At 72.2% G+C, this 115,343-nt stretch carries 100 protein-coding genes (2 of these 100 running past the window's edge); 73 read left to right on the plus strand and 27 right to left on the minus strand.

Annotation, left to right across the window (positions count from 1 at the left end):
• Positions 1–84, plus strand: the final stretch of a protein-coding gene (locus QI633_RS04865; RefSeq protein ID WP_282428297.1) for a hypothetical protein. 1,107 nt of this gene lie to the left of the window's left edge; 84 of the gene's 1,191 nt are visible here — the last part of the coding sequence; the start codon falls outside the window, past its left edge; the stop codon is at positions 82–84.
• A 30-nt stretch (positions 85–114) separates the two neighbouring features.
• Positions 115–1,173 (plus strand): 2,3-butanediol dehydrogenase, encoded by a 1,059-nt coding sequence (locus QI633_RS04870; protein ID WP_282428298.1) that lies wholly within the window; start codon positions 115–117, stop codon positions 1,171–1,173.
• Between the two features lie 8 nt (positions 1,174–1,181).
• On the opposite strand, the gene QI633_RS04875 is transcribed toward QI633_RS04870, so the two are convergent.
• Positions 1,182–2,384 (minus strand): DUF4032 domain-containing protein, encoded by a 1,203-nt coding sequence (locus QI633_RS04875; RefSeq protein ID WP_141800169.1) that lies wholly within the window; start codon positions 2,382–2,384, stop codon positions 1,182–1,184.
• A gap of 164 nt (positions 2,385–2,548) precedes the next feature.
• Between QI633_RS04875 and QI633_RS04880 the strand changes: the two genes are divergently transcribed.
• From QI633_RS04880 to QI633_RS04915, 8 genes are all read left to right on the plus strand, one after another.
• Positions 2,549–3,886: an extracellular solute-binding protein gene (locus QI633_RS04880; protein WP_282428299.1), complete on the plus strand. Its 1,338-nt coding sequence runs from the start codon at positions 2,549–2,551 to the stop codon at positions 3,884–3,886.
• A 5-nt stretch (positions 3,887–3,891) separates the two neighbouring features.
• A complete protein-coding gene (locus QI633_RS04885; RefSeq protein ID WP_260806507.1) occupies positions 3,892–4,818 on the plus strand; it encodes a sugar ABC transporter permease in 927 nt (308 codons plus the stop codon).
• Position 4,819: 1 nt separating this feature from the next.
• Entirely contained in the window at positions 4,820–5,653 is an 834-nt protein-coding gene (locus QI633_RS04890) for a carbohydrate ABC transporter permease (protein ID WP_141800167.1), read from the plus strand.
• 7 nt (positions 5,654–5,660) lie between these two features.
• Complete coding sequence (ugpC, locus tag QI633_RS04895) at positions 5,661–6,863, plus strand: sn-glycerol-3-phosphate ABC transporter ATP-binding protein UgpC (protein ID WP_282428300.1); 1,203 nt, start codon at positions 5,661–5,663, stop codon at positions 6,861–6,863.
• A 60-nt stretch (positions 6,864–6,923) separates the two neighbouring features.
• On the plus strand, positions 6,924–8,156 hold the full coding sequence (locus tag QI633_RS04900; RefSeq protein WP_282428301.1) for a histidine kinase: 1,233 nt from the start codon (positions 6,924–6,926) through the stop codon (positions 8,154–8,156).
• Positions 8,153–8,803, plus strand: a complete 651-nt coding sequence (locus QI633_RS04905) for a response regulator transcription factor (RefSeq protein ID WP_141800164.1) — start codon at positions 8,153–8,155, stop codon at positions 8,801–8,803. The genes QI633_RS04900 and QI633_RS04905 overlap by 4 nt, the downstream gene beginning before the upstream one ends.
• A gap of 92 nt (positions 8,804–8,895) precedes the next feature.
• A complete protein-coding gene (locus QI633_RS04910; protein ID WP_282428302.1) occupies positions 8,896–9,675 on the plus strand; it encodes an ABC transporter ATP-binding protein in 780 nt (259 codons plus the stop codon).
• Entirely contained in the window at positions 9,672–11,063 is a 1,392-nt protein-coding gene (locus QI633_RS04915) for an ABC transporter permease (RefSeq protein WP_141800162.1), read from the plus strand. Before QI633_RS04910 ends, QI633_RS04915 begins: the two co-directional genes overlap by 4 nt.
• Here the strand turns inward: QI633_RS04915 and QI633_RS04920 are convergent.
• Positions 11,029–11,955, minus strand: coding sequence for an alpha/beta fold hydrolase (locus QI633_RS04920; RefSeq protein WP_141800161.1), 927 nt, complete (start codon positions 11,953–11,955; stop codon positions 11,029–11,031). The two genes, QI633_RS04915 and QI633_RS04920, sit on opposite strands and share 35 nt — an antisense overlap.
• 58 nt (positions 11,956–12,013) lie before the next feature.
• Between QI633_RS04920 and QI633_RS04925 the strand changes: the two genes are divergently transcribed.
• A complete protein-coding gene (locus QI633_RS04925) occupies positions 12,014–12,844 on the plus strand; it encodes an alpha/beta fold hydrolase (protein ID WP_160158336.1) in 831 nt (276 codons plus the stop codon).
• A 46-nt stretch (positions 12,845–12,890) separates the two neighbouring features.
• Here the strand turns inward: QI633_RS04925 and QI633_RS04930 are convergent, their stop codons facing one another.
• Positions 12,891–13,622: a DUF981 family protein gene (locus QI633_RS04930; RefSeq protein WP_282428303.1), complete on the minus strand. Its 732-nt coding sequence runs from the start codon at positions 13,620–13,622 to the stop codon at positions 12,891–12,893.
• A 108-nt stretch (positions 13,623–13,730) separates the two neighbouring features.
• On the opposite strand from QI633_RS04930, the gene QI633_RS04935 reads away from it, so the two are divergent.
• On the plus strand, positions 13,731–14,336 hold the full coding sequence (locus QI633_RS04935; protein WP_141800158.1) for a TetR family transcriptional regulator: 606 nt from the start codon (positions 13,731–13,733) through the stop codon (positions 14,334–14,336).
• 284 nt (positions 14,337–14,620) lie between these two features.
• Here the strand turns inward: QI633_RS04935 and glpX are convergent, their stop codons facing one another.
• From glpX to QI633_RS04960, 5 genes are read right to left on the minus strand one after another with little or no spacing between them, the layout of a single operon-like run.
• On the minus strand, positions 14,621–15,634 hold the full coding sequence (glpX, locus tag QI633_RS04940) for a class II fructose-bisphosphatase (protein WP_141800157.1): 1,014 nt from the start codon (positions 15,632–15,634) through the stop codon (positions 14,621–14,623).
• A 24-nt stretch (positions 15,635–15,658) separates the two neighbouring features.
• Entirely contained in the window at positions 15,659–16,699 is a 1,041-nt protein-coding gene (locus QI633_RS04945; RefSeq protein ID WP_282428304.1) for an ABC transporter ATP-binding protein, read from the minus strand.
• Positions 16,696–17,481 (minus strand): ABC transporter permease, encoded by a 786-nt coding sequence (locus QI633_RS04950; protein WP_282428305.1) that lies wholly within the window; start codon positions 17,479–17,481, stop codon positions 16,696–16,698. Before QI633_RS04950 ends, QI633_RS04945 begins: the two co-directional genes overlap by 4 nt.
• The gene (gene modA / locus QI633_RS04955) at positions 17,478–18,266 is read right to left on the minus strand and encodes a molybdate ABC transporter substrate-binding protein (RefSeq protein WP_282428306.1); all 789 of its coding nucleotides are present in this window, start codon (positions 18,264–18,266) and stop codon (positions 17,478–17,480) included. The genes QI633_RS04950 and modA overlap by 4 nt, the downstream gene beginning before the upstream one ends.
• Before the next feature lie 7 nt (positions 18,267–18,273).
• Positions 18,274–18,684 carry a helix-turn-helix domain-containing protein gene (locus QI633_RS04960; RefSeq protein ID WP_260806505.1) on the minus strand — a complete coding sequence of 137 codons (411 nt, stop codon included), beginning with the start codon at positions 18,682–18,684 and terminating at the stop codon, positions 18,274–18,276.
• A gap of 109 nt (positions 18,685–18,793) precedes the next feature.
• On the opposite strand from QI633_RS04960, the gene QI633_RS04965 reads away from it, so the two are divergent.
• On the plus strand, positions 18,794–19,369 hold the full coding sequence (locus QI633_RS04965) for a DUF4245 family protein (protein ID WP_282428307.1): 576 nt from the start codon (positions 18,794–18,796) through the stop codon (positions 19,367–19,369).
• On the opposite strand, the gene QI633_RS04970 is transcribed toward QI633_RS04965, so the two are convergent.
• Entirely contained in the window at positions 19,366–19,599 is a 234-nt protein-coding gene (locus tag QI633_RS04970) for an exodeoxyribonuclease VII small subunit (protein ID WP_141800152.1), read from the minus strand. The two genes, QI633_RS04965 and QI633_RS04970, sit on opposite strands and share 4 nt — an antisense overlap.
• Positions 19,592–20,830: an exodeoxyribonuclease VII large subunit gene (gene xseA / locus QI633_RS04975; protein WP_282428308.1), complete on the minus strand. Its 1,239-nt coding sequence runs from the start codon at positions 20,828–20,830 to the stop codon at positions 19,592–19,594. The genes QI633_RS04970 and xseA overlap by 8 nt, the downstream gene beginning before the upstream one ends.
• Before the next feature lie 28 nt (positions 20,831–20,858).
• Between xseA and QI633_RS04980 the strand changes: the two genes are divergently transcribed.
• From QI633_RS04980 to QI633_RS04995, 4 genes are all read left to right on the plus strand, one after another.
• Positions 20,859–21,773 carry a PfkB family carbohydrate kinase gene (locus tag QI633_RS04980; RefSeq protein WP_282428309.1) on the plus strand — a complete coding sequence of 305 codons (915 nt, stop codon included), beginning with the start codon at positions 20,859–20,861 and terminating at the stop codon, positions 21,771–21,773.
• Between the two features lie 238 nt (positions 21,774–22,011).
• Complete coding sequence (gene truA, locus QI633_RS04985; protein ID WP_282428310.1) at positions 22,012–22,872, plus strand: tRNA pseudouridine(38-40) synthase TruA; 861 nt, start codon at positions 22,012–22,014, stop codon at positions 22,870–22,872.
• Positions 22,869–23,468, plus strand: a complete 600-nt coding sequence (locus QI633_RS04990; RefSeq protein WP_282428311.1) for a methyltransferase — start codon at positions 22,869–22,871, stop codon at positions 23,466–23,468. Before truA ends, QI633_RS04990 begins: the two co-directional genes overlap by 4 nt.
• Positions 23,469–23,493: 25 nt before the next feature.
• Positions 23,494–24,168, plus strand: coding sequence for an SIMPL domain-containing protein (locus tag QI633_RS04995; protein WP_282428312.1), 675 nt, complete (start codon positions 23,494–23,496; stop codon positions 24,166–24,168).
• A 28-nt stretch (positions 24,169–24,196) separates the two neighbouring features.
• On the opposite strand, the gene QI633_RS05000 is transcribed toward QI633_RS04995, so the two are convergent.
• Complete coding sequence (locus QI633_RS05000; RefSeq protein ID WP_282428313.1) at positions 24,197–24,871, minus strand: maleylpyruvate isomerase N-terminal domain-containing protein; 675 nt, start codon at positions 24,869–24,871, stop codon at positions 24,197–24,199.
• A gap of 74 nt (positions 24,872–24,945) precedes the next feature.
• Between QI633_RS05000 and QI633_RS05005 the strand changes: the two genes are divergently transcribed.
• The 6 genes from QI633_RS05005 to QI633_RS05030 all read left to right on the plus strand — a co-directional run bounded on the left by QI633_RS05005 (position 24,946) and on the right by QI633_RS05030 (position 32,067).
• Positions 24,946–25,494 (plus strand): PadR family transcriptional regulator, encoded by a 549-nt coding sequence (locus QI633_RS05005; protein ID WP_141800145.1) that lies wholly within the window; start codon positions 24,946–24,948, stop codon positions 25,492–25,494.
• Positions 25,491–26,216 (plus strand): ABC transporter ATP-binding protein, encoded by a 726-nt coding sequence (locus QI633_RS05010; RefSeq protein ID WP_141800144.1) that lies wholly within the window; start codon positions 25,491–25,493, stop codon positions 26,214–26,216. The genes QI633_RS05005 and QI633_RS05010 overlap by 4 nt, the downstream gene beginning before the upstream one ends.
• Positions 26,213–28,933: an ABC transporter permease gene (locus tag QI633_RS05015; RefSeq protein WP_282428314.1), complete on the plus strand. Its 2,721-nt coding sequence runs from the start codon at positions 26,213–26,215 to the stop codon at positions 28,931–28,933. Before QI633_RS05010 ends, QI633_RS05015 begins: the two co-directional genes overlap by 4 nt.
• A 148-nt stretch (positions 28,934–29,081) precedes the next feature.
• Positions 29,082–30,782 (plus strand): ATP-binding cassette domain-containing protein, encoded by a 1,701-nt coding sequence (locus QI633_RS05020; protein ID WP_141800142.1) that lies wholly within the window; start codon positions 29,082–29,084, stop codon positions 30,780–30,782.
• Positions 30,779–31,816: a GNAT family N-acetyltransferase gene (locus QI633_RS05025; protein ID WP_282428315.1), complete on the plus strand. Its 1,038-nt coding sequence runs from the start codon at positions 30,779–30,781 to the stop codon at positions 31,814–31,816. The genes QI633_RS05020 and QI633_RS05025 overlap by 4 nt, the downstream gene beginning before the upstream one ends.
• A gap of 68 nt (positions 31,817–31,884) precedes the next feature.
• Positions 31,885–32,067: a DUF5302 domain-containing protein gene (locus QI633_RS05030; protein ID WP_141800140.1), complete on the plus strand. Its 183-nt coding sequence runs from the start codon at positions 31,885–31,887 to the stop codon at positions 32,065–32,067.
• Positions 32,068–32,080: 13 nt separating this feature from the next.
• Here QI633_RS05030 and QI633_RS05035 read toward each other — a convergent pair whose 3' ends face one another.
• Positions 32,081–33,268, minus strand: coding sequence for a trypsin-like peptidase domain-containing protein (locus QI633_RS05035; RefSeq protein WP_141800139.1), 1,188 nt, complete (start codon positions 33,266–33,268; stop codon positions 32,081–32,083).
• Between the two features lie 328 nt (positions 33,269–33,596).
• Between QI633_RS05035 and QI633_RS05040 the strand changes: the two genes are divergently transcribed.
• Positions 33,597–34,649 (plus strand): type IV toxin-antitoxin system AbiEi family antitoxin domain-containing protein, encoded by a 1,053-nt coding sequence (locus QI633_RS05040; RefSeq protein WP_282428316.1) that lies wholly within the window; start codon positions 33,597–33,599, stop codon positions 34,647–34,649.
• Positions 34,650–34,820: 171 nt separating this feature from the next.
• Here the strand turns inward: QI633_RS05040 and QI633_RS05045 are convergent, their stop codons facing one another.
• Positions 34,821–36,449, minus strand: a complete 1,629-nt coding sequence (locus tag QI633_RS05045) for a long-chain-fatty-acid--CoA ligase (RefSeq protein ID WP_222117910.1) — start codon at positions 36,447–36,449, stop codon at positions 34,821–34,823.
• A gap of 92 nt (positions 36,450–36,541) precedes the next feature.
• On the opposite strand from QI633_RS05045, the gene QI633_RS05050 reads away from it, so the two are divergent.
• Together QI633_RS05050 and QI633_RS05055 are read left to right on the plus strand one after the other, a co-directional pair.
• Positions 36,542–40,399, plus strand: coding sequence for a Pls/PosA family non-ribosomal peptide synthetase (locus tag QI633_RS05050; RefSeq protein WP_282428317.1), 3,858 nt, complete (start codon positions 36,542–36,544; stop codon positions 40,397–40,399).
• An 11-nt stretch (positions 40,400–40,410) separates the two neighbouring features.
• Positions 40,411–41,718, plus strand: coding sequence for a M1 family metallopeptidase (locus tag QI633_RS05055; protein WP_282428318.1), 1,308 nt, complete (start codon positions 40,411–40,413; stop codon positions 41,716–41,718).
• Here QI633_RS05055 and QI633_RS05060 read toward each other — a convergent pair.
• Both QI633_RS05060 and QI633_RS05065 read right to left on the minus strand, forming a co-directional pair.
• On the minus strand, positions 41,715–42,239 hold the full coding sequence (locus QI633_RS05060) for a hypothetical protein (protein WP_282428319.1): 525 nt from the start codon (positions 42,237–42,239) through the stop codon (positions 41,715–41,717). The two genes, QI633_RS05055 and QI633_RS05060, sit on opposite strands and share 4 nt — an antisense overlap.
• Before the next feature lie 174 nt (positions 42,240–42,413).
• Positions 42,414–43,703 carry a citrate synthase gene (locus tag QI633_RS05065; RefSeq protein ID WP_141800135.1) on the minus strand — a complete coding sequence of 430 codons (1,290 nt, stop codon included), beginning with the start codon at positions 43,701–43,703 and terminating at the stop codon, positions 42,414–42,416.
• A 315-nt stretch (positions 43,704–44,018) separates the two neighbouring features.
• Between QI633_RS05065 and rplM the strand changes: the two genes are divergently transcribed.
• The 7 genes from rplM to QI633_RS05100 all read left to right on the plus strand — a co-directional run bounded on the left by rplM (position 44,019) and on the right by QI633_RS05100 (position 52,086).
• Positions 44,019–44,462 (plus strand): 50S ribosomal protein L13, encoded by a 444-nt coding sequence (gene rplM, locus QI633_RS05070; protein WP_141800134.1) that lies wholly within the window; start codon positions 44,019–44,021, stop codon positions 44,460–44,462.
• A 38-nt stretch (positions 44,463–44,500) separates the two neighbouring features.
• Complete coding sequence (rpsI, locus tag QI633_RS05075) at positions 44,501–45,001, plus strand: 30S ribosomal protein S9 (protein ID WP_141800133.1); 501 nt, start codon at positions 44,501–44,503, stop codon at positions 44,999–45,001.
• A gap of 100 nt (positions 45,002–45,101) precedes the next feature.
• Entirely contained in the window at positions 45,102–46,457 is a 1,356-nt protein-coding gene (gene glmM / locus QI633_RS05080) for a phosphoglucosamine mutase (RefSeq protein WP_282428320.1), read from the plus strand.
• Positions 46,458–46,721: 264 nt separating this feature from the next.
• Complete coding sequence (locus tag QI633_RS05085) at positions 46,722–47,621, plus strand: ATP-binding cassette domain-containing protein (protein WP_141800131.1); 900 nt, start codon at positions 46,722–46,724, stop codon at positions 47,619–47,621.
• Positions 47,618–48,409: an ABC transporter permease gene (locus tag QI633_RS05090; protein WP_282428321.1), complete on the plus strand. Its 792-nt coding sequence runs from the start codon at positions 47,618–47,620 to the stop codon at positions 48,407–48,409. Before QI633_RS05085 ends, QI633_RS05090 begins: the two co-directional genes overlap by 4 nt.
• 61 nt (positions 48,410–48,470) lie before the next feature.
• On the plus strand, positions 48,471–50,657 hold the full coding sequence (locus QI633_RS05095) for a hypothetical protein (RefSeq protein WP_282428322.1): 2,187 nt from the start codon (positions 48,471–48,473) through the stop codon (positions 50,655–50,657).
• Positions 50,658–50,667: 10 nt separating this feature from the next.
• Positions 50,668–52,086: a serine/threonine-protein kinase gene (locus tag QI633_RS05100; protein WP_282429284.1), complete on the plus strand. Its 1,419-nt coding sequence runs from the start codon at positions 50,668–50,670 to the stop codon at positions 52,084–52,086.
• Here QI633_RS05100 and coaA read toward each other — a convergent pair.
• Complete coding sequence (gene coaA / locus QI633_RS05105) at positions 52,073–53,068, minus strand: type I pantothenate kinase (protein WP_141800127.1); 996 nt, start codon at positions 53,066–53,068, stop codon at positions 52,073–52,075. The genes QI633_RS05100 and coaA overlap by 14 nt on opposite strands.
• A 95-nt stretch (positions 53,069–53,163) precedes the next feature.
• Here coaA and glmS point away from each other — a divergent pair, with 95 nt between their 5' ends.
• The 11 genes from glmS (at position 53,164) to QI633_RS05160 (ending at position 64,561) form a co-directional block, all read left to right on the plus strand.
• Positions 53,164–55,008: a glutamine--fructose-6-phosphate transaminase (isomerizing) gene (gene glmS / locus QI633_RS05110; RefSeq protein ID WP_282428323.1), complete on the plus strand. Its 1,845-nt coding sequence runs from the start codon at positions 53,164–53,166 to the stop codon at positions 55,006–55,008.
• Positions 55,009–55,010: 2 nt separating this feature from the next.
• The gene (locus QI633_RS05115; RefSeq protein ID WP_141800125.1) at positions 55,011–55,364 is read left to right on the plus strand and encodes a holo-ACP synthase; all 354 of its coding nucleotides are present in this window, start codon (positions 55,011–55,013) and stop codon (positions 55,362–55,364) included.
• Complete coding sequence (locus tag QI633_RS05120) at positions 55,361–56,797, plus strand: NAD(P)H-hydrate dehydratase (protein ID WP_282428324.1); 1,437 nt, start codon at positions 55,361–55,363, stop codon at positions 56,795–56,797. Before QI633_RS05115 ends, QI633_RS05120 begins: the two co-directional genes overlap by 4 nt.
• A 4-nt stretch (positions 56,798–56,801) precedes the next feature.
• Positions 56,802–57,971 (plus strand): alanine racemase, encoded by a 1,170-nt coding sequence (gene alr / locus QI633_RS05125; protein ID WP_282428325.1) that lies wholly within the window; start codon positions 56,802–56,804, stop codon positions 57,969–57,971.
• Complete coding sequence (locus QI633_RS05130) at positions 57,968–59,068, plus strand: alpha/beta hydrolase (protein ID WP_141800122.1); 1,101 nt, start codon at positions 57,968–57,970, stop codon at positions 59,066–59,068. The genes alr and QI633_RS05130 overlap by 4 nt, the downstream gene beginning before the upstream one ends.
• Complete coding sequence (gene tsaE / locus QI633_RS05135) at positions 59,065–59,991, plus strand: tRNA (adenosine(37)-N6)-threonylcarbamoyltransferase complex ATPase subunit type 1 TsaE (protein WP_141800121.1); 927 nt, start codon at positions 59,065–59,067, stop codon at positions 59,989–59,991. Before QI633_RS05130 ends, tsaE begins: the two co-directional genes overlap by 4 nt.
• Positions 59,992–60,153: 162 nt before the next feature.
• Complete coding sequence (locus tag QI633_RS05140) at positions 60,154–61,332, plus strand: glycoside hydrolase family 16 protein (protein ID WP_160158334.1); 1,179 nt, start codon at positions 60,154–60,156, stop codon at positions 61,330–61,332.
• A gap of 42 nt (positions 61,333–61,374) precedes the next feature.
• Positions 61,375–61,998 carry a tRNA (adenosine(37)-N6)-threonylcarbamoyltransferase complex dimerization subunit type 1 TsaB gene (gene tsaB / locus QI633_RS05145; protein WP_141800119.1) on the plus strand — a complete coding sequence of 208 codons (624 nt, stop codon included), beginning with the start codon at positions 61,375–61,377 and terminating at the stop codon, positions 61,996–61,998.
• Positions 61,995–62,444: a ribosomal protein S18-alanine N-acetyltransferase gene (rimI, locus tag QI633_RS05150; protein WP_141800118.1), complete on the plus strand. Its 450-nt coding sequence runs from the start codon at positions 61,995–61,997 to the stop codon at positions 62,442–62,444. The genes tsaB and rimI overlap by 4 nt, the downstream gene beginning before the upstream one ends.
• 169 nt (positions 62,445–62,613) lie before the next feature.
• Entirely contained in the window at positions 62,614–63,678 is a 1,065-nt protein-coding gene (tsaD, locus tag QI633_RS05155; RefSeq protein WP_141800117.1) for a tRNA (adenosine(37)-N6)-threonylcarbamoyltransferase complex transferase subunit TsaD, read from the plus strand.
• A 4-nt stretch (positions 63,679–63,682) separates the two neighbouring features.
• The gene (locus QI633_RS05160; RefSeq protein WP_282428326.1) at positions 63,683–64,561 is read left to right on the plus strand and encodes an oxygenase MpaB family protein; all 879 of its coding nucleotides are present in this window, start codon (positions 63,683–63,685) and stop codon (positions 64,559–64,561) included.
• Positions 64,562–64,594: 33 nt separating this feature from the next.
• On the opposite strand, the gene QI633_RS05165 is transcribed toward QI633_RS05160, so the two are convergent.
• The gene (locus QI633_RS05165; protein ID WP_141800115.1) at positions 64,595–65,770 is read right to left on the minus strand and encodes a class I SAM-dependent methyltransferase; all 1,176 of its coding nucleotides are present in this window, start codon (positions 65,768–65,770) and stop codon (positions 64,595–64,597) included.
• A 12-nt stretch (positions 65,771–65,782) separates the two neighbouring features.
• Entirely contained in the window at positions 65,783–67,948 is a 2,166-nt protein-coding gene (locus QI633_RS05170; RefSeq protein ID WP_141800114.1) for an MMPL family transporter, read from the minus strand.
• Positions 67,949–68,147: 199 nt separating this feature from the next.
• Between QI633_RS05170 and groES the strand changes: the two genes are divergently transcribed.
• From groES to QI633_RS05195, 5 genes are all read left to right on the plus strand, one after another.
• Complete coding sequence (groES, locus tag QI633_RS05175) at positions 68,148–68,441, plus strand: co-chaperone GroES (RefSeq protein WP_141801214.1); 294 nt, start codon at positions 68,148–68,150, stop codon at positions 68,439–68,441.
• Positions 68,442–68,522: 81 nt separating this feature from the next.
• Positions 68,523–70,148, plus strand: coding sequence for a chaperonin GroEL (groL, locus tag QI633_RS05180; RefSeq protein ID WP_141800113.1), 1,626 nt, complete (start codon positions 68,523–68,525; stop codon positions 70,146–70,148).
• A 363-nt stretch (positions 70,149–70,511) separates the two neighbouring features.
• Entirely contained in the window at positions 70,512–71,372 is an 861-nt protein-coding gene (locus QI633_RS05185; RefSeq protein WP_141800112.1) for a GNAT family N-acetyltransferase, read from the plus strand.
• 84 nt (positions 71,373–71,456) lie between these two features.
• Positions 71,457–72,848, plus strand: a complete 1,392-nt coding sequence (locus tag QI633_RS05190) for a cytochrome ubiquinol oxidase subunit I (RefSeq protein WP_282428327.1) — start codon at positions 71,457–71,459, stop codon at positions 72,846–72,848.
• Positions 72,845–73,852, plus strand: a complete 1,008-nt coding sequence (locus QI633_RS05195) for a cytochrome d ubiquinol oxidase subunit II (RefSeq protein ID WP_282428328.1) — start codon at positions 72,845–72,847, stop codon at positions 73,850–73,852. The genes QI633_RS05190 and QI633_RS05195 overlap by 4 nt, the downstream gene beginning before the upstream one ends.
• On the opposite strand, the gene zwf is transcribed toward QI633_RS05195, so the two are convergent.
• On the minus strand, positions 73,846–75,300 hold the full coding sequence (gene zwf, locus QI633_RS05200) for a glucose-6-phosphate dehydrogenase (RefSeq protein WP_141800110.1): 1,455 nt from the start codon (positions 75,298–75,300) through the stop codon (positions 73,846–73,848). The genes QI633_RS05195 and zwf overlap by 7 nt on opposite strands.
• 42 nt (positions 75,301–75,342) lie before the next feature.
• Between zwf and guaB the strand changes: the two genes are divergently transcribed.
• From guaB to QI633_RS05225, 5 genes are all read left to right on the plus strand, one after another.
• A complete protein-coding gene (gene guaB, locus QI633_RS05205; protein ID WP_141800109.1) occupies positions 75,343–76,872 on the plus strand; it encodes an IMP dehydrogenase in 1,530 nt (509 codons plus the stop codon).
• A gap of 187 nt (positions 76,873–77,059) precedes the next feature.
• On the plus strand, positions 77,060–77,434 hold the full coding sequence (locus tag QI633_RS05210) for a hypothetical protein (RefSeq protein WP_141800108.1): 375 nt from the start codon (positions 77,060–77,062) through the stop codon (positions 77,432–77,434).
• A gap of 115 nt (positions 77,435–77,549) precedes the next feature.
• The gene (locus tag QI633_RS05215) at positions 77,550–78,053 is read left to right on the plus strand and encodes a GNAT family N-acetyltransferase (protein ID WP_141800107.1); all 504 of its coding nucleotides are present in this window, start codon (positions 77,550–77,552) and stop codon (positions 78,051–78,053) included.
• 25 nt (positions 78,054–78,078) lie between these two features.
• Entirely contained in the window at positions 78,079–79,185 is a 1,107-nt protein-coding gene (locus tag QI633_RS05220) for a GuaB3 family IMP dehydrogenase-related protein (protein WP_141800106.1), read from the plus strand.
• Positions 79,185–79,931: a carbon-nitrogen hydrolase family protein gene (locus QI633_RS05225; protein ID WP_282428329.1), complete on the plus strand. Its 747-nt coding sequence runs from the start codon at positions 79,185–79,187 to the stop codon at positions 79,929–79,931. Before QI633_RS05220 ends, QI633_RS05225 begins: the two co-directional genes overlap by 1 nt.
• On the opposite strand, the gene QI633_RS05230 is transcribed toward QI633_RS05225, so the two are convergent.
• Positions 79,897–80,475 (minus strand): TetR-like C-terminal domain-containing protein, encoded by a 579-nt coding sequence (locus QI633_RS05230; RefSeq protein WP_282428330.1) that lies wholly within the window; start codon positions 80,473–80,475, stop codon positions 79,897–79,899. The two genes, QI633_RS05225 and QI633_RS05230, sit on opposite strands and share 35 nt — an antisense overlap.
• A 100-nt stretch (positions 80,476–80,575) precedes the next feature.
• On the opposite strand from QI633_RS05230, the gene QI633_RS05235 reads away from it, so the two are divergent.
• The 13 genes from QI633_RS05235 (at position 80,576) to QI633_RS05295 (ending at position 100,063) form a co-directional block, all read left to right on the plus strand.
• Positions 80,576–81,730 carry a phosphotransferase family protein gene (locus tag QI633_RS05235; protein WP_282428331.1) on the plus strand — a complete coding sequence of 385 codons (1,155 nt, stop codon included), beginning with the start codon at positions 80,576–80,578 and terminating at the stop codon, positions 81,728–81,730.
• The gene (locus tag QI633_RS05240; protein ID WP_141800103.1) at positions 81,727–82,884 is read left to right on the plus strand and encodes a hypothetical protein; all 1,158 of its coding nucleotides are present in this window, start codon (positions 81,727–81,729) and stop codon (positions 82,882–82,884) included. The genes QI633_RS05235 and QI633_RS05240 overlap by 4 nt, the downstream gene beginning before the upstream one ends.
• Positions 82,885–82,956: 72 nt before the next feature.
• Positions 82,957–84,411, plus strand: a complete 1,455-nt coding sequence (locus QI633_RS05245; protein ID WP_141800102.1) for an aldehyde dehydrogenase — start codon at positions 82,957–82,959, stop codon at positions 84,409–84,411.
• Positions 84,412–84,637: 226 nt separating this feature from the next.
• Positions 84,638–86,269: a succinic semialdehyde dehydrogenase gene (locus QI633_RS05250; protein WP_141800101.1), complete on the plus strand. Its 1,632-nt coding sequence runs from the start codon at positions 84,638–84,640 to the stop codon at positions 86,267–86,269.
• Complete coding sequence (locus QI633_RS05255; protein ID WP_141800100.1) at positions 86,266–87,981, plus strand: GMC family oxidoreductase; 1,716 nt, start codon at positions 86,266–86,268, stop codon at positions 87,979–87,981. Before QI633_RS05250 ends, QI633_RS05255 begins: the two co-directional genes overlap by 4 nt.
• Positions 87,982–88,378: 397 nt before the next feature.
• Positions 88,379–89,428: a hypothetical protein gene (locus QI633_RS05260; RefSeq protein WP_282428332.1), complete on the plus strand. Its 1,050-nt coding sequence runs from the start codon at positions 88,379–88,381 to the stop codon at positions 89,426–89,428.
• Positions 89,429–89,533: 105 nt separating this feature from the next.
• A complete protein-coding gene (gene guaA, locus QI633_RS05265; protein ID WP_282428333.1) occupies positions 89,534–91,117 on the plus strand; it encodes a glutamine-hydrolyzing GMP synthase in 1,584 nt (527 codons plus the stop codon).
• A gap of 71 nt (positions 91,118–91,188) precedes the next feature.
• Positions 91,189–91,608: a hypothetical protein gene (locus tag QI633_RS05270; RefSeq protein ID WP_282428334.1), complete on the plus strand. Its 420-nt coding sequence runs from the start codon at positions 91,189–91,191 to the stop codon at positions 91,606–91,608.
• 139 nt (positions 91,609–91,747) lie between these two features.
• Entirely contained in the window at positions 91,748–94,366 is a 2,619-nt protein-coding gene (locus tag QI633_RS05275; protein WP_160158332.1) for an EAL domain-containing protein, read from the plus strand.
• Positions 94,363–95,250: a DUF1295 domain-containing protein gene (locus tag QI633_RS05280; protein ID WP_282428335.1), complete on the plus strand. Its 888-nt coding sequence runs from the start codon at positions 94,363–94,365 to the stop codon at positions 95,248–95,250. Before QI633_RS05275 ends, QI633_RS05280 begins: the two co-directional genes overlap by 4 nt.
• Positions 95,247–96,344, plus strand: a complete 1,098-nt coding sequence (locus tag QI633_RS05285; RefSeq protein ID WP_282428336.1) for an FAD-dependent oxidoreductase — start codon at positions 95,247–95,249, stop codon at positions 96,342–96,344. Before QI633_RS05280 ends, QI633_RS05285 begins: the two co-directional genes overlap by 4 nt.
• A gap of 30 nt (positions 96,345–96,374) precedes the next feature.
• A complete protein-coding gene (locus QI633_RS05290) occupies positions 96,375–97,904 on the plus strand; it encodes an acyl-CoA synthetase (RefSeq protein ID WP_282428337.1) in 1,530 nt (509 codons plus the stop codon).
• 65 nt (positions 97,905–97,969) lie between these two features.
• Entirely contained in the window at positions 97,970–100,063 is a 2,094-nt protein-coding gene (locus QI633_RS05295; RefSeq protein WP_282429285.1) for a HAMP domain-containing methyl-accepting chemotaxis protein, read from the plus strand.
• A gap of 86 nt (positions 100,064–100,149) precedes the next feature.
• Here the strand turns inward: QI633_RS05295 and QI633_RS05300 are convergent, their stop codons facing one another.
• On the minus strand, positions 100,150–100,293 hold the full coding sequence (locus QI633_RS05300; RefSeq protein ID WP_174245237.1) for a GPGG-motif small membrane protein: 144 nt from the start codon (positions 100,291–100,293) through the stop codon (positions 100,150–100,152).
• 160 nt (positions 100,294–100,453) lie between these two features.
• On the opposite strand from QI633_RS05300, the gene QI633_RS05305 reads away from it, so the two are divergent.
• Positions 100,454–101,674, plus strand: coding sequence for an endonuclease/exonuclease/phosphatase family protein (locus QI633_RS05305; protein ID WP_282428338.1), 1,221 nt, complete (start codon positions 100,454–100,456; stop codon positions 101,672–101,674).
• Here QI633_RS05305 and QI633_RS05310 read toward each other — a convergent pair.
• Positions 101,671–102,123 (minus strand): DUF5709 domain-containing protein, encoded by a 453-nt coding sequence (locus QI633_RS05310; RefSeq protein ID WP_141800090.1) that lies wholly within the window; start codon positions 102,121–102,123, stop codon positions 101,671–101,673. The genes QI633_RS05305 and QI633_RS05310 overlap by 4 nt on opposite strands.
• Positions 102,124–102,166: 43 nt before the next feature.
• Here QI633_RS05310 and QI633_RS05315 point away from each other — a divergent pair, with 43 nt between their 5' ends.
• On the plus strand, positions 102,167–102,796 hold the full coding sequence (locus QI633_RS05315; RefSeq protein ID WP_222117908.1) for a DUF4126 domain-containing protein: 630 nt from the start codon (positions 102,167–102,169) through the stop codon (positions 102,794–102,796).
• Positions 102,796–103,656, plus strand: a complete 861-nt coding sequence (locus tag QI633_RS05320; protein WP_282428339.1) for an alpha/beta hydrolase — start codon at positions 102,796–102,798, stop codon at positions 103,654–103,656. The genes QI633_RS05315 and QI633_RS05320 overlap by 1 nt, the downstream gene beginning before the upstream one ends.
• 19 nt (positions 103,657–103,675) lie before the next feature.
• Here the strand turns inward: QI633_RS05320 and QI633_RS05325 are convergent, their stop codons facing one another.
• Positions 103,676–104,842, minus strand: coding sequence for an ROK family protein (locus QI633_RS05325; RefSeq protein ID WP_282428340.1), 1,167 nt, complete (start codon positions 104,840–104,842; stop codon positions 103,676–103,678).
• Positions 104,843–104,995: 153 nt separating this feature from the next.
• Here QI633_RS05325 and QI633_RS05330 point away from each other — a divergent pair, with 153 nt between their 5' ends.
• From QI633_RS05330 to QI633_RS05340, 3 genes are read left to right on the plus strand one after another with little or no spacing between them, the layout of a single operon-like run.
• A complete protein-coding gene (locus tag QI633_RS05330) occupies positions 104,996–106,087 on the plus strand; it encodes a substrate-binding domain-containing protein (protein WP_282428341.1) in 1,092 nt (363 codons plus the stop codon).
• Positions 106,087–106,908: an ATP-binding cassette domain-containing protein gene (locus tag QI633_RS05335; RefSeq protein WP_141800085.1), complete on the plus strand. Its 822-nt coding sequence runs from the start codon at positions 106,087–106,089 to the stop codon at positions 106,906–106,908. The genes QI633_RS05330 and QI633_RS05335 overlap by 1 nt, the downstream gene beginning before the upstream one ends.
• Positions 106,905–108,158: a sugar ABC transporter permease gene (locus QI633_RS05340; protein ID WP_282428342.1), complete on the plus strand. Its 1,254-nt coding sequence runs from the start codon at positions 106,905–106,907 to the stop codon at positions 108,156–108,158. Before QI633_RS05335 ends, QI633_RS05340 begins: the two co-directional genes overlap by 4 nt.
• Here QI633_RS05340 and QI633_RS05345 read toward each other — a convergent pair.
• The 4 genes from QI633_RS05345 to QI633_RS05360 all read right to left on the minus strand — a co-directional run.
• Positions 108,155–110,722, minus strand: coding sequence for a bifunctional FO biosynthesis protein CofGH (locus QI633_RS05345; RefSeq protein WP_282428343.1), 2,568 nt, complete (start codon positions 110,720–110,722; stop codon positions 108,155–108,157). The two genes, QI633_RS05340 and QI633_RS05345, sit on opposite strands and share 4 nt — an antisense overlap.
• 285 nt (positions 110,723–111,007) lie before the next feature.
• Positions 111,008–113,140, minus strand: a complete 2,133-nt coding sequence (locus QI633_RS05350; protein WP_141800083.1) for an MMPL family transporter — start codon at positions 113,138–113,140, stop codon at positions 111,008–111,010.
• A 200-nt stretch (positions 113,141–113,340) separates the two neighbouring features.
• On the minus strand, positions 113,341–114,489 hold the full coding sequence (locus QI633_RS05355) for an acyl-CoA dehydrogenase family protein (protein ID WP_282428344.1): 1,149 nt from the start codon (positions 114,487–114,489) through the stop codon (positions 113,341–113,343).
• Positions 114,489–115,343 carry the 3' portion of an LLM class F420-dependent oxidoreductase gene (locus QI633_RS05360; protein WP_141800081.1) on the minus strand. It continues 183 nt past the right edge of the window, so only the last 855 of its 1,038 coding nucleotides appear in the window; the start codon falls outside the window, past its right edge — the gene reads right to left on this strand; its stop codon occupies positions 114,489–114,491. Before QI633_RS05360 ends, QI633_RS05355 begins: the two co-directional genes overlap by 1 nt.

Here is a 115,343-nt window from a genome sequence, read left to right on the forward strand (position 1 = left end):
GCGCCCGACCCGGGCGCTCAGCTTGACGCTGACGCTGGCGCTGACGTCGTCATGCCCGGAGCCACCGTCACCTCGGCCGGCTGAACCGCACACCATCGAGAAGAGGAGAGAATCATGAAGGCAGCACGCTTCCACGGCCGGGGGGACATCCGGATCGACGAGGTCCCCGAGCCTGTGGTCCGCCCCGGCACCGTCAAGGTCGAGGTCGAGTGGTGCGGGATCTGCGGCACCGACCTCCACGAGTACCTCGAGGGCCCGATCTTCGCGCCGCCCGCCGACGCACCGCACCCGTTGACCGGTGAGACGGTCCCGATCACGCTGGGGCACGAGTTCGCCGGCGTCGTGGCCGAGCTCGGAGAGGGCGTCACGGACCTACGTGTGGGCGACCGGGTCGTCGTCGAGCCCTACATCGTCTGCGGCAGGTGTGACGCCTGCACGCAGGGACGCTACAACGTGTGCCAGAGCCTGGGCTTCGTCGGACTGTCAGGGATGGGTGGTGGGTTCTCGCAGTACGTCGTGGCGGAGCGCCGCTGGATCCACCCCCTCGGGGACCTCGGCACCGACGTGGGTGCCCTCGTGGAGCCGCTCGCCGTGGCCTACCACGCCGTACGCCTCGCCGGAACGCGGCCCGACCACACGGCCGTCGTCTTCGGTGCGGGCCCGATCGGCCTGGTGACCACGGCTGCTCTGCGCGCGGTCGGGGTCGAGGACGTGATCGTGGTCGAGCCGGCCGACGTGCGCAAGGAGAAGGCGACGGTCGCGGGCGCGGGACACGTCCTCGACCCACGCTCGACCGACGTGACGGCGGAGATCATGGAGCTGACGAAGGGGAGGGGCGCGGACATCACCTTCGAGTGCGCAGGCGTCGACGCCGTGCTGAGGACGGCGATCGAGTCCACCCGGGTCGGCGGCACCTGCGTCAACGTGGCGATCTGGGGACACGAGGCCTCGGTGGCCATGAACGACCTGGTGTTCCGCGAGGTCAACGTGCTCGGCAGCCTCGCGTACGCCGACGACCACCGCCCGACGATCGACCTGATCGCCCGAGGCTTGGTCGATCCGCACCAGTTCATCACCGGCCGCATCGGTCTCGACGACCTCGTCGTGGGCGGCTTCGAGGAGCTGATCAAGAACAAGGAGTCGAACGTCAAGATCCTCGTCCAGCCGCGGTAGGGCGTCCGTCAGGCCAACCCCGTCGGGGTGTCCGGAGGCCGGTGCGGCAGCACGTTCGCGACGTAGTCCCGCGCGGAGTCGTGGATGTCGACCTCGTGCCCGGCGGCGTCCGAGAGCGCCCAGCGGTGCTCCATCACCTCGTGGAAGTACTCCGGCGCGGAGATGGTGCGCCGCAGCTCCGGCGGCAGCAGCTCGACGATCGGGGTGTAGACATTCGCCAGCCACCGCCGGGCGACGACCTCGCGGTCCTCGTCGTCGTACCCGCCGTGCGCCGTGAACGCCGCCAGGTCGTTGAGCAGCTTGCGGGCCTGGCTGTCCTCGGCGACCAGGCCGGTCAGCTCGCGCAGCTCGCGGCGGTGGTGGCCGGCCTCGACGACCTTCGGCTGGATCCGGACCCGGTCGGACTCGGTGCGGACGTCGAGCTCGTCGACGTCGAAGCCGAGGTCGTTGAGCCGGGCGATCCGCTGCTCGACGCGGTACCACTCGTCGGCGCCGAACTCCTCGGCGGCGGTGAGCTCGTCCCACAGGGCGTGGTAGCGCTCGGTGAGCTGGGCGACGATCGCGAACCCGTCGACCTCGATGTCGGTGTCGTCGCTGGCCTGCAGGTCCATCAGCTCGGCGAAGATGTTCTCCACCCCCACGGTCAGGTCCTGCTCACGCATCGCGTCCGACACCGACGACCGCAGCTCGCCGGTCTCCGCGTCGACGAGGAAGGCCGCGAACCCCCCGGCAGAACGGCGGAAGAGGGCGTTCGAGAGCGACACGTCGCCCCAGAAGAAGCCGGCCAGGTGCAACCGCACGAGCAGCACCACGAGGGCGTCGACCAGGGCCGGGACCTGCTCGGCGCGCAGGCCGTGCTGGAAGACCGTGCGGTAGGAGAGCGAGTAGTGAAGGTGCTCGGTGAGCAGCGCCGCCGGCAGCGGCTCGCCGCCGGCACCCGTCCGGCCGGTCACCACCCCCCGCGGTACGACGGCCGGCTGGTCGAGCCGCTGCAGGTCGCGCAGCAGGTCGTACTCGCGCAGCGCGATCGCCTCCTCGGTCTCCTTCACGGCGAGGAACTGGCGGTTCACCTGGACCACGCGGACGACGTGCCGGGACAGGCCGAGCGGGAGAGGTACGACGTACCAGTCGTCCCAGTCCGCGAGCGGCCGCGACCACGGCAGCCGGAACAGGGCGGGGTCGGTCCGGGCGGCCACGACATGCAGCGCCATGGTCGAAACCTACGCCAGTCCCGGCAGGTCTGAACCAGCCCGGATCGGGCACTGAACCGCCGCCGGGTGGGCATCGGGGCAGCACCCGGTCGTGGACAAAGTCCGCGACGTAGGGGTAGGACTGGGTGACACACGCCACATCCTCGGGAGGGGTGATCAGGGCGATGAGATCGACCAACGGCCTGCCGGGACGACCGTCCCGGCGCCGCCGTCGCGCCACGCTCGCGGCCGTCGCGGCGCTCGCGGCCGGCAGCCTGACAGCGTGCGGGGGCTCCGCAAAGCCGGTCCTCAACTGGTACGTGAACCCCGACGGGGTGGACACCTTCCAGAAGTACGCGAAGCAGTGCAGCACCGACAAGTACGACATCTCGGTGCAGCTGCTCCCCAACGGGGCCACGGACCAGCGCACCCAGCTGGCCCGCCGGCTCGCCGCCGAGGACTCCTCCACCGACCTGATGAACCTCGACCCGGTCTTCGTGGCCGAGTTCGCCAACGCCGGCTGGCTGCAGCAGGTCGAGGGCGATCTCGCGGACTCGATCACCAGCAGCGTCGGCGGTGACGGCGACTACCTCTCCGGCGCGGCCGAGACGGTCACCTGGGACGACAAGGTCTTCGCGATCCCGTTGTGGGCCAACACCCAGGTGCTCTGGTACCGCAAGTCCCTCGCGCAGGCCGCGGGCCTCGACATGACCCAGCCGGTCACCTGGGACCAGGTGATCAAGGCGGCGGCCGACAACGGCGGCACGGTCGGGGTCCAGGCGAACAAGTACGAGGCGTACGTCGTGTGGATCAACGCGCTGGTCCAGGGCGCCGGCGGCGACATCGTCTCCGACACCGAGGCGGGACGCGACGCGAAGGTCGACATCGACTCCGACGCCGGGCGCAAGGCGGCCGAGGTGATCAAGGAGCTGGCCGACTCGAAGGCGGCACAACCGGACCTCACCGTGTCCAACGAGGGCACCAGCCTCGGGCAGATGTTCCCGAAGGACGGTGCCGGCGAGTTCATGGTCAACTGGACTTTCGTCTACAAGAACTACGAGGGCCAGGTCGGATCCGACCTCACCGACGAGCAGTTCGCCGACCTCGGCTGGGCACGCTACCCGGCGACGGTCGAGGGTGAGGCGTCGAAGCCGCCGGTCGGCGGGATCGACATCGGGGTCGGTGCCTACAGCGAGCATCCTGACTTCGCGATGGAGGCGGCGCGCTGCATCACCTCCGAACAGGCCCAGGTCGACCTCGCCCTCGAGAACGGCCTGATGCCCTCCACCAACGCGGCGTACGACAAGGTCGCGGCCAGCGGGGACTACCCGGCCGACCTGATCGAGCTCTTCCGGACCAGCGTCGACGAGGGCGGGCCGCGACCCAAGAGCGCGTTCTACGCGATGATCTCCGGCGCGATCCAGGCCAAGTGGCACTCGCCCACCTCGGTCGAACCCGGCAGCACGCCGAAGGACTCGGCGACGTACCTCGAGGACGTGCTGGAAGGGAAGTCGTTGCTGTGAGCACCGTGACCGCACCCGTGAAGCCCGTGAAGGGCAGGCCCGCCGTCAGCGACCGCGCCCGCGCGGAGACGCGTCTCGGCCAGAAGCTGGTGGCGCCGGCGATCGTGCTGATGCTGCTCGTGACGGCCTTCCCGATGCTGCGAGCCCTCTACCTGTCGACCTTCGACTACGCCCTCACCGCGCCCGACGAGCGCGACTTCGTGGGGATCAGCAACTACCTGACCGCGTTGACCGACCCGCTGTTCTGGCAGACGACCGGGGTGACCGTGCTCTACATGGTCGTCACGGTGGCGGTCGAGCTGGTGATCGGCTTCGCGTTCGCGATGGTCATGCACCGGGTGATCTTCGCCCGGGGCGTGATCCGTACCTCGATCCTGATCCCCTACGGCATCATCACCGTGGTCTCGGGCTTCGCCTGGCAGTTCGCGTTCTCGTTCCAGAACGGCTTCGTCAACGGGTGGCTGCCGTTCGTCGGCGACGACTTCAACTGGTTCGGGCAGACCGGGTCGGCCGTGGTGGCGATCATGGTCTCGGAGATCTGGAAGACGACGCCGTTCATGTCGCTGCTGCTGCTCGCCGGCCTCGCCCAGGTCAGCGAGGACATGATCGAGGCGGCGAAGGTCGACGGCGCCACCTGGACCCAGCGGCTGACCAAGGTGATCCTGCCGAACATGCGGGCCGCGATCATGGTCGCGGTCCTGTTCCGGGCCCTCGACGCCTACCGGATCTTCGACAACATCTTCGTGATGACCGCGGGTGCGGTGAAGACGGAGTCGATCAGCTTCCTGACCTACCGCCAGACCATCGAGCAGTTCCAGCTCGGCATGGGCTCGGCACTGTCGGTGCTGCTCTTCCTGTCCGTGCTCGTGGTGGCGTTCGCGATCGTCAAACTCTTCCGCGTCGACCTGGCGCAGGCCCGGCAGGAGTCCTGAGATGAAGAACCGCATCGGCCTCGTCGTCGGCTGCCTCCTGATCATGGTCTGGTGCCTGCTGCCGGTGGCCTGGATCATCTCGCTGTCCTTCAAGTCCCAGACCGCGATCACCAACGGCAGCCCGGGCTTCTTCCCCGCCGACGGCGAGGGAGCGGGCTGGTCCAACTATCGCGACGTCCTGGACAACGACCAGTTCCTCCTCGCCATCCGCAACTCGATCGGGATCAGCCTGATCGCGACCGTGCTCTCGGTGGTCGTGGCCACCCTGGCGGCGTACGCCATCGCCCGGCTGGAGTTCCGCGGCAAGAAGGCGGTGCTGACCATCGCGCTGGCGATCGCCATGTTCCCGGTGGTCTCGCTGGTCGGCCCGCTGTTCGACATGTGGCGGGCGGTCGGGCTCTACGACACCTGGCCCGGCCTGATCATCCCCTACATGTCCTTCACGCTGCCGCTGGCGATCTGGACCCTGTCGGCGTTCTTCCGCGAGATCCCGTGGGAGATGGAGCAGGCCGCCCAGGTCGACGGGGCGACCTCGTGGCAGGCCTTCCGCAAGGTGATCGTGCCGTTGGCGGCGCCCGGCGTGTTCACCGCGGCGATCCTCACCTTCTTCTTCGCGTGGAACGACTTCGTCTTCGGCATCTCGCTCACCTCGACAGAGAGTGCCCGCCCGATCCCGGCGTCGCTGTCCTTCTTCGTCGGCTCCGACCCGTTCAACCGGCCGGCCTCGCTGCTCGCCGCGGGAGCGGTCATCGCGACCATCCCGATCGTCGTCATCGTCCTGATCTTCCAGCGCAAGATCGTCGCCGGCCTGACCTCCGGCGCCGTGAAGGGGTGAACCACTGATGGCTGCCATCACGATGAACCACATCGTCAAGCAGTACGGCGACGGCTTCCCGGCCGTCAACGACGTCTCGATCGACGTCGCGGACGGGGAGTTCATGATCCTCGTCGGGCCCTCGGGCTGCGGGAAGTCGACGCTGCTGCGGATGATCGTGGGCCTGGAGGACATCACCTCCGGCGACATGCTGATCGGGGAGAAGCGGGTCAACGACCTGGCGCCGCGCGAGCGGAACCTGGCGATGGTGTTCCAGAACTACGCGCTCTACCCGCACCTCACGGTCTACGAGAACATCGCGTTCCCGCTGCGCCTGGCCAAGAAGCCCGACGCCGAGGTCGACAAGCTGGTGCGCGAGGCGTCGGCGACGCTCGAGCTCGACGAGCACCTCGAGCGCAAGCCCGGCAACCTGTCGGGTGGCCAGCGGCAGCGTGTGGCGATGGGGCGCGCGATCGTCCGGCAGGCCGATGCGTTCTTGTTCGACGAGCCGCTGTCGAACCTCGATGCCAAGCTGCGCGGCCAGATGCGCACCGAGATCGCCCGGCTGCAGAAGCGGCTCGGCATCACCACGGTCTACGTCACCCACGACCAGACCGAGGCGATGACGCTCGGCGACCGGGTCGCCGTGCTCAAGCGGGGTGTGCTCCAGCAGCTCGCGACGCCGCGCGAGCTCTACGAGAACCCCGGCAACCTCTTCGTCGCGGGCTTCATCGGCTCCCCGCCGATGAACTTCCTCCCTGCGACGGTCGAGGGCGGGCAGGTACGGCTGCCGTTCGGCAGTGTCGAGATCCCGGCCGACAAGGCCGAGCGCGCCGCCGGGAGGGGCCTGCTGATCGCCGGCATCCGCCCCGAGCACTTCGAGGACGCCTCCCTCGCCGCGGCCGAGGGACGCAGCGGGTCGACGTTCTCGGCCAAGGTCGACGCGGTGGAGTGGCTCGGCAACGAGACCTACGCCTACATCCCGTTCGAAGCGCCCGAGGAGGTCAGGGCCCAGCTGCAGCAGCTCGAGAAGGACCTCGACGGCGAGGCGATGCGCACCCAGCTCGTCGTGTCCCTCGACGGGGCGAGCCGCATCTCCGAGGGCCAGGACGCCGAGATCTGGGTCGACGGCCGCCGCATCCACCTGTTCGACCCCGCCACCGGGGAGAACCTGACCGTCGACCGCGAGCGGGCCGGGCGGATCCCCGGCGCGGAGGTCGCCGCCGGCTGACGCCGCCGCGTACATCGGGGGATGGACGACATCCCCGTGCGAGCCCGCGACAATGAGCACATGAGCGGGCCGAACGACACTGCCGTGTGGCAGGACGCCCGGCCCGCGCGCGCCCAGGTGGTCTTCGACGTCGTCACCGCGGCCGGCTTCGGCCTGTTCGCGCTCCTCGCCCAGCTCACCCAGGGCGGGTTCACCCTGGTCGCGGCCGCCCTGCTGGTGCTGGCGCTCGCGATCCGGCGCTGGTGGCTGCCCGGCATGGTCGTGCTCGCCTTCGCCGCGGCGGTCGGCCAGCTGGCCGACCGCGAGATCGCGTTCATCGCCGACATCGCCTATTTCCCGCTGTTCTTCACCCTCGGCGCCTCGCAACGCCGCGGCGTACGACGCTTCGGCATCGCCGCGGGTGTGGTCGCCACCGTCGTGGCCGGGGTCGCGATGGCGCTCAATGCCCAGCTGTCGAGCGAGTGGTACTCCTCGCCGACCGAGACGGCGTTCGCGGCGGTCAGCACGGCGGCCATGTGCGCTGTCTTCACCCTCGGCGGCTGGCTGGTCGGCTACCTGCGCTGGCAGGGCCGGCAGACCGTCCAAGCCCGGGTCGACGCCGCCCTCGAGGCACGTGTCAACGCGGTGGAGCAGCAGCGGCTGGCCGAGGTCCTGCGCCAGGAGGCCGAGCGCAGCCGGATCGCCGCGGACATGCACGACGTCGTCGCGCACTCGTGGGCGGTGGTCGCGGCCCAGGCCGACGGCGCGCGCTACGGACTGCGCAGCCACCCGGAGGAGGCCGAGGGGGCGCTGCGGACCATCGGCGAGACGGCGCGCACCGCGATGGCCGACGTACGACGCCTGCTGACCCAGCTGCGCGACCGCGAGACCGACCCGGTGCCGCTGGACTTCGAGCGCCGCGGCGAGCTCCTCGGCCGGATGCGCGCCTCCGGGATGACGATCGTCGAGACGTCGTATGGCACGCCACCGGAGCACCGGCTGCTCACCGTCACCGCCCACCGGATCCTCGGCGAGGCCCTCACGAACGCCCTCAAGCACGGTGACCTGACCCGGCCGGTCGAGGTCGCCGAGGACTGGACCCACGGCTACCGGCTGCGGGTCCGCAACGCGATCCCACCCGGGGCGAGCCGGGACGGCAGGAACGGCGAGCCCGGCGGGCACGGGCTTGCCGGGATGGCGGAGCGCGCCGAGGTGGCGGGCGGCACCTTCGCCAGCCGCACCCTGCCCGCGGAGCCGGGACGCCCGTCCACGTGGGAGGTCGCCGCCTTCATCCCGACCACGGAGGACCGATGACAGAACCGATCCGGGTCCTGCTCGTGGACGACCAGCCGCTGTTCCGCACCGGGATCGGCATGCTGCTGCGCTCCCAGCCCGACCTCGAGGTGGTGGGGGAGGCGGGGACCGGCGCGGAGGCGGTCGAGCTGGTCCGCGACACGGGACCGGACGTCGTGCTGATGGACGTGCGGATGCCCGTCCTCGACGGGGTCGCCGCCACCGCACAGATCGTCGCGGAGCACGGCGAGGACGGGCCGCGGGTGCTGGTGCTGACCACCTTCGACCTCGACGAGTCTGCGGCCTCGGCGATCGAGGCGGGCGCGTCGGGGTTCGTGCTCAAGGAGGCCGAGCCCGAGCTCCTGCTGGCCGCCATCCGCTCGGTCGCCGCCGGCACCCAGGTCGTCGCGGCCGGTGCGACCCGGCGGCTCTTCGAGCGGTTCCGGGCCCGTACCGCGGCCCCCGGCCCGGAGTACGACGCCCTGACACCGCGCGAGCGGGAGATCCTGCTGCGCGCCGCGGCCGGACTGTCCAACGCGGAGATCGCGGCGGCGGAGTACCTCTCCGAGGCGACGGTGAAGACCCACATCTCGCGGATCCTGACCAAGCTGCAGCTGCGCGACCGGGTGCAGCTGGTGGTCTATGCCTACGAGCACGGACTGATCTGAGGGTTCTAGGGGTCGGCGTACATCCTGCGATGTAGGCGGGTTCGATCCTGCGCCCGATGTGCGCGGCGCCGCGGATTCCTAGCGTGGAGCGCATGAACCAGCCGACCTACACCCCGCCCCAGCAGCCCGACTCCGCCGTGGTGCGTTTCCGCGGCGTGACCCGCACGTACGGCACCGGCGCCGGCCAGGTGCGCGCGCTCGACGGGATCAGCGTCGACATCCAGCGCGGTGCCTTCACCGCGATCATGGGGCCCTCGGGCTCCGGCAAGTCGACCTTCATGAACGTCGCGGCCGGGCTGGACGACCCGACCAGCGGCGAGGTCTGGGTCGCCGGTGCGCCGGTGCACTCGATGACCGACGACCAGCGCACCCTGCTGCGCCGCGAGCACGTCGGCTTCGTGTTCCAGTCGTTCAACCTGGTGCCGACGCTGACGGCGTACGAGAACGTGCTGCTGCCGTTCGAGCTCGCCGGCCGTCGCGTCGACGCCGAGCGGACGGCCTGGATCCAGCGGATCATCGCCGCCCTGGGCCTCACCGACCGGGTCGGTCATCGGCCGAGCGAGCTGTCCGGCGGCCAGCAGCAGCGGGTGGCCATCGCCCGCGCCCTGGCCGCGACGCCGCAGATCATCTTCGCTGACGAGCCGACCGGCAACCTCGACTCCCGCAGCTCGCGCGAGGTGCTGTCGCTGCTCGGGGCCGCGGCGCGCGACTACGGCCAGACGATCGCGATGGTCAGCCACGACCCGGTCGCGGCGTCGTACGCCGACCGGATCCTGGTCATCGCGGACGGCCGGATCGTCGGCGACCACGGCCGGATGAGCCCGCAGGAGATCTCCCACCTGCTGATCTCCTTCGAGGAGCAGGTCGCATGAGCTCCCGCAACCTGGTGCTGGGCTCGGCGCGCGAGCTCGGCACGGTGGGCCTGGTCGGCGGGCTCGGGTCGGCGTACGCCGCGGTGCTGATCATGACCAGCAGCAACCTGGCCAGCATGGCCAGCGAGGGTGGCGGGGTCGGCGTCCTGCTGGGATCGGTCGCGACCGTGTTCATCCTGATCGCGCTCTACGTCTCGGTCGTGGTCATCGCCAACTGCGTCGACACCGTGATCGCCGGGCGGCTGCGGCACATCGCGCTGCTGCGCCTGCTCGGCGCCAGGGGCCCGTACCTGCGGCGATCCGTCATGCGCGGGACTGCGCTCGTCGGCCTGGCCGGTGGCGTCGCCGGCGCGGTGGCGGGCGTCGTACTGGCCGACCTGACGCGGGTCGTCCTGGTCGCCCGCGGCACACTGCCCGAGGCCGACTACGCCCTCGTCCATCCGCTCGTGCTGCTCAGCACCGCCGCCGTCGCGGTCGCGGCCATGCTCGCCGGCTGGCTCGGCTCGCGGGCCGTGCTGCGGGTCTCGCCGGCCCAGGCGATGAGCGGTACGGCGACCGAGCTGCCCCGCTCGCGCAGCGGATCGGTGCTGCGGGCGATCGGAGCGCTGATGCTGATCGGCGGCGGCTTCCTGGTCCTGCTGCTGTCGACGTGGCTGGGCGAGGACGGCAGTGCGGCGGGCTTCCTCGCGGCCTTCTTCGGCTCGGTCCTCTCCGCCACCGGCCTGCTGATCGGCGCCCGGTTCGTGATCCCCGCGCTGGTGGGGGCCTGCTCGCGACTGGTCGGCACCCGGCCGCCCGCCGTGCTGGCCCGCCGCAACGCGGTCAAGGACCCGCTCCGGACGACGCGGTCCACGATGGGACTGGTCATCGGCGTGACGCTCGTTACCACCTTCGCGTCCGGGATGCAGGCGCTGCGCGACTCGGTGGGCGGGTGGGAGCTGGACCCCGCCCAACAGGTCCAGACGGACCAGATCCTGGCGACCACGACCGCGATCCTGATCGCGATCGTGGTGATCTCCTCGGTCATCGCCGCGGTCGGGTTCGTCTCGACGATGTCGCTGACAGTGATCCAGCGGCAGCGCGAGATCGGTCTGCTGCGCTCCCTCGGCTTCACGCAGGTCCAGGTCCGCTCGATGATCACCCGGGAGTCGATCGCGCTGTCGGCGACCGCGGTCGCCTTCGGGATGCTGCTCGGCCTGGTCTACGGCTCGGTGGGCGCCCAGTCGCTGATCGGGTTCGGCACCGACGGCTTCGTGTGGGGTGTGCCGTGGCTGGTGCTTGCCGGGATCGCGGCCTGCGGCGTCGTCCTCGTCCTCGCCGCGAGCCGGGCGCCCGCCCGGCGGGCCGTCGCGGTCACTCCGATCGAGGCCTTGCGGATCGAGGCCTGATCGCGGCCCGGTCCGCGTTGCGGCGGATCGCGCTGGTGAACGCCGGGAACAGCGCGGCCGGCAGGTCGTGCCCCCAGCCCTCGATGAAGGTCACCCGTGCCCCCGGTACGGCGGCCGCGGTCGCCCGGCCGCCCGAGACGTGCACCATCCGGTCGGCGAGGCCGTGCATCACCAGCGTCGGGGCGGTGACGCCGGCCAGCGCCCGGGTCCGGTCGGGCTGGGTGAGCACGGCCATCATCTGGCGCAGCACGCCGGCCCGGGTGACACCACGGTCCCACGTCTCGCCGGCGCGCTGGCGCAGCCTCTCCTCGGTCTGCGGGAACCGCGGGGAGCCGATGATCCTCCAGACCGCGAGGCTGCCGCGGATGTAGTCCTCGCGCCCGGGGCCGCGCCCGGCGATCAGCGTGGGCAGCAGGCTCGGGTGCTGGCGGCCGACCGTGCGCCGGCCCGTGGACGACATGATGCTGCTCAGGCTGCGCACCCGCTCCGGCGCCGTGAGCGCCATGGTCTGCGCGATCATCCCGCCCATCGACACGCCGGCGACGTGCGCGGACTCGATGCCGAGGTGGTCGAGGAGCCCGAAGGCGTCCTCGGCCAGGTCCGCGATCGAGTACGGCGCCCGGGCGGGCGCCCCGACGAAGGCGCGGACCAGGTCGGTCCGTCGTACGCGACCGGTCGAACGGGTCGAGCGACCCGTGTCGCGGTTGTCGTAGCGGATCACGTGGAAGCCGGCCTCGGCCAGCTGGACGCACAGCTCGGCGTCCCACCAGGTCATCGGACCGCCGAGGCCCATCACCAGCAGCAGCGGCTCGGCGCCCGGGTCGCCGAAGGTCTGGTAGCACAGCTCGATCTCGGGAGACACGGGGGCGAGCAGCTCGTCGGAGGCGGACATGACACCCAGTTTGACAAGTTGCGCGTAGTTGTCGATTCAACTGGGTACCGTTTGTGACGTGAGCAACACGTTGGCGCCCTGGCTGCTGCCCGACGGCTACGGCCGTCCGGCACTGGCCGCGCTGCTGCGCGAGGGCAGTCTGGTGACCGAGGCGGGTCGGTTCGCGGCCCGTCGTGGCGCGACCCGACGCGTGCGTCGTCGTACCCCCGTCGCGGACCGGTCCGCGACGCGGGTCGCCGAGCCGGTGCTGCTCATCCCCGGCTTCCTCGCCGGCGACTGGACCCTCACCGCGATGGCCGCCGAGCTGCGCGGACGCGGCTTCCGGACCTACCGCTCCCACATCCACGCCAACGTCGGCTGCACCCTCGGCTCGGCGCTCGCGCTCGAGGCGCGCCTGGAGCAGATCGCCGAGCGCCGCGACGCCCGGGTCCAGATCGTCGGGCACAGCCTCGGCGGCATGATCGCCCGCGGCCTGGCCGCCCGGCGTCCCGACCTGGTGGCCGGGATCGTGACCATGGGCAGCCCGATGCGCGCGCCGGCCGCCCACCACGCCCTGCTGACGCGCGGCGTCCGCGTGCTCAACCGGCTCTCCGACGCCGGCGTCCCCGGCCTGATGAGCGAGGACTGCGTCGCCGGCGAGTGCGCCCACCTCAGCTTCACCGAGTCCCAGGAGCCGCTGCGCGCCGACGTCGCGATGACCAACGTCTACTCGCGCCGCGACGGCATCGTCGACTGGCGTGCATGCATCGACCCCGCGGGCCGGGCCGTCGAGGTCCGGGCGTCCCACATCGGGATGGCGGTCGACCCGCGGGTGATCGACGTGGTGGCGGGGGCGCTGGCGGTGCCGGACGTGCGTCGTACCCGGCATCTGGGTCGCGACTCGGCCTGAATCACGACCCGAATGCCGGGTACGACGAGGAGACCCGACCCGCGGATCACATGGTGTTGACGATGAGCCCGATGTGGGTGAAGAAGTTCATCGCGCCGAACAGCAGGAACAGCACGCCCGACAGGCCCCAGAGCCAGCCGGTGATCCGGCCCCAGACGCCGGCGGTGCCGGTGCTGCGGACCCGGTTGACGAGCACGGCGAAGGCGAGGGCGCCGAGGCCGACGATCGCGATGAGCAGCGACATGAAGGTCGCCTCGACCATCGGGTGGTTGGCGAACTCGCCCGAGATCGGCTCCTCGGCGGGGGCCGCGAAGAGCTGGTACTTGATGCCGGCCGCGGCGATCGCGACCAGGCTCAGGCCGAGGCCACCGACGAAGACCGTGATCGGCTGCGCCACCCGGGCGAGCGCCTGGAGCGGCTTGGTGGCGGCGAGGGCCACCGCGCCACGCTTCCACAGGTAGAGCGCCGCGGCGAGCAGGAGGACGCCGAAGCCCAGGCTGGTCTCGCCGAAGATGATGTTGTCGAACGGGAAGCCGCCGGCCGCGAGCGGCCAAGTCAGCGTCATGTGCAGGCCGGTCGTGGTGAGCACGGTGCCGAGTGCGCCGAAGGTCAGCGCCCAGCCGTCCGGCTCGACCTCCTCCGGGGCGCGCAGGAGCTCGCGGCCGAGCATGACGAGCGTGATCAGGCCCGCGCCGACGGCGACGGCCATGATCGTGTTGTAGGTGGGCATGTTCGCCCAGTCGATCTTCAGGCCCTCCTGGGCCACAAGGCTGCTCATGGTGATGCACCTCTGGTGATCCGTGGGACCGGATCTCGGTCCTCGTCCAGCAGAACCTATACGCACGTATGGATATTCCGGCTGGCTGGTCCTGCGTAGGGTGGGCCTGTGCCCGCCGCCTCCCGCCGCCCCGTCCAGGACCGGAGCGTCCAGCGGACCCGCGCGATGAGGGACGCCGCGGCGCGGCTGCTCATCGAGGAGGGGCCTGACGCCGTCACGCACCGGCGGGTCGCCGCAGCGGCCGGAGTACCGGCCGGGTCCGCCGGCTACTACTTCGCGACGCGGCAGGAGCTGTACGCCGCCGCGGTCGCCGCCGCGGAGGAGATCCGCACGGCGGGAGCGGCCGAGCGCGCGCGGTCGATCGGGCGCCGGAGCCGCTCGGCCCGGCGTACGGCACAGCTTCTGCTCGAGGTGCTCTACGCGCCCGCCCTGGACCCGGCCGTGGTCACTCGCCGGCTCCGGCCGATGCTCGCTGCCACGGCGGACCCCGACCTGCGCCCGATCATGGCTGCCGCGCGCCCCGTGCTGCTCGACGCCCTGCGCGAGACGCTGGACCGGTGCGGGTGGTCGGCGGTCGCTGAGAGCCCGGACTTCGACCTCGTGGTCCGCATGCTCGACGCGGCCCTGCTGTACGGCGCCGCCGTGGGGGACGAGGACCCGATCGCGGACGCGGTGGGTGACGTGGCGAGGTTGCTGGAGCTGGTGCGGGGGTAGCTGGGGTCAGGGTTGGTTTGCTGCGGGGGTGGTGCGCTGCGTCAGGGAATCACGGTGTTTGTTTGGCTCGCTTCGCTCGCATGTCGCGCGCGCTCTTGCGCGTTGCCTTCCCTCGCTGCGCTCGCTCGTTCCTCGCTCGCTCCGCTCAGTCCAGGCAACGCGGCGCGCCCGACGGAGAACATTCAGCCGCGCGTGATGCGCGCACGCATCACCTGCGGCTGGAACTCGTCGCGCCGCGTTGGCAGGCGGCGCGACATGCGCGAGCGAAGCGAGCGCCAAAGGACTCAGTCGAAGTCGATGGCGGAGAAGCTGCGCAGCTTCGAGAGCTGGTGCTCGGAGGTGATGGTGCGGATCGTGCCGCTGCGCGAGCGCATCACGAGCGACTGGGTGACGGCGCCGCCGCCGCGGTAGCGCACGCCGCGGACCAGCTCGCCGTCGGTGATGCCGGTGGCGACGAAGAAGCAGTCGTCGCCGGTGACCAGCGTGTCGGTGGTGAGGATGTGGTCGGGGTCGAGGTTGTGACCCGCGTCGATGGCACGCTGGCGCTCCTCGTCGTCGGTCGGCCACAGCCGGCCCTGGATGGTGCCGCCCATGGCCTTCATCGCGCAGGCGGCGATGATGCCCTCGGGGGTGCCGCCGATGCCGAGCAGCAGGTCGATGCCGGTGTCGGCGCGGGCGGCCATGATGGCGCCGGCGACATCGCCGTCGGTGATGAACTTGATCCGGGCGCCCGTCGCGCGGATCTCGTCGACGAGCTGGGCGTGCCGGGGCCGGTCGAGGAGGACGACGGTGACGTCGGAGGGGTTGGAGCCCTTGGCCTTGGCGACCTGGTGGATGTTCTCGGCGACCGGGTAGCGGATGTCGACGACCTCGGCGGCCTCGGGGCCGGTCACCAGCTTCTCCATGTAGAAGACGGCCGACGGGTCGTACATGGTGCCGCGCGGGGCGACGGCGAGGACGGCGACCGCGTTGGCCATGCCCTTCGCGGTCAGCGTGGTGCCGTCGATCGGGTCGACGGCGACGTCGCACTCGGGGCCGGTGCCGTCGCCGACGTTCTCGCCGTTGTAGAGCATCGGGGCGTTGTCCTTCTCGCCCTCGCCGATGACGACGGTGCCGTTCATGCTGACCGTCGAGATCATCACGCGCATCGCCTGCACGGCCACGCCGTCGGCGCCGTTCTTGTCGCCACGGCCGACCCAGCGCCCGGCCGCCATCGCGGCCGCCTCGGTGACGCGGACCAGCTCGAGGGCGAGGTTGCGGTCGGGGGCGGGCGGCTCCACGATGAGGGCGTCGTTCATAGGGCGAACCCTATCGGTCCTCGACTACGTGGCGTACACGTCGACCTCGGTGGCCTTCACGACGAACGTCACGCTCGCTCCCGGAGCCAGCCCGAGCTCCGCGACCGAGGCGACGGTGACGTCGGCCGCCAGCTCGCCGGCGCGGACGCGGACCAGGTCGCCCAGCGGCTCCAGCTCGCTGATCACGACGGGCAGCGCGTTGCGCGGGCTGCCGCCCGGCGGCTCCGCGTGGACGGCGACCGCCGAGGGGCGGAACACCGCGACGGCGGCGGAGCCGTCGACGGCCGGGGGATCGCCGGGGCTGCCATGGAGGACCAGCCCGTCCGGCCGTCGTACGCCGTCGGGGGTGGCGCTGCCCGCGACCAGGTTGAGTCCGGCGAACCGGGCGGCGAAGGCGCTGCGGGGACGGGAGAGCACGTCGGCAGTGGCGCCCTGCTCGACCACCCGCCCGCCGTCGAGCACGACCACCCGGTCGGCGAGCAGCAGCGCGTCGAGGACGTGGTGGGTGACGATCACGGTGGTGCGCCCCGCGAGGACCCGGCGCAACAGCGTGCGCAGGGCCGGCGCGACCGCCACGTCGAGGGCCGCCATCGGCTCGTCGAGCAGCAGAAGCCGGGGTTCGGCGGCGAGGGCCCGGGCGACCGCGACCCGCTGGGCCTGGCCGCCGGAGAGCTGGGCGGGGCGGCGCTCGGCGAGCTCGGCGGCGTCGACCTCACCCAGCCAGTGCGCGGCTGCGCTGCGGGCAGCGCGGCGGCCGGCGCCGGTGCTGCGGGGGCCGAAGGCGACGTTCTCGAGCACCGAGAGGTGGGGGAACAGGAGCGGGTCCTGCGCCAGGAGTGCGGTACGACGCGCGTGCGGCGCGACCCAGCGTCCGGGGCCGGTCAGCTCCTGCCCGTCGAGCACCACCCGCCCCGCGTCGGGGCGCAGCAGCCCGCCCAGGACGGCGAGGGTGGTGGACTTCCCGGCGCCGTTGGGGCCGAGCAGCGCGACGGTCTCGCCGTCGGCCACCTCGAAGGCGACGTCGACCTCGCGCTCGGCGACGACCACCTCGACCCGCGCGCTCACAGCGCGCCCTTGGGGCGGACCAGGCCGATGACCAGTACCGCCACCACGACCAGGAGCAGGGACATCGCGACGGCCGCGTCGGCGTCGGTGACGCGGAGGTTGTAGATCAGCAGCGGCAGGGTCCGGGTGGTGCCCTCGAGGCTGCCGGCGAAGGTGATCGTGGCGCCGAACTCCCCGAGGGAGCGGGCGAAGGCGAGCACCGCGCCGGAGGCCAGGCCGGGCAGCACGAGCGGCAGGGTGACCCGGCGCAGCACGGTGGTGGGCCGCGCGCCGAGGGAGGCCGCGACGACGTCGTACCGCTCCCCGGCGGTGCGCAGCGCGCCCTCCAGGCTGACGACGAGGAACGGCAGCGACACGAAGGTCTGTGCCAGCACGACCGCGACCGAGGTGAACGCGATCCGGATGCCGAGCGCCTCGAGCTCGCCGCCGAGCAGCCCCTGGCGGCCGAAGGTCGAGAGCAGCGCGATGCCGCCGACGACCGGCGGCAGCACGAGGGGGAGCAGGACGAGCGAGCGCAGTACGCCGAGCCAGCGCGCCTCACTGCGGGCGAGCACGGTGGCCAGCGGGATGCCGAGGAGCAGGCAGAGCACGGTGCTGGCGGTCGACGTCTTGAGGCTGAGGACCAGCGCGGAGCGGGCGGCCTCGGAGGTGACCAGCCCCGGGAAGTCGCCCCACGCGATCCGGGTCGTCATCGAGGCGACCGGCAGCACCACGAACACGCCGGCGAGGAGGGCGGGCCCGAGGAGCCAGCGCGGCAGGCCGACGTGTCGGGTGTGGCTCACGAGGAGGGTGCCCCGAACCCGGCGTCCTGCAGCACCTTCTGGCCCTCGCCGAGGACCAGGTCGATCCACTGCTGGGCGAGGTCGGCGTGCTTCGAGCCCTCGACCGCGACGATCGGGTAGTGGTTGACGACGTCCGCGGCCTCCGGGAAGTCGATGCCCTCGACGTCGTCGCCGGCGGCGGACACGTCGGTGACGTACACCAGGCCGGCGTCGGCCTCGCCGTCCTCGACCTTGGTCAGCACGCCGGAGACGGACTCCTCCTCGCTGACGGGCGCGAAGGTGAGGCCGGCCGCGTCGGCGACCTTGAGAGCGGCGCTGCCGCAGGGCACCTCCGGCTGGCACAGCACCAACTTGGCGTCCTTCTTCGCCAGGTCGGCCAGGCCGGTGATCTTCGCGGGGTTGCCCGGCGGCACCGCGATCATCAAGGTGTTGGTCGCGAACTCGCTGGGGTCGCCGGAGGTCAGCTTCGCCGCCACCAGCTTGTCCATGTTGGCGGTGTCGGCGGAGGCGAACACGTCGGCCTCCGCGCCCTCGGTGATCTGCGCGACCAGGTCGGAGGAGCCGCCGAAGGACAGCTTCACGTCGACTCCCGGGTGGGCGTCCTCGAACCGGTCCTCGAGCTCCTCGAAGGTCTTCGCCAGGGAGGCGGCCGCGAAGACGGTCATGGTCTGGTCGCCGTCCTTGCCGACGGAGCCACCGTCCCCGTCGTCACCGCAGGCGGCGAGCGGGAGGGCGAGCAGGACGGCGGCGCTGGTCGCGCCGAGCCGGAGCCGGGTCGTGTTCATGGGGGCCTCAGGACTTCCTCGGGACGGGTCGTTCGACGACGACGGTGGTGGACTTGACCGAGGCGATCGCCCGTACGCCGGGAGCCAGGCCCAGCTCCGCGGCGGCCTCCGCGCTCATCAGCGACACGACCCGATAGGGCCCGCAGACCATCTCGACCTGGGCCATCACCGTGTCGGCGAGGACCCGGGTGACGATCCCGGTCATCCGGTTGCGGGCGCTGACCTCGCCGGCCCGGGTGCGATCCCGGTCGGCCTCGTCGACCAGCGATGCCGCCAGGCCGGCGAGGTCGACCCCCGGGATCACCGTGCGGCCGTCGACCGTGGCGCTGGGCACCCGCCCCGCCTCGATCCAGCGCCGGACGGTGTCAGTGGAGACGCCGAGCAGCTCGGCGGCCTCGGCCACGCGGTAGTCGGTCACGCTGCCACTTTGGCGCATCTGCGACTGTTTCGCCACTCTCTAGACGCATCTGCGTCAAGTATGGGGCCGAGGGCGGTGGCGGCGGCCGGGCTGGGACACTGGACCCGTCATGAGCCAGTCGCAGCCGTCAGAGCGCCCGGGCCGCTACCAGCGATCCGCGGTGGGTCTCGTCACCTCGCTCGTCGTCACCGTCATCGCGATCGGCGCGCTGCTCTACTTCATGGGCGCCTTCCGCCCGGACTTCGAGGTCAAGCCCGAGGCGGTCGATTACGTCGAGATCGTCCAGTCCGCGCAGCAGGCCGGCCTGACCCCGATCTACCCCGATGCCCTGCCGAAGGGCTGGATCGCCACCGGCGTCGACGTCGAGCCCGGCGACCGCCCGGTGATCATGGTCCGGCTGCTCACCGACGACCAGAAGTTCGTCGCCGTGCGCCAGGAGGACGCCTCGATCACCGCGATGCTGTCCCAGTGGGTCGACGAGGACACCGAGACCCGCCCCGGCTACACCGTGCCGTCCTCGGTCGCGAGCCCGGTCGCCCGCGACTGGTCGGGATACGCCGATGCCGGCGGCGACTCCGCCTATGCCGCGGAGGTCGACGGCCAGACCGTGCTGGTCTTCGGGTCCGCGCCGGTCGAGGACCTCCGGGCGGTCGTCGACTCGCTGGTCACCACGCCGATCGGCTAGTCCTCGTCGGAGTCCTCACCCTCGCCCAGTACCGACTCCAGCCGCGCCCGGGCTCCGTCGAGCCAGCCCTGGCAGGTGGTGGCGAGTGCCTCGCCGCGCTCCCAGAGCGCGAGCGACTCCTCGAGCGTCGTACCTCCGGCCTCGAGCTGACGGACCACCTCGACCAGCTCGGCGCGCGCGTCCTCGTAGGACAGCTCCTCGCTCGGCTCCGGGGGCGTGGTGTCAGTCATGGATCTCCTCGGCGATCGGCTCGGAACGGGTGGCGGTGACGTGGATGCGGCCGTCGGCGACACGGACCGACAGCGCCGCGTCGGGGGAGACGTCGCCGACGGAGGTGACGACGTGGCCCTCGGCGTCCTGGAGGACGGCGTACCCGCGGCGCAGGGTGGCCAGCGGGGACAGGGCGCGGACCCGGGCGCGGCGGTGGTCGAGGTCGTCGGCGGCCCGGTCGAGCTGCCACTCGAGCCGGCGGCGGATCCGGGCGCGCCAGTCGTCGAGCTCGTCGACCCGGGCGTCGAGAAGGGAGCCGGGGTGCGCGAGCGCGGGGCGCGCGCGCAGCGCGTCGAGCTGGGACTGCTCGCGGTCGAGGCGGTGGCGCACGGCGCGGCGCAGCGCGTCGCGCGCCCGGTCGACCATCATCCGCTCCTGCGCCATGTCGGGCACGATCAGCTTCGCGGCGTCGGTGGGCGTGGAAGCGCGGACGTCTGCCACCAGGTCGAGCAGCGGGGAGTCCGGCTCGTGTCCGATCGCGGACACGACCGGGGTGCGGGCGGCAGCGACCACGCGGATCAGGCCCTCGTCGGAGAACGGCAGCAGGTCCTCGACCGAGCCGCCGCCCCGGGCCACGACGATGACGTCGACCTCGGGGTCCGCGTCGAGGCGGCGTACGGCCTCGATCACCTCCTCGGCCGAGCGCTGGCCCTGCATGGCGGCGTACGCGGTGGTGAAGGCGACGGCCGGCCAGCGGCGGGTGGCGTTCTCGAGGACGTCGCGCTCGGCGGCCGACTTGGGAGCCGTGACCAGCCCGACGCGACGGGGTACGGCGGGCAGCCGGCGCTTGCGCTCCTGGGCGAACAGCCCCTCGGCGGCGAGCAGCTCGCGGCGCCGCTCGAGCCGGGCGAGCAGCTCGCCGAGGCCGACCATCCGGATCTCGCGGGCGTTGAGGGAGAGGCTGCCGCGGTTGGCGTAGTAGGACGGCCGCGCGTGGATGACCACGCTGGCCCCCTCGGTCACCGGCGTCGGCAGGCCGTCGAAGAGGACCCGCGAGCAGGTCACCGGCACCGAGATGTCGGCGACCGAGTCGCGCAGCGTCATGAAGACCGTCGACAGGCCGGGGCGCCGGTTGACCTGGGTCACCTGGCCCTCGACCCACACCGCGCCGAGCCGGTCGATCCAGCCGGCGAGCGCGTTCGCGATCGCCCGGACCGGAGCCGGTTTCTCCAGCGACGTCTCGAGGGCCACGGCGGCGAGCCTATGGGACAGTGTCGACATGACGGCGACGACGCTCGTGATCGGCGAATCCGTGCTCGACGTGGTCGGCGGCGACGAGCGGCCCGGCGGGTCGGCGGTCAACGTGGCCGTCGCCCTGGCCCGGCTCGGGAGACCGGTCCGCCTCGCGACGGCGTACGCCGACGACCCGGCCGGTGAGGTGATCGCTCGGCACCTCCAGGAGGCCGGCGTGGAGCTCGCCGGCGATCCCCACGTGCTGGGCAGGACCCCGCGCGCGGAGGCCGTCATCGACGCGACCGGCGCGGCGTCGTACACCTTCGACATCGGGTGGCGGCTGCCCACCGTGCCCGACGAGTCCGCGCACGTCGTCCACGTGACCTCGCTGGCGCCGCTGCTCGACCCGGGCGCCGCCGAGGTCCTCGCGCTGGTCGAGCGGATCGCGCCCACCACCTGCCTGACGTACGACGTCAACCTGCGTCCCGCGATCACCGGCACCCGCGCCCAGGTGCTCGAGCGGGTGCTGCGGACCGCGTCGGCAGCGACCTTCGTGAAGGCGTCCGACGAGGACCTGGTCGCGCTCTGGCCGGACCGGTCGGCGGGGGAGTCGGCCTCGGCGCTGCTCGCGCTGCCGGGCGGGCCGGTCGCCGTCATCGTCACCCACGGCGCGGAGGGCGCCTCCTGGCATGCCTGCTCCGGGCCGGATTGGTCCACCGGCGGCGTGCATGCCCAGCCGGTCGCCGTCGTCGACACGATCGGCGCCGGCGACACCTTCGCTGCCGCGCTCGTCGACCACCTCTGGCCGCTGCTCGGCGCCGGGGCCCGCGACCGGCTGGCCGCGCTCGGGCCACAGGAGTGGAGCGCCGCGCTGACCTACGCCGCCCGCGTCGCCGCCGTCACCGTCGGTCGGCTGGGGGCCGACCCGCCGACCCGTGCGGAGGTCGGCGTCTCGCCCTGAGGCAGCGCGGGGTCGGTGCGCTGCGTGCGGAACTCACGGTGTTGTTTGGCGCTCGCTTCGCTCGCGCATGTCGCGCCGCCTGCCAACGCCGTTTCTTCCTCCCCCGCCCGTTCCCTCGTTCCTCGGTCGCGGGCTCCTCCGTGCAGAAACGGCGGGCGGCGCGACGGAAACCCGCTCGGGGCGGGCGTCGTGCGTTGCCGAGCGTCGTGCGAGCGTGGCGCTCCTCTAGTCTTGCCCGGTGCGCCTGCGGATCGACCTCGCCTACGACGGCGGCGACTTCCGGGGCTGGGCGTCGCAGCCGGGACTGCGCACGGTGCAGGCCGAGCTGACCGCCGCGTTGACCACGGTGCTGCGGCTGCCCGAGGGCTCACTGCGAGTCACCTGCGCGGGCCGCACCGACTCGGGCGTCCACGCGCGCGGGCAGGTCGTGCACGTCGACGTACCCGAGGACCCGGAGGCGGGCTCGCCCACCGCGGCCCGGCAGGTCACCCAGCTCGACATCCTCGCCCGGCGGGTCAACGGGGTGCTCGACAAGACGGTGCGGGTACACCGGATCAGCGAGGCACCCGACGGGTTCGACGCGCGGTTCGCGGCGCTGTGGCGGCGCTATGCCTACCGGATCGTCGACGATCCGGCGCGTGCCGACCCGTTGACCCGCAACCACGTGCTGTTCTGGCCGCGGCGGCTCGACGTCGCGGCGATGGACGAGGCCGCGCGCTCGCTGGTCGGGCTCCACGACTTCGCCGCGTTCTGCAAGCACCGCGAGGGGGCGACGACGATCCGCACCCTGCTGGAGTTCGGCTGGACCCGCACCGACGACGAGCTGGTCGTGGGGCACGTGAAGGCCGACGCGTTCTGCCACTCGATGGTGCGCGCGCTGGTCGGCTGCATGATCGCGATCGGCGAGGGACGTCAGGACCCCGCCTGGGCGGTCGAGATCCTGACCGGGCGGCGGCGCGACCAGGGCGTGGTCGTCGTACCCGCGCACGGGCTGACGCTCGAGGAGGTCGCCTACCCGGACGCCGCCGGGCTGGCCGATCGCGTGGCACAGACCGCGGCCCGCCGTACCCACGCCGAGACGGACGGAGCCGAGGGGTGAGCGACGAGCACTACTTCTCCGCGGACCCCTCGGTCGCCTTCCAGCGCGCACCCGTCGCGGCCGAGGTCTGGGGCCACGAGCTGGCGCTGGTGAGCGGGTCCGGCGTGTTCGCGCAGGGCCGCCTGGACATCGGCACGTCGGTCCTGTTCCGCGAGACCCAGGCGCCCACCGGCGGCCGGATCCTCGACCTCGGCTGCGGGTACGGCGTGATCGGGCTCGCCTGCGCCGTCGCCGCCCCGGGCGCCACCGTCACCGCCGTCGACGTCAACCAGCGCGCGGTGCTGCTCGCCAACGAGAACGCCGAGTCGCTGGGAGTCGCGGAGCGCTACACCGCGATGGTCCCGGAGCAGGTCGACCCCGCGGCGACGTACGACGAGATCTGGTCCAACCCCCCGATCCGGATCGGCAAGGCGGCGCTCCACGAGCTGCTGCTGACCTGGCTGCCCCGCCTCGCGCCCGACGGCCGCGCGGTGATGGTGGTCGGCAAGAACCTCGGCGCCGACTCGCTGCAGCGCTGGCTCGGCGAGCAGGGCTTCCCGACCGAGCGGATCGCCAGCGCGAAGGGGTTCCGGGTCCTCGAGACCCGCCGCGCCTGACCGGGCGCTCCTTAGAGTGGGCGTCATGCCGACCGAGTTCACCGTGCGCGGGTCGCACTCCGCCTTCCAGCCGCCCGAGCGCGGCACCGCGCACATCACGCTGGCCTTCCAGGGCCCCGCGCTGCAGCCCGCCTACGACCGCGTCGTCCACGACCTGGAGGCCGTGAAGGCCTCGGTCCAGGAGCTCCACGACCCCGCCGACGGGCCGGTCACCTGGTGGTCGACGCAGCACGTGCGCACCTGGGCGCAGCGCCCGTGGAACAAGGACGGCAAGCAGCTCCCGCTCGTCCACCACGCCAGCGTCGGCGTACAGGTGAAGTTCCGCGACTTCGGCCGGCTCGCCACCTGGGTGGGCCGGCTGGTCAGCTCCGCCGAGGGCTTCCGGCTCGACGGCGTCGAGTGGGCCCTGACCGAGGCGCGCCGGGTCGAGCTCGAGCGCACCGTGCGGGTCCGGGCGGTGCAGGAGGCGGCCCGCCGCGCCCAGGAGTACGCCGACGCGCTCGGCCTCGGGACCGTACGGCCGGTCGCGGTGGCCGACGCGGGCATGCTCAGCCAGGGCATCTCGCCGATGGGCGGCGGCGGCCCGGCGGCGTACATGCGGATGGCGGCCAAGGAGTCCGGCGGCGGTGCCGAGCTCGAGCTGGCACCCGAGGACATCGAGGTCTCCGCGGAGGTGGACGCCCGCTTCGTCGCGGAGTGACCGGGTCGACGCCGACGGCCGCTGCCGGTCAGGACGTGACCTTCGCCTGCGCGAGGACGGCGGCGGCCGGCCCCGTCGCCGGCACCCGCCCCCAGAGCATGAGCAGCAGGTCCGCCGCCGGCGCGGCCAGCTCGACCGGCTCGCCGGCCGCGTCGGGCTCGAGCACGAGCGAGCGGTCGAGATCGGTGGCGACCAGGCGGACCGGCGCGGGCAGCGGCTCGGAGCGCCCGAGCCGGACCTGGCGCGGGTAGAAGAGCGTCGCGACCTCGTCGACGCCGTCCCAGCCGAGCTCCGGGCTCAGCTGCCACTCACCGGCGCGAGCCTGGGAGTCGAGGGCGTCGTACAGGTGCATGGTGACCTCGTGGAACTGGCGGCGCTGCCAGAACCCGGCCCGCTTGTCGGACCCGAAGGTCCACACCGTCGCGTCGGGTGCCGTCTGCCGCAGCACGTCGAGGAGGCGCCCGGCGGCAGCCCGGTAGCCGTCGACGAGCGCGTCGCGCTCCGGCCCGGGCGCGGGGCTGTCGCCGTCGGGCGAGTGGTCGGTGACGGCGTGCGTCGCCCACGCGTGCACCCAGCGGGTGTGCTCGCCGAGGTCGGCGAGGGTCCAGCCCGGGCAGGCCGGGACGGGCGCGTCGAGGTCGCCGGTCGCCAGCACCAGCGCGAACTCGCCCGTCGTCTTCTCCAGCAGGTCGTTCCACTCCATGGCGAGATCCTTGCAGGGCCTGTCGGCGGCGCGCCGCTGGACAGATGGATACGCCGTATGCATACTCCGTACCTATGTCCATCAAGCATGGTCTTCTGGCGCTCCTGGCGCCGGGCCCGAAGTACGGCTACCAGCTGAAGGCCGAGTTCGAGGCCACGACCGGGTCGGCCTGGCCGCTGAACATCGGGCAGGTCTACTCGACCCTCCAGCGCCTCGAGAAGGGCGGCCAGATCGAGGCCGACGGGGTGCCCGACGACGACGGGCGCGTGGTCTACGCGCTCACCCCTGCCGGTCGCGAGGAGCTCGCCGGCTGGTTCCGCTCCCCGATCGCCCAGGAGTCGCGACCGCGCGACGAGCTCGCGATCAAGCTGGCGATGGCGGTCAGCACGCCGGGCGTCGAGGCCGGCGAGGTGGTGCAGGCCCAGCGCCGACAGGCGATGAGCTCCCTACAGTCCCTGACCCGCGTCAAGGCGTCCGTCCCGGACGAGGACCTGGCCCGGGTGATGGTGGTCGACTCGCTGATCTTCGCCGTCGAGGCCGAGGTCAGCTGGCTCGACCGGTGTGAAGCCCGGCTCCGCAAGGCCCGAACCGCAAAGACCCCCGAGAAGGAGGCCGTCCAGTGACCGCCAACCCCGTCCTGGAGATCCGCAACGCCGGCAAGGTGTACGGCGTCGGCGAGACCCTGGTGACCGCCCTGCACGCGGCCTCGCTCTCGGTCGCCCCGGGTGAGCTGGTCGCCGTACGCGGTGCCTCGGGCTCCGGCAAGAGCACCCTGCTGCACCTGGCCGGCGGTCTCGACGCCCCGAGCACCGGCGACGTCCTCGTCGAAGGCAGGTCGCTGTCCGGACTGGCGCGCAAGGAGCTGGCCCGGCTGCGGCGCCGCTCGATCGGCTACGTCTTCCAGGACCTCAACCTGGTGCCGTCGTTGACCGCTGCCGAGAACATCGCGCTGCCCCGTGAGCTCGACGGCACCCCGGCCGCCGAGGCCCGGACCGAGGCGCTCGCCGCGCTGGAGGAGATCGGCCTGCGCGAGGTCGCCGACCGGTTCCCCGACGAGATGTCCGGTGGCCAGCAGCAGCGGGTCGCGATCGCCCGCGCCCTGATCGGCCCGCGGCGCCTGGTGCTCGCCGACGAGCCGACCGGGGCGCTGGACAGTGAGACCGGGGAGGGCGTGCTGCGCCTGCTGCGGGCGCGTTGCGACGCCGGTGCCGCCTGCCTGCTGGTCACCCACGAGCCCCGGCACTCCGCCTGGGCCGACCGGGTGGTGTTCATCAGCGACGGCGCCATCGTCGACGAGACGACGGCCGACGCGCCGGCCGTGCTCGACCTCGGGGCACTGACGTGAGCGTGTGGCGGCCGGCCCAGCGGATGGCCCGGCGCTCGATCCGCCGCAACCTCGCCCGGTCGATCCTGATCGCGCTGCTCATCGGGCTCCCGGTCGCGGTGGCCACGTTCAGCGACGTGCTGCACCGCTCGAGCGACTCCCCGGCGGCGTACGCCCAGCGGAACCTCGGCAGCGCCGACGCCAAGCTCGTCGTCACCCCGGCGGAGCGGATCAAGGACTTCCGCCTCATCTCCGAGTGGAACGGCGGCTACTCCACCGTCGGCGAGCGCGACCCCGCGACGGTCGACGTGCCCGGCCTGCTGCCGCCGGGGACCGAGCTCGAGGTCGCCGGCGCGAGCGACGGCGGTCCGTTCCTGCTGCTCCGCAAGGGTGACCGTTACGACGAGGGGCCCCTGTCCCAGGCGACGATGCCGTCGGTCTTCCAGCCCGACCGGCTCCAGCTGCGCGACGGCGCGTACCCCGGCGCCGGCGAGATCGCGATCAGCCAGCGCACCGCGGACAAGCTCCGTGTCGGCCCGGGCGACGTGGTCACCGACGACCTGTCCGGCACCGAGATCACCGTCAGCGGCATCGTCCGCGACGCGCAGTGCCTGCGCTGCAGCAGCTCCTACGCCCAGCCGGGGCAGCAGGTCGTCCCGAAGCCGCGGGCCGACGGGCCCTACGACAACTCGCCGACGTACCTCGTCGACCTGCCGCCCGGAGTGAGCGCCGACGCGCTCGCGCACCGCCTCGCCCAGCAGGGCGTCCTGCTCTACCCGCGCGACACCTACCTCCACCGGGACCGCTACCAGACCTGGGACGAGCCGGTCACCCTCGACCAGGTGCGCGGGGTCGCGCTGACCACCCTGATCGTGGGACTCGGCCTGCTCGAGGTGATCCTGCTGGCCGGCGCGGCCTTCGCGGTCGGCGCGCGCAAGCAGGTCCGCGACATGGGCCTGATCAGCGCCGGCGGCGCCTCGCCGCGCCAGCTGCGGGCGGTCCTGCTCGTCCAGGGCGCCACCCTCGGCGTGCTCGGCACCGCCGGCGGGGTCGCCGCCGGCCTGTTGGTCGCCCGCCTCGGCTGGCCGCTGTGGGAGTGGCTCAACGGCGAGGTGCTGCCGGTCTTCCGGATCGGGCCCGAGGTGCTGATCGCGGTCGTGGTCGGCGTGCTGTCCGGGGTGCTGGCGGCCGTCGTCCCCGCGATCGGCGCGGCCCGCAAGCAGCCGCTCGACGCGCTGTCGGGCCGGTTCCGGACCAGTCGGCAGCACTCCCGGCGGACCGCTATCGTGGGAGTCCTCGCCATCGGCGCCGGCGTCGTCCTCGGCCTGGTCGGCAGCGGCATGATGGCCGGCGACTTCGCGGCGTACGGCGACGCGCTGTCCACCGCCCGCCTCACCGGGGTCTCGCTCCAGGCGCCCAGCCCGACCGTCCCGATCGCGCTCGTGCTCGCCGGTGCTGTCGCGGGCGTCGCCGGCCTGGTACTGGTGATGCCGTCCCTGCTCGGCCTGCTGGGCCGGATCGGCGCCCGGCTGCCGCTGCCCGGACGACTGGCGGTGCGCGACGCCGACCGCCACCGCCACCGCACCGGACCCGCCACCAGCGCGATCATGCTGGCCGTCGCCGGATCGGTCGTGGCGGCGTTCGCGATGACCGGGTCGGCGCGCGCCGACGAGGCCCGCTGGCTGCCGGACCTGCCGGAGCACACGATGCGGGTCTACGCGCAGTACGGCGACGGCCAGGCCGAGACCACTGCGATCACCACCGCGGCGACCGAGCGGGCGGCGGCCGTCCTCCCCGGCGCGCAGGTGCTGGCCCCCTTCGAGCTCGGCTACGCCGTACCGGAGTCCCAGCAGGAGCTGGGCGCGACACCGGTCCAGTCGATCTGGTTCAACGACAACCTGGCCTGCGACAGCAGCTGCGTCACCTACGGCAGCACCGGCTCGGCGGCGATCGCGGACCCGGCGGTGGTGCGGCTCACCCTCGGGCGGGACCTCACCGCCGAGGAGCAGGCGGCCCTCGACCGAGGAGAGGTCCTCGCCACCTCGCCGTCGATGGTCGACGCCGACGGCAAGGTCACTGCGAGCCTCGACCTCAAGATCGACGCGGAGGGCGCCGAGGCGGACATCCCGCGGCTGGAGCTGCCCGCGCGGGTGGCGCCGCGCACGACCTTCTACACCTCGTTGCCCGGTGTCTTCATGAGCGCCGAGACGGCCGCCGCGAACGGGCTGGTGCCGATCCCCGACGCCACCCGGCTGATCACCTACGCCGCCGACGCCACGCCGGCCGAGGTGCGGGCCGGCGTACGCGCGGCGCGGGAGGGACACCGTGCAGGTGCCTCGATCGGGGAGCCGTACCACGACGACTACGGCATCGCGCTGCTCGTCGTCGGCGGCGTCGCCGGGCTGGTCACCCTGATCGGCGTCGCGATCGCCGTCGCGCTCTCCGCGGCCGAGGGCCGTCGCGAGCTGGCGACCCTGTCCGCGGTGGGAGCCGATCCCGCCGTACGACGCCGGCTGGCCGGCGCGCAGGCCCTGGTCATCTCGGGGGTCGGCGCTCTGGTCGGAGTGCTGCTCGGCAGCTTCGTGTCCTACGCCCTGCGGGCGACGTTCGGGGCGCCGTCGTTCACGGTGCCGTGGGCGAACCTCGCGGGCGTGGGGCTCGGGGTTCCGGTGCTCGCGGCGCTGCTGACCGCGGCGTGCACGCGCTCGAAGGTGCCCGTGCTGGAGCGGCGAGCTTGATCTCGATAAGCGCGTCGCGACCTCGTGCCTCGGTCGCTGCGTTACTCGACCTCCCCGCCTGGTCCGTGCGCCGCCTCGTTCCTCGGAGCCGCACGGGGCGGTGAAATCGGTTCGCGGCCGGCGGCCTCTTCGCGGAGAATCGAGCCTCGTGGGTCATGTGGAGGTCGCCGGTGTCCGGTTCGAGCTGCCCGACGGGCGGGTGCTGCTCGACGACGTGTCGTTCCGGGTCGGGGACGGCGCCAAGGTCGCGCTGGTCGGCGCCAACGGTGCGGGCAAGACCACCCTGCTGCGCATCATCACGGGCGACCTCGTGCCCCACGCCGGTGCGGTCACCCGCTCCGGCGGGCTCGGCGTGATGCGCCAGATGGTCGACCGCGGCCTCGGCGACGAGCCGACCATCGCGGACCTGCTGCTCGGCCTCGCGCCCGAGCGGGTCCGCAAGGCGGCGGCCGAGGTCGACCGCTGGGAGCTGGCCCTGATGGACACCGACGACGAGGCCACCCAGCTGGCCTACGCCCACGCCCTGGCCGAGTACGCCGACGCCGGCGGCTACGACGTCGAGGTGGTCTGGGACGTGTGCACCGTCAAGGCGCTGGCACTGCCCTACGACCGGGCGAAGTACCGCGAGCTGCGCACGTTGAGCGGCGGCGAGCAGAAGCGGCTCGTGCTCGAGTACCTCCTCGCCGGACCGGAGGAGGTGCTGCTCCTCGACGAGCCCGACAACTTCCTCGACGTCCCCGGCAAGATCTGGCTGGAGCAGCGGATCGCCGCCTCCGACAAGACGATCCTGTTCATCAGCCACGACCGCGAGCTGCTCGCCAACGCCGCCACCCACGTGGTCACCGTCGAGCTCGGGGCGGGCGGCGGGGGCAACAGCGTCTGGACGCACCCGGGCGGCTTCGCGTCGTACCACGAGGCCAGGAAGGACCGGTTCGCCCGCTTCGCCGAGCTGCGCCGGCGCTGGGACGAGGAGCACGCCAAGATCAAGGCCCTGGTGCTGCGGCTCAAGATCAAGGCGGAGTACAACGACGGCATGTCGTCGCAGTACCGCGCGGCGCAGACCCGGCTGCGCAAGTTCGAGGAGGCCGGCCCGCCGACCGAGCAGCCGCGCGAGCAGCAGGTCACGATGCGGCTCTCGGGGGCGCGGACCGGCAAGCGCGCGGTGGTGTGCGAGTCGCTGGAGCTGACCGGCCTGATGAAGCCTTTCGACCTCGAGGTCTGGTACGGCGACCGGCTGGCCGTGCTGGGGTCCAACGGCTCCGGCAAGTCCCACTTCCTGCGGCTGCTCGCCGCGGGCGGCAGCGACCCCGACGTGGAGCACCGCCCGGTCGGGGACGTCGAGATCGCGCCGGTGCGGCACAGCGGTCGGGCCCGGCTGGGTGCCCGGGTGCGGCCGGGCTGGTTCGTGCAGACCCACGAGCACCCCGAGCTGGTCGGCCGGACGCTGGTCGAGATCCTGCACCGCGGCGACGGCGTACCGAACGGGCGCCAGGGGATGGGGCGCGAGCAGGCGAGCCGGGTCCTCGACCGCTACGAGCTCGCGGCCAGTGCCGAGCAGCCCTTCGAGTCGCTGTCCGGCGGTCAGCAGGCACGCTTCCAGATCCTGCTGCTCGAGCTGTCCGGGGCGACCCTGCTGCTGCTCGACGAGCCCACCGACAACCTCGACGTGCAGTCTGCCGAGGCCCTCGAGGAGGGCCTGGCCGCCTTCGATGGGACCGTCGTCGCGGTCACCCACGACCGCTGGTTCGCCCGCGGGTTCGACCGGTTCTGCGTGTTCGGCGCCGACGGCACGGTCTACGAGTCCGACGGGCCGGTCTGGGACGAGGGACGAGTGGCCCGGGCCCGATGAGTGCGCTGGAGCTGGTCACGATCGGGCCGGGCGACGACGCCGCGATCCTCGCCTGGGCCGACGTGGTCGCGGCCTCGCTGCGCCACGAGCTCGGCCACCACGCGACGCCGTGGGCCGCCGAGGAGCTCGCGGTCGTCGTACGTGAGCCGGACCGGCTGCGCCGCGACTCCTTCCTGCTCGGGCTGGTCGGCGGGGAGCCGGTCGCCGCCGGCTGGCTGGCGGTGCGCCTGCTCGACAACCTCGACGGAGCCCAGCTCGACGTCCACGTGCTGCCGTCCCACCGCCGCCGCGGCCTGGGCGGGCAGCTGCTGGACCGGCTCGAGGAGCTCGCGGCCGGCGAGGGCCGGACCCGCCTCGATGCCCGCGCCCAGTGGACCTACGACGGTCCCGCCGACGGCGCCGGTACGGCCGGGATCGCCTTCGCGGCCCGCCACGGCTACGGGTTCGGGATCGGCGAGGTGCAGCGCGAGCTGCCGCTGCCCGCCACGGACGACCGGCTCGCGGAGCTGGCCGCTGGTGCGGCGGCGCACCACGCGGCGTACCGGATCGTGTCGTGGGCCGGGCCGATCCCCGACGACCTCGTCGCCGGCTGGCTGGCCGTCTCCAGCACCCTGCTGACCGAGGCGCCGGCCGGTGAGGTGACGCGCGAGGAGGAGTCCGCCGACGTCGCGGCGTACCGCACCGCCGAGGCGCTCCAGGCCCGCCAGGGCCGCACGCCGTGGCACACGGTCGCGCTCGACGGTGCCGGTGAGGTCGTCGGCTACACGCAGCTGATGGTCCCCGACCACGAGCCCGTCTTCGTGCACCAGTGGGGCACGCTGGTGCGGCGCGACCACCGCGGGCACCGGCTCGGCCTGGCGCTCAAGGTCGCGAACCTGCGGGCCCTGCAGCGCGACCTCGACACGACCGGGCGCCGCGTCGTGACCTGGAACGCCGAGGTCAACGGCCCGATGATCGCCGTCAACGAGCTGATGGGCTTCGCGCCGACCGCCCGCTCGGCCGAGCTGCAGAAGATCGCCGCCCCGCGCGATTAATCCCTTGGTTCCGGCGCGCCGGGATGCAACGGTGGGGGTGTCACCCCTCTTGCTGTGGAAGGACGTCCATGACTGCCAACGGTGCGAACGACGATCTCAAGGCGAAGATGCGCGAGGCCCTCGACCGCAAGAACCACAAGGAGCAGGGCGTCCACGCGGACGGGCCGACCAAGGAGAAGGCACACGGCTCCGAGGTCGTCGGCGGCGCTCCGAAGATGCACCGGCGCAAGGCCGGGGGCGGCGGCTCCTAGTGTCGACAGGACACTAGGAGTCCGAGCCGAGCTTGAGCTCGGTCGTGCTCTCCTTGCCGCCCCGCAGGTAGGTCACCTTGACGCTGTCGCCGGGTCGGTAGGAGCGGATCGTCGCGATCAGAGCCTCGCTGCCGTCGATCTGGTGGGAGTCGATCGCGGTGATGACGTCGTCCTGCTTCAGGCCGGCGTCGGCCGCGGCCGAGCCCTTCTCGAGCTGGGCGATGCGGGCGCCGCTGAGCGTGGTGTCGCTCGAGCCCGCCGTACCACCGACGTCGGCGACCTGGATGCCCAGCCGTGCGTGCGTCGGCGTCTCGCCCGACCGGAGCTGGTCGATGATCGGCAGCACCTCGTCGATCGGGATCGCGAAGCCCAGTCCGATCGAGCCCGACTCGGCACCCTGCTGACCCGACGACGTCGACCGGATGGACGCGTTGATGCCGACCAGCTGGCCGTCCATGTTGACCAGCGGGCCGCCACTGTTGCCCGGGTTGATCGCCGCGTCGGTCTGGATGGCGGGGTACGCCGTGGCGTTGCCCTGCGCGTCGCGGGCGACCTCGACAGGGCGGTCGAGCGCGCTGACGATGCCGCTGGTGACCGTAGCGTCCAGGCCGAAGGGCGACCCGATCGCGACGACCTGCTCGCCCACGTCGAGGTTGCTCGACTTGCCGATGGTGATCGGCTTCAGGTCGGCGACGCCCTCGACCTTGACCAGCGCGGTGTCGGTCAGCGGGTCGGTGCCGACGACGGTGGCGCGCACCTTCTTGCCGTTGTTGAACGACACGGTCACCTCGGCCTGGTCGGCCGGGATCTCCCCGCCGAGGGTCACCACGTGGTCGTTGGTGAGGATCAGGCCCTCCGTGTCGAGCACGACACCCGACCCGCTGCCCGCCGCCCCGCCGCCGCTGACGTCGAGCGCCACCACGGACGGCAGTACGGCGGCAGCGACCGCCTCCACGCTGCCCGACGCCGGCTTGGGGTTGCCGTTGTCGACCACCGAGAGGGGTGTGTTGCCGGAACCACCGGAGCCGCCCGACGCGCTGTCGTAGATCGCCGCCGTGGCGACCCCGGCCCCGCCACCGACCACCAGGGCACCGGTCAGCACCGCCACCGCGAACCCGGCCCGGCGGGGACGCCGCTGTGGGGACGGCGTCGGTCCGAACGAGGCCGGCGGGAACGGAGGCGGCGGCGGGAACTGGGTCATGCCCCCATCGTGGTGAGTGTCCCTGTGATCCGGCTGAGGACGGGGTGAGGACTTGCCCTGAGAGGCTGGTCGGGCGGGCGTGGCGGCCGGGACAAGTAACACGCTGTCCATCTGTCTACCGGGCGGTTCTCAGCTGAAATGGCATCGATTCGGGTCCGATTCTGCTGACTTGCGCCGACCAGTCGGGTGGACGGCGTGTTACTTCGGCGGGCTCACGCGCCCCAGGACGTGTCCTCGAGCGTCCACAGGGGCCGCTCGGCAGGGGCTCCCTCCACAGGGCGGCGAGGTTCGGCGCGGATGGCCGCGGGTGGCGCTGATCCTCGTCTCCATGAACGCTCGGGTAGTGGCGCTGATGAGCGCGCAAGGAGGACTGGTCACGAGACGCCAGGCGATGGAGGCGGGGATGGCCGGTCACCAGATCGACGGCCTGCTCCGGTCGGGCTCGTGGGTCACGGTGCGGCGCGGCGTCTATGCCGAGAAGGCGTACGTCGACGCGCTCACCACGGACGTCCAGCGTCGGGTGCTCGCCGACCGTGCCGCGAGCCTGCGCGTCGATGCCCCGCACGTCCTGTCCCACCACTCCTCGGCCCACCTCCAGCAGTTGGAGGTCCTCCACGAGCGAAAGCCGATCACGCACGTCGGCCGTCCCGGCATCGTCGGCTCCCACCTGCGCCACGGAGTGAAGCACCACCTGGCGCCGTACCGGGGCGAACAGGTGGTGCTTGTCGACGGCTTTCCTGCCCTCGACCTGGCGCGGACCAGTCTCGACATCGCCCGCGAGCACGGCTACCTCCAGGGCCTCGTTGCCGCTGACTCCGCGCTCCGGGCGGGCGCGACGCGGGTGGACCTCTCGGTGGCGGCCGCCGCGATGAGGCACTGGCCATATGTCACCGTGGTCGACGACGTCGTCGCGTCGACGTCGCCGCTGACCGACTCTGTCGCCGAGACCCTCGGGAGGGACTTCGTGTCCGAGCTCGGGTACGGCGTTCCGCAGCCCCAGTTCGGGTTGACCGCGGACGGTCGCACGGCATGGTGCGATCTTCGTCTGGGCCGGCACTTCTTCGAGATCGACAGCAAGCTGAAGCTGCGGCCTGCCCATGCCGGCGGTCTGTCGTTGAAGCCACCCGAGGAGACGCTCTGGGACGAGAAGCTCCGCCAGGACTTCGTGACCGGCTTCAAGACCGGCGTGTCACGGCTGACCTGGAACGACTTCTTCGGCCGCGGGCGCACCACCGCCCTCGAGCGCTGTCGGCGCGAGTTCCTCGACACCTGCTCCCGGTTCGGTACGGACGTCTCCGACCTCGCGCAGTTCCGACCTCGTGGTCCCAAACCGCGGGTCGTCGTACAGCGCGGGCCGGTCCTTCCGCGCTGGTCGCCGTGAGCGTCGCTGTGCGGATGTAAGTAACACGCTGTCCATGCGACTACCCGGCGGTTGTCAGCAGAAATCGGCCAGAAATCGGCATTTTCCTGCTGACAAGCGCCGATCAGTCAGGAGGACAGCGTGTTACAGCGCGAGGAGCGGGGCGCAGGGCGCGCGGAACGAGCAGCGCTCTCAGACCTGCCGCTCCTGCTCCTCCCAGTACGGCTTGCGCAGTTCGCGCTTGAGGATCTTGCCGGTGGGGTTGCGTGGCAGCGCGGTGATGATGTCGACCGACTTCGGCGCCTTGTAGTGCGCGAGCCGCTCGCGGGTCCACTCGATCAGCTCGACCTCGGTGGCGTCCGAGCCCTCGCGCAGCGCGACGACGGCCTTGACCGACTCGCCCCACGTCGGATCGGGTACGCCGATCACCGCGACCTCGAGCACGCCCGGGTGCTCGGAGAGGACCCGCTCGACCTCGGGGGAGTACACGTTCTCGCCGCCGGTGATGATCATGTCCTTGAGCCGGTCGGAGACGAAGACGTAGCCGTCCTCGTCGACGTGACCCATGTCGCCGGTGCGGAACCAGCCGTCGTCGGTGATCACCTCGGCGGTGGCCTCCGGCTTGTTGAGGAAGCCCTTCATCAGCTGCGGGGTCTTCAGCCAGATCTCCCCGTGCTCGCCCACTCCCACGTCCGTCAACGACGCAGGGTCGACGATCCGGACCTCGCACTCGGGCAGCGGCTTGCCGGCCGAGACGAGTCGCTCCGGGTGGCCGTCGGCCTCGGCGGTGCGGTGGTCCTCGGGCATCAGGTGGGTGGCGACGCCGGCGACCTCGGTGAGTCCGTAGACCTGGATGAAGTCGGTGTCGGGCCAGGCCTCCATCGCGGCGCGCAGCAGCGGCGGCGGCATCGGCGCGGCGCCGTAGGTGTAGGTCTTGAGCAGCCCGAACAGCTTCACCGCGTCGGGACCCGCCTGGAGCACCTGGGCCAGGACGGCGGGGACGAGGAAGGTGCGGTTGGCGCCGGCCATGATCGCGCCGGCGAGCGAGGCGGCGTCGGGCTCGCGGGTCATCACGCTGGGGATGCCGTCGTGGATGCCGAACAGGACGTACGACGACCCGCCGACGTGGAACAGCGGCATGGCCACCATCGACTTGTCGCCGGGCTCGAATCCCCAGCCGTCGTGGCCGTTGATCGTGTGCCGGACCATGTTGCGGTGGGTGAGCATGACGCCCTTGGGCCGCCCGGTCGTGCCGGAGGAGTACATCACCAGGCACACATCGTCCTCGAGCACGTCGGGACCGTCGTCGCACGGGGTGGACGAGGCGAGGAACTGCTCGTACTCGTCGTCCTCCCCGCCCTCGGGGGTGACCTCGATGATCTTCTGCACGTTCGGCAGCCGGTCGCGGATCGCCGTGATGGTCGGCATCAGCTCGCGGCCGACGAAGAGCACCTTCGCGCCGGAGTCGTTGACGGCGTAGTCGATCTCGTCGCCCGCCGAGCGCCAGTTGATGATCGCGTTGGCGGCGCCGATCGAGCCGGCGGCGAGGCTGATCTCCACGCAGGCCGGGTGGTTCTTGTCGAGGAACGAGACGACGTCACCGCGCGCGATGCCGAGGTCGCGCAGCCCGCCGGCCGCACGGTGGACCCGGTCGTGCCACTCCTTCCACGTCCAGGTGCGGCCGAGGTAGGTCATCGCCTCGGCGTCGGGCGTGGCCTCGGCCCAGTAGTTGAGCCGGTCCTCGACGTAGGTGGGCTCGGGCGGCGTGGCGGGCGGCCAGGCCTTGGTCGGTGGGGTGGTGGACTCCGTCGTCGCGCTCACGTCGCAGATTGTGTCCCACATCACAAACGGGCACAACGGACCACGCATCCGCAGGCCACTTCCCGTTCACCTCCGTCGACGAGGATCGAGAGGTGAACCCCCTGCTCCGCGGCGCCGAAGCACCCGCGTCGCGCACGCTCGTCGACGTCTTCCGGCGTACGGCGGCCGACCACCCCGACGCGATGGCGCTCGACAGCGGCAACGACACGGTCACCTACGCAGAGTTCGCGGAGGCGGCCGAGACCGTGGCGGTCGAGCTCGCGGAGCTCGGGATCGGGGCGGGCGACAAGGTCGGGGTCCGGCTGCCGTCCGGCACGACCGACCTGTACGTCGCGATCATGGGGATCCTCTTCGCCGGCGCGGCCTACGTGCCGGTCGACGCCGACGATCCCGACGAGCGTGCCCGGCTGGTGTTCGGCGAGGCGCAGATCGCCGCGCTGATCGGCGCGGGCCTGGTCATCGAGTCCCGCCGCGAGGGTGCGCCCCGGGCCCGGCGGGACCCGATGCCGCAGGACGACGCGTGGGTGATCTTCACGTCCGGCTCGACCGGCACCCCCAAGGGCGTCGCCGTCACGCACCGCAACGCCGCGGCCTTCGTCGACGCCGAGTCGCTGATGTTCCTGCAGGACGATCCCGTCGGTCCCGCCGACCGGGTGATGGCGGGTCTGAGCGTCGCCTTCGACGCGAGCTGCGAGGAGATGTGGCTCGCCTGGCGGTACGGCGCCTGCCTGGTCCCCGCGCCCCGCGCGCTGGTCCGCAGCGGCGTCGATGTCGGCCCGTGGCTGACCGCCAACGACATCACGATCGTCTCGACCGTCCCGACGCTGGTGAGCCTGTGGCCCGACGACGCCCTGGAGAAGGTGCGGATGGTGATCCTCGGCGGCGAGGCGCTGCCTCCCGAGCTGGCCGTCCGCCTGGTCCGGCCCGGCCGCGAGGTGTGGAACACCTACGGCCCCACCGAGGCCACCGTCGTCGCGTGCGGCGCGCTGGTCGACGCGGACGGCCCGGTGCGGATCGGCCTCCCGCTGGCCGGCTGGGACCTGGTCGTCGTCGATCCTGCGACCGGTGAGCCCGTGGCGGAGGGGGAGCGCGGCGAGCTGATCATCGGCGGCGTCGGCCTGGCCCGCTACCTCGATCCCGCCAAGGACGCCGAGAAGTACGCCCCGATGCCGACGCTCGGCTGGGACCGGGCCTACCGCAGCGGCGACATCGTCGTCAACGACCCGGCCGGCCTGCAGTTCGCCGGCCGCGCCGACGACCAGGTCAAGGTCGGCGGTCGCCGGATCGAGCTCGGCGAGATCGACTCCGCGCTGCTTGCACTGCCCGGCGTGAGCGCGGCGGCGGCCGCCGTACGCCGCACCAGCACGGGCAACCAGCTCCTCGTCGGCTACGTCGCCACCACGGCGGAGTACGACGGCGCCGCGGCCACCGCCCACCTGCGGGCCACCATGCCGGCCGCGCTCGTGCCCCGCCTCGCGGTCGTCGACGACATCGCGACCCGCACCTCCGGCAAGGTCGACAGGGACGCGCTGCCTTGGCCGCTCGCCGCCGCCGACCCCGCCGATGCGGGCCTGCACGGCACCGCCGCCCGGATCGCCGAGGTCTGGCAGAAGGTGATCGGTGCCGCGCCCGACGGCCGGGAGTCGGACTTCTTCGACCTCGGCGGCGGCAGCCTCACCGCCGCTCAGGTGGTGACGCTCCTGCGCAAGGACCACGCCGAGCTGACCGTCGCCGACCTCTACGAGAACCCCACGGTCGACGGGCTGGCCGGCTTCCTCGACTCGCTCGAACCGAGCGCGCTGGCCGAGCAGAGCCGCAAGGTGAAGCCGATCCCGCGCAAGACCCAGGTCGGCCAGGTGCTGGCGATCCCGCTGCTGCGCGCGCTCGCCGCACCCCGGTGGATCGCAGGGATCCTGACCCTCGCCAGGCTCGGCCACGACGTGCTCGACGTCGCCTGGCTGCCGGCCGTGCCGTGGTGGGTGCTGGCGCTGCTGCTCGTCGTGTTCGTCAGCCCGCCGGGGAGGATGTTCCTGGCCGCCAAGCTCGCCCAGGCGGTGCTCGCCGGCGTGAGGCCGGGCGCCTACCCGCGCGGCGGCAAGGTGCACCTGCGGATCTGGACGGCCGAACGGCTGGCCGACGAGCTCGGCGCGACCCGGCTCGCGGGGGCGCCGTACATCACCTGGTACGCGCGCCTGCTGGGCGCCAAGGTGGCCCGCGGCGCCGACCTGCACTCGCTGCCCCCCGTCACCGGCCACCTGACCGTCGGGAAGGGTGCGTCGATCGAGCCGGAGGTCGACCTGACCGGCTACTGGATCGACGGTGACACCCTCCACGTCGGTGGCATCCGGGTCGGGCGCCGCGCCCGGGTCGGCACCCGCTCGATGCTCTGCCCCGGTGCCGTCGTCGGCGACGACGCCGAGGTTGCGCCCGGCTCCGCGGTCTTCGGCGAGGTGCCCACGGGCGAGTTCTGGTCCGGAGCGCCCGCGGTCCGGATGAGCTCAGCGGCCCGCGGCCCGTGGGCCGAGCGTCCGCCGGCGTCGCGCCGCTCGCTGCGCACCTGGGCGATCGCGTACGGCGCCGTGGCGGGTCTGCTGTCCTGCCTGCCGGCGATCGCGGTGCTGGTGGTCGCGGTCCCGGTGCTGCTGCTCGCCGGCGTCGGCACGACCGCCAGCGCCGGCGGCGCGGCCGCCGCGCTGCTGCCCTGGCTGGTGCCCGCGGTACTGGCCGGCGTCGTCGTGCTGGCGCTGCTGATCCTGGCGGCCGTGCGACTCCTCGCGCTCGGAGTCAGGGCCGGCGCGCACCCGCTGCAGAGCCGCCCGGCGTTGTGCGTGTGGTCGACGATCCGGGTGCTCGACGAGGCCCGGACCTGGCTGTTCCCGCTCTACAGCTCACAGCTGACGCCCGGCTGGCTGCGGCTGCTGGGCGCGAGGATCGGCAAGGACGTCGAGGCCTCCACCGCGCTGATGATCCCGTCGCTGGTCAGCGTCAGCGACCAGGCGTTCCTCGCCGACGACACGCTGATCGGCGGCTACGAGCTCGGCGGCGGCTGGCTGCGTGCCGAGCGGGTCAAGGTCGGCAAGCGCGCCTTCGTCGGCAACTCCGCGATGGCAGCCCCTGGCCGGAAGGTGCCGAAGCGCTCGCTGGTCGCGGTCCTCTCCGCAGCCCCGGCCCGTGGCACCGTCAAGGCCGGCGAGTCCTGGCTCGGCAGCCCGCCCGCGCCCCTGCGCCGGGCCGCGCAGGGCTCCGCCGACGAGCGCACCTACGCCCCGCCGGCCCGGCTCAAGGTCGCGCGCGCGTGCTGGGAGGTCGCCCGGCTGCTGCCCGTCACGCTGGCCGTGGCCCTGCACCTCGCCGTGGTGCTGGGGACCCTCGCCGTGTGGGACCGGCACGGGGCGCTGGCCGGCGTGGTCGTCGTACCGCTGCTGTTGTGGGCCGCCGGCCTCGTCGCCGGCGTCGTGGCGATCCTCGCCAAGTGGCTGCTGGTCGGCCGGGTGCGGGCCGGCTCGCACCCGTTGTGGAGCTCCTTCGTGTGGCGCAACGAGCTCGCCGACACCTTCGTCGAGGTGGTCGCGACCCCGTGGTTCGCAGGTCTTGCCACCGGATCGCCGCTGATCGCCGTGTGGTTCAAGGCGATGGGTGCCAAGGTCGGCCGCGGCGTGTGGTGCGAGTCGTACTGGCTGCCCGAGCCCGACCTCGTCGAGCTCGGCGACGGCGCCACCGTCAACCAGGGCAGCGTCGTGCAGACCCACCTGTTCCACGACCGGCTGCTCGCCACCGACACGGTCCGGCTGCACCGCGGCGCCACCGTCGGCCCCAACTCCGTGGTGCTGCCTGCCGCGTCGTTGGGCAGGCACGCTACGGTCGGCCCGGTGTCGTTGGTGATGAGGGGGGAGTCCGTGCCGGACAAGACGCGCTGGATCGGCAACCCCATCGGTCCGTGGGCCGACTGAGGTCGTTGCTCGTGCCCCACCTGCCCACCGCCGACCCGTACCTGCCCGGCCACGGCGACCCGTCGTACGCCGTGCGGCACTACGACCTCGACCTGGTCTACGTCCCCGACGGCAACCGCCTCAATGGCACCGCGGTGCTCGACCTCGTCGTACGCGAGCAGACCGCTCGCCTGGTGCTCGACCTCGCGCACCTGCGGGCCTCGAAGGTGCGGCTCGAGGGCGGCCGGGTCAAGAAGTGGACGGGCCGCGACCACCGGCTCGTGCTGCAGCTCGACCGCCCGGTCGCCGCAGGCGCGTCCTTGCGGCTGACGATCGTGTACGGCGGTTCGCCGAAGCCGGTGATCGACAAGTACCACGGCGACGCCGGCTGGGAGGAGCTCGAGGACGGGGTGATCGTGGCCGCCCAGCCGCACGGCGCGCCGACCTGGTTCCCGTGCAACGACCGGCCCGACGACAAGGGGACGTACCGGCTCACCCTGGCCGCGCCCACCGGCTACACGGTGGTCGCCAACGGCACCCTCGTCGCCCACCAGCGCCGCGCGAGCCTGGAGAGCTGGACCTGGGCGATGGACCGGCCGATGGCCACCTACCTCGCGACCGTCCAGATCGGCCGCTACGAGACGACCGAGCACGACGCCCGCACCCGCACCATCGGGCCGCCGGACGCCGACCTGGTCGACTCCTTCGACCAGCAGCCCGCGATGCTCGCCTTCTTCGAGCGCGTCTTCGGGCCGTATCCGTTCGACTCGTACGCGGCCGTGATCACCGACGACGACCTCGAGATCCCCCTCGAGAGCCAGAGCCTGTCGACCTTCGGGCGCAACTTCTGCTCCTCCGACTGGTCGCAGGTCCGGCTGATCGCCCACGAGCTCGCCCACCAGTGGTACGGCAACGCCGTCACCCTGCGCCGCTGGCAGGACATCTGGCTGCACGAGGGATTCGCCTGCTACGCCGAGTGGCTGTGGTCGGAGGAGAGCGGCGGCCCACGCACCTGCGACGGGTGGGCCCGCCACCACCACGAGCGCCTCGCCGACCTCGACCAGGACCTGCTGCTCGCCGACCCCGGCCCGGAGCTGATGTTCGACGACCGCGTCTACAAGCGCGGCGCCCTCGCCCTCCATGCCCTGCGCATCGCCGTCGGCGACGACGCGTTCTTCGCCGTGCTGCGCGACTGGGCCTCCTCGCGGGCGGGGGAGTCGGTCACCACCGGCGACTTCCTCGACTTCGCGTCCGCGCACACGGGTGCGGACGTCGCGGCGGTGCTGCGGCCGTGGCTGTACGACGCCGCGCTGCCGCCGTACCCGCAACGACAGGGCTAGGCCCGCCGCAGCCGCAGGACGTGGTCCCTGCCGTTCGAGGTCACGCGGGTGCGCCCGCGCTCGACCCGTACTCGGTTGTGAGTGCCGCGCACGACGAGACGGTCGAGGCGCTTGAAGACGGCTCGAGTGAACTGGTCGCGCAGCACGACGCGGCGAGTCGGGCCCAGCCTCAGCTTGTTGCAGCAGCCGCGATCGGTCGCCACGGAGCCGACCCGGCCTGACACCTCGATGGTGCTCCCGGTGCTCGAGATCACCAGCCTGCCCACCGTGTCCGCCATCACCAGGTTGTCGTCGCTGAGGACGAACAACCGCTCGGCGGACTCGAGGTAGACCTTCGCGTACTTGTACTGGACGTAGACGTCACCGCACTTCCCGCGGAGGAGGTACTGCCCCCAAGCCAGGTTGAGGTGGACAGGTCCGGTCGAGCAGTCGACCTCGACGAGCCCGCCGGTCGGGAGCGGCGGCATCGCAGCAGCCGGCTCGGCGGAGGACGCTCCGGCGAGCACGATCCCGCTGCTCATGAGCGCCAGGCAGAGGGCTAGCGTCCTGCGACGGCGGGAGGGGCGGTGGACCATACCGTGAACTATCGGGCCGTGAGCGGCTCGACGGCAAGGACCTGCGATGTCGGCAAATGCGAACGACCCCGGTCACCAGGTGACCGGGGTCGAGACGAGCCTCGAGGAGACAGGCGGGGATCAGGCCCAGCGCTCCTCGGCGGGAACGAAGGTCAGGCCGCGGTCGCCGGTGTAGATCTGCTTCGGGCGAGCGATCTTCTGCTCCTTGTCGCCGGTCAGCTCCAGCCACTGCGCGAGCCAGCCGGGGGTGCGGCCGATCGCGAACAGGACCGTGAACATCTCGGGCGGGAACTCGAGCGCCTCGTAGATCAGGCCCGAGTAGAAGTCGACGTTGGGGTAGAGCTTGCGCTTGATGAAGTACTCGTCCTCCAGCGCGATCCGCTCCAGCTCCTTGGCGACCGAGAGCAGCGGGTTGACCCCGGTGACCTCGAAGACGTCGTCACAGGCCTTCTTGATGATCTTGGCGCGCGGGTCGAAGTTCTTGTAGACCCGGTGGCCGAAGCCCATCAGCCGCTCTTCGCCGTTCTTGACACCCTCGATGAAGGCGGGGATGTTCTCGACGGTCCCGATCCGGCGCAGCATCTTGAGAACGGCCTCGTTGGCGCCGCCATGCAGCGGACCGTAGAGCGCACCGATGCCGGCGGCGACGGCCGAGTAGGGGTCGACCTGCGAGGAGCCGACCGAGCGGACGGCATTGGTGGAGCAGTTCTGCTCGTGGTCGGCGTGAAGGATGAACAGCGTGTCGAGCGCCTTGACGATGCGCGGGTCGCCGGCGTACTTCGTCTCGCTCATCTTGAAGAGCATCGAGAGGAAGTTCTCGGCGTACGACAGCTCGTTGTCCGGGTAGACGTAGGGCTTGCCCTGCGCGTGGCGGAAGGCCCAGGCGCCGAGGGTCGGCATCTTGGCGATCATCCGGACGATCTGGATGTGGCGGTTGTCGGGGTCCTCGATGCGGGCCGACTCCGGGTAGAACGTCGAGAGGGCCCCCACCGACGCCATCAGCATCCCCATCGGGTGCGCGTCGTAGCGGAAGCCCTCCATGAAGCCCTTCACGTTCTCGTGCACGAACGTGTGGTAGGTGATCTCGTGCACCCAGGTGTCGTACTGCTCCTTGGTGGGCAGCTCGCCGTGGATGAGGAGGTAGGCCACCTCGAGGAAGTTCGACTTCTCGGCGAGCTGCTCGATCGGGTACCCGCGGTACTCGAGGATGCCCTTGTCGCCGTCGATGTAGGTGATGGCGCTGCGGCAGGAGGCCGTGTTCACGAAGCCCGGGTCGTAGGTCGCGATGCCCGGCTCGTCGTCGTTGAGCTTGATCTGCCCGAGGTCGGCGGCCTTGATGGTGCCGTCGGTGATCGGGATCTCGTACTCCGCGCCGGTGCGGTTGTCGCGTACGGTGAGAGAGTCAGTCACCCTTGCAACCTAGTCGCCCACGACACGGAGCCAAAAGGCGGTGTCCCGAAGCGTGGTTCCGGGGGTCCGGGATTTGGCCGTCGGCGACGAGGCACCGTAGCCTTGCAGGTCGCGTCTTCTGCCGCTTCGTACGCCGCCCCCAGGGTCGGCCGTCGGGGCAGACCCGGATCGCTCATGGATCGTCGAGAGACGAGCGTGCGTGGGCCGGGCTGAGTTCGTCAGGAGACGTCGCCCGAGCGGTCCACACCGGCCCGTGACGGCAACCCGGGCGGCGACCGTCGTGCGGGCAACGAACTAGCAAGGAGGGTACGCATCATGCGCACCTACGCTCCGAAGCCCGGCGACGTCGAGCGCGCCTGGCTCGTGATCGACGCGACCGACGTCGTCCTCGGTCGCCTGGCTGTCACCGCCGCCAACCTGCTGCGCGGCAAGCACAAGGCGATCTTCGCTCCGAACGCCGACACCGGTGACTACGTCATCGTCATCAACGCCGACAAGGTCGCCCTGTCCGGCAACAAGCGTGCCGACAAGATGGTCTACCGCCACTCGGGCTTCCCGGGCGGCCTGACCGCGACCCCGATCGGCGAGGTCCTCGACAAGGACGCCCGCAAGGCCGTCGAGAAGGCCGTGTGGGGCATGCTGCCGAAGAACCGTCTCGGCCGGCAGATGATCAAGAAGCTGAAGGTCTACAGCGGCCCGGCTCACCCCCACCAGGCCCAGAAGGCCGTCCCCTACGAGATCTCCCAGATCTCCCAGTGACTTCTCGACAGATCTGAACGGACTGAGGACTTTTCATCGTGACTGAGAACACCACCGAGGTCGAGGAGACCTTCGAGACCGACGAGCAGGGTGTCGCCTACACCAGCGAGACCTCCCCGTCGGCCGTCGCCGACAACCGGCCCGTGACCGTCGCCCCCGGCGCGGCCACCGGTCGCCGCAAGGAGGCCGTCGCCCGCGTGCGCATCGTCCCCGGCACCGGCACCTGGACCATCAACGGTCGGACCATCGAGGACTACTTCCCCAACAAGCTGCACCAGCAGGTCGTCAACGAGCCGTTCGCGGCTCTCGGCCTCGAGGGCCGCTTCGACGTGATCGCCCGCATCCACGGCGGCGGCATCACCGGTCAGGCCGGCGCCCTGCGCCTCGGCGTGGCTCGCTCCCTCAACGGGATCGACCTCGAGGCCTACCGCCCGACGCTGAAGAAGGCCGGTCTGCTGACCCGCGACGCCCGTGCGACCGAGCGCAAGAAGGCCGGTCTCAAGAAGGCCCGCAAGGCTCCGCAGTACAGCAAGCGCTGATCTCCCCGGAGATCTCACGACAGGGCCACGCACCGCAGCCGCGGTCCGTGGCCCTGTCGGCATTTCACCGCACCACCGAGCATCCGCAGAGGGAGAGCACGTGCCGCGCATCTTCGGGACCGACGGCGTCCGTGGCCTGGCCAACGACAAGCTGACCGCCGAACTGGCCGTCGACCTCGGCAGCGCCGCGGCCCGGGTGCTCGTCGAGCACGGCGGCTACAGCCGCCCCCGCCCGCTCGCCGTCGTCGGTCGGGACACCCGGATCTCCGGGCAGTTCCTCGAGCACGCGGTCGTCGCGGGCCTCGCCTCCGCCGGGGTCGACGTGCTGCGCCTGCGGGTGCTGCCGACCCCCGGCGTCGCCTACTTCACCGACGCCCTCGGCGCCGACGTCGGCGTCGTCATCAGCGCCTCGCACAACCCGATGCCCGACAACGGCATCAAGTTCCTCGCCCGCGGCGGCGTCAAGCTCGACGACGCGCTCGAGCGCGAGATCGAGGCGCTGCTCGGCCAGGACTGGGACCGGCCGACCGGTGCGTCGGTGGGCCGCGTGACGCCGTACGGACCGACCGTCAAGGAGTACGTCGACCACCTGGTCCGCACCCTCGACGCCCCGATGGGCAAGCCGCTCGCCGGGCTCAAGCTGGTCCTCGACTGCGCCCACGGCGCGGCCAGCGAGGTCGGGCCCCGTGCCCTGAGCGCGGCCGGCGCCGACGTGGTCACCATCGGCGCCTCGCCCGACGGCCTCAACATCAACGACGGCTGCGGCTCCACCCACCTCGAGCCGCTGCGCAAGGCCGTGCTCGACCACGGCGCCGACGCCGGCTTCGCGGTCGACGGCGACGCCGACCGGTGCCTGGCCGTCGACCACACCGGCGAGGTCGTCGACGGCGACCAGATCATGGGCATCCTCGCGCTCGCGCTGCGCGAGTCCGGCGGCCTGGTCGACGACACCCTGGTCGCCACCGTGATGAGCAATCTCGGCCTGCTGCAGGCCATGGAGCAGGCCGGCGTCACCGTCGTGCAGACCGCTGTCGGCGACCGCTACGTCCTCGACGAGATGCGCCGCGGCGGCTTCAGCCTCGGCGGTGAGCAGTCCGGCCACGTCATCATGCGCGAGCACGCCACCACCGGCGACGGCATCCTCACCGCCCTCCACGTCGCCCGCCGGATGGCCACCACCGGCCGCTCGCTGCGCGAGCTCGCGGGCGTGATGACCCGCCTCCCGCAGGTCCTGGTCAACGTCGCCGGCGTCGACCGCACCCGAACCGACGACCCGGCCCTGCTCGAGGCCGTGGCCGGCGCCGAGGCCGAGCTCGGCAGCACCGGCCGGGTGCTGCTGCGTCCCTCCGGCACCGAGCCGCTCGTCAGGGTGATGGTCGAGGCGCCCACCGCCGAGCAGGCCGACGGTGTCGCGCAGCGGCTCGCGGACGTCGTACGCGAGCGCCTGGCGCTGTGACCCCCGGTCGCCCTTGTAACTACGTGTTACAGCGCGATTCTTGGTGCCAGAGCACCCGGGCGGATGTCGTAGCACCGAGGTAGGCGTCGTCCGACCGGTCGAGCGCGCTGCCATGCCCGGCGACCTGTCCTGGGCCGAATGTTGGGCATCCACCCGGGTGCTGTGGCTACTACCCGGGCGTTGTTGCGCCGGTTCTGCGCACGTAACACGTAGTTACAAGCGGCCGCCGGTCATGGCCGACCACCGGGCTGGCAAGGTGTCACCATGAGCGCCCCCACGCTGGCGATCGACGGCCTCACCAAGCAGTTCGGTGCGGTCCGGGCGGTCGACGACCTGACGTTCACCGTGCGTCCCGGTGCGGTCACCGGCTTCCTCGGCCCCAACGGCGCCGGTAAGACGACCACGCTGCGCATGCTCCTCGGCCTGACCCGGCCGAGCGCGGGCCGCGCGCTGGTCGGTGAGCGGGAGTACGCCGCGCACGCCCAGCCCGGTCGCGTCGTCGGCGCCGCGCTCGAGGCCTCCAGCTTCCACCCCGGGCGCACCGGGCTCGCGCACCTGGAGGTGTTCGCGCCCCAGGTCGGCGTCTCCCGGACCCGCTGCCGCCAGGTGCTCGAGGCGGTCGGGCTCGACCACGCCGCGAAGCAGCGGGTCGGGCGCTACTCCCTCGGCATGCGGCAGCGGCTGGGCCTGGCGACCGCACTGCTCGCCGACCCGCCGGTCATCGTCCTCGACGAGCCGACGAACGGCCTCGATCCCGAGGGCATCGTGTGGATCCGCCGGCTGCTGCGGCAGTTCGCCGACGAGGGCCGCACGGTCCTGGTCTCCAGCCACCTGCTCCGCGAGGTCGAGGCCAGCGTCGACGAGGTCGTGATCATCGCGCAGGGCCGGCTCCGCCACGCCTCCTCGCTCGCCGAGCTGCGCACCCGGGCCACCCCGGCGGCGTACGTCGTCGCGCCGCGGCCCGACGCTCTCACCGCTCTGGCCGCCGAGCGCGGGTGGAGCGCGACGCCCGACGGCGACGGCCTCGTCGTCGACGGCGCGACCGCGGCCGAGGTCGGCGCTGCCGCCCACGCGGCCGGCCTCGAGCTCCACGAGCTGGTCCGGCGCGACGTCGACCTGGAGGCGCTCTTCTTCGAGCTCACCCGGGCGGAGGCTGACCGATGAGGGCCGCGCTGCTGGCGGAGTACCGCAAGCTCGTCTCCACCAGGATCTGGTGGCTGCTGCTGGTCGTGATGGTCGCCTACCTGCTCTTCATCGGCGCCGCCGTCTCGGCGTCCTTCGTCTTCGTGCCCGACGGGGCCGAGCCGCCCCTGGTCGGCGAGGACGCCGCCCGGGCGACGTACTCCCTGGTCAACGGCGTCGGCTACGTCTTCCCGCTGGTCATCGGCAGCCTGGCGATGACCACCGAGTTCCGGCACAAGACGATCACGCAGAGCCTGCTCGTCGAGCCGGACCGCACCCGGTTCCTGATCGCCAAGCTGCTCTCCGTGGTCCCGATCGGGCTCGCCGCCGGCGTAGTCGGCCAGCTCGCGGTGGTCGCCGGTGGCGCGCCGCTGCTCGCGGCGCAGGGCGACGGCGCCTTCCTCGGCGACGGCGACGTGATCGCCGGCCTGCTGCTCGGCGTGGTCGTCGTCGCGCTGTGGGCCGTGATCGGCGTCGCGGTCGGCAGCGTGCTGTCCAACCAGGTCGCGGCGATCGTCGTGATCCTCGCCTTCACCCAGTTCGTCGAGCCGATCGTGCGGGTCGGGCTCGGCCAGGTCGACTCGCTCGCCGGCGTCGCCGCCTACCTGCCGGGCGGCGCCGCGGACTCCCTCATCGGCGCGTCCTTCCTCGGCAGCGCCGGCACCGTCGACCTGCTGCCGCGGTGGGCCGCGGTCCTGGTGCTGCTGGCGTACGCCGGCGGGTTCGCCGTGCTCGGCAGGCTGACCACGCTGCGTCGCGACATCGGCTGACCGGAGGCGGCATCGCCACTAGGCTGGATCCCGGTCTCGGGATGACCTCGTGGGGGATGGCATGACGAGACTGCGCGCCCTGGCCGTGGCGACCGGTGGGCTGATGACCGTGAGCCTGCTGGCCGTGCTGGGGTCCGCGGGTCCGGCGCAGGCCGCCGCCGACCCCTGCACGGGTGCCGTGCCCGCTGGGCTCACCCGGTTCGTCTGGGACGGCGGGGCCACGAACGACCGGTGGGACAGTGCGGCGAACTGGACGGGTGACGTGGCTCCGGCCTCCGAGGCCGTGATCCTGTGCTTCCCCGACCTCGCCGCGCCCTACGCCGTCGAGGTGACCGACGACAGCCCTGTGCACGTGCAGGCGATCGGAGCTGCCGGCGACGTCACGATCACCGTCACCGACTCGCGGTTCCTGGTCTACGGCGGTCCAGGCCGGGACGTCCTCTCCTCGCTCGGCCCGCTGGCCGAGCTGAGGCTGCGCGGCGGCTACTTCGGGGGGACCGGAACGGTCGAGCTCGCCGGCACGCTGGAGTGGGGTGCGACGGGTTTCGGCGTGAGCACCCTCGACAACGACATCTGCGACATCCAGGGGCTCGACCTGGCCAGCTGCGGCCACAGCACCGGCAAGCTGGCGACCAGTGGGCGCCTGCGGGTCCTCGACCACGGTCTGGCCACCGTCGGCCGCGGCGTGAACCTGTCCGACGGCTACGCCGTCGACGTCGCGTCCGGCGGCCGACTGCTCCTCACGGGCGCCGGGTACGTCGCCGCCGACCGCGACACCGCGATCACGGTCCAACCGGGCGGCACCCTGGAGCTGGCGGGCGACGCCATCGTGTTCGAGGGCAAGCCCAACGACCAGACCGAACCGGACCTCGCCGAGCTCGTCAACAACGGCACCGTCCTCAAGTCGGCCGGGGGCGGCGCCAGCGCTCTCAACGTGAACTACGCCGGGAGCGGCCGGGTCGACGTCCGCACCGGCGGTCTCAGCATCTCCGGCACGGCCCCGATCACCGGCGACCTGCGCGCCGGGGCCCGACTGGGTACGGCGTCCTGCGGCGTCCCCGGCGTTGCCACCGATGCCGCGCGGCCGTGCCTGCCCGCCGCCACCGCGGAGGACCCCCAGATCGCGGTGCTCTCGCCGCAGCAGCCCGTCTCGGGCGTCGTGGTCCAGGAGGGCGCGGTTCCTGCCCAGACGGGCGACCTCCAGCCGGCCGTCAGCATCGCGAGCCCGGCGGTGCCCAGCACGCTCTACCTCGAGCTCCAGGACCAGCGGCCGGCAACGGAGCTGACCGTCTTCCGGACCCGGTCGGGGCTCCAGCAGCGGATCCCGCTGTGCGGCGCGGGGGGAGCGCTGCCGGCGGGGGTGACGGCCTGCATCGTGGGCCGCCGCGGCTCTGGCGGCCGCGCCCAGCTCGAGGTCGTCACGAGCGACCCCAACGGCCTGTGGAGCCTGCGTCCGTCTGCCGTCGACTTCGTGCGCCTGGTAGACCCACTGGTCGGGGCTCGCGAGGGCTGTGCGGTCAGCCAGCCGACGTACCCCTTCGTCGCGCGCGAGCAGATCCGACTGCTCCAGGCCGGCAGCTACGCGCTCTACTTCGCCACCACCGAGAACGCCTCCGCGGGAGCGCCCGTAGCGACCGGCGTCGCCGGGCCGGGCCTCACCCAGGTGCCGATCAGGGTGACGCGCAACGGCTGGGTCGCGGTCGTCGCGACGGGCGTCAACGGGCAGCCCGAGTCGACCGGGTCGTTCCGTGTGGTCGCGACGCCGGCGATCGCCTTCCGCAAGCGCAGCCGGGCCGCGGTCGCCGGCCGACCCTTCGTCATCGAGGGCCGGGTCAGGCCCAAGGGACGCCGTACGGTCGACCTGTACGCCGTCCGTGTCACCGGCAGCAGCGGCTTCCTGGCCCGCACGAAGGTCCACGTCCGGACGGACCGCAAGGGCCGGTTCCGGGTCGTCCACCGACCGAAGCGGGCCGGGCGTTGGGTGTACGCCGTCCAGGTCCGCGGCAAGGGTGCGCTGAGCACCGCTATGTCGCGGCAGGCTGTGCGGGTGAGCGTTCGTGCGCCCGCTCCCGCCCCGGCCCCGACGGTGGTGCGCAACGTCCGCGCCGCCGAGACCACTGCGACCGCACCGTCGGCTCCGGCTCCGGGGACCGCGCCGCCGGTCGACCCGCTGGACCTGATCGGTCCGTTCTACCCGGGCCGGGTGCAGCGGGCTGCCGCGGCCTGCCGGTTCCAGGTGGCCCGGTGAGCGCTGCGTGATGTTCGGCGTGATCGCGGATCGCTACGAGCTGCTCGAGATCGTCGGCAGCGGCGGCATGGGCGTCGTGTACCGCGCGCGCGACCGCGTGCTCGGTCGCACCGTCGCCGTCAAGGTGATCCGCCAGGAGCTGGTCGACCAGGAGTTCGTCCGGCGCTTCGCGCGCGAGGCCGCGATCCTCGCGCGGGTGCGCTCGCCGCACATCGTCGTGGTCTTCGACTACGGCAGCAGCGACGGCCAGTTCTACCTGGTGACCGACTTCCACGCCGACGGGGATCTGGTCGGCTGGCTCGAGCAGCACGGCCCGATGCCGGCGCGGCTCGCGGCCGAGGTCACCGCCGCGGTCGCCGAGGGCCTCGCCGACGCGCACGCGGCCGGCGTGGTCCACCGCGACGTGAAGCCGGGCAACGTGCTGCTGTGGCGGCGTGGAGAGCGATTGCTCCCGGTCCTCGCCGACTTCGGCATCGCGACCGCCGAGGACGGCGGGCTCACCGTCACCGGCGGGGTCCCGGGCAGCCCGCCGTTCATGGCTCCCGAACGGCATCTCGGTCAGGCGGCCACGGCAGCCACCGACGTCTACGCCCTCGGCTGCCTGCTCTACAACCTGTTGACCGGCCGGCCGCCCTACGACGGCACCAGCTTCCAGGCCGCGAGCGCCCACATCAACGACCCGGTCCCGCAGCTCCCGCCCGAGCTCGAGCGGGTCGCGGGTCTCGACGCGATCGTCGCGCGGTGCATGGCGAAGGCGCCCGAGGACAGGTACCCGACGGCCAGCGAGGCCGCCGAGGCGCTGCGGGCGTGGATCGCGGCGGGTACGCCGGTCTCGACCGCCCCGGCCACCGTCACGACTGCGCCGGTGGTCCTGCCCGGGTCGGAGCCCGTACGACGGCGGGTGTGGCCCGTCCTGCTCGCGGTCGCGGCGCTGGTGGCGGTGCTCGGAGCCGGGGCATGGTGGCTGCTGGGGCGCGACGATCCGCCGGCGGCCGGGGCCCGGGATCCGGTGACGACCGGGACGCCGAGGGTCGAGCCGGAAGCCCGGTTGATCCCGGTGGACGGCGCGTGTGGGTACGTCGTGACGGTGCAGGGCAGGGACGTCCAGGTCGCCTGCCGATGGTTCGACGTGCGGGCCCGGGGGCTGAGTGCCGGTGCGTCGGTCACGGTCGAGCTCGAGCTGGCGGTCGACGGCAGGTACTCCGACGACGTGGCCCGGACCCACCGGACCGTCGCGGCCGACGGGACAGTGAACGTCGAGCAGCACGAGGCCGTGAGCGAGTACGACGGACTGTGCCCGAGCGGTACCTGCGCCGGTGGGTTCCCGGTGGCCGACCGGGCGACCGGAGCGCGGTTGACCGTCCGCGACGAGGACGGGAAGAGGATCGTGCGTGCGACGTACGCGCTTGCGGACCTCAGATCTTCCTGAGCCGCACGTACTGCACCGCGTGGTCGGCGGCCTTGCGCAGCACCAGCGTCGCCCGCGAGCGGGTGGGCAGCACGTTCTCGGCGAGGTTGGGCCCGTTGATCGAGTCCCAGATCCGGCGCGCCTCGTCGACGGCGGAGTCGTGGCTGAGCGCGGCGTAGCGGGCGAAATAGGAGTTGGGGTCGCGGAAGGCGGTCTCGCGCAGGCGCAGGAAGCGGTCGACGTACCACTCCCGGATGTGGTTGGTGTTGGCGTCGACGAAGATGGAGAAGTCGAAGAAGTCCGACAGGCCCAGGCCGGTGCGGCCGTCCTCGCGGACCCGGGCGGGCTGCAGGACGTTGAGGCCCTCGACGATGACGATGTCGGGCCGCTTCACGACGACCCTCTCCTCGGGGACCACGTCGTAGACCAGGTGGGAGTAGACCGGCGCCTCGACCTCGTCGATGCCGGACTTGATGTCGATGACGAACTTCAGCAGCTTGCGCCGGTCGTAGGACTCGGGGAAGCCCTTGCGCTGGAGCAGGCCGCGGGCCTCGAGCTCGGCGTTGGGGTAGAGGAAGCCGTCGGTGGTCACCAGCGCGACGTTGGGGTGCTCGGGCCAGCGGGCGAGCATCTGCTGCAGCACGCGCGCCGCGGTCGACTTGCCGACCGCCACCGACCCCGCGAGGCCGATCACGAAGGGCGTGCGCGGGGGAGTGCGTCGGTGCAGGAACTGCTCCTGCTCGTGGTGCAGCCGGGTCGCGGCGTTGACCCGCAGCGACAGCAGCCGGGACAGCGGCAGGTAGACGTCGCGGATCTCGTCGAGGTCGAGCGAGTCGCCGATGCCGCGCAGCCGGACGACCTCGTCGCTGGTCAGCGGGCTGCCCTGCTGGTGCCACTCGTGGGCCAGGTCGGCCCAGGTCGCGCGGTCCAGCTCGACGTACGGCGAAGCCTCCCGCGACGAGTCCTCGCCGTGGTGGGTGTCCGCCGGGGTGCCCGTCGTCATGGCGCCGATTGTTCCAGTCGCTCCCGGGGGTGCCTGCGGCGCGTCCCTGATCCGGACGACGCGGGTCGGGAGGACGGCGCCTAGACTGGCCGACCATGTGCGGGATCGTCGGGTACGTCGGACACCAGTCGGCCGAGGGCGCCGTCATCGACGGTCTCCGGCGGCTGGAGTACCGCGGGTACGACTCGGCCGGCATCGCCGTCGTCCACGACGGGACACTGACCGTCGAGAAGCGGGCGGGCAAGCTCGCCAACCTGGAGAAGGTGCTCGGCGAGACGCCGATCCCGACTGCCGAGGTCGGCATCGGACACACCCGGTGGGCCACCCACGGCCCGCCCAACGACGTCAACGCCCACCCCCACACCGGTCCCGCGCGACGGGTCGCGCTGGTGCACAACGGCATCATCGAGAACTTCCTCGACCTGCGGGCCCGGCTCGAGGCCGACGACCACGAGCTGCTGTCCGACACCGACACCGAGATCGTGGCCCAGCTGCTCGAGCTGCAGGTGCAGTCGGGGGAGGACCTGACCACCGCGATGCAGCGGGTCTGCCAGAAGCTCGACGGCGCGTTCACCCTGGTCGCGATCGACGCCGAGGAGCCCGGCAAGGTCGTCGCCGCCCGCCGCAACTCCCCGCTGGTCGTCGGGCTGGGGGAGGGTGAGAACTTCCTCGGCTCCGACGTCGCCGCGTTCATCGAGCACACCCGTGAGGCGCTCGAGCTCGGCCAGGACCAGATCGTGGTGATGACCCGCGACGCCGTCCAGGTCACCGACTTCTGGGGCCGCCCGGTCGAGGCGCGCCACTTCCACGTCGACTGGGACCTCTCGTCGGCAGAGAAGGACGGCCACGACTGGTTCATGCGCAAGGAGATCTTCGAGCAGCCCCGTGCCGTCGCCGACTCCCTGATCGGCCGTCGTACGCCGTCCGGACAGCTGCAGCTCGACGAGATGCGCCTTGCCGACGAGGAGCTGCGCGACGTCGACAAGATCATCATCATCGCGTGCGGGACGTCGTTCTACGCCGGCATGGTCGCGAAGTACGCCATCGAGCACTGGACCCGCACCCCGGTCGAGGTCGAGCTCGCCTCCGAGTTCCGCTACCGCGACCCGATCATCGACTCGACCACGCTGATCGTCGCGATCAGCCAGTCCGGCGAGACCGCCGACACCCTCCAGGCCATCCGCCACGCGCGCTCGCAGCGCGCGAAGGTGCTCGCGATCTGCAACACCAACGGCTCCTCGATCCCGCGCGAGTCCGACGCCGTGATCTACACCCACGCCGGCCCCGAGATCGGCGTCGCCTCGACCAAGGGCTTCTTGACCCAGCTGGTCGCCTGCTACCTGCTCGCGCTCTACATCGCGCAGGTCAAGGGCACCCGGTTCGGCGACGAGATCGACGAGATCATGCGCCACCTCGAGGCGATGCCCGACCACATCGACACCGTCCTCGACACCGCCGAGCAGGTCTACGCGCTCGCCGCCGACCACGCGACCACCCGCTCGGTGCTCTTCCTCGGCCGCCACGCCGGCTACCCGGTCGCGCTCGAGGGCGCGCTCAAGCTCAAGGAGCTGGCGTACCTCCACGCCGAGGGCTTCGCCGCCGGCGAGCTCAAGCACGGCCCGATCGCGCTGATCGAGGACGGCCTGCCGGTGCTGTGCGTCGTACCCCCCAAGGGTCGCGACCACCTCCACGGCAAGATGCTCAGCGGCATCCAGGAGGTCCGCGCCCGCGGCGCCCGCACCATCTGCCTGGCCGAGGAGGGCGACACCTCGATCGAGCCGTACGCCGACGCGCTGATCCGGCTGCCCAAGGTGCCCGTGCTGCTGCAGCCGCTGGTCTCGATCGTCCCGCTGCAGCTGTTCGCCTGCGAGCTGGCCACGGTGCTCGGCCACGACGTCGACCAGCCGCGCAACCTCGCCAAGTCCGTCACGGTCGAGTAGCCGTGCCTGTCGTCGGCGTCGGCATCGACGTGTGCGAGATCGCCCGATTCGAGGAGTCCTGCCGCCGCACCCCCGCCCTGGTGACCAAGCTCTTCACCGAGGCCGAGCGCGACCTCCACATCCGTTCGCTGGCGGCCCGGTTCGCAGCCAAGGAGGCGCTCGCGAAGGCCCTCGGCGCCCCGCGCGGGATGTCGTGGCACGACGCCGAGGTGGTCTCGGAGGACTCCGGTCGGCCGCGGTTCGTCATCCGCGGCACGGTGCTCGCCGAGGCCGACGCGCTCGGCGTCACCTCCGTGCACCTCTCGCTGACCCACGACGGCGGCATCGCCTCGGCCGTGGTGGTGCTCGAGTCGTGATCCGGGCCCACACCGTCGAGCAGGTCCGCGCCGCGGAGGCAGACCTGCTCGCCCGGCTGCCCGAGGGTGCGCTGATGCAGCGCGCCGCCGCCGGCCTGGGGTACGCCGTGCTCGACCTGCTCGGCACCGCCTACGGCCGCCGGGTGCTGCTGCTCGTCGGGTCCGGTGACAACGGCGGCGACGCGCTGTACGCCGGCGCGCTGCTCGCCCGGCGCGGGGTCCAGGTGGAGGCGTGGCTGCTGTCCGACGCAGCCCATCGGGGCGGCGTGGACGCGCTGCGGGCTGCCGGCGGCCGGGCCGTCCCGTGGTCATCGATTGGGCAGAGACAGCATGCTCAGCCCCCGAATCCCCGCGGTTTGGTCCCAAACCGCAACATCTTTGACGTCGTCGTCGACGGCATCGTCGGCATCGGCGGACGCGCCGGCCTGCGCCCGGAGGCAACGAACGCACTCGAGCTGTTGGCCGGGATCCCGGTCGTCGCGGTCGACACCCCGTCGGGCGTCGACGTCGACACCGGCGAGACCGACGGCCCCCACGTCACCGCCGACCTCACGGTCACCTTCGGCACCCACAAGCCCTGCCACCTGCTCGACCCCGCGGCACAGGCGTGCGGGGCGATCCACCTGGTCGACATCGGCCTCGACCTGCCCCAGGCGCAGGTCGAGGCGCTGCAGGCCGCCGACGTCGCCGCACTGCTCCCGCGACCCGCGCCCGACGCCCACAAGTACACCCGCGGCGTCGTCGGCGTCCGCGCCGGCTCGGCCGCCTACCCCGGCGCCGCCGTGCTGAGCGTCTCCGGCGCGGCGTGCGGGCTCGCCGGCATGGTCCGGTACGACGGCGACCCGGCCGCCCTCGACCAGGTCCGCGCCGCCCATCCGGAGGTGGTCGGCCCCGGCCGGGTGCAGGCGTGGGTGGTCGGCTCCGGGAGTGACACGGGAGCCGAGGACGCCGTACGCCGCTCGCTGGCCGACGGTGTCCCCCTGGTCATCGACGCCGACGCGATCGCCTTCGCCGGCACCACCCGGGGCCGCCCGGTGGTCCTCACGCCCCATGCCGGCGAGCTGGCCCGGCTGCTCGACGTCGAGCGTGCCGAGGTCGAGGCGCGGATGCTCGAGCACGCCCGACTGGCCGCCCACCGCTTCGACGCCGTCGTCCTGCTCAAGGGCCGCCACACGGTGGTCGCCCGCCCCGACGGACGGGCCCGAGTCACCACGACCGGCACCCCCTGGCTCGCGACCGCGGGCGCCGGCGACGTCCTCGGCGGCCTGGTCGGCGCGCTGCTGGCGGCCGGGCTCGACCCGTTCGACGCCGCCTCTGCCGGCTCCTGGCTGCACGGCGCCGCCGCGACCCGGGCCGCCCAGGACGGGCTGATCGTCGCGAGTGACGTGGCCGCGGCCCTCCCGGCGGTCCTCGGGACCTTGGTGGGACGATAGGACGATGGAGCGCCCGCCCCTCGGCCCGGCCGGGATCGTCGTCGACCTGGCGGCGGTCCGGGCCAACGCGCGGCTGCTGCGCGCCACGGCCGGCGTGCCCCTGATCGCCGTGGTGAAGGCCGACGGCTACGGCCACGGCATGGTCGAGTGCGCGCGGGCCGCCCGGGAGGGCGGCGCGGAATGGCTGGCGACGGCGACGGTCGAAGAGGCGCTGGCGCTACGCGCCGCCGGCGTCGAGGGACCACTGCTGTGCTGGCTCAACGGGCCCGACAGCGACCTCGCCGCTGCCGCCGACGCCGGCATCGACCTGACCGCCCACAGCGTGGCCGACCTCGACGCGATGGCCGCCGCCTTCGCGAGCCGCACCGCCCCGGCGCGGGTCCAGCTCAAGGTCGACACCGGACTGTCCCGCAACGGCGCGCCGCGCGCGCACTGGGCCGAGGTGTTCGCCCGGGCCCGGGTTGGCGAGGAGGCCGGGACCTGGCGGATCACCGGGATCTGGTCCCACTTCGCCTGCGCCGACGAGCCGGCCCACCCCGCCAACGACCGCCAGGAGCAGGCCTTCCGCGACGCCCTCGCCCTCGCCGACGAGCACGGCCTGCGCCCCGGGCTGCGCCACCTCGCCAACTCCGCCGCGGCGATCCTGCGGCCCTCCTCCCGCTTCGACGCGGTCCGCTGCGGCATCGCGGTCTACGGCCTCGACCCGGCGCCCGGGCAGGACACCGGCATCGGGCTGGTGCCCGCGATGACCGTGACCGCGCCGCTGCTCTCGGTCAAGGACCTCGCACCCGGCGACGCCGTCTCCTACGGCCAGCGCTGGGTCGCCGAGCAGCCGACCACGGTCGGCCTGGTCCCGGTCGGGTACGGCGAGGGCATCCCGCGCAACGCCAGCCGGCCCGGCGCCCCGGACGAGGCGGCCACCGTCGGCATCGACGGCAAGCGGCGGCCGATCCGCGGCACCGTCTGCATGGACCAGGTCGTCGTCGACCTCGGGGGAGACCGGCCAGCGGTCGGCAGCGAGGTCGTCGTCCTCGGCCCGCCCTCCGCGGGCGGGCCCACCGCCCAGGACTGGGCCGAGGCGTGCGGCACCATCAACTACGAGATCGTCACCAGGATCGGGGGGCGGATGTCCCGCAACTACGTGGACTCCGAGGCCGACGGAGCCGACGCATGAGCCGCCGCGGCCGGGTCGTCGGGTCCCTCGCTGGCGCCCTCGGCGTCGCAGCCGGTACGGCGGCCGTCGGGATCCTGCGCCAGCAGCGGGCGATCAGCCGGCGGGCGGGCGAGGAGATCCCCTTCGGGAGCCTGCACTCGACGCCGGTGACCGTGGTCGCCGACGACGGCCTGCCGCTCCACGTCGAGGTCGACGAGGTCGAGCCGGTCGCCGCCTCGGGTGGCGCGGTCGAGCGGCTGCTGCGTCGTACCAAGGGCGACACGCCCCCGGTCACCGTGGTCTTCGTCCACGGCTTCTGCCTCAACCTCGACTGCTGGCACTTCCAGCGCGCGGCGTACCGCGGCCTGGTCCGCACCGTCTACTACGACCAGCGCTCCCACGGCCGCTCCGGCAACTCCGATCGCGCCCACTCGACCATCGACCAGCTCGGCCGCGACCTGCACCGGGTGCTCGAGGAGGTCGTCCCCGACGGGCCGGTCGTGCTGGTCGGGCACTCGATGGGTGGGATGTCCATCGTCGCGTTCGCCGAGCAGTACCCCGAGCTGGTCGGCACCCGCGTGGTCGGCGCCGGCCTGATCTCGACGACCGCCGGCGGCCTCGACCCGAGCCGGATCCTGCTGCCGATGCTGCCCGCCCGCCTGGCCGGCCCGATGACCAGCAGCGCCGTACGGACCCTGCACCTCGGCCACCGCGCCATCGACTCGCTGCGCCGCGCGGGCAGCGCCGTCGCGACGGTCGCCACCGACCGGTTCGCGTTCGGCAGCGACGTGCCGCGCGGGTACGTCGAGTTCGTCGACGACATGCTCGCCGCCACCCCTTTCGAGGTGGTCGCCGACTTCTTCCCGCACTTCGCGGGCCTCGACAAGTTCGACTTCGTCGAGGTGCTCGGCCGGGTGCCCACGTCGGTCATCTGCGGCACCGACGACCGGATCACCTCGATCGGGCACTCCCGCAAGCTGCAGTCCCGGATCCCCGGGGCGCGGCTGCTCGAGTGCGAGGGCGCCGGCCACATGGTCACCATGGAGCGCCACGAGCTGGTCAACGCCGAGCTCGACCAGCTGATCACCGCCGCATCCGCGAGGGCAGCGACGCGATGAGCGTGGAGACGAGGCGCGTCGGCCCGGAGGCCGCCGCGGAGGTGCTGGCCGTGGTGAAGGCGGCGTTCGCGGACCGCCCGGTCCTCGACCCGCCGGCCGACGCCCTGGCCGAGACCGAGGACTCCATCGCCGCGATGCTCGCCCCGAGCGGCGGGCTGCTGACCCTCGACGACGGCCGTCCGGTCGCCGCCCTGGTCCTCGACCCGGTCGACGACGCCGTCTACCTGCGCCGGGTCAGCGTCGACCCGGCGGCCCAGGGCCACGGCCTCGCCCACGGACTGGTCCGCGCCGCGCTGCTCGACATCGCCCGCGCCGGCGCCCGGCGGGTCCGGCTGCTGGCCCGCGAGGAGCTGCCGCGCACGATCGGCTTCTGGCGCGAGCTCGGCTTCGTCGAGACCGGCCGGCACGCGCCGTACGTCGAGATGGCGCGCCCCGCGCCGGTGATCGTCGACGTGCCGGGTGCCGACGACATGCGCGCCCTGGGGAGGCGGGTCGCGGCGTACCTCAGCGGCGGCGACGTGCTCGTCCTCAGCGGCGAGCTCGGCGCCGGGAAGACGACGTTCACCCAGGGCCTCGGGGAGGGGCTCGGCGTGCGGGGCCAGATCACCTCGCCGACCTTCGTCATCGCCCGGGTGCACCCCGCGCTCGGCGCCGGGCCCGAGCTGGTCCACGTCGACGCCTACCGCCTCGGCGGGCAGGCCGAGCTCGACGACCTCGACCTCGACACCGACCTCGACGAGGCGGTCACGGTCGTCGAGTGGGGGACCGGGATCGCCGAGGGCCTGGCCGAGGACCGGCTCGAGGTGCGGATCACCCGCGCGACCGGGGATACGGCCGCCGACCCCGAGGCCGATCCGCGCCTCGTCGAGCTCGACGGCATCGGCACCCGCTGGCTCGAGACGGACCTCCGCGAGCTCGGCTGAGCAGGCCGAGCGCCGCACGGGACCTTCGTCCTTTACTTTCAGGGACCCCGGCCCGGATCCGATGGCCCGTCGGGTGCAGTGGACTCGGGCCGCGCACCCGATCCGTCGACCCCTCTCCGATTCCTACGGTGATGACCGAGGGAATCTTGGGGGGAACCAACGATGCGTTTGCTGCGAGTGCTGCTGTCCGCCGCGCTGGTCGCCGTGCTGGTCGCCACCGCGGTCGGACTCGTCGACGGCCCGGCCGTGGCCGGTGAGTCCCGGCGGCCGGTGCTGGACCGGGTGACGTCGCGAGCGGCCCATCAGAGTGTCGTGTTCAAGGGCCGGGCCAAGCCGCGCCAGGTCGTCCGGCTGCAGGCCCGCGGGCCGTCGTACTGGACCACCGTCGGGAAGGACAGGGCCTCGCGCAAGGGCGTCTTCCGGATCACCGTCCCCTATCCCGACACCCCGCGCACCTACCGGGTCGTGGCCGGCGGCAAGGTCAGCAAGACCCGCCGGGTCGTGCCGACGCCGCCCGCACCGGGCGCCCCGGCCACCCCGAAACCGCCTGCACCCAGCGACGGTTGCGGCGTGCGGCCCGAGCGCGCCGAGGGCGGCTACTACGCCTGCACCTTCCGCGACGACTTCGACGGCACCACGCTCGACCCCGCGATCTGGATGGCCCAGGAGACCTGGTTCAGCGGCATGACGACGGCGAGCGGCTCCTGCTACGTCGACAACGACCGCACCATCGCGGTCGCGTCCGGCCACCTGCGGCTCACCGCGACCGTGCTCGACGAGCCGTTCGTGTGCCGCAGTCCGTACGGCGACTTCACCACCGACACCGAGGCCTCGACCGTGGTCACCCGGTCCCGGTTCACCCAGACCTACGGGCGCTTCGAGGCCCGCCTCAAGATGCCCGCCGAGGCCGGGACCGCCGGTGCGCACTCCGCGTTCTGGCTCTACCCGCAGGATCAGGCCTACGGCCGCTGGCCCGCTTCGGGCGAGATCGACGTCGCCGAGTGGTTCAGCGCCCGGCCCGCGAACGTCTACCCCTCGGTGCACTACGCCGGCGAGAACAACATGTTGAGCACCGGTTTCTCCTGCGCGATGCCCACCTCGTCGACCGAGTTCCACGACTACGCCGTCGAGTGGACGCCGAGCGTGATGCGCTTCTACTACGACGGCAGCCTGTGCTTCACCCACGCCTGGACGCCGGCCGGCCTGGTCGCGCCGCAGCCGTTCGACCGGCCGTTCTACCTCGTGTTCACCCAGATCTGGGGCGGCGGGTGGAACGCCCGCGCGCCCGGCATGCCGGACACCTCCACCCTGGTCGTCGACTGGGTGAAGGCCTGGCAGTAGCCACCCGGCCCCGGCCCGGAGGACATGGCCTAGCCTCGGAGGGTGCTGCTCGCCTTCGACACCGCCTCCTCGACGGTCACCGTCGCGCTGCACGATGGGACCGACGTGGTCGCCGCGGCGACCTCCGACCGCGGCATGAAGCACGGTGAGCAGCTCGCCCCGCTCATCGAGCAGGTGCTGTCCGGCGCCGGTGCCCGCCCGGCCGACCTGACCGGCATCGCCGTCGGGGTCGGCCCCGGCCCGTTCACGGGACTCCGCGTCGGGCTGGTCACCGCGCGCACCATGGCCCACGTGCTCGGCGTACCCGTCCACGGGGTGTGTTCGCTCGACGCGCTCGCCCTCGAGGCGGTCGAGACCGGCGCGGTCGACGGCGCGTTCGTCGTCGCCTCCGACGCCCGGCGCAAGGAGGTCTACCTCGCCTCGTACGACGCCCGCGGCGCTCGCCTCGACGAGCCGGTCGTCGACAAGCCCGCCGTGCTCGCCACGACCGGGCCGGTGGTCGGGGAGGGTGCCCGGCTCTACCCGGAGGCGTTCCCCGACGCGCGCGGCCCGCAGCGGCCCGACGCGGCCTGGCTGGCGCGGGGCGTGGTCGCCGACCGGTTCACGGTCCTGGGCTCGGAGCCGCTCTACCTGCGGCGCCCCGACGCCGTCGCGCCGGCCCGATGACCACCACGACCCGCCCCGCGGCGGTCGCCGACGTCGCGGCGATCGTCGCGCTCGAGGCCGATGCCTTCCCGCTCGACCCCTGGTCGGAGAACCTCGTCGGCGAGGGGGTCGGCGGTGCGCTGCCGACCGTTGCCTACCTCGTCGCCGAGGAGGCTGGCGCCTTCGCCGGCTACGCCGTGGTCAGCGTGGTCGACGTGGACGCCGAGCTGCAGCGGATCGCGGTGCCCGAGGAGCTGCGGCGCACGGGCGTCGCGACCGCGCTGCTGTCGGCCGTGCGCGCGACCGCGACCGACGGGGGTGCAGAGCGGTTGCTGCTCGAGGTCCGCGAGGACAACCTCGCGGCGCGGCTGTTCTACGAGCGGCACGGGTTCGCCGAGCTCGGGCGCCGGCCGCGCTACTACAGGGACGGGACCGACGCGCTGGTGCTGAGCGCTCGAGTTCCTTGAGTGCTTGCCGTGCTCCGGGTGCGTGCATGGCAAGGCGGCGGAGCGACGGCATACCGGGTTGTCTACCGAGCGACGGCAACGCAGCCAGGTGCGTGCCCGGGGCGCGGCATACGTCAAGGAAGCTCGGGCGCTCAGCACCTTGGCTGAGCACACCCGTCACAATGGTGTCGTGACGACCCGCGACGAACCCCTGGTCCTCGGCATCGAGACCTCGTGCGACGAGACCGGTGTCGGCATCGTGCGCGGCCACACGCTGCTCGCTGACGCCGTCGCGAGCAGCGTCGAGGAGCACGCGCGGTTCGGGGGCGTCGTACCCGAGGTCGCGAGCCGCGCCCACCTCGAGGCGATGGTTCCCACGATCCAGCGCGCCTGCGACACGGCGGGGGTCGCGCTGTCCGACGTCGACGCGATCGCGGTGACGCACGGGCCCGGGCTGGCCGGCGCCCTGCTCGTCGGCGTCGCTTCCGCGAAGGCGCTGGCGCTCTCCCTGGGCAAGCCGATCTACGGCGTCAACCACCTCGCCGCGCACGTCGCCGTGGACCAGCTCGAGCACGGCCCGCTTCCCGAGCCCTGTCTCGCCCTGCTCGTCTCCGGGGGGCACTCCAGCCTGCTCAAGGTCACCGACATCACCGGCGCCGACGGCGGTGTGGACCCGATGGGCGCCACCATCGACGATGCCGCGGGCGAGGCCTTCGACAAGGTCGCACGGCTGCTCGGGCTGCCGTTCCCTGGCGGCCCCCACATCGACCGCGTCGCCCGCGAGGGCGACCAGGTCGCCATCGACTTCCCGCGCGGGCTCAGCACCCGCCGCGACCTGGAGCGGCACCGCTTCGACTTCTCCTTCTCCGGCCTCAAGACCGCCGTGGCCCGCTGGGTCGAGGCCCGCGAGCGCTCGGGCGAGCCGGTGCCGGTCGCCGACGTCGCCGCCTCCTTCCAGGAGGCCGTGTGCGACGTGCTGGTCCGCAAGGCGCTCGACGCCGCGAGCGCTGAGGGCATCGAGGACCTGATGATCGGCGGTGGCGTCGCCGCCAACTCCCGGCTCCGGGCGCTCGCCGAGGAGCGCGCGACGAAGCTGGGCATCCGGGTCCGCGTGCCGCGCCCCGGCTTGTGCACCGACAACGGCGCCATGGTCGCGGCGCTCGGCTCGACCATGGTCGCGCGCGGCCGGACCCCCTCGACCCTGGACCTGCCGGCCGACTCGAGCCTGCCGGTCACCGACGTGCTGGCCGGCTGAGACCGTGGCACCGGAGGCGGGCTACTTCCCCGAAGGGTCGATGCTCCGCCACGTCCAGTCCCACCGCGCGGTCGGGCAGACCTACGGCCAGCGGGCGCTCATCATCGGCGCCACCCACCCCGTGCCGTACGTCGGCACCTCCCAGGCCACCCTCGCCAAGGAACGCCCGTTCGAGCGGCTCGCCCGTACCGCGCTCGCGTTCGAGACCGTGTTCTTCGCGCCCCGCACCGAGGCCGACCGGCTGCTGGCCGCGGTGCACGGACTGCACCAGCGGGTGCGCGGCGAGCTGGACCGCGACGAGGGGTCGTTCGGCCGAGGGACGCCGTACGACGCCTTCGACCCGGAGCTGATGCTGTGGACGATGGCGATGCTCGCGGACTCCTCGCGGGTCGCCTTCGAGACCCTTGTGCGGCCGCTGACGGCGGGCGAGAAGGACGACCTGTGGGCCGACTGGGTCCGCTTCGGCGAGCTGTTCGGGATGCCCCGGTCAGTGGCGCCGCCCGGCGCGGCGGCCTTCGAGCAGTGGATGCGCGACTGGTACGCCTCCGGTCGGATGCACCTGACCGCCGAGGCCCGCGTGGTCGGCCTCGCCATCGCCCGTGACATGCCGGTGCCGTGGCCGATGACGCCTGGCATCAAGACCACCAACCTCGTCGTGCAGGGGATGCTGCCGCCGGCGGTCCGCGACCTCTACGGCCTGCGCTGGTCGCCCGCGCACGCGCTGGCCTGGCGCGCTGTCACCGCGGGGGTGCGGGGCTCGCGGCACGTCGTACCGGACCGGGTGCGGCTCGGTGACAACAGCGACCTGCACCGGCTGGTGATCCGCAGCGAGCGGGCGGCCGCCGCCCGGGGCCGGCGCACCATGGACCTGCCGGCCGTCTGAAGCTGGCTCAGCCTGTATTCGGTGAATGCAGGCTCAGAAGGGCTCGACGAGCAGCGCCGTGCCCTCGCCGGAGACCCGGGTCAGCACGATCGTCGCCTCGGCGTCGCCGCTCAGTGCCAGCCGCTTGCGCAGTGCCTCAGGAGACACATCGACGCCGCGCTTCTTGATGGTCAGCCGGCCGATGCCGCGCTCACGCAGCGCCGCCTTGAGCTGCTTCTCCCGGTAGGGGAGCGTCTCGAGGACCCGGTAGCTGCGGGCGAAGGGCGTGCGGAACGGTTCATCTGCCGTGACGTAGGCGATCCTCGGGTCGACCAGGCCGCCGTCGACCCCGGCCGCCACGGCCGTGACCAGGCCGGCCCGGATCACCGCACCGTCGGGCTCGTAGAGGTACCCACCGACCGCGCGCACGCCGACGGCACCCGGGCCGGGGTCCTCCTCGTCGGTGATCGTGGCCAGGCCGCCCGCGCCGATCACGGTCGCGCGGCGGGCGACGGTGGCGGTCCGCCCGGCCCACAGCGCGGCCTCCTTGACCTCGCCGTCGTCGCTGACCCACTCGGCCTCGACGCCGGCGGGCACCAGCGTGTGCGGGATGCCGGGCGCGACCTTGACGCAGGCGTCGCGGCGCAGCAGCCCCTCCACCCACGTCCACGGCGGGGTCCAGTCCTCGACCCGGAAGCTGCGCCCGGCCCCCGAGCGGCGGGCCGGGTCGGCGAAGGCGAGGTCGAACCCGCTGTGGTCGACGGTCGTGGCGTCGGCGACCTGGACCGCACCGGGTAGGCCGAGCGCGGCCAGGTTGGCCTCCGCGACGGCCACCCGGACCGGGTCCAGGTCGACGCCGGCGCACACGATGCCCGCGGAGGCGGCCGCGACCAGGTCGCCGCCGATCCCGCAGCCGAGATCGACCAGGGTCTGCGCCCCGAACGCCGACGCCCGTCCGGCCCGGTGCCGCGCCACCCGCAGCCGGGTCGCCTGCTCCAGGGCGTCGGGCGTGAAGTACATCCGCGCTGCCAGGTCACCGAACTTCGCGACCGCACGGGCCCGCAGCTCCACCTGGGTCAGTGCTGTCGCGGCCCGCTCCGGCGTCGTCGTACGACGCAGCGCGGAGCCCGCCGCCAGCGGGGCGGCACCGTCCGCGACCAGGGCGGTGGCCTCGGCGAGCAGCGCCTGCCCCTCGTCGGTCAGCAGCCACCGGAAGTCGTCGAGGTCCACCCCCCGATCCTGTCAGGTCGTGGGCGCGAGCTCCGGCTCCGGCTCGTCGTCGGCGTCCTTGGCGGGCTTCTCGTCGCCGTGACCGGGCCACCAGGCCGCGTGGCCGAGCAGCGAGGTCAGTGCCGGCGTGAAGAACATGGACATCACGAACGACACGATCAAGATGCCGACCGCGAGCGCGAAGCCCATCGACACGATCAGCGTGTTGCCGCCGAGCATGAGCGAGGCGAAGGTGCCCGCCAGGATGACGCCCGCAGCCGCGATCGTGGGTCCGGCGTGGGTGACCGCCTGGCGTGCGGCGTCGTGCGGGTCGCGTCCCTCGCGCGCCTCCTCGCGGAGCCGGGCGATCATCAAGATGTTGTAGTCCGTGCCGAGGGCGGTGACGAACAGGTAGATGTAGATCGGCAGCATGAAGATCAGCCCGGACTCGCCGCCGATGTGCTGGAACGCGATCACCGTCAGGCCCAGGGTCGCGGCGAAGCCCAGGCCCACCGCGGCCATCAGGAACCACGGGGCGACCAGGCTGCGCAGCAGCAGGGCGAGGATCAGCATGATGATCACGGCCGCGACCGGGAAGACCACCTTGTAGTCGCGGGCCATCGCCGCGGACATGTCGGCGAAGATGCCGGGCGTGCCGCCGACGTACGCCTCGGTGCCGTCCGGGGCGGCCTCGTGGGCCGTGTCGCGGATCGGTCCGGCGACGTTGTCCTGCGCGGCGTCGGAGACCGGGTCGTCGGACAGGGTCAGGTAGAACTGGTACGCGGTCCCGTCCTTCGAGGGCAGCGGACCGGCCACCGCGTCGACGCCCTTGGCCTTGCCCAGCGCGTCCCCGAAGGCGGTGAGCTGGTCGGGCGTGACGTCGGCGCCGTCGGCGTCCACCAGCACCGGGACAGGCTCGGCCGCGCCGGCTGAGAAGTGCTCGGTGAAGGTGGTCATCGCCTCGGTGGACTCGACCCCCTTGGGCAGGCTGGAGTTGAAGTCGAAGGACGGGTTGAAGCTGAGCGCGAAGATCGCCAGCACCGTCATCGCGCCGCCCGACACGAGCGCGGTCAGGCCGGGACGACGCCCGACGGCGTTGCCGAGCTTGATGAAGGTGCCGTGCTTGGGCTCCTTCTGCCACGCCTTCGACGGCCAGAACAGGGCCTTGCCGAGCAGAGACACGACGGCCGGCACCAGGGTCAGCGCGGCGAGCAGGGTGACGAACACGGCGATCGCCAGGGCCGGGCCGATCGCCCGGAAGATGCTGAGCGAGCTGAGGATGAGCGCCATGAAGGCCACGATCACCGCGCCACCGGCCGAGGCGATCGCCTCACCGGCACGGTCGAGGCTGTAGATGACCGAGTCCTTGACGGCCGCTCCGGTGCGCAGGCGCTCGCGGTGCCGGAACAGGAAGAACAGGATGTAGTCGGTGCCGACGCCGTACAGGACGACGACCAGGATCTGCTGGACCGATGCGTCGGCCTTGAGGTCGAAGACGTCGTTGGCCCAGGCGATGGCGCCGGTGGCGATCGAGGAGACCAGGCCGACCACGACGATGGGCAGCAGGCAGATCAGCACGCTGCGGAAGATCAGGGCGAGCAGCCCGATGATGAGGACGACGGTCGCGACGGCGACGATGAGCAGGGTGTCGGCGCTGGACTCCTGGGAGTCGAGACCCTGGGGCACCGCGCCGGTCGCGCGGATCTCGAGGTCGGTGCCGGCGACGAGCTTCTTGATGTCCTTGCGCAGCAGCTTGGCGTCGTCCATGGCCTGGGTGTCGTAGCCGGTGGCTCCGTCGGCGAGGGGGATCACCGCGAACATCACGGTGCCGTCCTCGGAGAGGTTCGGCTTGCCCGACTCGTCCTGCCCGATGACGACCTGCTGGAAGGTCTTCTTGCCCAGCTCCGGCGCGAGCTTCTCGCCGAGGGCGGTGACCTCGTTCGCGTCGTCGCCGGTGAGCTTGCCGCCGTCCTTGCGCTCGATCACCAGGATCGCGCCTGGCGAGAAGGAGTCGGAGAACTTGGCGTCCTGGATCTTGAGGGCCTGGATCGACTCGTAGTGGTCGGGCAGGAACTCGGAGTTGTCCTGGGTCGACTCGAGGGCGGGAGCCGCGGCACCCACGATCACGGCGATGAGCACCCAGGCGGCGATGACGTACCAACGGAAACGGGTCACGAAGCGACCGAGCGCAGCGAACATGGCGGAAACGCTATCGGCGTGCAGGGGGCCCGGGTCAACCGACTTTGGTAGGTCGTCACCAGCAGCCGCCCCAGGGTGCCTCTGGCACTCACTTGCGGAGAGTGCTAGTTTCGTTTCTGGCACTCTCACCGCGAGTGTGCCAGCGCAGGTCTCCTGCACGACACACCCCAGACAGTCTCAGAAAGTGGAGGTCGACATCGTGTCGGTCAACATCAAGCCGCTCGAGGACCGGATCGTCGTCAAGCCTCTCGAGGCCGAGCAGACCACCGCCTCGGGCCTGGTCATCCCCGACACCGCCAAGGAGAAGCCCCAGGAGGGCGAGGTCCTGGCCATCGGCCCCGGCCGCATCGACGACAACGGCAACCGCGTCCCGCTCGACGTGGCCGTGGGTGACAAGGTCATCTACAGCAAGTACGGCGGCACCGAGGTCAAGTACGCCGGCGCCGAGTACCTCATCCTCTCGGCCCGCGACGTCCTCGCGGTCATCGCCTGAGCTGAGTCTCGTATCGCCCGGGACGTCCGCATCCGTGCGTGACGTCCCGGGCGTTCGGCTTTCCATCCAAGGAGTGAAGTAGTGCCCAAGATCCTGGAGTTCGACGAGAACGCCCGCCGCGCCCTCGAGCGCGGCGTCGACGCCCTCGCCAACACCGTCAAGGTGACGCTCGGCCCGAAGGGCCGCTACGTCGTGCTCGACAAGAAGTGGGGTGCGCCGACCATCACCAACGACGGCGTGACCGTCGCGCGTGAGGTCGAGCTGGACGACCCGTTCGAGAACCTCGGTGCCCAGCTCACCAAGGAGGTCGCGACCAAGACCAACGACGTCGCCGGAGACGGTACGACGACCGCCACCGTCCTCGCCCAGGCGCTGGTCCACGAGGGCCTGCGCGCCGTCGCCGCCGGGGTGAACCCGATGGGCCTCAAGCGCGGCATGGACGCCGCGGCCGCCGCCGTGGCCGACGCCCTCAAGGCCGCCGCCCGCGACGTCGACGACGAGAAGGACATCGCCTCCGTGGCGACGGTCTCCTCGCGCGACAGCCACATCGGCGAGCTGCTCGCCGAGGCGTTCGGCAAGGTCGGCAAGGACGGTGTGATCACGGTCGAGGAGTCCAACACCCCCTCGACCGAGCTCGAGTTCACCGAGGGCATGCAGTTCGACAAGGGCTACATCTCGGCGTACTTCGTCACCGACGCGGAGCGCCAGGAGGCCGTCCTCGACGACCCGTACGTCCTCATCCACCAGGGCAAGATCGGCGCGATCGCCGACCTGCTGCCGCTGCTGGAGAAGGTCATCCAGGCCGGCAAGCCGCTCTTCATCCTCGCCGAGGACGTGGAGGGTGAGGCGCTCTCCACCCTGGTCGTCAACAAGATCCGCGGCACCTTCAACGCCGTCGCGGTGAAGGCCCCGGCGTTCGGCGACCGCCGCAAGGCGATGCTGCAGGACATTGCCGTCCTCACCGGCGGCCAGGTCATCTCGCCCGAGGTCGGCCTCAAGCTCGACCAGGTCGGCCTCGACGTGCTGGGCCAGGCGCGGCGCATCGTGATCACCAAGGACAACACCACGATCATCGACGGCGCCGGCTCGGTCACCGAGGTGGCGGGTCGCGTCGAGCAGATCAAGAAGGAGATCGAGGCGTCCGACTCCGACTGGGACACCGAGAAGCTCCAGGAGCGGCTGGCCAAGCTCTCCGGCGGCGTCGTGGTGATCAAGGTCGGCGCGCACACCGAGGTCGAGCTCAAGGAGAAGAAGCACCGGATCGAGGACGCCGTCTCCGCGACGCGCGCCGCGATCGAGGAGGGCATCGTCTCGGGCGGTGGCTCGGCGCTCGTCCACGCGGTGTCGGTCCTCGACGGTGACCTCGGCCTGACCGGCGACGAGGCCTTCGGCGTGCGGATCGTGCGCAAGGCCGCCGACGAGCCGCTGCGCTGGATCGCCGAGAACGGTGGCGAGAACGGCTACGTGATCACCAACAAGGTCCGCGAGCTCGGCGTCGGCAACGGCTACAACGCCGCCACCGGCGAGTACGGCGACCTCGTGGCCCAGGGTGTCATCGACCCGGTCAAGGTGACCCGCTCGGCCCTGGCCAACGCGGTCTCCGTCGCGGGCATGCTGCTGACGACCGAGGTGCTGGTCGTCGACAAGCCCGAGGAGGAGGAGCCCGAGGCGGCCGGTCACGGCCACGGGCACGGCCACGGCCACTGAGTCCTCGCTCGAACGCTTCGGCCCGCCGCACCCCGGGTGCGGCGGGCCGCTGCATTCCTGGCACCTCGGCGGCTCCTGCTGGACGCCGACCCGGCACAAACGTGCGCGCAGATCGCGCCGACCCGGCGCCAAGGTGCACGCAGATCACGCCGACCCGGCACAAAGGTGCGTCGAGATCGCGCCGACCCGGCGCGAAGTGTCCGCCGGCGTTGCCACTTTCTGCCGGGTCGACGTGATCCGGAGGCCACTTTCTGCCGGGTCGGCGATGCTTGCAGGACAGTTCGGGCCGGGTGGGTGGACAGGGGTCGGTGCCCGAAACATTGGTGATCGCCCAAGGACACGAATGTCTGGCATGGTGAGGACATGTTGTGGCGCGTGCGAGCCGGACTGCCCGACCGGCCCGGGTCCCTTGCGGAGCTGGCGGCGGCCTGCGGCCGGGCCGGGGTCAACATCCAGACCGTGCAGGTCTTCCCCGAGGGCACCTCGGTCACCGACGAGCTGGTCCTGCAGGTGCCGCAGGACTGGACGGCCGAGCAGCTCCACGAGCTGGTGACCGCGGCCGGCGGCGAGGCGGTGAGCGCCGTACCCGTGACGACGGCGGCGCTCGAGGACCAGCCGACCCGCTACGTCCAGGCCGTGCGGGCGATCATCGCGCAGCCGGCGACCTTCCCCGAGGTGGCGGCGCACCTGTTCGACGCCGACGTCGCGCCCAGCGACGGGTCGGAGGACGTGCTGGAGATGACGATCGGCGCCACGACCACGATCCAGGTACGCCGGGACACGCCCTTCACCGCCATCGAGCGGGACCGGGCCTCGGCGCTGGCCGAGCTTGTGGGGGAGGTGCTCGCCGCTCAGGTCGCGCCCGCCCCGCACCAGCCGGCAGCCGGGGACCCCGACTTCGTCACGAACGGGGCCGTGGTCTCCGCGCTGGCGGGCGGCAAGGTGACCGGCCGCGCCGAGTTCACGCCGACCGAGGACGACGAGCCGTGGCCGGTGGACCTGTGGGTCGACCCGGCCTGGCACCGCCGCGGTGTCGGCACCCGGCTGCTCGCCGACGTCGCCCGGGCCGCGCGCTCGGCGGGCGCGGAGGAGATCGTGCTCACCGCCCCGTCGGACACCAAGGCGGTGCTCCCGATGGTGCTCGCCGCGGGCATGCGCGGTCGCATCCGGATGGCGGGGGACTCGCTCACCGTGCGGATCGCGCTCGCCGACCTGCGCCGCTGAGCCGACCGTCCGACCATGCCCGTGTGGCGGACATGACACCTTCCGAGACTTTGTGAACGCATTCACAAACAGTACGGTCGAGGAGTGCTGACCCCCGACGTCGTCACCGCCCTCACCCGCCTCGCCACCGAGGTGGAACCCCCCGGCCTGTTGCCCGCCCGCGAGCAGATGGCGCTCTCGCTGGGCTGGCACATCGTGCTCGCGTGCTTCGGCGTCGCGTTCCCCGCGATGATCTTCGTGATGCACCTGCGAGGCATCCGGCACAGCGACCCGGTCGCGCTCGGCCTGGCCAAGCGCTGGGCCAAGGTGTCCGCCGTCCTCTTCGCGATCGGCGCCGTCTCCGGCACGGTGCTCAGCTTCGAGATGGGCCTGCTGTGGCCCGGCCTGATGGGGACGTACGGCGACGTGCTCGGCCTGCCGTTCGCGTTCGAGGGCCTGGCGTTCTTCCTCGAGGCGATCTTTCTCGGCATCTACCTCTACGGCTGGGGACGGATGCCCGCCAAGAGGCACGTCCTGATGGTCCTGCCGATGGCGGTCACCGGCATCATCGGCGCCTACTGCGTGCTCGCGGTCAACGCCTGGATGAACGTGCCGACCGGCTTCCGGATCGTCGACGGCCAGGTCACCGACGTCGAGCCGTGGAAGGTGCTGTTCAACCAGCACGCCTTCCTCCAGTTCGCCCACATGTGGGTCGGCGCCTACATGCTGACCGGGTTCACCGTCGCCGGCGTGTACGCCGTCGGCATGCTCCGCGGTCGCCGCGACGCCCACCACCGGCTGGGCTTCCTGGTCCCGTTCGTGTTCGCGTCGATCGCCGCGGTGACCCAGCCGTTCGTCGGCCACGTGCTCGGCTTCGGCCTCGACGAGCGCCAGCCCGCCAAGCTGGCAGCGTTCGAGCTGGCCGAGACCACGGAGAGTCCCTCGCCACTGCGACTCGGGGGAGTGCTGGTCGACGGCGAGGTGAAGTGGTCGATCGACATCCCGCGTCTCGGCTCCCTGATCGCGATGAACTCGCCCGACAAGCCGGTCCCCGGGCTCGACACGATCCCCGAGGAGGACCACCCGCCGGTCAACATGACCCACCTGGCCTTCCAGACGATGGTCGGCATCGGCACCCTTCTCGCGGCGGCCGTCGTGCTCTTCTGGTTCCAGCGCCGACGTGGTCGCGACCTGCTCGAGAAGCGCTGGTTCCTCCGCTTCGCCGCCGCGGCCGGCCCGCTCGCGGTCGTCGCGCTCGAGGCCGGCTGGATCGCCACCGAGGTCGGCCGCCAGCCCTGGATCGTGTACGACGTCATGCGCACCACCGACGCCGTCGGCGACTACACCGCCAGCCTGTGGTGGCTGCTCGGCATCAGCACCGTCGTCTACACGGCCATGACGGTCGGCGCGGTCGTCGTACTGCGCTCGATGGCCCGGCGCTGGCGCGCCGGCGACGCCGACCTGCCCAGTCCGTACGCCCCGGAGGTCTCGTCGTGACGCTCGAGCTCGCGGTCGCGGCCGCCCTCTTCGTCGGAGTCATCGCGTACGCCGTGCTCGGCGGCGCCGACTTCGGGTCCGGATTCTTCGACCTGACGGCCGGCAGCAGCAGGCGGGGTGCGGAGCTGCGCACCCTCGTCGACCACAGCATCGGTCCGGTGTGGGAGGCCAACCACGTGTGGCTGATCTACGTCCTGGTGATCTGGTGGACCGGCTTCCCCGCGTCCTTCGCGGCCGCGATGTCGACGCTGGTGCTGCCGCTGCTGCTGGCCCTGCTCGGCATCGTGCTGCGCGGCGCGAGCTTCGCGTTCCGCAAGTACGCCGCCACCCTGGCTCAGGCCCGCCTGTTCGGGATCGTGTTCGCGACCTCCTCGATCATCACGCCGTTCTTCCTCGGCACCGTCGCCGGCGGCATCGCCTCGGGCCGGGTGCCGCTCGACGGCACGGGCGACCGGTGGTCGTCCTGGGTCAACCCGACCTCACTGTTCGGCGGCGTGATCGCCGTCGGCACCTGCGCCTTCCTCGCCGGGACCTTCCTGGTCGCCGACGCCCGCCGCAGCGGCCAGGACCGGCTCGCCGACGAGCTGCGCCTGCGCGCTCTCGGTGTCGGCGCGGCCACCGGCGCGATCATCTTCGCCGCCCTCGTCCCGCTCGACCACGACGCCCCGACTCTCGCGGCCGGGCTCGAGGGCCGGGCCGCGCCCCTCGTCGTCCTCGCCGGCCTCGCGGGGGTGGCGACCATGGCGCTGCTCTGGACCCGGCGGTACGCCGTCGCGCGGATCACCGCCGTCCTCGCCGTCGCCGCCGTGGTGTCGGGGTGGGGCGTGGGTCAGTACCCGTGGCTGCTCGTCGACGAGGTCACCATCGCCGACGCGGCGGGTGCCACCGCGACCCTGCAGGGGCTGCTCGTCGCGGTCGGGCTGGCGGTGGTGGTCGTCGTACCGCCGCTGGCCTATCTGTTCAAGCTGACCCAGTCCGAGGAGTGGTCCCGACCGGATCACTGACCGTTCGGGGCGGCAGGGTGGTTGCCGAGCCGCCACCGACCCAGCGGCAGGTCGAGCGCCGAGGCCGGCCCCCACGTGCCGGGCGCGTAGGGCTCGACGGGCGGACGGCGGTCGAGCACCGGCTGGAAGATCTCCCACAGCCGGTCGACCTCCTCGGAGCTGATGAACAACGTCTGGTCGCCGCGCATCACGTCGAGCAGCAGCCGCTCGTAGGCCTCGAGCGGGTCCGCGCCGGGGACGTCACCCACCAGGTCGAGCCGGAACACGCCCTCCACGAGGGCCATGTCGGGACCGGGGCGCTTGGCGCGCACGTCGATCGCGACCCGCGGCTGGTCGGCGAGCTCGATGACCAGCTCGTTGGGCTCGGGGATGCCGCCGTCCTCGGGCTTGAGCCAGCGGTGGCGGGGGTCGCGGAAGCGGACCGTGATCGTGCGGCTGCCCTCGGCCATCGCCTTGCCGGTGCGCAGGTAGAACGGGACGTCGCGCCAGCGGTCGTTGTCGATCCAGACCTCGGCGGCCACGAAGGTCTCGACCTGCGAGTCGGCGGCCACGTCGGGCTCGTCGCGGTAGCCGTCGTACTGGCCGAAGACGACGCGCTCGGGGTCGAGCGGACGGACCGCGGAGAAGGTCGCGGCCTTCGCGGCGCGGATGGCGGAGGCCCGGAACGCGTGCGGGTCCTCGAGCGCGACGAAGCCGAGCAGCTGGGCGAGGTGGGTGGTCACCATGTCGCGCAGGCAGCCGGTCCCCTCGTAGAAGCTGCCGCGGCCCTCGACCGTGAGCTTCTCGGGGACGTCGATCTGCACCGACTCGATGGAGTGCCTGTTCCACGCCGGCTCGAACAGGCCGTTGGCGAAGCGCAGCGCGAGGATGTTCTGCACCGCCTCCTTGCCGAGGAAGTGGTCGATCCGGAACACCTGGTCGCCGGCGAACGCCGAGGACAGCACGGCCTGCAGGTCGCGGGCGGTCGCGAGGTCGGTGCCGAACGGCTTCTCGGTGACCAGCCGCGAGCGGGCGACGAGGTCCTCGCGGTCGAGCATGCCGACCATGCCCTTGACCGCTCCGGGCGGGACGGAGAGGTAGAGGAGGCGCCGTACGTCGCCCAGCAGGCAGCCGCAGGTCGCCAGGATCCGGTCCTCGGCCTCCTCGACGGCCCGGGCGAGCGCCGTACCGTCGTCGGCGGAGGACGCGACGAACCGGGTCCGCGCGAGCAGCGGGCCGGCCACGGACTCGTCGACGTCGCCGACGAACTCGGCGAGCGCGTCGCGCACGTGGCGGCGGAACTCGTCGTCGCCGCCGGGGGAGTGCCGGCCGCTGCCGATGACCTCGAAGTGGTCGGGCAGGCGGCCTGCGACGGCCAGCCGGTAGAGGCCGGGGAAGAGCTTGCGGGCGGCCAGGTCGCCGGTCGCGCCGAAGAGGACGAGGACGTGCGGGGAGAGGTCGGAAACCACGCTCCCACCCTCTCGGACCCGTCAAGGGCCGCGCACTGCGTGATGGGGCTCACGCCCTACACTGGTCCAGTGGAGGTCCCCGACAAGTTCGCTGCGCTCGGTCTCACCTACGACGACGTCCTGCTGCTGCCCGGTCATTCCGACCTCGCGCCGGACGACATCGACACCACCTCGCGGCTGACCCGCGAGATCTCGCTCAAGTCGCCGCTGATCAGCGCCGCGATGGACACCGTGACCGAGTCGCGGATGGCGATCGCGATGGCCCGCCAGGGCGGCATCGGCATCCTCCACCGCAATCTCTCCGCCGAGGAGCAGGCCTACCAGGTCGACCTCGTCAAGCGGACCCAGACCGGCATCATCTCCAACCCGGTCACCATCGGCCCCGACGCGACGCTCGAGGAGCTCGACAGGATCTGCGGCGAGTACCGCGTCTCCGGCCTCCCCGTCGTCGACGCCGACAACCGGCTGCTCGGCATCTGCACCAACCGCGACCTGCGGTTCACCCCCGTCGCGGAGTGGGCCACCACCAAGGTCGACGAGGTGATGACCCCGATGCCGCTGGTCACCGGTGGCGTCGGCATCTCCCGTGACGACGCGACCGCGCTGCTGCGCAAGCACAAGCGCGAGCGACTCCCGCTCGTCGACGCCGAGGGCCGCCTGGGCGGCCTGATCACCGTCAAGGACTTCGTGAAGTCCGAGCAGTTCCCGCTCGCCTCCAAGGACGGCGACGGCCGGCTCATGGTCGGCGCCGCGATCGGTTACTTCGGCGATGCCTGGGAGCGGGCCACCGGCCTGATCGAGGCCGGGGTCGACGTCCTCGTCGCCGACACCGCCCACGGACACGTCACGCTCCTGCTCGACATGGTCCGCCGGCTCAAGTCCGACCCGGCCACCAAGCACGTCCAGGTCATCGGCGGCAACGTCGCCACCCGCGAGGGCGCCCAGGCGTTCGTCGATGCGGGTGCCGACGCCGTCAAGGTCGGCTTCGGCCCCGGCTCCATCTGCACGACGCGCGTCGTGACCGGCTGCGGCGTCCCCCAGGTCACCGCGGTCTACGAGGCGTCCCTCGCGGCCGGGCCGGCCGGCGTACCCGTCATCGCCGACGGCGGCCTCCAGCAGTCCGGCGACATCGCGAAGGCCATCGTGGCCGGCGCCGAGTCCGTGATGATCGGCTCGATGCTCGCCGGTTGCGAGGAGTCGCCCGGCGAGGTCGTCTTCCACCAGGGCAAGCAGTACAAGGCGTACCGCGGCATGGGCTCGCTCGGAGCCATGTCCTCGCGCGGCAAGAAGTCCTACTCCAAGGACCGCTACTTCCAGGCCGAGGTCACCAGCGACGACAAGATCGTGCCCGAGGGCATCGAGGGGCGGGTCGCCTACAAGGGACCGCTCGCCGGCGTCGCGCACCAGCTCCTCGGCGGCCTGTCCCAGTCGATGTTCTACGTCGGCGCGCAGACAATCCCCGAGCTGCAGGAGAAGGGCCGGTTCATCCGGATCACCTCCGCCTCGCTCAAGGAGAGCCACCCGCACGACATCGAGATGACCGTCGAGGCGCCCAACTACCACCGGTCCTGACCGTGGCGGTCATCGGCGTCCTGGAGGGATCCTCCGCGAGCGTGGTCGGGCGTCACGCCCGCTGTCGGTAACGCCGTCCGGCGCTCGAGCGCCGGACTCGGCCCCGCACGCGACGTGTCGCGCACGGTATGAGGTGCGCCCTCCCGCGGTACCGCACGAGAAGCGGAACTAGGGGGAGGAGTCGACGATGGATGTCAACGAGTGGTTCGGTGCCTGGAACGACCCGGGCTGGATCGCCGTGTACGTGATCGTGGCGCTGCTGGTGATCGGCGCCATCGCGATGGCTGGCGCGCGCAAGAAGCGGAATCGGGACCGGGAGAAGGCCGAGGCGATCCGTCGCGAGGCGCAGCGGCACGAGACCAGGCTGCGCGCGCAGGACGCGGAGGCGCGACAGGTCGAGGCCGAGTCCGAGCAGGCGCGGGCCGAGGCCGACCGGCTCGAGGCCATCGCCGAGGACAAGCGCAACCGTTTCGAGCGCGAGCGCGTCGAGCACGAGCGCCGTCTCAACGAGGCGGAGAAGCTCGACCCGCGCACACAGGGACGACACGAGTCCCGTCGTTGACCGGCGTGCCGTTCGCCGGTCGGCCGTAGTTGAGTCGTGCCAAGGGCTGCCGCAGTACGCGTGAGCGCTACTCGCTTGCACGATCCCAGGGAATGAACCAACTATTGTCGGCCGGGTGAGCGAGCTCGTCCTCCGGCCGTACCAGCCCGCCGACTGGCCGGCGGTGGGGGCGATCATCACCGAGGTGCTGACCGCCGGTGAGACGTACGCCGTCCCGGTGCTCGACGACGCCGAGGCCCGCGACTTCTGGCTGGGCCAGCCCGGTGCGGTCGCGGTTGCCGAGCTCGACGGCGTCGTGGTCGGGACCGCGAAGATGGGCCCGAACCGGCCGGCCCAGGGCAGCCACATCGGCACCGCGTCCTTCATGGTGGCGACCGCGGCGCGCGGTGCCGGCGTGGGCCGGGCGCTCGGGGAGCACGTCGTCGCGTGGCACCGGGAGCAGGGCTTCGCGGGCATCCAGTTCAACGCCGTGGTCACCACCAACACCGCCGCCGTCGCGCTGTGGCGCAGTCTCGGCTTCCAGGTGATCGGCACCGTCCCGGGCGCCTTCCGTCGTCCCGACGGGAGCCTCGCCGGGCTGCACGTCATGTTCCTCGACCTCGCCGGCATGCGGTCCTGAGCGGCGGTCCCGATATCCTCGGCGCGTGAGCGACATCGAGATCGGCCGCGCCAAGCGGGCCCGGACGGCGTACTCCTTCGACGACATCGCGATCGTGCCGTCCCGGCGCACGCGCGACCCCGAGGAGGTCAGCGTCGACTGGCAGATCGACGCGTACCGGTTCTCCCTGCCGATCCTCGCGGCGCCGATGGACTCGGTGATGTCGCCGAAGACCGCGATCGACTTCGGCCGATTCGGCGGTCTCGGCGTGCTCAACCTCGAGGGCCTCTGGACGCGGTACGACGACCCGCAGCCGCTCCTCGACGAGGTCGCCGGGCTGCAGGGGGTCGAGGCCACCCGGCGCCTGCAGGAGATCTACACCGAGCCGATCAAGGCCGAGCTGATCACCGAGCGGCTGCGCGAGGTGCGCGAGGCCGGGGTGACGGTGGCGGGCTCGCTGTCGCCGCAGCGGACCAAGGAGTTCGCCAAGACGGTGACCGACGCGGGCGTCGACCTGTTCGTCATCCGCGGCACGACCGTCTCTGCCGAGCACGTCTCCAGCCAGGCCGAGCCGCTGAACCTCAAGGAGTTCATCTACGAGCTCGACGTGCCGGTCATCGTCGGCGGGTGCGCGACCCACCAGGCCGCGCTGCACCTGATGCGCACCGGCGCGGCCGGTGTGCTGGTCGGCTTCGGCGGCGGTGCCGCCCACACGACCCGCACCGTCCTCGGCATCTCCGTCCCGATGGCCTCGGCCGTCGCCGACGTCGCCGCCGCCCGCCGCGACTACCTCGACGAGTCCGGCGGCCGCTACGTCCACGTCATCGCCGACGGCTCCATCGGTACGTCGGGCGACCTCGCCAAGGCGATCGCCTGCGGCGCCGACGCCGTGATGGTCGGCTCGCCGTTCGCCCGCGCCACCGACGCGCCCGGCCGCGGCTTCCACTGGGGTGCCGAGGCGCACCACGCGGACCTGCCGCGGGGCCAGCGGGTGCAGTTCGACCAGGTCGGCACGATCGAGGAGATCCTGTTCGGGCCCTCCCGCGTCGCCGACGGCACGATGAACCTGGTCGGGGCCCTCAAGCGCTCGATGGCCACCACCGGCTACACCGAGCTCAAGGAGTTCCAGCGGGTCGAGGTCGTCGCCCACTGATGATCGTCGCCGCCGCCCAGGCCGAGGCCCGCGCCGGCGACCTCGTCCACAACATCGCGACGGCCGCCCGTCTCGTCCGTGCGGCGGGCGAGGGCGGTGCCCGCGTGGTGGTGCTCCCCGAGGCCTTCCTCACCGGGTACGACGCCAGCGCGTTCTGCGGCGACGTCCCGACGCCGATCGACCTGGCCGGCCCGCTGCTCGACCCGCTGCGATCGGCCGCGGCGGCCGCCGGCGCCACCGTGGTCGCCTCGACCGCCCTGCGTCGCGACCGCGGCCGCACCCTCGCCTCGGTGGTCGTCGAGCCCGACGGCACCACCACGGCGCCGTACGACAAGCAGCACCTCGACGGCGACGAGCCGACCTGGTTCGTCCGGGGCGAGCATCCGGCGACGATCACCGTGGACGGCGTGGTGCTCGCGCTCTCGATCTGCCGCGACGGCAGCGTCCCGAAGCACGCCGCGATCGCCGCGGCGGCCGGCGCTTCGGCGTACCTCGCCTCGGTCGCGTACTTCCCCGGCGGCGCCCGCCGCCTCGACGTCACCTACGCCGCCCGCGCGCTCGACCACGGGATGCACGTCGTGGTCGCCGGCCTGACCGGCCGCTGCGGCCCGCACACCTTCATCGGTGGGTCCGCCGTCTACGGCCCGGACGCCGAGGCGCTGGCCCGGCTCGGTGACGAGGAGGGCCTCGCGCTCGCCGAGATCAACCGGGTCAGGGGCGCAGGCCACGCACGAGGCTCGCGGTGAGCCGGTCGACCCAGGCGTCGTCGAGCTGGCCGGGAGTGAGCAGGACGCCGGCGATGATCGTCCCGATGACGGTCTGGATCAGGTCGTCGGCCCGTGCGTCGGGATGCGCCTCGCCGGCGGAGATCGCGACCGCGAGCCGCTCGTCGATCGCCCGGAAGGAGCCGGCGAAGCGCTCCAGCATGGCCGCGTGCAGGTCGGGCCAGGTGGTGATCTCGGCCAGCAGGGCGGGCAGGGCGGCGGCACCGACGGGGGAGCACAGGGCGTCGCGGGCGCCGCGCACGATGCCGGCGACGTCCTCCTCCAGTGTCCCGCCCAGGTGCATGTCGAGCGCGAGCTCGCTGGGGAAGGCGGCCTCGTGGACGAGGTGGGGAAGGGCGGTCCAGCGGCGGTAGAGGGCCGCCTTGGTCGTACCGGCCCGGGCGGCCACGGCCGCGCCGGTCACGGCGGCGTACCCGCCCTCGGCGAGCAGGGCGCGGACCGCGGCCAGCGCGGCCTGCTCGATCCGCGGGTCCCGCGGCCGGCCGGTCGCGCGGGCTGCGGACATTTCCGTCCCCATGACCTCTTCCCCTCTTTCGATACCGAGGGTACCGTAACGCTCGTCGTGACATAGAACACGTTCTAGTAGCGTGGAGCCAGGAGGTGCCGTGAGCGAGTCGTTGCCCGCAGAGATGGCCGAGATGACCCTGCAGCGGTCGAGCCGCGACCAGGGCGCGGTCCACGACCGCCTCGAGGAGTGGCTCACCGGCGTGCTGCCCGACGGCGCCGACCCCGAGGTGACCCTCCACGACGGCGTGCAGACCAACGGCATGTCGAGCGAGACGGTGCTGCTCGCGATCACCACCACCGAGGGCGGCGCCCGGGTCACCCGCGAGTACGTCGCCCGGGTGGCCCCGGCGGCGAGTGACCTGCCGGTGTTCGCTGAGTACCGCCTCACCGACCAGTACGACGCCATGCGCCTGGCCGGCGAGCTGGCCGGCGTCCCGGTCCCGACGGTGGGCCTCAACGAGCCGACAGGCGACGTGCTCGGCACGCCGTTCTTCCTGATGGACCGCCTCGACGGCGCGGTGCCGCCCGACGTGCTGCCGTACCCGTTCGGCGACAACTGGCTCTTCGACGCCTCGCCCGAGCAGCAGGAGCGGCTGCAGCGCAGCACCGTCGACGTCCTGGCCAGGCTGCACGGCATCCCCGACGCCGCCACGACCTTCGCTTTCCTCGACCCCGCGGTCACCGGCCACGAGGGTGCGACCCCGCTGGCGCGCAACCTCGCCAAGACCCGGGCCTGGTACGACTACGCGATCACCACGGACGAGGCGAGCCCGCGCTCCCCGCTGATCGAGCGTGGCCTGGCCTGGCTCGAGGCCAACCTCCCTGCCGAGGAGGGCGAGCCGGTGCTGGTCTGGGGCGACTCCCGGATCGGCAACATGATGTACCGCGACTTCGAGCCGGTCGCCGTCCTCGACTGGGAGATGGCCACCCTCGGCCCGCGCGAGATGGACCTCGCCTGGCTGGTCTTCGCCCACCAGGTGTTCCAGGAGATCGCGACCATGCTCGGCCTGCCCGGCATGCCGGACTTCCTGGCGACCGAGGACGTCGTGGCGACGTACCGCGAGCTCACCGGCGTCGAGACCGGCGACCTCACCTGGTATCTGCTGCACGCCGCCGTCAACTGGGGCTGCGTGTTCCTGCGCACCAGTGCGCGCCAGATCCACTTCGGCGAGATCGAGAGGCCCGCGGACCCCGAGTCCGTCTTCCACCACCGCCCGCTCCTCGAGCGGCTCCTCGAGGAGGTCGGTGCATGAGCCTGCATGACGAGTACGTCGGCCTCGGGCCGCTCGACGAGTACCCGATCCACCAGCTCCCGCGCCCCGTCGCCTGGGCCGGCAGCAGCGACCGCAACTTCTACGACCGCTGCTACCTCAACGCCCACGACCGCACCGGCGACCTGTTCCTCATCACCGGCCTCGGCTTCTATCCCAACCTCGGCACCAAGGACGCCTTCGTGCTGCTCCGCCGCGGCGAGGAGCAGACCGCCGTCCACCTCGGCGACGCCGCCGACCCGCGCGGCGCCGACCGGATGGCCCAGCAGGTCGGCAACTACCGCATCGAGGTGATCGAGCCGCTCCACAGGCTGCGCCTGGTGCTCGAGGAGACCGAGGGCATCGCCATGGACCTGACCTGGGAGGGCTCCTTCCCGGTCGTCCAGGAGCTGCCCCACGTGATGCGCCAGGGCAGCGGCACGACGCTCGACGCGCAGCGCTTCGCCCAGGTCGGCACCTGGGAGGGTGTGCTCAGCGTGGACGGCACCGACATCGAGGTCACCCCCGACCGGTGGGTCGGCTCGCGCGACCGCTCGTGGGGCATCCGGCCGGTCGGAGAGGCCGCGCCCGCCGGAAAGCCCGCGGACCCGGCCTTCGAGGGCATGTGGTGGCTCTACGTGCCGATGCGCTTCGATGAGTTCTGCGTCGTCATCATCATCCAGGAGACCCCCGACGGGTTCCGGACGCTCAACGACTGCACCCGGATCTGGAAGGACGGCCGGGTCGAGCAGCTCGGCTGGCCGCGGGTCTCGGTCCGCTACACCTCCGGCACCCGCGTCCCCACCGGCGCCACGATCGTGTGCAGCACGCCCGAGGGCAAGGAGCTCGTGCTGGAGGTCGACTCGTTGCTGCCTGTCCCGATCCACGTCGGTGGTGGGTACGGCGGCGACTCGGACTGGACGCACGGCATGTGGAAGGGCCCCGCGTTCACCGAGCGGCTCACCTATGACATGAACGACCCGGCCGTCGCCGGGCGGGTCATGTTCGGCGTGATCGACCACGTCGGCCGGGCCACCGTGCACGGCCCGGGTGCCGGCGTACCCGACGGCTCCGAGGGTTGGGGCCTCTTCGAGCACGGATCCCTCGGCCGGCACGACCCCAGCGGCTTCGCCGACTGGTTCACCCTCGCCCCCTGACCGACCGGTGGTCGAGGAGGTTGTGCAGCAACCGTCTCGAGACCTCTGGAATCTCCATCGAAAGGCAGCTTCATGACGCTCGACCGCGACGCCCTCTTCATCGGCGGCACCTGGGCCAGGCCCGCCACCGACGCCGTGCTCGAGGTGGTCTCCCCGCACTCCGAGCAGGTCGTCGCTCGGGTCCCCGAGGGCAGCGCCGCCGACATCGACGCGGCGGTGGCCGCGGCCCGCCGGGCCTTCGACGAGGGACCGTGGCCGCGGATGAGCCCGGCCGAGCGGATCGAGGTCGTGCAGAACCTCTCGGGCCTGTACGCCGCGAAGCTGGAGGAGATGGCGACCATCATCTCCACCGAGATGGGCTCGCCGATCTCGTTCAGCTCGCTCGCCCAGGCGCCGGCGCCGTGGATGCAGATCGAGGCCTTCCTCGGCATCGCGCGGGAGTTCCCGTGGGAGGAGCGGCGTCCGGGCGTGCTCGGCGCCGACGTCGTCGTACGGCACGAGCCGGTGGGCGTCGTCGCGGCCATCCCGCCGTGGAACGTCCCGCAGTTCACGATCCTGTCGAAGGTCGTCCCGGCGCTGCTCGCCGGGTGCACCGTCGTCGTGAAGCCCGCCCCGGAGACCCCGCTCGACGCGTACCTGCTCGCCGAGCTGCTCGTCGAGGCCGGCGTCCCGGAAGGCGTCGTCAGCATCGTGGCCGGTGGTCGTGAGGTGGGGGAGCACCTGGTGCGCCACCCCGGCGTCGACAAGGTCGCGTTCACCGGCTCCACCGCCGCCGGCCGCAAGATCGGCGCGATCTGCGGCGAGCAGCTCAAGCGGGTCTCGCTCGAGCTCGGCGGCAAGTCGGCCGCGATCATCCTCGACGACGCCGACGAGGCCGCTGCGATCGAGGGCCTGAAGTTCCTCGGCGTGATGAACTCCGGACAGGCCTGCGTCGCCCAGACCCGGGTCCTGGTCAGCCGCGAGCGGCACGACGCCTTCGCCGCCGCCCTCGCCACCGCGATCGGCGACATGGTGGTCGGCGACCCGCTCGACCCCGCCACCGAGATCGGCCCGATGGTCGCGCGGCGCCAGCAGGAGCGCGTGGCGTCGTACATCCGGATCGGCCAGGAGGAGGGCGCCCAGCTGCTGACCGGCGGCGACGGCCGTCCCGACGGCCTCGACACGGGCTGGTACGTCCGCCCGACCGTCTTCGCCGGCGTCGACAACAAGATGCGGATCGCGCAGGAGGAGATCTTCGGGCCGGTCCTCTCGGTCATCGCCTACGACGACGTGGCCGACGCCGTCCGGATCGCCAACGACTCGGAGTACGGCCTGGCCGGCACCGTGTGGACCGCCGACGAGGAGGCCGGTCTCGAGGTGGCCCGCGGCGTGCGCACCGGCACCTACGGCGTGAACACCTACACGATGGACTTCGCCGCGCCGTTCGGCGGCTTCAAGGCCTCCGGGCTCGGCCGCGAGTTCGGTCCCGAGGGGCTCGGGCAGTACACCGAGGCCAAGTCGGTCTACCTGTCCGCGCCGCCGATGTAGTGCGATATATCGGCGGGAGTTTCACCGGTCAGCCGGTGAAACTCTCGCTTGGACGAGGAAACTTCCTCGTCCAAGCGCCAGTTTCGTCGTTCAGCCCCGCCAGTTTCACCGGTCGGCCGGTGAAACTGGCGCCGGCGCGACCCTTGACAGGGGGCGGGCATGTGTAAAGCGGCACATCTGCTACCGATCAGTAGATTCGGTGACTGCGGTCACCTACCCTCGTCCCATGAGCGAAGCGATTCCCGGCTCCGGCGCGTCCTCCGACGGCCCGGTCGTTGACGGCCCGCACGACCCCGAGCACGACCCGCGGGCGTCGTACGCCCTCGAGCCCGAGCACGTCGCCCGGCTGACCGAGCGGATCCTGTCGACCACCGGTCGGAGCACCCAGGTGTTCTCGCCGATCAACGGCGCCCCGGTCGCCAACATCCCGCAGTCGAGCACCGACGACGTCGCCGAGGCGTTCCGCCGGGCGCGGGTGGCGCAGGCCGCGTGGGCGCGGGTGTCGATCGACGAGCGGGCCCGGATCCTGCACCGGCTGCACGACATCGTGCTCGACCGGCAGGCCGAGATCATGGACCTGATCCAGCTCGAGTCGGGCAAGGCCCGCAAGCACGCCTTCGACGAGCCGCTGCACATCGCGCTCACCGCGCGCTACTACGCCCGCACCGCCCACAAGCACCTCGACACCCAGCGCCGCCCGGGCGTCGTGCCCGTGCTCACGAAGGTCGAGCTCAACCGGGTGCCCAAGGGCGTCGTCGGCATCATCTCGCCGTGGAACTACCCGTTCACCATGGCGCTGTGCGACGGCCTCCCGGCCCTGCTCGCCGGCAACGCCGTGGTGACCAAGCCCGACGCCCAGACCATGCTGTCGGCGCTGCTCGGAGCCCAGCTGCTCGAGGACGCCGGGTTCCCGCGCGACCTGTGGCAGGTCGTGGCCGGGCCCGGCCGTGAGCTCGGTACGCCGATCATCGAGCGCTCCGACTACATCTGCTTCACCGGCTCCACCGCGACCGGCAAGATCATCGCCAAGCAGGCGGCCGAGCGGCTGATCGGCTGCTCGCTCGAGCTCGGTGGCAAGAACCCGATCCTCGTGCTCCGCGACGCCGACGTCGAGCGGGCCGCCGAGGGCGCCGTACGCGCCTGCTTCTCCAACGCCGGCCAGCTGTGCGTGTCCACCGAGCGGATGTTCGTCGCCGACGCCGTCTACGACCGGTTCGTCGAGCGCTTCGTGGCCCGCACCAAGGCGATGAGCCTCGGCGCCACGATGGACTGGGACGCCGACATGGGCACCCTGATCTCGGCCGACCAGCTCGAGACCGTCACCGCCCACGTGGAGGACGCGGTCGCCAAGGGCGCCCGGGTGCTCGCCGGTGGGCGGGCGCGGCCCGACCTGGCGCCGTACTACTTCGAGCCGACCATCCTCGAGGGCGTCACGCCCGAGATGACCTGCTTCGGCAACGAGACCTTCGGCCCGGTCGTGTCGATCTACCGCTTCCACGACGAGGCCGACGCGATCGCCCGGGCCAACGACGGCGAGTACGGCCTCAACGGCTCGGTCTACACCCGCGACACCGCCCGCGGGCGCGCGATCGCGCGCCAGATCAAGTGCGGCACGGTCAACGTCAACGAGGCCTTCGGCGCCACCTTCGCCAGCATCGACGCCCCGATGGGCGGCATGCGCGAGTCCGGCATGGGCCGGCGCCAGGGCAGCGAGGGCATCCACCGCTACACCGAGACCCAGTCGGTCGCCACGCAGCGGCTGATCCGGTTCGGGCCGATGCTCGGCATGTCCGACGAGTCCTACGCGAAGTTCATGACCGCCTCGCTGCGGCTGATGGACAAGCTGGGCCGAGCATGAGCGACTTCGACTACGACGTCCTGGTCATCGGGTCCGGCTTCGGTGGCTCGGTCACGGCGCTCCGGCTCACCGAGAAGGGCTACAAGGTCGGTGTGCTGGAGGCCGGAGCCCGGTTCACCGACGCCGACTTCGCCGACAACTCCTGGGACCTGAAGAAGTACCTCTTCGCGCCCTCCGCCGGTTGCTACGGCATCCAGCGCATCGACATGGTCAAGGACTGCCTGATCCTCGCCGGCGCCGGTGTCGGCGGCGGCTCGCTGGTCTACGCCAACACGCTCTACGAGGCGCTCGACCCGTTCTACACCGACCCGTCGTGGGCGCACATCACCGACTGGAAGGCCGAGCTGGCGCCGTACTACGACCAGGCCAAGCGGATGCTGGGCGTGGTCACCTACCCGCGGATGACCCCCTCGGACGAGGTGATGAAGAAGGTCGCCGACGAGATGGGCGTCGGCGACAGCTTCCACGCCACCCCGGTCGGCGTGTTCTTCGGCGGTCCCGCGCAGTCGGCCGGTGACTCCGTCGAGGACCCGTACTTCGGTGGCGTCGGGCCGCGGCGCAACACGTGCACCGACTGTGGCGAGTGCATGACCGGGTGCCGGCACAACGCCAAGAACACCCTGGTCAAGAACTACCTTTACCTCGCCGAGCAGAACGGCGCCGAGGTGCACCCGCTCACCACGGTCACCCGGGTCCGCCCGCTGGCCGGCGGCGGCTACCGGGTGGACACCCGGTGGTCCAAGGCGAAGCTGTCGCGTCGTACGGCGGTCCGCACGTTCACCGCGGAGCAGGTCGTCTTCTCCGCCGCCGCGCTCGGCACCCAGAAGCTGCTGCACCGGCTCAAGGCGACCGGCGACCTGCCGAACGTCTCCGACCGGCTCGGGCACCTGACCCGCACCAACTCCGAGTCGATCCTCGGCGCCATCGCGCCCGAGGGGGCCGCCGTCGACTACACCGAGGGCGTGGCGATCACCTCGTCGTGGCACCCCGACGAGCACACCCACATCGAGCCGGTGCGCTACGGCAAGGGCAGCAACGCGATGTCGCTGATGCAGACCGTCCTCACCGACGGCGACGGCCCCGAGGCGCGCTGGAAGGTGTGGCTCAAGGAGCTGTGGAAGGAGCGCAAGCGGGTCCGCGACCTCTACGACGTCAAGCACTGGTCGGAGCGGGTCGTCATCGCCCTGGTCATGCAGTCGGTCGACAACTCGATCACCACCTTCCCGAAGCGGGTCGCGGGGAAGTGGGTCCTGTCCTCCAAGCAGGGCCACGGCGAGCCCAACCCGACCTGGATCCCGGCCGCCAACGACGCCGTACGCCGGATGGCGGCCGTGATGGGCGGCGGCACCGCCGGCGGCACCATCGGCGAGCCGTTCAACCGCCCGCTGACCGCCCACTTCATCGGCGGCTGCACCATCGGGGACAGCCCGGCGTCGGGTGTGGTCGACGGCTACCAGCGGATGTACGGCCACCCGGGCCTGCACATCGTGGACGGCTCGACCATCTCGGCCAACCTCGGCGTGAACCCGTCGCTGACCATCACCGCGCAGGCCGAGCGCGCCATGGCGTACTGGCCCAACAAGGGCGAGACCGACACCCGGCCGGCGCTCGGCGAGGCCTACGCCTCGATCGAGCCGGTCGCGCCGCGCGCGCCCGTCGTGCCCGACGACGCGCCAGCGGCCCTGCGACTGCCCATCGTGGGCGTCAGCTGAGGCTGCTGGTACTCCTGTCGCCTCCTGGGGCGCTCGCCGGCCGGTCCGGCGAGCGCCCCAGAAGTTTTCCCAACTTGTTCGGGACCGGCGTAACCCACCCCTCACGGCCTCGTTGATCTGAACGAGCCCGGGAATTCACGCTCCCTCCCGAAGCCCGGGCTCGGTCCAGGCACTGTCCATCAGCTGCGTGGACAATCAGGGCCCGGCCACCCTCCCTCCCCGGCCGGGCCCTGGTGCGTTTTTCGGGGCTGTCCGCGGGGTCGGGTTCTTCCGTCGTACCCGGCATTCGGGTCGATCGGACGGCCCGATGAGGACTCGAATGCCGGGTACGACGCGCGCCGGACGCGTGCCTGTGGAGGGCCGCCGCGGGAGTGCAGGTTCGGAGCACGATGGCGGGGTGTTCCCGCATCCCGTCACCCGCCCCGGCGTCGTCCTGCCCTGCCACGTCGACCCGGCCGGCAGGACCGGACCGACTCCGGGCCAGGCGCGCGGACCGCGGTGGCGGCGGGTCGCGCCCGCTTGGTGCGTCCCGAGTGGGATCGACGGCGGTGCGCTCGAGCAACGGGTGGTCGAGGCGCTCGCCGGGCTGCCGGCGGATGCAGCGGTGACGGGGTGGGCGTCGCTCGGGTGGCGGCGGGAATCGCGCTGGTTCGGAGGGATCGCCGAGGACGGCAGGACCCGACTGGACGTGCCGATCGCCCTCACCACCCGTGGCGCCCGACCGCGGACCGGCGTGGAGCTGACCGAGGACTGGCTGTTCGAGGCCGATGTCGAGGTGATCGACGGCCTGCCGGTCACGCGCGTCGAGCGCGCCGTCGCCTTCGAGGTCTGCCGTGCGACATCCGTGGCCGTCGCAGTCCGCGTGATCGACATGGCCTGCGCCGACGATCTCACCGACCTCGCCGGGTTGCGAAGGTACGCCGGCGGCCTGGTCTCACGGCCCGGCATCTGCACCTTCCGTGACGCACTCGACCTCGCCGACGAGAACGCCTGGTCACCCCAGGAGGTCGGGATGCGCATGGCCTGGCTCCGCCGGCGGCCTCGGGCCGTGCTGCAGACCAACTGTCCGCTGTTCGACCCGGCCGCCCCGAACGGCCGCCACCTGACCACCCCCGACCTGATCGACCTGCGGGCAGGCGTCGTCGGGGAGTACGAGGGTGTCGTACACCTCGCCGACGGGGTTCGCCGCAAGGACCTCGACCGGGACGCGCTCTACCGCGACCTCGACCTCGAGGTCGTCACGATGATGTCCGAGGACCGCCGCGACGTGTCCGCCTTCTTCGCCCGCCTCGACGCGGCCTACCGGCGCGCCGAGAAACGGTCCGACCACCCCCGTCGCTGGACCACGGAGCAGCCCGGGTGGTGGGTCGACACCTCCACTGTCGCCCGGCGCGGGGCCCTGGACGAGCACCAGCGTCGGATCTGGTTGCGGCGCCTGGCCGGCTAGCCCGTCGTACCCGGCAAACCGGTCGTCCCGCCGCGGCGAGTGCGACCCGAATGCCGGGTACGACGCGGGTTCGGGGCCACGCGCCCGCGCCGATACGATTCGCCCATGACGGCCGAGGAGACGCAGCCCGAGCACGACCTGGTCCTGGTGGTGGACTTCGGGGCGCAGTACGCCCAGCTGATCGCCCGCCGCGTGCGCGAGGCGCGGGTCTACTCCGAGATCGTGCCGCACACCATGTCGGTGGCCGAGATGGTCGCCCGCAACCCGAAGGCGATCATCCTGTCCGGCGGCCCGTCGTCGGTCTACGAGGAGGGCGCGCCGGCCGTCGACCCGGCCATCTTCACGGCGGGTCCCTCGGTGTTCGGCATGTGCTACGGCTTCCAGCTGATGGCCGCCCACCTCGGCGGCACGGTTTCGGCGACCGGTGCCCGCGAGTACGGCCGCACCCGCGTTGCGATCCACCACCCCGGCACCCTGCTCAACGGCATCCCGACCGAGCACAACGTGTGGATGTCCCACGGCGACGCCGTCAGCGCGGCCCCCGAGGGCTTCGCCGTGCTCGCGTCGACCGAGGTCACCCCAGTCGCCGCCTTCGAGGACGTCGACCGCGGCCTCGCCGGCGTCCAGTGGCACCCCGAGGTGCTGCACTCCGAGCACGGCCAGAAGATCCTCGAGCACTTCCTGTGGGACATCGCCGGCTGTCGCCAGACCTGGACCATCGGCAACATCGCCGAGGAGCAGATCGCCCGCGTTCGCGACCAGATCGGCCCCGACGGCCGCGCGATCTGCGGCCTGTCCGGCGGCGTCGACTCCGCCGTCGCCGCGGCCATCGTGCAGAAGGCGATCGGTGATCGCCTCACCTGCGTGTACGTCGACCACGGCCTGATGCGCAAGGGTGAGACCGAGCAGATCGAGCGCGACTTCGTCGCCGCGACCGGCGCCAAGCTGGTCATCGTCGACGCCGAGAAGCAGTTCCTCGACGCGCTGGCCGGTGTCTCCGAGCCGGAGGCCAAGCGCAAGGTCATCGGCCGCGAGTTCATCCGCGCCTTCGAGGGCGCCGAGCTCGAGGTGATCAAGGACGCGCCCGAGGGGACCAAGGTCGGCTTCCTGGTCCAGGGCACGCTCTACCCCGACATCGTCGAGTCCGGCGGCGGCGCCGGTACGTCGACCATCAAGTCGCACCACAACGTCGGCGGCCTGCCCGAGGACCTCGAGTTCGAGCTGGTCGAGCCGCTGCGGGAGCTGTTCAAGGACGAGGTCCGCGCCGTCGGTGCCCAGCTCGGCCTGCCGAGCGTCATCGTCCAGCGCCAGCCGTTCCCCGGCCCCGGCCTCGGCATCCGGATCATCGGCGAGGTCAACCGCGAGCGTCTCGACATCCTGCGCGAGGCCGACGCCATCGCCCGCGAGGAGATGACCGCCGCCGGCCTCGACGGCGACATCTGGCAGATGCCCGTCGTACTGCTCGCGGACGTGCGCTCCGTCGGTGTCCAGGGCGACCACCGCACCTACGGCCACCCGGTCGTGCTGCGCCCGGTCACCTCCGAGGACGCCATGACCGCCGACTGGGCGCGGCTGCCCTACGAGGTGCTCGAGAAGATCTCCACCCGGATCACCAACGAGGTCCAGGAGGTCAACCGGGTCACGGTCGACATCACCTCGAAGCCCCCGGGCACCATCGAGTGGGAGTGACCCTCCGGGTCCGCTGACCCGGTTGCCACCGTCGCGTCCGGGTACCTCCCGTGCGCAGCAGGAGGTGTGCCATGGGCGGAGCAGGTCTGCCGTGGATGGTGTTCGGAGCACTCGCCGCCGTGCTCGCCTGCGCCGGGATCCTGGTGATGGTGCCATGGGTCCGCGCGGAGATGGCGCGGGAGGACGAGCTGGCGAGTCGCGACCGCGACGTGCTGGGCTACGAGGTGCCGGAGGGGCAGGACCCGACGGCGATCCTGGCGGCGTTGTCGCTGGCCGGCATCACGGCGGCGCCGGTGCTGAGGCACGGGCGACGGCTGGTGCTGATCGACGAGCGGGGTCGCCGCGACTCCGTCGTACGACGCAAGGCGCGCTCGGTGATCGCGCACGCGCCGCTCAACACGCTGGGGGACCCGGCGCCGCCCCACGCAGTGCGCTTCCTCGACGAGCCGATCGAGCCCGACCAGCCCGACAGGCCCGAGGTGGCGACCTGAGCCGCGGGCGGCTGCTCGGCTCCCGGACGCAAGAGCGGACATTCCGCCGCGCGCGGCCGTGGTGCTTCGTACGATGGGCGGCGGGGAACGGGCCGGCCTTGGGGAGGGGTGTCGCGCGGTTCCCGGGAGTGAGGTCGTCATGGCATCCGGTGCTGCGCAGACACTGACTGCGGAGCGGATCGCGCGCGCCCTGGAGCAGGGGGACGTGGTCGTCCACTACCAGCCCTGCTACGACCTGCGCACCGGGGAGATGGTGGCGGTCGAGGCGCTGGCCCGGCTCTTCGACCGGGAGAGCGGAGAGCTGGTCGAGCCGGCCGGGTTCCTCGAACCACTCGAGGAGTCCGGGCTGGTGGTGCACCTCGACGAGATGGTGCTGGCCGCCGCCGCGACCCAGGTGGCGCAGTGGCGGCGGCTGCCGGCAGGGGAGCGGCTGTGCCTGGCGGTCAACCTGTCGCCGGCCGACCTCGACGACCCGACGCTGCCGCAGCGCTTCCGGGAGGCGACCGAGGCGGCGGGGCTGCCGCTCGACGCGGTGATCGTCGAGCTGACCGAGACCGTGCTCTCGCGGACCGGGCAGGGGCACGAGCAGGTCCTCGCCGAGCTGGCGGCCCTCGGCTGCAACGTCACCCTCGACGACTTCGGCACGGGCAACGCGAGCTTCGACTACCTGCGCCGGTTCCGGGTCGACGGCGTCAAGATCGACCGGTCCTTCGTGCAGTTCCTCGGCTCCGGCGGCCCGCACGAGCGGATGGCCGAGTCGCTGGTGCGGTTCTGCCTCTCGCTCGGCGTCCATGTCGTCGCCGAGGGGATCGAGCGCCCGCAGCACGTCGCGGCCCTGCGCCGGCTCGGCTGCCCGTTCGGGCAGGGCTTCTTGATGAGCCGGCCGCTGGACGCCGACGCGCTGGGCACGCTGCTCCGGGAGAACCGGGTGCCGCCCGGGCTCGTCCACCCCGTCGACCGCGCCGACCTGCCCGCCCTCACCACCGCTCCCGCCACCACCGAGCCCTCGGTCCTCGAGCGGCTGGTGCCCCGCGTGCTCGCCGGCCTGGTCAGCCTGGTGCTCGTGCTGGTGGCTGCGATCGTGGTCATGGGCCGCGCCGACACCGACGCCTCGCTGACCAGCGCCGCCGAGAACCGCCTCGAGGCGATCGACTCCCTCGCGGCCCGCGGGGTCGACCTGCGGCTGGGTGGACTGGCCGACGCCGTGACCGCGTTCAGCCGCAGCGATGCCGTACGACGTGCCGTGGTCACCGGCGACCAGGAGCGCATGGACCTGGCGCTGGAGTCCCTGGGCTCGGCGACGACCGGCGCCTACAACCTCTCCCTGTACGACGCCTCCGGCACGATGCTCGACCTGGCCCCGCCCCAGCCCAGCCCGAACGTGATCGGCCAGAACTTCTCGTTCCGCGAGTGGTACCGGCCCGCGAGCCGGCGTGACAGCGCCTACGTCTCACAGGCCTACCAGCTGATGACCGCGGACCACGCCTGGGCGATCGCCGTCGCGGCCGCCGTACGCGACCCGCAGGGCCAGATCCGCGGGTACGTCGTCGCCACCCTCGCGCTGTCCGGGCTGCAGGCCGAGATGGCCGCCGTCTTCCGCCAGTACGGCGTCGCGGTCACCGTCGTCGACCGGCACGGCACCACGCTCGCGGACTCGGGCGGCCGGGTCGGCGTACGCACCGACGACCCGCGGCTGCTGCGCGGGCGAGCAGCCGACGGCTCGATCGACAGCGCCGGGTCGGGCGACCGGCTCTGGGCGGTCAGCGAGGTCTCCGCGATCGGCGGCTGGCTGCTCGTCGAGCAGGACCGTGAGGCCGCGGTGGGCACTGTCGACGGTGGCACCGACCCGCTGCTCGCCGGCCTCGTGGTCGGGATCGGCTTCGTGCTGGTGCTGCTGTGGCTGGCGACCGACGCCCGCCGCCGACGGCTCAAGGCGGACCTGCGCCGGTCCAACGCCTGGCTGGCCTCGATCCTCGAGGCGACGCCGACGCCGGTGCTGGTCAGCGACGCCGAGGGCCGGGTCCACCAGGCCAACGCCGCCGCCGCCGACCTGCTGGGCGTCCCGGTGCACTCGCTGCGGGGCCAGACCGTCCGCAGCTGGCTGACCACCCGCGACCAGCCGGCGACCGACGGGGGTGCGTTCACCGCGACCGTGGTGACCCGCACCGGCGACGTTCGGCTGGTGGAGGTCCAGGTCCGCGACCTCACCGGGCCCAGCGGCGAGCCCATGCGGCTGCACGCGCTGGTCGACGTCACGCCGCACCGTGAGGAGCAGGACCGGCTGCGCGCCCAGAGCCGGGTCGACCCGCTCACCGGCGTCGCCAACCGGATCGCGTTGCACGAGGCGCTGGCCGCGGCCGCGGCGCCCGGCCGTTCGCCGCACGCCCTGGTGATGTTCGACCTCGACCGGTTCAAGGCGGTCAACGACGACCTCGGGCACGCCGCCGGCGACAGCGTGCTGTGCGCGGTGGCCGACGTGCTGACCGACGCCGTGCAGGCCGACGACACGGTCGCGCGGGTGGGTGGCGACGAGTTCGTGCTCGTCGTACGCCTCGACGAGCGCACCAGCCACACCGTGCTCGCCGAACGGCTGCGCAGCCGCGTGCAGGAGGTCCTCGACGCCCACCCCTTCGCCCTGCACGTCCCGGTCGGCGTCAGCGTCGGGTCCGCCGTGATCGGTCCCGACGGGCGTGACGCCGACGAGCTGCTGCGGCTCGCCGACGTGCGGATGTACGACGCGAAGCGCCGGCGCCGATGAGCCGGGAAGCCTCGCTGACCCGGGTCGGGCTCGCGTACGCCGTCGCGTTCGGCCTCGCCAGCGCCTGGCTGGCGTGGGGCCCGGACACCCGCTGGCTGTGGCTCGACGGGCTCCTCGCCGACGTCCTGGCCACGCTCGTGGTGTTCGTGGCCAGCCGGATCCACCACAACTCCAGCTTCTACGACGCGTACTGGAGCGTGCTGCCGCCGTACCTCGCCCTCTACTGGCTGCTCGCCGCCGAGGTCGCCCTCGACGACGCCCGTGCGTGGCTGGTGCTCGGCGTGATCGTGCTCTGGGCGGTGCGGCTCACCGCCAACTGGGTGCGCACCTTCCCCGGCCTGCACCACGAGGACTGGCGCTACCCGCTGGTCCGCGAGCGCGCCGGGCGCCTCGAGCTGCTCGCCGACCTCGTCGGCATCCACCTGGTGCCGACCTGCCAGGTCTTCCTCGGCATGGTGCCGGTGTACGTCGTGCTCACCCGCGACGGTCCGGGGCTGCGCTGGCTGGACGCGGTCGCCGTCGTCGTCGGCATCGGCGCCGTGCTCCTCGAGCTGGCCGCCGACGCGCAGATGCACCGCTTCGTGCGGGAGCGGGCTCCCGGCCAGGTGATGGACCGCGGCCTGTGGGCCTGGTCGCGCCACCCCAACTACTTCGGCGAGATCTGCTTCTGGTGGATCCTGGCGCTGTTCGGCATCGCCGCCTCGCCCGCCGACTGGTGGTGGCTGCCGGTCGGCGGCGTCGCGATGGTCGCGATGTTCCTCGGCGCCAGCATCCCGATGATGGAGCGGCGCAGTCTCGAGCGACGGCCGTCCTACCAGCAGGTCGTCGACTCGGTGCCGGTCCTGGTGCCGCGCCCGCCGTCGTGGGCCCGGAAGCCCGCGTGACCCGGCCACGGGTGGTCGTCGCCGGCCTGGGCGACAGCGGCCTGCTGACCGCGATCCACCTGGCCCGCGCGGACGTCGACGTCGTCGGCGTCTCCAGCAAGCCGGGCCTGGTGAGCGGGCAGGAGCTCGGCCTGCGCCTGGCCCGCCCGGAGGCGTGGGCGCGCGACTACCGGATCGGCTTCGACCGGTTCCGCCGCCTCGACCGGGCCGAGCTGGTCCATGGCGAGCTGACCGGGCTCGACCTCGCCGGGCGCAGCGTCGCGGTCGGCCCCCGCGCGATCCGGTACGACGTCCTGGTGCTCGCCACCGGCGTCAGCAACGGCTTCTGGCGACTGCCCGGGTTCCAGACCGACGCCGACGTCACCACCGCGCTCGGCGAGAACCACGCACGACTCGCCGCCGCCGAGGCGGTCCTCGTCGTCGGGGGTGGTGCGGCCGCGGTCAGCACCGCGCTCCAGGTCGCGACCCGCTGGCCCGCGGCGACGGTCACCCTCGCGTTCCCGGGGGAGCGGGCGCTGCCCCAGCACCACCCGCGGGTGTGGGACGTCGCGCGGCGCCGGCTCGTCCGCGCCGGGGTCGTGCTGCAGCCGGGCCACCGCGCCGTCGTACCCGACGGGTTCGCCGGCGACGCGATCACCACCGGCCCGGTCGCCTGGTCGACCGGCCAGACCCCGACCGCCGCCGACGCGGTCGTGTGGGCGATCGGCCGGGTCCGGCCCAACACCGCGTGGCTGCCGGCAGGGCTGCTCGACGACGCCGGCTTCGTGCGGGTCGAGCCGACGCTGCGGGTGCCGGGCGCACCGGGTGTCTTCGCGGTCGGCGACGTCGCCGCCACCGACGCCCTGCGCTCCTCGGCGCGCAACCGCGCGGACCGGCTGCTGGCGGCCAACATCCGCGCCCACCTCGCCGACCGCCCGTTGCGCGCCTACCAGCCGCCGCGTCGGCGTTGGGGATCGGTGCTCGGGCCCGAGGCCGACGGGCTGCGGGTGTTCGCGCCGTCGGGACACCCGTTCCGGCTCCCGGCCTGGTCGGTGCACCGCGTGCTGCAGCCGTGGATCGTGCGGCGCGGGATCTACCGCGGCGTCCGCCCTTGACGATGACAGTATTACTGTCAGACTCACGACATGTATCCGGGAACCTGGGCAGCGACCACCCCCGACAAGCCGGCGCTGGTCATGGCCGGCAGTGGCCGGACCCTCACCTACCGCGAGCTCGACGAGCGCAGCCTCCGGCTCGCCCAGCACCTGCGGGCCGCCGGGCTGGCCACCGGTGACGTGGTCGCGATGGTCAGCGACAACCGGCCCGAGACCTACGAGGTCTACTGGGCGGCGCTGCGCTCGGGTCTCTACATCACGGCGGTCAACTCGCACCTGAGTGCCGGCGAGGCGTCGTACATCGTCGAGGACTGCGGCGCGAAGGCGCTCGTGGTCTCCGCAGCGCTCGCCGACACGGTGACCGCGCTCGATGTCGACGTGCCCGTCCGACTCGCCTTCGGCGGCCCGCTCGAGGGGTACGACGACTACGAGGCCGCGCTCACCGCCGCCGGCACCGAGCCGCTGCCCGAGCAGCCCCACGGCGACGACCTGCTCTACTCCAGCGGCACCACCGGCCGGCCGAAGGGGATCAAGCCGCCGCTGCCGCGGATCGCGGTCGACGAGCCGGGCTACCTCTATCCGGCGATGTTCGCGCCGGCGTACGGCTTCGACCAGGACACCGTCTACCTCTCGCCGGCGCCCGTCTACCACGCGGCGCCTCTGCGCTTCGGCGGCGTGATCCACACCGTCGGCGGCACGCTGGTGATGATGGAGCGGTTCGACGCGGAGGCGGCGCTGGCCGCGGTCGAGAAGCACCGCGTCACGCACACCCAGATGGTGCCGACCATGTTCGTGCGACTGCTGAAGCTCGACGACGACGTCCGCCTCGGCTACGACGTCTCGAGCCTGCGCTGCGTCGTGCACGCCGCCGCCCCCTGTCCCGTCGACGTCAAGCGCCGGATGATCGACTGGCTCGGCCCGATCCTCGAGGAGTACTACGCCTCCACCGAGGCCAACGGCGCCACCCGGATCGACTCCGCCACCTGGCTGCAGCACCCCGGCTCGGTGGGGCAGCCGCTGCTCGGCGTCCCGCACGTCGTCGGCGAGGACGGCCGCGACCTGCCTGCCGGCGAGGTCGGCACCATCTACTTCGAGCGCGAGACCCGCACCTTCAGCTACCACAACGACCCCGAGAGGACCCGCGCCACCGAGCACCCCGAGCACCCGAGCTGGACCACGGTCGGCGACCTCGGCTACCTCGACGACGACGGCTTCCTCTACCTCACCGACCGCAAGGCGTTCATGATCATCAGCGGTGGCGTGAACATCTACCCGCAGGAGGTCGAGGATCTCTTCACCCTCCACCCCGCGGTCGCCGACATCGCCGTCATCGGGGTGCCCGACGACGACATGGGGGAGCGGGTCGTGGCCTTCGTGCAGCCCGCGCCCGGCGCCACTGCGGACGACGTGCTCGCGGCCGAGCTGGCGTCGTACGCCCGTGACCGGATCGCGCACTACAAGGTGCCGCGGGAGTTCCTGTTCCGCGACGCGCTCCCGCGCACGCCCACCGGGAAGATGGTCAAGGGCCGGCTGCGCGAGGAGTACGCCGCGCTCGACTGAGCCTGCTTCTTTACTTTTGCCTTCGGAACCGGCGGGCGGCGCCGATGGGGCCCGTCGTGACGACCATGCTCGAACGATCCGCCCCGCTGCTCGCCCGACCCGGACCCACCTCTGCAGGAGCCGAGGTCCAGGCCCCCGACCCGGTGGGCCCGCGGCTGCCGCTGCGCCGGCGGGTGACCCTCGTGCAGAAGCTGTGGGGGATGGTCGGGCTGGGGGTCGTCGTGCTGCTCGTCGTGGGCGCGGTCGCCGCGATCGAGGTCGCCGACGTCCAGAGCCACACCGCCGCGAACCGCACCGGTGCCGCAGTGTCGAGCAAGCTCAACGCCGGCTACCAGGAGTGGCTGCTGCAGCGCGCCGACACCGGTGAGTACGTCGCGACCGTCGCCACCGGCTCCGCGGCCGGCTCCGCCGCCGCGGAGCAGGCTCACTCCTCGGCCGAGAAGCACTACGAGACGGCGCTGGAGAAGTACCGCGGCGGCCTCGACCTGGATGACCAGAAGCTCGCCGCCGACTACCTCACCCGGCTGGCCGACAAGACCACGGAGTACCACTCCTACCTGGAGCGGATCCACGCCGCCGCCCTCGCCGGCGACACCGACCAGATGGTCGCGCTCGCCCTCGAGGCCGAGGGCGGTCCCGCGGCCGCCGTCGACACGCTCTACAACGACGCGGACGACCACGTCGACGCCCTCGTCACCCGCCAGGTCGACGACGTCGAGCACGCCGCGGGCCTGCTGCGGACCCTGCTGCTGACGGTGGCCCTCGTCGGGCTGCTGCTGTTCGTGCTGGCCGGGCTGGCCGTCGTACGGTCGATCGGGGGACCGCTGCGCAAGGTCGTGGCGTCCCTGGCGGCGATCGCAGCCGGCGACCGCAGCCGGCGGGTCGACCACCCCAACGACGACGAGATCGGGGCGATCGCGGTTGCGGTCGACCAGGTGATCGAGGCCCTCGACGCTGCCGACGCCGCGACCCGCCAGGCCGAGGCCGAGCGGCTGGCTCGCGCCGAGGACGAGAAGCGTGCCCTCGAGGAGCGCACCCGGATGGAGCGCGAGGCGGCCGAGGCCGAGTCGCGGCGCGAGCAGGAGCGTCGGGAGGCGCAGCTCGCGGAGGAGAAGCGCGAACGCGAGGTCGCCGAGGAGCGGGCGTCGGTGGAGCGGGGCCGGCTCGAGGAGGAGGCGGCGCGATCGCGGGCCGCGGCCGAGGCAGCGGCCGAGACCGCGACCCGGGTCGAGGTGGTCAAGGACTACCTCGCCACCGTGGCTCGGGGCGACCTGACCAGGGAGCTCGACCTCGCCGGCGACGACAACGTCGGCGTCATGGCACAGTCCGTGCGGGCCCTGGTCGCGTCCCTGCGCAGCAGCATGACCCGGATCGGCGAGACGGCCTCCTCCGTGGCGGCCGCGTCCGAGGAGCTGACCGCCGTCAGCGCCGACATGGGCCGCAGCGCCGACGACGCCTCGGCCCGGATGGGCAGCGTGTCCGCCTCCGCGGCGCAGGTCTCCGGCAGCGTGCAGACCGTCGCCAGCGCTGCCGAGGAGATGAGCGCGAGCATCGCCGAGATCGCCCGCAGTGCGTCGCGGGCCTCGACCGTCGCGGCCGAGGCCGTGCACCGGGCGCGCTCGGCGACCGGCACCGTCGAGGCACTCGGTACGTCGTCCGCCGAGATCGGCCAGGTCATCAAGGTGATCACCTCGATCGCCCAGCAGACCAACCTGCTCGCCCTCAACGCGACCATCGAGGCCGCCCGCGCCGGAGAGGCCGGCAAGGGCTTCGCGGTCGTCGCCAACGAGGTCCGGGACCTCGCCGCCGCGACGGCGAGCGCCACCGACGAGATCGGTCAGCTCATCGAGGCCATCCAGCGCGACAGCGCCGGAGCCGCGTCGGCCATCACCGAGATCGGCGAGGTGATCGCGACGATCAACGAGATCCAGACGACCATCGCCGCGGCCGTCGAGGAGCAGACCGCCACGACCAACGAGATCTCGCGCTCGGTGACCGAGGCCGCGACCGGGACGAACGGCATCGCGACCGACGCGGCCGTGGCCGCCGAGGCCGCTGCCTCCACCCAGGTCGGAGCCGACGGCACCTCGGGTGCCGCCGGCTCACTGGCCGAGCTCGCTGCCGAGCTCGACGGGCTGGTTCGCAAGTTCGCCTGCTGAGCCTGGATTCGCCGACTTGCCGCGTGGCGCGTAGCAGCGGAAGTCGGCGAATCCAGGCCGGGCCCGGGTCGGGCCCAGCGGACTGCTCAGGTGAAGAGACTGACCCCGCCGGGCCCGACGAGCAGCCCGACGACGATCAGCACGATCCCCCAGAGCAGCTCACCGCGGAACAGGCTGAAGATGCCGGAGACCACGAGGATCACCGCCAGGATCCACAAGATGAGTGCCACGATCTTCCCTCCTTCGTCTGGGCCGGTCTGGCCCGGAAGTGAGGTACCCCTCGACGGGATGCGCAGACGGTTCACTCATCCTTCACCGCCGCGATGGGTGCGCAGACGCGGTCCTGCGACCTAGGGTGCCTGCACCTGCACCCCTGCTCGGAGGAACCTCGTGCGACGTACCCCTGCCGTCCTGTCCGCCCTCGCCCTGCTGGCCGGGCTCACCGCGCTCGCCGCGCCCGCCCCGCCGGTCCAGGCGCAGCCCGCGGGGCACCGCGAGCCGGTGCGGTTCGCGACCTTCAACGCCTCGCTCAACCGCAACGCGGAGGGCGACCTGGTCCGCGACCTCTCGACGCGCGACAACCAGCAGGCGCGCAACGTCGCCGAGACGATCCAGCGGGTCGATCCGGACGTCGTGCTGGTCAACGAGTTCGACTACGCGCCCGCCGCGGTCGACCTGTTCCGCGACAACTACCTCGAGGTCTCGCAGAACGGCGCGCGACCCGTCGAGTACCCCTACGCGTTCATCGCGCCGTCCAACACCGGCATCGCGAGCGGCTTCGACCTCAACAACAACGGCCTGGTCGGCGGCGGCGACGACGCCTTCGGGTTCGGGCTGTTCCCTGGGCAGTACGGCCTGGTGGTCTACTCGAAGTACCCGATCGACACCGCTGCCGTTCGCACCTTCCAGACCTTCCTCTGGAAGGACATGCCCGGCGCGCTGCTGCCCGACGACCCGGCGACGCCGGAGCCGGCCGACTGGTACTCGCCCGAGGAGCTCGCGGTCCTCCGGCTCTCCTCGAAGTCGCACTGGGACGTGCCGATCGAGGTCGGCGGGCGCACCGTGCACTTCCTCGTCTCCCACCCGACGCCGCCGACCTTCGACGGTCCCGAGGACCGCAACGGCACCCGCAACCACGACGAGATCCGGTTCTGGGCCGACTACGTCGCCGGCCCGGCCCGCAGCCGCTACCTGTACGACGACGCCGGCCGCCGAGGCGGCCTGCGGCCTGGTTCGAGCTTCGTCATCGCCGGCGACATGAACGCCGACCCGCAGGACGGCGACTCGGTCGACGGTGCCGTGCTGCAGCTCCTCGACCACCCGCAGGTCGACAGCCGGTTCGTGCCCACCTCGGCGGGCGCGCCGGAGGCCGCGCTCCTGCAGGGCGGTGCGAACGCGACGCACACCGGCGACCCGTCGTACGACACGGCGGACTTCGCCGACGGCGCTCCCGGCAACCTGCGCGTCGACTACGTTCTGCCGTCGCGGCGACTGAAGGTGCTCGGCGGCGGGGTCTTCTGGCCGCCCACCACCGACCCGCTGTACCGGCTGACCGGCGCCTTCCCGTTCCCCGCCAGCGACCACCGCATGGTCTGGCTCGACGTGCGTTAGCCGTTCTGGCCGCCCGAGGAGTCCTCGTCGTCGATGACGTGCATGGCCGCCTCCTCGGCGCTCGCGCCGGCGCCGTCGATGCCGACGTCCTCGGCGACCAGGTCCTTCTCCAGGTCGTCGCCGAGACCCTCGTCGGGATCGACCAGCCGGCCTGCGCGCTCGCCGCCGACCTCGGCGTCGGGGTCCTCCGGACCGGTCGGATCCGCCGCCGGGTCGACCTCCGGCTCCTCCTCGGCCAGCCGGTCGTCGAGTGGCTGCGGGTGCGCCTGCTCCCACGGGGTGTTGCCGTAGCGCTGGCCGGCCGAGTACTTCTCGGGCGGGGAGTAGCCGCGGTCCAGCTCGTCGGCCACGTCGTCGTCCGCGAGCGTGTCCTCGGGCTGGAGCTGGGTCTCGTCGTCGACGCTGTAGTCGTCGTACTGCTCCGGATCGTTCGGCTCGTTGGTCGTCATGCGCCTGCGGTACCCCGGGTCCTCCACGTCCTACGCTGTCCGCGTGGAATCACTCGCCCTGGCGTTCTCCTCGGGTTGGGCCAGCGGGATCAACAGCTATCTGGTCGTGCTGGTCCTCGGGCTCGCCGACCGGCTCGGCTCGTTCGACGAGATCCCGGACGTGCTGGCGCGCTGGGACGTGCTCACCGTGGCTGCGCTGATGTACGTCTTCGAGTTCGTCGCCGACAAGATCCCGTACGTCGACTCCGCCTGGGACGTGGTCTCGACCCTGATCCGGCCGGTCGTGGGTGGCGCGGTCGGCGTCCTCATCGCCGGAGACTCGGGCTCGATCAGCGAGCTGCTGGGTGGCAGCGTCGGCGGCGCCAGCGCCCTCGCCGCGCACTCGGTCAAGACCGGCACCCGGATGGCGGTCAACACCGTGCCGGAGCCGTTCAGCAACATCGGGATCAGCATCGGCGAGGACGTCGCGGTGCTGGCCGTGGTCGCCTTCGCGATCGAGCACCCGTACGCCGCCGCGGCGCTCGCCGCGCTCCTCCTGCTCGCCGGGCTGCTGCTGCTCTGGCTGGCCTGGCGGACGGTACGACGCGGCTGGGCCAGGTTCCGCGCGTGGCGGGAGGGGCGGGCGACGGTCGAGCGACCGGCGCGCCGCGCTGGGCCTCGTACGCTCGAATGATGTTCGACCACTTCGTCCTCGAGCACATCGACCTCGGTGAGGTCCGCATCCGCCACCGTCGCGGCGGCACGGGAAGCCCGGTCGTCCTGGTCCACGGATACCCCCGGACCCACGCGACGTGGCACGAGGTCGCGGCGCGCCTCGCCCATCGGCACACCGTCGTGTGCCCGGACCTGCGCGGGTACGGCGGCTCCTCACTGCCGCCCGACGAGCCCGACCACGCACAGTCCAGCAAGAGGGTGATGGCACGCGACATCTGCGAGCTGATGACCCACCTCGGGCACGACCGCTTCGCCGTCGTCGGTCACGACCGGGGTGCCCTGGTGGCGTTCCGCGCGGCGATGGACCACCGCGAACGGATCTCGCACCTCGTGGTCATGGACGGGCTGCCCGTCGTCGAGCACCTCGAGCGCACCGATGCGCGCTTCGCCCAGGCCTGGTGGCACTGGTGGTTCCTCGGCCAGACCGACAAGCCCGCGGAACGGGTCATCGACGCCGACCCCGAGGCGTGGTACCGCACCCCGGCGGCCGAGGCCATGGGGCCGGCCAACCACGCCGACCTGTGGGCGGCCCTGCGCAACCCCGCGGTCGTGCACGGCATGTGCGAGGACTACCGCGCGGGTCTCGGTGTCGACCGGGCCCACGACGAGTCCGACCGGGCGAGCGGTCGCCGAGTCGCGTGCCCGACCCTGCTCCTCGAGTCCGCGCACGACGACCTCGACATCCACGGCGATCCGGCGAGCATCTGGCCGCCGTGGCTGGAGCAGCCGCTGCGTCACCGGGTGATCCCGTCGGGGCACCACCAGGCCGAGGAGGCGCCCGCCGAGGTCGCCGAGGCGCTCCTGGAGTTCCTCGCCTAGGGGCCTGCGGGAGCTCGGGTCAGTCCACGAGCAGCTCGGTCTGCTCGGCCGCGAGCAGGACCGCACCCAGCAGGGACGCCCGCTCGCCGAGCCGGCTCGCGACGACCGGTGTGAGGGCGAGCGTGTCGAGCGCGTGGCGGCGCAGGCCGATCCGGACCGACTCGAGCAACAGGTCACCGGCGCGGGCCATGTCACCACCGATGACGACGACCGAGGGGTTCATCAGGTTCACGACCGCAGCCAGGCCCCAGCCGAGGTGCAGGCCGGCGTCCTCGAGGGCGCGGCGGGCCAGGATGTCGCCGCTCTCGGCGGTCGCGATGATCTCCTCGAGGTCGGCGCCGGGGAGCTGGCCGGCGAGCAGTCCCTGCACGGCCTGCACGGACGTGTAGGTCTCCAGGCAGCCGCGGCTGCCGCAGCGGCACAGCGGGCCCTGCTCGTCGAAGGTGAGGTGCCCGATCTCGCCCGCGCTCCCGGCGGTTCCCTGGAACAGCTCGTTGCGCAAGATGATGCCGGCGCCGACACCGGAGGAGATCTTCACGAACACCGAGCTGTCGGTGCCGCGGCCCTCGCCGATCCGGTGCTCGGCGAGAGCGCCGAGGTTGGCGTCGTTCTCGACGTCGACGGGGGAGCCGAAGGCCGCCGAGCCGGCGGTGCGCGCGTCGACATTGCGCCAGCCGGGGAAGATCGCGGCGCTCTGCACGACACCGTCGGTGACCGGCGCCGGCAGGCCGAGGCCGACGTGGCGCAGGGTCGCGGCCGAGGGCCGGAGCTCGTCGGTCATCGCGACGGCGAGCGCGAGTGCCTCCTCGTGCGGGAACTCCGGGGAGATGGTCCGCCGCTCCTCGGCGAGCACCCGCCCGGTGAGGTCGCCGATCGCGACCGCGAGGTGGCTGTGGCCGAAGTCGACGCCGGCGACGATGCCCGCCCCCTCCGAGAGGCGTACGGCGGAGCCGCGGCGCCCGCTGCCCGCCTCGGTGTCGACCAGCCCGGCCTGCCCGAGGTCCCGCACGATGTTGGACACCGTCGCGCGGGCCAGCCCGGTCGCCCGGGCGATCTCGGCCTGGGTGAAGACCGTGGTCGCCTCGCCGTCGGCGGTCGTGCGCAGCACGTCGAGCACGCGGCGCTGGTTGGCCGCACGCAGCGATGCGGTCGATCCAGGCGCGTGGTCGCTGCGCTCCGACGTCATGGCGTCACTGTGCACGGCTCCGGCGTAATGGTCAAGCAATGACCACAAAGCCCATCGAAGATCAGATATGACGAAGTTTGTGTTCAAGTCTTGACGTCTACGACGTGACGCACAACACTCGAACCACCGCTCAATGTCCGATCGAGGAGAGCCATGTCCACAACAGCCCGTCGAGTCGCCGCCGCCAGCGCGGCCCTGTTCCTCGGTGCCGTCGCGCTCAGCGCGTGCGGTGCCAATGACGCCGAGAAGGGCGGCAGCGACGGTGGCAAGGGAGGCACCATCGCGCTGCTCCTGCCGGAGTCGAAGACCACCCGCTACGAGGCCCACGACCGCCCGCTGTTCGAGGCGAAGGTCAAGGAGCTGTGCGGCGACTGCAAGGTGCTCTACTACAACGCCGACCAGGACGAGGCCAAGCAGGCTCAGCAGATGACGACCGCGCTCGACCAGGGTGCCGACGTCGTCGTGCTCGACCCGGTCAACGGCGAGGGCGCGACCGGCATGGTCGACGAGGCGAAGGGCCAGGACGTCCCGGTCGTCGCCTACGACCGGTTCATCGAGAACGCCGACTACTACATGTCCTTCGACAACGAGACGGTCGGCAAGATGCAGGCCCAGGCGCTCGTCGACGCGATGGGCGACAAGGGCGACATCCTCATGCTCAACGGTGCGCCGAGCGACCCGAACGCCGCGCAGTTCAAGGCCGGCGCGCACAGCGTGCTCGACGGCAGTGGCGTGAAGATCCTCGCCGAGTACGACAACCCGGACTGGAGCCCGGAGAACGCCCAGCAGTGGACGACCGACCAGCTCAACAAGTACGACCCGGCCAAGATCGGTGGCGTCTACGCCGCCAACGACGGCCAGGCCGGCGGCGTGATCGCCGCGCTGACCGACCACATCGCGGCCGACAAGCTGCCGCCGATCACCGGCCAGGACGCCGAGGTCGCCGCGATCCAGCGGATCCTCGCGGGTGAGCAGACGATGACGATCTACAAGCCGATCCCGATCGAGGCCGAGACCGCGGCCGAGGTGGCCGTCCTGCTCGCCCACGGCGACGACGTGCCCGCCACCACCGACACCGGCATCGCGCAGTCGACGTACAAGGACGTCAAGTCCTACATCTTCACGCCGATCGTGGTCACCAAGGACAACGTCGCCGACACCGTCATCGCCGACAAGTTCTACGAGGCCTCGGAGATCTGCACCGGCGAGTACGCGCAGGCCTGCACGGAGGCCGGCGTCTCCTGATGTCCGTCATCGAGAACGAGGTCGCGGTCAGGGACACGGGCGAGGTCGTCCTGTCCCTGACCGGGGTCAACAAGCGCTTCGGCGCCGTCCAGGCGCTCACCGACGTCGGCCTGACCGTCCGGGCCGGAGAGGTGGTCGCCCTCGTGGGCGACAACGGCGCGGGCAAGTCGACGCTGGTCAAGACCATCGCCGGCGTCTACCAGCCCGACGCCGGTGTCATCGAGTTCGCCGGGTCGCCGGTCACGGTCGCGGGCCCCGCGGGGGCCCAGCACCTCGGCATCGCCACGGTCTTCCAGGACCTCGCGCTGTGCGACAACCTCGACGTCGTCGCCAACCTGTTCCTCGGCAAGGAGCACCACCTCGGTCCGGTGATCAACGAGGTCACCATGGAGCGGGAGGCCTGGCGGCTGCTGCGCAGCCTCTCGGCGAAGATCCCGTCGGTGCGGATCCCGGTCGCCGGGCTCTCCGGCGGCCAGCGACAGACCGTCGCGATCGCGCGCTCCCTGGTCGGCAACCCCAAGGTGGTCATGCTCGACGAGCCGACCGCCGCGCTGGGCGTCGCCCAGACCGCCGAGGTGCTCAACCTCGTCGAGCGTCTGCGCGAGCAGGGCCTCGCCGTCATCCTGATCAGCCACAACATGGCCGACGTGCAGGCGGTGTCCGACCGGATCGTCGTGCTCCGCCTGGGCCGCAACGCCGCGGAGTTCCGCACCGAGGAGGCGACCACCGACCAGCTGGTCGCCGCCATCACCGGTGCATCCGACAATGTCGTCGCCCAGCGCGCCGCGCGCCGCGCCGGACACCCTGAGGGGGAGCAGTGACCGACCAGCTCACCGACAAGCCCGCGTCCGCCGTCGACGCGGCCGACGAGCGGCTGGTCCGCGTCGTCTCGCCCAGCGACTACCTGCGCCACCTCGTCGGCCGCCTGCGTGGCGGCGACCTCGGCATGCTGCCCGTCGTCCTCGGCCTGGTCGCGATCTGCGTGTTCTTCTACAGCCAGGAGCCCACGTTCCTGTCCTCGCGCAGCCTGGTCACCATGACGCTGTACGCCGCGCCGCTCGGCGTCATCGCGCTCGGCATCGTGCTCGTGCTGCTGCTCGGCGAGATCGACCTCAGCGTCGGCACGGTCTCGGGCTTCACGTCCGCGACCACGGCGGTCATGTTCGTCAGCCACGGGCAGTCCCTGGCCCTGTCGATCCTCGCCGCGATCGCGCTCGGCGCCCTCATCGGCGCCGGGTACGCCGTGCTCTTCGTCTGGGTCGGCGTCCCCAGCTTCGTGTTCACGCTGGCCGGCCTGCTCGCGTTCGAGGGCGCCCTCTACTGGGTCCTCGGCGACCAGGGCACGATCAACCTGCCCCGTGACTCCGGGCTGCCGGAGTTCACCCGGCAGAAGTTCCTCTCCGACGGGCAGGGCTACGCCCTCGTCGCGGTCGTGGTCGCGGTCTACGTCGGCTCGCGGCTGTGGAGCATCCGGCAGAAGCGCGCCGCCGGGCTCACCCCTCCCAACCTGCTCGGCGTGATCATCAAGGGCGCGGCCCTGGCAGTCGGCCTCGGCTGGCTGACCTACTACCTCGGCATCGACCGGGGCTGGGGCTACCTGCCGGTTCTCTTCGCGGGCCTGGTCGTGCTCATGGACCTGCTGCTGCGGCGTACCCGCTGGGGTCGCTACGTCTATGCCGTCGGCGGCAACGAGGAGGCTGCCCGCCGGGCCGGCATCCGCGTGGGCCTGGTCTACGGCTCGGTGTTCGTGCTCTGCTCGACCTTCGCCGCCCTCGGCGGCGTGCTCGTCGCGGGCCAGCTCACGACGGTCTCCCAGTCCAGCGGTACGACGGACACCAACCTCACCGCCATCGCCGCCGCTGTCATCGGCGGCACCAGCCTCTTCGGCGGCCGCGGGTCGGCGTACTCCGCCCTGCTCGGCATCCTCGTCCTGCAGGCGATCCGCACCGGCCTCAACCTGATGAACGTCGACTCCGACGTCCGCCTGATCGTCACCGGCGCGGTGCTGCTGCTCGCGGTCGCTATCGACTCCGTCGCCCGGCGCGCCCGCTCCAGCAGCGGTAGAGGCTAGCCGGCTGCGCGGGCGCCGGGCTCACCGTAGAGCGTGGTGCGCTCGCGCACCGGCCGGTCGATGCCGGCACCGATCTCGGTGAGCTCCTCGACGGTCTTGGCGGAGCCGTGCTCGGAGCCGGCCATGCGGGAGATGGTCTCCTCCATCAGGGTGCCGCCGAGGTCGTTGGCGCCGGCGTTCAGCATGGCGCGGGTGCCGTCGACGCCGAGCTTGACCCAGGAGGTCTGGATGTTGGAGATCCGGCCGTGCAGCAGGATCCGGGCCATGGCGTGCACGGCGAGGTTGTCGCGCAGCGTCGGTCCGGGGCGGGCGACGCCGGCGAGGTAGATCGGCGCGGAGGTGTGCACGAAGGGGAGCGGCACGAACTCGGTGAACCCGCTCGAGCCGTTCTCGCGCGCGGTGTCCTGCACCCCCTTGAGGACGTTGAGGTGGCCGACCCAGTGGCGCGGGTTGTCGACGTGGCCGTACATCATCGTGGACGTCGTCGGCAGGCCGATGCGGTGCGCGGTCGAGACGATCTCGATCCACGTGCGCGCCGGGAGCTTGCCCTTGGTGAGCACCCAGCGGACCTCGTCGTCGAGGATCTCCGCGGCGGTGCCCGGCAGGGACCCGAGGCCGGACTCGCGGGCCTTGATCAGGAAGTCCTCGATGGACAGGCCGGTGCGGGCGGTGCCGTTGACGATCTCCATCGGGGAGAACGCGTGGACGTGCATGTCGGGGACGCGTTGCTTCACCGCGGCGGCGATGTCGAAGTACGCCGACGCCGGCAGCTCGGGGTCGATGCCGCCCTGCATGCAGACCTCGGTGGCGCCGAGGTCCCAGGCCTCCTGGGCGCGGTCGGCGACCTCGGCGTACGACAGGGAGTAGGCGTCCGCGTCCGTGCGACGCTGCGCGAACGCGCAGAACCGGCACCCGACGTAGCAGACGTTGGTGAAGTTGATGTTCCTGTTGACGACGTAGGTGACCTCGTCGCCGACGGTCTGCTTGCGCAGGTCGTCGGCGAGTCGGACCACCTCGCGCAGCAGGTCACCCTCGGCGGTCATCAGCGTCAGTGCGTGCTCGTCGGACAGGTTGCCCGGATCGGCCTCCGCGGCGGCCATCGCCTCGCGGCCCTCGGAGTGCAGGACGGCCGGCGCGCCATCGATCAGCCCGGTGTGTGCGGCCGCCTCGCCGACCGCGGCCCAGTCGCCGTAGACCGACCCGAAGTCCGAACGGCGGTCGTCGGTGCGGCCGTCCGTGTCGACCGCGGAATGCAGGTCGGTCCGACCGGCCGACTCGAAGCCGCCGTCGGGCTCCTGCCAGGGCAGGCCGGTGGGCCTGACCTCGGGGATCGCCAGACCGTCCGGGCCGGCGAGCGCGGCGACATGGGCGTGCAGGCGCGGGTCGATCCAGGCCTCGCCGCGCTGCAGCGACCCGACGACGTACTCCGGGTGCACCGTGAGCCGCGCGCGCAGCTCGAACCCGCAGGTCGCGGTGATCGAGCGCAGCCGGTCGAGCGAGGGCCAGGGTCGCTCGGGGTTCACGTGGTCGGGCGTGAGCGGCGAGACGCCGCCCCAGTCGTCGACGCCGGCGTCGAGCAGCGCCCGGCACTCCTCGAGGTCGACCAGGTTCGGGGGCGCCTGGATCCGGGCCTTGGGACCGAGCACGAGCCGGGTGACGGCGATCGCGGCGCGGTACTCGGCGAGGTCGAGGTCGTCGACGTGGCGCATCGCCGTGTCGGGCTTGGCCCGGAAGTTCTGGACGATGACCTCCTGCACGGCGCCGTAGGCCCGCGAGGTCGCGCGCAGCGCGAAGATCGTCTCGGCCCGCTCGGTCAGGGTCTCGCCGATCCCGACCAGCAGGCCGGTGGTGAACGGGATGCCGTGGCGCCCGGCGTCCTCGAGCACCCGGAGCCGGACCTCGGGGTCCTTGTCGGGCGAGCCGTAGTGCGCCAGGCCCTTGGTCTCGAACAGCCGCCTCGAGGTGGTCTCGAGCATCATCCCCATCGACGGGGACACCGGCTTGAGCCGGTTGAGCTCTTCCCACGACATCACGCCGGGGTTGAGGTGCGGGAGCAGCCCGGTCTCCTCGAGCACCCGGATCGCCATCGCCCGGATGTAGGCCAGCGTCGAGTCGTAGCCCTGCTCGTCGAGCCACGCCTGCGCCTCGGGCCAGCGGTCCTCGGGCCGGTCGCCGAGGGTGAACAGCGCCTCGAGGCAGCCCAGCTCGGCGCCCTGGCGGGCGATGTCGAGGATCTCGTCCGGCGACAGGTACGGCGCCCGCCCCTCGCGTGCAGCCTGGGCCGGGGTCTCCACGAACGTGCAGTAGTGGCACCGGTCGCGGCACAGCTTGGTGATCGGGATGAACACCTTGGGCGAGTACGTGACCACGCCCGTGCCGTCCACGACACGACCCGCGGCGACCAGGCCTGCGTCGCGGACCTTCGCCGCGGCCGCGCACAACCGGTCGAGGTCCTCGCCGGTCGCGGCGAGCAGGGCGGTCGTCTCCGCGACGTCGAGCGCGGCACCGCGCTCGGCACGGGCCAACGCACGCCGGATCTGCTGGGGGGTGGGGCCATCCGTCATGACGCCCTCAGGCTACCGGGCACGGTCGCGGACGCGTGCGGAGGCCGAGGCGCGGACGCCCGTCGTACGACGTCCGGCTCAGCGGAGCCTCTCAGCTCGCGATCTTCGCCGTCAGCTTTGCGACCCGCGCGACGAAGGTGCCGTGGTAGGAGCCCGGGAGGCTCCAGGTGACCACCGTGCCGCGGCCGCTCGGCTCCGCCGTGGAGGACCCCTCGCTCCCACAGGCCGCCCGTTCGGCCCGTGGGAGCGTCGTAGGGAACGCGTCCGACGCGGGGTTGGACCCGGTCAGACGCCCGCCGGCATCCGGTCCGGCTCGGTCGCCGGCGGCTCGACCGCCGGTGCGCCCCGGTCGAGCCTGCTCGGCCACCAGATCTTCCCGCCCAGGTCCAGGTTGAGGGCCGTCACCAGGACCGAGCGGACGATCATCGTGTCGAGCAGGACACCGAGGGCGACCGTGGTGCCGAGCTGCAGGGTGAAGGTCATCGGCATCGTGGCGAGCATCGCGAAGGTCGCGGCCAGCACGAGCCCGGCCGAGGTGATCACGCCGCCGGTCGAGGACAGCGCGATCAGCGACCCGCGCCGGGTCCCGTGGGTCGCTGCCTCCTCGCGCACCCGGGTCATCAAGAAGATGTTGTAGTCGATGCCCAGGGCGACCAGGAAGACGAACGCGAACAGGGGGAAGCCCGGATCGGTGTGCTCGCGGCCGTAGAGCAGGTCGAAGACCAGGCCGGAGATGCCGAGGGCGGCGCCGAAGGACAGGATCACGGTCCCGATGAGGAGGACCGGCGACAGGATCGACCTCAGCAGCCCCGCCAGGATCAGCAGCACGGCGCCGAGCACGATCGGGATGATCACCTTGTTGTCGCGTGCCGACGCATCCATGATGTCGATCGACACCGCGGTCATGCCGGTGGTCAGCGCGTCCGCGTCGGGCACCCCGTGGACGGCGCTGCGGACGTCCTCGACCGCCGCGGTCGCCGAGTCGGAGTAGGGGTCGCTCGTGAGGTCGGCGACGATCAGGGCGATCCCGTCCTTCTCCGCGACCGCGACCGGCGCGGAGATGCCCTCGACCTTCGACATCGCGGCGACCACGTCGTCGGCGCGGTCGGCGTTCGCCACCACCTGGATCGGCGTGCTCGCGTCGACCAGGCCGTGCTCGACGAGGATCGTCTGACCGATCACGGAGTCCTGGTCCTTGGTGTACTGCTCGTCGCTCGGGATGCCGCCCGTGTCGAGGCGCAGGAAGCCCAGGCACAGGAGGCCGAGCACGGCCGCCGTACCGATCCAGACCAGACGGGGCCGCGGGGCGATGCCCTTGCCGACCTTCGCCCACAGGCCCGAGGCCGTCGGCTCGGTGCTGCCGAAGTGGGGGACGAACGGCCAGAACACCCAGCGCCCGCAGATCACCAGCAGCGCCGGCAGCAGGGTGACCATCACGACGAAGGTGACCGCGATGCCGACGGCGTTGGCGGGGCCCATGCCGGCGGTCGAGTTGAGGTCGGCGAACATCAGGCAGAGCAGACCGACCACGACGGTCGCCGAGCTGGCCAGGATGGCGGGAGCGGCCCGGTGCAGGGCGAACGCCATAGCCTCGTGCCGGTCCTCGTGGCGTCGCAGCTCCTCGCGGTAGCGGGCGACCAGCAGCAGGGCGTAGTCGGTGCCGGCGCCGATCACGAGCACCGTGAGGATGAACTGGGTCTGCCCGTTGACGGTGAGGCTGGTGTTCTTGGCGAGGAAGTAGAGCACGCCCATCGAGGCCCCGAGCCCGACCACGGCGGTGATGATCGGCAACAGCCACAGGATCGGGCTGCGGTAGGTGACGAGCAGGATGAGGACGACGACGCCGAGGGTGATCAGCAGCAGGTTGCTGTCGCCCGAGGAGAAGATGGTCGCGGCGTCGGCGCTCTGGCCGCCGGCTCCTGCGAGGTAGGACCTCACCCCGTCGATCGCGATGATCTTGTCGATCTTCGGCTTGAGGTCCGGCAGCACCTCCCAGAGCTCGTCGCCGTAGTTGACGGTGAACTCGAGCTTGGCGACCTTGCCGTCCGCGGACACGAACGGCGCGGGTACGCCGGCCGCTTGCGCGGCCTGGGGGGTGACGACGTCACTGACGCCGTCGAGCTTGCCGATCTCCCCACCCTGGGTCTCGATGGCGGCGAGGTCGGCGTCGGTGAGGCCCGACGCGCGGTAGTAGACGACGGTCGTGCCGACGTCGTAGGGGTCCTGGAACGCCTCGAGCTTCTCGAAGGCCTTGGTCGACTCGGCGCTCTCGGGCAGCCAGGACTCGGTCTCGTTGTTCTGGACGTCCACGAGCTTCCCGGCGAAGGAGGCCAGGCCGCCGGCGATCACGATGACCGCGACGAGGACGATCCACTTGGTGACGGGGCCGGTCAGCTTGCCGGCGATCTGACGGTGCATGGCGTTCACACTTCCAGTGAGCGGGGACATCGGCATCGGGGATTCCTCCGGACCGACCCTGAGATCGCCCCTGATTCATCGCGGGACGGGAACTCTTTGCCTTGAGCCCTTTCGGGCTCCTCCGGAAGTCTGCGCCGACCACCAGACACACGACGACCCCGAAATGTGACATTCCGGGGTCGTCGGGCGAGCGGGAGGGGTCAGAGGCCGAGGAAGCGCCCGATGATCTCCTTCTGGATCTCGGTGGTGCCGCCGTAGATGGTCTGGATCCGGGTGTCGGCGTACGCCTTGGCGATGGGGTACTCCAGCATGTAGCCGTAGCCGCCGTGCATCTGCACGCCCTGGTCGACGATCTTCTTCTGCAGCTCGGTGGTCCACCACTTGGCCATCGAGGCGAGCGCGGTGTCGACCTCGCCCTTGTTGAGCTGCTCGATGCAGTGGTTGACGAACACCCGGGCGATGTAGGCCTCGGTGGCCATCTCGGCCAGCGTGAAGCGGGTGTTCTGGAACTTGGCGATCGGCTTGCCGAACGCCTCGCGGGTCTTCACGTAGTCGAGGGTCAGGTCGAGGACGTGCTCGATCGCGGCGATCGCGATCGTGGCGATCGAGACCCGCTCCTGGGGCAGGTTCTGCATCAGGTAGATGAAGCCCTGGCCCTCCTCGCCGAGCAGGTTGGCCTTGGGCACCTCGACGTTGTCGAAGCTGAGCTCCGCGGTGTCCTGGGCCTTGAGGCCGAGCTTGTCGAGGTTGGTGCCGCGGGTGAAGCCCGGCATGCCCTCCTCGACGACGAGCAGGCTGATGCCGTGGGCGCCGGCCTCCGGGTTGGTCTTCGCGACCACGATGACCAGGTCGGAGAGGATGCCGTTGCTGATGAACGTCTTCGACCCGTTGAGGACGTAGTGGTCGCCCTTGTCGACCGCGGTGGTGCGGATTCCCTGCAGGTCCGAGCCCGCACCGGGCTCGGTCATCGCGATCGCGGTGACCGTCTCGCCGGTCACGGTGCCGGGCAGCCAGCGCTGCTTCTGCTCGTCGTTCGCGATGGCGACGAGGTACGGCACGATGATGTCGGTGTGGACGGCGAAGCCGGGGCCGCTGGCGCCGGCACGGGCACACTCCTCGGCCACGATCGCGTTGTAGCGGAAGTCCTTGATGCCGGGACCGCCGTACTCCTCGGGCACCTCGAAGCTGAGGATCCCGGCCTCGCCGGCCTTGCGCCACACCTCGCGGCTGACGATGCCGTCCTTCTCCCACTGTGCGTGGAAGGGGACGACCTCGCGCTCCATGAAGGCACGGACCGTCCTGCGGAAGTCCTCGTGCTCGGTCTCGTAGATGCTGGGACGCTCGGGCATCAGCTCACCCACTCCTTGATCTGTGCGATGGTGCCGGCCGGGTCGTCCGAGGCCGGCGAGACGGACAGGTTCGTCACGCCCGACTCCTTGAAAGCCGCGATCCGCTCCTGGACGTACGACGCCGGGCCGACCAGGTTGCCGGCCTCGAGCCACTCGAGCGGGACGAGCGCCTCGGCCTCCTTCTTCTTGCCCGACAGGTAGAGGTCCTGGATCTCCTTGGCCTCCTTCTCGAAGCCGTACTCGCAGGCCAGCTGGTTGTAGAAGTTCTTGTCGCGTGCGCCCATGCCGCCGACGTACAGCGCATAGAGGGGGCGCATGAAGTCGAGCAGCGCCTTGGTCTCGGGGCCCTCGCCGATGGCGACCATGCCGCCGGCGCAGATCTCCAGTGGAGCCAGGTCCGCCGAGCGCTTGGCGGCGCCTCGCGCCAGCGGGTCGCCCCACACCTCCGTGGCCTTCTCGGGGTAGTAGAGGAAGGGCAGCCAGCCGTCGGCGACCTCGGCGGTCATCGCGACGTTCTTGTCGCCCAGGGCCGCGACCCAGATCGGCAGGTCGGCGCGCTCGGGCCGGTTGAGCAGCTTGAGCGGCTTGCCCAGGCCGAGGCCCTGGCCCTCGGGCAGGGGGACCTGGATCGTCTTGCCCTGGAAGTCGAGCCGCTCGCCGCGCAGGCCGGCGCGGAGCACCTCGATCACCTCGCGGGTGCGGGTCAACGGGCGGTCGTAGGGGAGGCCGTGGAAGCCCTCGATCACCTGCGGGCCGGACGCGCCGAGGCCGAGCACCGCCCGACCGCCCGACACGTTGTCGAGACCGGCGGCGGTCTGCAGCAGGGCGCCCGGGGTGCGGGAGTAGACGTTGAG

The organism is Nocardioides sp. QY071, from assembly GCF_029961765.1.
In the GTDB taxonomy this organism is placed as follows: Bacteria; Actinomycetota; Actinomycetes; order Propionibacteriales; family Nocardioidaceae; genus Nocardioides.

Excerpts from the sequence above, each read along its gene's own strand:
- glpX (WP_141800157.1), bottom strand. The coding sequence starts at position 15,634 with ATGAACGACGCCCTCATCGTGGAGCCGCCCGCCCCCGACCGCAACCTC.
- QI633_RS05240 (WP_141800103.1), top strand. The coding sequence starts at position 81,727 with ATGAGCCTGCATGACGAGTACGTCGGCCTCGGGCCGCTCGACGAGTAC.
- QI633_RS05245 (WP_141800102.1), top strand. The coding sequence starts at position 82,957 with ATGACGCTCGACCGCGACGCCCTCTTCATCGGCGGCACCTGGGCCAGG.
- rplM (WP_141800134.1), top strand. The coding sequence starts at position 44,019 with ATGCGCACCTACGCTCCGAAGCCCGGCGACGTCGAGCGCGCCTGGCTC.
- QI633_RS05225 (WP_282428329.1), top strand. The coding sequence starts at position 79,185 with ATGATCGTCGCCGCCGCCCAGGCCGAGGCCCGCGCCGGCGACCTCGTC.
- QI633_RS04870 (WP_282428298.1), top strand. The coding sequence starts at position 115 with ATGAAGGCAGCACGCTTCCACGGCCGGGGGGACATCCGGATCGACGAG.
- QI633_RS04920 (WP_141800161.1), bottom strand. The coding sequence starts at position 11,955 with ATGTCCGCCTCCGACGAGCTGCTCGCCCCCGTGTCTCCCGAGATCGAG.
- QI633_RS04930 (WP_282428303.1), bottom strand. The coding sequence starts at position 13,622 with ATGAGCAGCCTTGTGGCCCAGGAGGGCCTGAAGATCGACTGGGCGAAC.
- QI633_RS05295 (WP_282429285.1), top strand. The coding sequence starts at position 97,970 with ATGCTCGAACGATCCGCCCCGCTGCTCGCCCGACCCGGACCCACCTCT.
- QI633_RS05210 (WP_141800108.1), top strand. The coding sequence starts at position 77,060 with ATGGATGTCAACGAGTGGTTCGGTGCCTGGAACGACCCGGGCTGGATC.
- QI633_RS05000 (WP_282428313.1), bottom strand. The coding sequence starts at position 24,871 with ATGGAGTGGAACGACCTGCTGGAGAAGACGACGGGCGAGTTCGCGCTG.
- glmS (WP_282428323.1), top strand. The coding sequence starts at position 53,164 with ATGTGCGGGATCGTCGGGTACGTCGGACACCAGTCGGCCGAGGGCGCC.
- QI633_RS05255 (WP_141800100.1), top strand. The coding sequence starts at position 86,266 with ATGAGCGACTTCGACTACGACGTCCTGGTCATCGGGTCCGGCTTCGGT.
- QI633_RS05335 (WP_141800085.1), top strand. The coding sequence starts at position 106,087 with ATGTCCGTCATCGAGAACGAGGTCGCGGTCAGGGACACGGGCGAGGTC.
- modA (WP_282428306.1), bottom strand. The coding sequence starts at position 18,266 with ATGAACACGACCCGGCTCCGGCTCGGCGCGACCAGCGCCGCCGTCCTG.
- QI633_RS05130 (WP_141800122.1), top strand. The coding sequence starts at position 57,968 with ATGAGCCGCCGCGGCCGGGTCGTCGGGTCCCTCGCTGGCGCCCTCGGC.
- QI633_RS05250 (WP_141800101.1), top strand. The coding sequence starts at position 84,638 with ATGAGCGAAGCGATTCCCGGCTCCGGCGCGTCCTCCGACGGCCCGGTC.
- QI633_RS05280 (WP_282428335.1), top strand. The coding sequence starts at position 94,363 with ATGAGCCGGGAAGCCTCGCTGACCCGGGTCGGGCTCGCGTACGCCGTC.
- alr (WP_282428325.1), top strand. The coding sequence starts at position 56,802 with ATGGAGCGCCCGCCCCTCGGCCCGGCCGGGATCGTCGTCGACCTGGCG.
- ugpC (WP_282428300.1), top strand. The coding sequence starts at position 5,661 with ATGGCTGCCATCACGATGAACCACATCGTCAAGCAGTACGGCGACGGC.
- QI633_RS05140 (WP_160158334.1), top strand. The coding sequence starts at position 60,154 with ATGCGTTTGCTGCGAGTGCTGCTGTCCGCCGCGCTGGTCGCCGTGCTG.
- QI633_RS05095 (WP_282428322.1), top strand. The coding sequence starts at position 48,471 with ATGACGAGACTGCGCGCCCTGGCCGTGGCGACCGGTGGGCTGATGACC.
- QI633_RS05030 (WP_141800140.1), top strand. The coding sequence starts at position 31,885 with ATGACTGCCAACGGTGCGAACGACGATCTCAAGGCGAAGATGCGCGAG.
- coaA (WP_141800127.1), bottom strand. The coding sequence starts at position 53,068 with ATGACGACGGGCACCCCGGCGGACACCCACCACGGCGAGGACTCGTCG.
- QI633_RS04970 (WP_141800152.1), bottom strand. The coding sequence starts at position 19,599 with ATGACTGACACCACGCCCCCGGAGCCGAGCGAGGAGCTGTCCTACGAG.
- QI633_RS05270 (WP_282428334.1), top strand. The coding sequence starts at position 91,189 with ATGGGCGGAGCAGGTCTGCCGTGGATGGTGTTCGGAGCACTCGCCGCC.
- tsaE (WP_141800121.1), top strand. The coding sequence starts at position 59,065 with ATGAGCGTGGAGACGAGGCGCGTCGGCCCGGAGGCCGCCGCGGAGGTG.
- QI633_RS04880 (WP_282428299.1), top strand. The coding sequence starts at position 2,549 with ATGAGATCGACCAACGGCCTGCCGGGACGACCGTCCCGGCGCCGCCGT.
- QI633_RS04980 (WP_282428309.1), top strand. The coding sequence starts at position 20,859 with ATGACGGCGACGACGCTCGTGATCGGCGAATCCGTGCTCGACGTGGTC.
- QI633_RS04965 (WP_282428307.1), top strand. The coding sequence starts at position 18,794 with ATGAGCCAGTCGCAGCCGTCAGAGCGCCCGGGCCGCTACCAGCGATCC.
- QI633_RS05035 (WP_141800139.1), bottom strand. The coding sequence starts at position 33,268 with ATGACCCAGTTCCCGCCGCCGCCTCCGTTCCCGCCGGCCTCGTTCGGA.
- guaB (WP_141800109.1), top strand. The coding sequence starts at position 75,343 with ATGGGGCTCACGCCCTACACTGGTCCAGTGGAGGTCCCCGACAAGTTC.
- QI633_RS05185 (WP_141800112.1), top strand. The coding sequence starts at position 70,512 with ATGTTGTGGCGCGTGCGAGCCGGACTGCCCGACCGGCCCGGGTCCCTT.
- QI633_RS04890 (WP_141800167.1), top strand. The coding sequence starts at position 4,820 with ATGAAGAACCGCATCGGCCTCGTCGTCGGCTGCCTCCTGATCATGGTC.
- QI633_RS05040 (WP_282428316.1), top strand. The coding sequence starts at position 33,597 with ATGAACGCTCGGGTAGTGGCGCTGATGAGCGCGCAAGGAGGACTGGTC.
- QI633_RS05350 (WP_141800083.1), bottom strand. The coding sequence starts at position 113,140 with ATGCACCGTCAGATCGCCGGCAAGCTGACCGGCCCCGTCACCAAGTGG.
- QI633_RS05100 (WP_282429284.1), top strand. The coding sequence starts at position 50,668 with ATGTTCGGCGTGATCGCGGATCGCTACGAGCTGCTCGAGATCGTCGGC.
- QI633_RS05085 (WP_141800131.1), top strand. The coding sequence starts at position 46,722 with ATGAGCGCCCCCACGCTGGCGATCGACGGCCTCACCAAGCAGTTCGGT.
- QI633_RS04900 (WP_282428301.1), top strand. The coding sequence starts at position 6,924 with ATGAGCGGGCCGAACGACACTGCCGTGTGGCAGGACGCCCGGCCCGCG.
- QI633_RS05325 (WP_282428340.1), bottom strand. The coding sequence starts at position 104,842 with ATGACGTCGGAGCGCAGCGACCACGCGCCTGGATCGACCGCATCGCTG.
- QI633_RS05005 (WP_141800145.1), top strand. The coding sequence starts at position 24,946 with ATGTCCATCAAGCATGGTCTTCTGGCGCTCCTGGCGCCGGGCCCGAAG.
- QI633_RS04915 (WP_141800162.1), top strand. The coding sequence starts at position 9,672 with ATGAGCTCCCGCAACCTGGTGCTGGGCTCGGCGCGCGAGCTCGGCACG.
- QI633_RS05170 (WP_141800114.1), bottom strand. The coding sequence starts at position 67,948 with ATGTTCGCTGCGCTCGGTCGCTTCGTGACCCGTTTCCGTTGGTACGTC.
- QI633_RS05310 (WP_141800090.1), bottom strand. The coding sequence starts at position 102,123 with ATGACGACCAACGAGCCGAACGATCCGGAGCAGTACGACGACTACAGC.
- QI633_RS05320 (WP_282428339.1), top strand. The coding sequence starts at position 102,796 with ATGTTCGACCACTTCGTCCTCGAGCACATCGACCTCGGTGAGGTCCGC.
- guaA (WP_282428333.1), top strand. The coding sequence starts at position 89,534 with ATGACGGCCGAGGAGACGCAGCCCGAGCACGACCTGGTCCTGGTGGTG.
- QI633_RS04910 (WP_282428302.1), top strand. The coding sequence starts at position 8,896 with ATGAACCAGCCGACCTACACCCCGCCCCAGCAGCCCGACTCCGCCGTG.
- QI633_RS05230 (WP_282428330.1), bottom strand. The coding sequence starts at position 80,475 with ATGTCCGCAGCCCGCGCGACCGGCCGGCCGCGGGACCCGCGGATCGAG.
- QI633_RS05345 (WP_282428343.1), bottom strand. The coding sequence starts at position 110,722 with ATGACGGATGGCCCCACCCCCCAGCAGATCCGGCGTGCGTTGGCCCGT.
- QI633_RS05025 (WP_282428315.1), top strand. The coding sequence starts at position 30,779 with ATGAGTGCGCTGGAGCTGGTCACGATCGGGCCGGGCGACGACGCCGCG.
- QI633_RS05090 (WP_282428321.1), top strand. The coding sequence starts at position 47,618 with ATGAGGGCCGCGCTGCTGGCGGAGTACCGCAAGCTCGTCTCCACCAGG.
- QI633_RS04995 (WP_282428312.1), top strand. The coding sequence starts at position 23,494 with ATGCCGACCGAGTTCACCGTGCGCGGGTCGCACTCCGCCTTCCAGCCG.
- QI633_RS05355 (WP_282428344.1), bottom strand. The coding sequence starts at position 114,489 with ATGCCCGAGCGTCCCAGCATCTACGAGACCGAGCACGAGGACTTCCGC.
- QI633_RS05275 (WP_160158332.1), top strand. The coding sequence starts at position 91,748 with ATGGCATCCGGTGCTGCGCAGACACTGACTGCGGAGCGGATCGCGCGC.
- QI633_RS04875 (WP_141800169.1), bottom strand. The coding sequence starts at position 2,384 with ATGGCGCTGCATGTCGTGGCCGCCCGGACCGACCCCGCCCTGTTCCGG.
- QI633_RS04905 (WP_141800164.1), top strand. The coding sequence starts at position 8,153 with ATGACAGAACCGATCCGGGTCCTGCTCGTGGACGACCAGCCGCTGTTC.
- QI633_RS05290 (WP_282428337.1), top strand. The coding sequence starts at position 96,375 with ATGTATCCGGGAACCTGGGCAGCGACCACCCCCGACAAGCCGGCGCTG.
- QI633_RS05330 (WP_282428341.1), top strand. The coding sequence starts at position 104,996 with ATGTCCACAACAGCCCGTCGAGTCGCCGCCGCCAGCGCGGCCCTGTTC.
- QI633_RS05060 (WP_282428319.1), bottom strand. The coding sequence starts at position 42,239 with ATGAGCAGCGGGATCGTGCTCGCCGGAGCGTCCTCCGCCGAGCCGGCT.
- rimI (WP_141800118.1), top strand. The coding sequence starts at position 61,995 with ATGACCACCACGACCCGCCCCGCGGCGGTCGCCGACGTCGCGGCGATC.